At 59.2% G+C, this 114,600-nt stretch carries 108 protein-coding genes and 2 tRNA genes (1 of these 110 cut by a window edge); 51 read left to right on the forward strand and 59 right to left on the reverse strand.

Annotation, left to right across the window (positions count from 1 at the left end; translation table 11 throughout):
- Positions 1–175: 175 nt before the first annotated feature.
- Positions 176–511, reverse strand: coding sequence for a hypothetical protein (locus tag C5750_RS11495; RefSeq protein ID WP_130502078.1), 336 nt, complete (start codon positions 509–511; stop codon positions 176–178).
- 147 nt (positions 512–658) lie between these two features.
- On the opposite strand from C5750_RS11495, the gene C5750_RS11500 reads away from it, so the two are divergent.
- Complete coding sequence (locus C5750_RS11500; RefSeq protein WP_105734047.1) at positions 659–994, forward strand: helix-turn-helix domain-containing protein; 336 nt, start codon at positions 659–661, stop codon at positions 992–994.
- Here the strand turns inward: C5750_RS11500 and C5750_RS11505 are convergent, their stop codons facing one another.
- From C5750_RS11505 to C5750_RS11530, 6 genes are all read right to left on the reverse strand, one after another.
- Positions 995–2,134, reverse strand: coding sequence for a site-specific integrase (locus C5750_RS11505; RefSeq protein WP_245421088.1), 1,140 nt, complete (start codon positions 2,132–2,134; stop codon positions 995–997).
- Position 2,135: 1 nt separating this feature from the next.
- Positions 2,136–3,245 carry a hypothetical protein gene (locus C5750_RS11510; protein WP_105734049.1) on the reverse strand — a complete coding sequence of 370 codons (1,110 nt, stop codon included), beginning with the start codon at positions 3,243–3,245 and terminating at the stop codon, positions 2,136–2,138.
- Positions 3,246–3,648: 403 nt separating this feature from the next.
- A complete protein-coding gene (locus C5750_RS11515; RefSeq protein WP_130502079.1) occupies positions 3,649–4,683 on the reverse strand; it encodes a hypothetical protein in 1,035 nt (344 codons plus the stop codon).
- A 65-nt stretch (positions 4,684–4,748) separates the two neighbouring features.
- Positions 4,749–6,488 (reverse strand): site-specific integrase, encoded by a 1,740-nt coding sequence (locus C5750_RS11520; protein ID WP_130502080.1) that lies wholly within the window; start codon positions 6,486–6,488, stop codon positions 4,749–4,751.
- 92 nt (positions 6,489–6,580) lie between these two features.
- Positions 6,581–6,656 (reverse strand) — tRNA-Ala (locus C5750_RS11525).
- Between the two features lie 164 nt (positions 6,657–6,820).
- Positions 6,821–7,210, reverse strand: coding sequence for a TIGR02300 family protein (locus C5750_RS11530; protein ID WP_105734052.1), 390 nt, complete (start codon positions 7,208–7,210; stop codon positions 6,821–6,823).
- Between the two features lie 252 nt (positions 7,211–7,462).
- Here C5750_RS11530 and aroA point away from each other — a divergent pair, with 252 nt between their 5' ends.
- The 3 genes from aroA (at position 7,463) to rpsA (ending at position 12,049) form a co-directional block, all read left to right on the forward strand.
- Complete coding sequence (gene aroA, locus C5750_RS11535) at positions 7,463–8,818, forward strand: 3-phosphoshikimate 1-carboxyvinyltransferase (RefSeq protein WP_105734053.1); 1,356 nt, start codon at positions 7,463–7,465, stop codon at positions 8,816–8,818.
- Between the two features lie 747 nt (positions 8,819–9,565).
- On the forward strand, positions 9,566–10,222 hold the full coding sequence (gene cmk / locus C5750_RS11545; protein WP_425350459.1) for a (d)CMP kinase: 657 nt from the start codon (positions 9,566–9,568) through the stop codon (positions 10,220–10,222).
- 126 nt (positions 10,223–10,348) lie between these two features.
- Positions 10,349–12,049, forward strand: coding sequence for a 30S ribosomal protein S1 (gene rpsA, locus C5750_RS11550; protein WP_091879198.1), 1,701 nt, complete (start codon positions 10,349–10,351; stop codon positions 12,047–12,049).
- A gap of 70 nt (positions 12,050–12,119) precedes the next feature.
- On the opposite strand, the gene C5750_RS11555 is transcribed toward rpsA, so the two are convergent.
- From C5750_RS11555 to C5750_RS11565, 3 genes are all read right to left on the reverse strand, one after another.
- Positions 12,120–12,707, reverse strand: a complete 588-nt coding sequence (locus C5750_RS11555) for a hypothetical protein (RefSeq protein ID WP_105734055.1) — start codon at positions 12,705–12,707, stop codon at positions 12,120–12,122.
- An 85-nt stretch (positions 12,708–12,792) separates the two neighbouring features.
- Positions 12,793–13,791 carry a zinc-dependent alcohol dehydrogenase family protein gene (locus C5750_RS11560; RefSeq protein ID WP_105734056.1) on the reverse strand — a complete coding sequence of 333 codons (999 nt, stop codon included), beginning with the start codon at positions 13,789–13,791 and terminating at the stop codon, positions 12,793–12,795.
- A gap of 82 nt (positions 13,792–13,873) precedes the next feature.
- Positions 13,874–15,157: an ABC transporter substrate-binding protein gene (locus C5750_RS11565; RefSeq protein WP_105734599.1), complete on the reverse strand. Its 1,284-nt coding sequence runs from the start codon at positions 15,155–15,157 to the stop codon at positions 13,874–13,876.
- Between the two features lie 432 nt (positions 15,158–15,589).
- Here C5750_RS11565 and C5750_RS11570 point away from each other — a divergent pair, with 432 nt between their 5' ends.
- From C5750_RS11570 to C5750_RS11585, 4 genes are all read left to right on the forward strand, one after another.
- Positions 15,590–16,636 (forward strand): LacI family DNA-binding transcriptional regulator, encoded by a 1,047-nt coding sequence (locus tag C5750_RS11570; protein ID WP_342588463.1) that lies wholly within the window; start codon positions 15,590–15,592, stop codon positions 16,634–16,636.
- Positions 16,637–16,748: 112 nt separating this feature from the next.
- Entirely contained in the window at positions 16,749–17,735 is a 987-nt protein-coding gene (locus tag C5750_RS11575) for a tagatose kinase (protein WP_105734057.1), read from the forward strand.
- A gap of 1 nt (position 17,736) precedes the next feature.
- On the forward strand, positions 17,737–19,005 hold the full coding sequence (locus C5750_RS11580) for a D-tagatose-bisphosphate aldolase, class II, non-catalytic subunit (RefSeq protein ID WP_105734058.1): 1,269 nt from the start codon (positions 17,737–17,739) through the stop codon (positions 19,003–19,005).
- Positions 19,006–19,140: 135 nt separating this feature from the next.
- On the forward strand, positions 19,141–20,109 hold the full coding sequence (locus tag C5750_RS11585; protein ID WP_105734059.1) for a complex I NDUFA9 subunit family protein: 969 nt from the start codon (positions 19,141–19,143) through the stop codon (positions 20,107–20,109).
- Positions 20,110–20,165: 56 nt separating this feature from the next.
- On the opposite strand, the gene C5750_RS11590 is transcribed toward C5750_RS11585, so the two are convergent.
- Positions 20,166–20,972, reverse strand: coding sequence for an undecaprenyl-diphosphate phosphatase (locus C5750_RS11590; RefSeq protein WP_105734060.1), 807 nt, complete (start codon positions 20,970–20,972; stop codon positions 20,166–20,168).
- A gap of 161 nt (positions 20,973–21,133) precedes the next feature.
- On the opposite strand from C5750_RS11590, the gene C5750_RS11595 reads away from it, so the two are divergent.
- From C5750_RS11595 to C5750_RS11605, 3 genes are read left to right on the forward strand one after another with little or no spacing between them, the layout of a single operon-like run.
- Complete coding sequence (locus C5750_RS11595; protein ID WP_105734061.1) at positions 21,134–21,826, forward strand: glutathione S-transferase family protein; 693 nt, start codon at positions 21,134–21,136, stop codon at positions 21,824–21,826.
- Entirely contained in the window at positions 21,826–23,004 is a 1,179-nt protein-coding gene (gene queG, locus C5750_RS11600) for a tRNA epoxyqueuosine(34) reductase QueG (RefSeq protein ID WP_105734062.1), read from the forward strand. Before C5750_RS11595 ends, queG begins: the two co-directional genes overlap by 1 nt.
- Complete coding sequence (locus tag C5750_RS11605) at positions 23,004–23,873, forward strand: SDR family oxidoreductase (protein ID WP_105734601.1); 870 nt, start codon at positions 23,004–23,006, stop codon at positions 23,871–23,873. Before queG ends, C5750_RS11605 begins: the two co-directional genes overlap by 1 nt.
- Here C5750_RS11605 and C5750_RS11610 read toward each other — a convergent pair.
- A complete protein-coding gene (locus tag C5750_RS11610) occupies positions 23,870–24,910 on the reverse strand; it encodes a zinc-dependent alcohol dehydrogenase family protein (protein ID WP_105734063.1) in 1,041 nt (346 codons plus the stop codon). The genes C5750_RS11605 and C5750_RS11610 overlap by 4 nt on opposite strands.
- 157 nt (positions 24,911–25,067) lie before the next feature.
- Here C5750_RS11610 and mepA point away from each other — a divergent pair, with 157 nt between their 5' ends.
- The 10 genes from mepA to C5750_RS11660 all read left to right on the forward strand — a co-directional run bounded on the left by mepA (position 25,068) and on the right by C5750_RS11660 (position 34,593).
- Positions 25,068–26,057 carry a penicillin-insensitive murein endopeptidase gene (gene mepA, locus C5750_RS11615; protein WP_425350460.1) on the forward strand — a complete coding sequence of 330 codons (990 nt, stop codon included), beginning with the start codon at positions 25,068–25,070 and terminating at the stop codon, positions 26,055–26,057.
- Between the two features lie 133 nt (positions 26,058–26,190).
- The gene (locus tag C5750_RS11620; RefSeq protein WP_105734065.1) at positions 26,191–26,583 is read left to right on the forward strand and encodes a methylglyoxal synthase; all 393 of its coding nucleotides are present in this window, start codon (positions 26,191–26,193) and stop codon (positions 26,581–26,583) included.
- Between the two features lie 44 nt (positions 26,584–26,627).
- The gene (locus C5750_RS11625) at positions 26,628–27,656 is read left to right on the forward strand and encodes a glucokinase (RefSeq protein WP_105734066.1); all 1,029 of its coding nucleotides are present in this window, start codon (positions 26,628–26,630) and stop codon (positions 27,654–27,656) included.
- A 166-nt stretch (positions 27,657–27,822) separates the two neighbouring features.
- Positions 27,823–29,658, forward strand: coding sequence for an ABC transporter ATP-binding protein (locus tag C5750_RS11630; protein WP_105734067.1), 1,836 nt, complete (start codon positions 27,823–27,825; stop codon positions 29,656–29,658).
- The gene (dapB, locus tag C5750_RS11635) at positions 29,655–30,479 is read left to right on the forward strand and encodes a 4-hydroxy-tetrahydrodipicolinate reductase (RefSeq protein ID WP_105734068.1); all 825 of its coding nucleotides are present in this window, start codon (positions 29,655–29,657) and stop codon (positions 30,477–30,479) included. Before C5750_RS11630 ends, dapB begins: the two co-directional genes overlap by 4 nt.
- A 27-nt stretch (positions 30,480–30,506) precedes the next feature.
- Positions 30,507–31,127: a 2,3-bisphosphoglycerate-dependent phosphoglycerate mutase gene (locus tag C5750_RS11640; RefSeq protein WP_105734069.1), complete on the forward strand. Its 621-nt coding sequence runs from the start codon at positions 30,507–30,509 to the stop codon at positions 31,125–31,127.
- Between the two features lie 192 nt (positions 31,128–31,319).
- Positions 31,320–31,404 (forward strand) — tRNA-Leu (locus C5750_RS11645).
- Positions 31,405–31,599: 195 nt separating this feature from the next.
- A complete protein-coding gene (locus tag C5750_RS11650; protein WP_105734070.1) occupies positions 31,600–32,694 on the forward strand; it encodes an agmatine deiminase family protein in 1,095 nt (364 codons plus the stop codon).
- Between the two features lie 109 nt (positions 32,695–32,803).
- Positions 32,804–32,983 (forward strand): hypothetical protein, encoded by a 180-nt coding sequence (locus tag C5750_RS11655; RefSeq protein WP_105734071.1) that lies wholly within the window; start codon positions 32,804–32,806, stop codon positions 32,981–32,983.
- Between the two features lie 83 nt (positions 32,984–33,066).
- Complete coding sequence (locus C5750_RS11660; protein ID WP_105734072.1) at positions 33,067–34,593, forward strand: UxaA family hydrolase; 1,527 nt, start codon at positions 33,067–33,069, stop codon at positions 34,591–34,593.
- Between the two features lie 69 nt (positions 34,594–34,662).
- Here the strand turns inward: C5750_RS11660 and C5750_RS11665 are convergent, their stop codons facing one another.
- The 6 genes from C5750_RS11665 to uxaC form a co-directional block, all read right to left on the reverse strand.
- Positions 34,663–35,508, reverse strand: coding sequence for an ABC transporter permease (locus C5750_RS11665; protein WP_105734073.1), 846 nt, complete (start codon positions 35,506–35,508; stop codon positions 34,663–34,665).
- 2 nt (positions 35,509–35,510) lie between these two features.
- Positions 35,511–36,413, reverse strand: a complete 903-nt coding sequence (locus C5750_RS11670) for an ABC transporter permease (RefSeq protein WP_105734074.1) — start codon at positions 36,411–36,413, stop codon at positions 35,511–35,513.
- A gap of 8 nt (positions 36,414–36,421) precedes the next feature.
- On the reverse strand, positions 36,422–37,489 hold the full coding sequence (locus C5750_RS11675) for an ABC transporter ATP-binding protein (protein WP_105734075.1): 1,068 nt from the start codon (positions 37,487–37,489) through the stop codon (positions 36,422–36,424).
- A gap of 61 nt (positions 37,490–37,550) precedes the next feature.
- Complete coding sequence (locus tag C5750_RS11680; RefSeq protein WP_105734602.1) at positions 37,551–38,729, reverse strand: ABC transporter substrate-binding protein; 1,179 nt, start codon at positions 38,727–38,729, stop codon at positions 37,551–37,553.
- 119 nt (positions 38,730–38,848) lie between these two features.
- A complete protein-coding gene (locus C5750_RS11685) occupies positions 38,849–40,330 on the reverse strand; it encodes a mannitol dehydrogenase family protein (RefSeq protein ID WP_105734076.1) in 1,482 nt (493 codons plus the stop codon).
- A 23-nt stretch (positions 40,331–40,353) separates the two neighbouring features.
- Positions 40,354–41,754: a glucuronate isomerase gene (gene uxaC, locus C5750_RS11690; RefSeq protein WP_105734077.1), complete on the reverse strand. Its 1,401-nt coding sequence runs from the start codon at positions 41,752–41,754 to the stop codon at positions 40,354–40,356.
- 300 nt (positions 41,755–42,054) lie between these two features.
- On the opposite strand from uxaC, the gene C5750_RS11695 reads away from it, so the two are divergent.
- From C5750_RS11695 to gshB, 4 genes are all read left to right on the forward strand, one after another.
- Positions 42,055–42,831 (forward strand): GntR family transcriptional regulator, encoded by a 777-nt coding sequence (locus C5750_RS11695; protein ID WP_105734078.1) that lies wholly within the window; start codon positions 42,055–42,057, stop codon positions 42,829–42,831.
- A 33-nt stretch (positions 42,832–42,864) separates the two neighbouring features.
- The gene (uxuA, locus tag C5750_RS11700; RefSeq protein ID WP_105734079.1) at positions 42,865–44,055 is read left to right on the forward strand and encodes a mannonate dehydratase; all 1,191 of its coding nucleotides are present in this window, start codon (positions 42,865–42,867) and stop codon (positions 44,053–44,055) included.
- Between the two features lie 471 nt (positions 44,056–44,526).
- The gene (locus C5750_RS11705) at positions 44,527–44,844 is read left to right on the forward strand and encodes a septal ring lytic transglycosylase RlpA family protein (protein ID WP_199537995.1); all 318 of its coding nucleotides are present in this window, start codon (positions 44,527–44,529) and stop codon (positions 44,842–44,844) included.
- Between the two features lie 153 nt (positions 44,845–44,997).
- On the forward strand, positions 44,998–45,939 hold the full coding sequence (gene gshB, locus C5750_RS11710; RefSeq protein ID WP_105734081.1) for a glutathione synthase: 942 nt from the start codon (positions 44,998–45,000) through the stop codon (positions 45,937–45,939).
- Here the strand turns inward: gshB and C5750_RS11715 are convergent.
- A complete protein-coding gene (locus tag C5750_RS11715) occupies positions 45,936–46,835 on the reverse strand; it encodes a LysR substrate-binding domain-containing protein (protein ID WP_105734082.1) in 900 nt (299 codons plus the stop codon). The genes gshB and C5750_RS11715 overlap by 4 nt on opposite strands.
- 146 nt (positions 46,836–46,981) lie before the next feature.
- Here C5750_RS11715 and C5750_RS11720 point away from each other — a divergent pair, with 146 nt between their 5' ends.
- Together C5750_RS11720 and C5750_RS11725 are read left to right on the forward strand one after the other, a co-directional pair.
- On the forward strand, positions 46,982–47,863 hold the full coding sequence (locus C5750_RS11720; protein ID WP_105734083.1) for an MBL fold metallo-hydrolase: 882 nt from the start codon (positions 46,982–46,984) through the stop codon (positions 47,861–47,863).
- A gap of 149 nt (positions 47,864–48,012) precedes the next feature.
- Positions 48,013–49,545: a YifB family Mg chelatase-like AAA ATPase gene (locus C5750_RS11725; protein WP_105734084.1), complete on the forward strand. Its 1,533-nt coding sequence runs from the start codon at positions 48,013–48,015 to the stop codon at positions 49,543–49,545.
- A 20-nt stretch (positions 49,546–49,565) separates the two neighbouring features.
- On the opposite strand, the gene C5750_RS11730 is transcribed toward C5750_RS11725, so the two are convergent.
- The 8 genes from C5750_RS11730 to dnaK form a co-directional block, all read right to left on the reverse strand.
- A complete protein-coding gene (locus C5750_RS11730) occupies positions 49,566–50,189 on the reverse strand; it encodes a transglutaminase-like cysteine peptidase (RefSeq protein ID WP_105734085.1) in 624 nt (207 codons plus the stop codon).
- A 322-nt stretch (positions 50,190–50,511) separates the two neighbouring features.
- Positions 50,512–51,789, reverse strand: a complete 1,278-nt coding sequence (locus C5750_RS11735) for a polyhydroxyalkanoate depolymerase (RefSeq protein WP_105734086.1) — start codon at positions 51,787–51,789, stop codon at positions 50,512–50,514.
- A gap of 194 nt (positions 51,790–51,983) precedes the next feature.
- Positions 51,984–52,271, reverse strand: a complete 288-nt coding sequence (locus C5750_RS11740; protein ID WP_105734087.1) for a DUF1330 domain-containing protein — start codon at positions 52,269–52,271, stop codon at positions 51,984–51,986.
- Positions 52,272–52,326: 55 nt separating this feature from the next.
- Entirely contained in the window at positions 52,327–53,022 is a 696-nt protein-coding gene (pyrF, locus tag C5750_RS11745) for an orotidine-5'-phosphate decarboxylase (protein WP_105734603.1), read from the reverse strand.
- Between the two features lie 97 nt (positions 53,023–53,119).
- Positions 53,120–53,701 (reverse strand): NADPH-dependent FMN reductase, encoded by a 582-nt coding sequence (locus tag C5750_RS11750; protein ID WP_105734088.1) that lies wholly within the window; start codon positions 53,699–53,701, stop codon positions 53,120–53,122.
- Between the two features lie 36 nt (positions 53,702–53,737).
- Positions 53,738–54,331: a phospholipid N-methyltransferase PmtA gene (gene pmtA, locus C5750_RS11755; RefSeq protein ID WP_105734089.1), complete on the reverse strand. Its 594-nt coding sequence runs from the start codon at positions 54,329–54,331 to the stop codon at positions 53,738–53,740.
- A gap of 84 nt (positions 54,332–54,415) precedes the next feature.
- Complete coding sequence (dnaJ, locus tag C5750_RS11760) at positions 54,416–55,543, reverse strand: molecular chaperone DnaJ (protein ID WP_105734090.1); 1,128 nt, start codon at positions 55,541–55,543, stop codon at positions 54,416–54,418.
- A gap of 664 nt (positions 55,544–56,207) precedes the next feature.
- Positions 56,208–58,124: a molecular chaperone DnaK gene (dnaK, locus tag C5750_RS11765; protein WP_105734091.1), complete on the reverse strand. Its 1,917-nt coding sequence runs from the start codon at positions 58,122–58,124 to the stop codon at positions 56,208–56,210.
- 226 nt (positions 58,125–58,350) lie between these two features.
- Here dnaK and C5750_RS11770 point away from each other — a divergent pair, with 226 nt between their 5' ends.
- Positions 58,351–59,511 carry a zinc metalloprotease HtpX gene (locus C5750_RS11770; protein ID WP_105734092.1) on the forward strand — a complete coding sequence of 387 codons (1,161 nt, stop codon included), beginning with the start codon at positions 58,351–58,353 and terminating at the stop codon, positions 59,509–59,511.
- Positions 59,512–59,526: 15 nt separating this feature from the next.
- Here C5750_RS11770 and C5750_RS11775 read toward each other — a convergent pair whose 3' ends face one another.
- Positions 59,527–60,516, reverse strand: a complete 990-nt coding sequence (locus C5750_RS11775; protein ID WP_105734093.1) for a Gfo/Idh/MocA family protein — start codon at positions 60,514–60,516, stop codon at positions 59,527–59,529.
- 68 nt (positions 60,517–60,584) lie between these two features.
- A complete protein-coding gene (locus tag C5750_RS11780; RefSeq protein ID WP_105734094.1) occupies positions 60,585–61,469 on the reverse strand; it encodes a LysR family transcriptional regulator in 885 nt (294 codons plus the stop codon).
- 98 nt (positions 61,470–61,567) lie between these two features.
- Between C5750_RS11780 and C5750_RS11785 the strand changes: the two genes are divergently transcribed.
- Both C5750_RS11785 and C5750_RS11790 read left to right on the forward strand, forming a co-directional pair.
- On the forward strand, positions 61,568–62,560 hold the full coding sequence (locus tag C5750_RS11785; RefSeq protein WP_105734095.1) for an aldo/keto reductase: 993 nt from the start codon (positions 61,568–61,570) through the stop codon (positions 62,558–62,560).
- A 306-nt stretch (positions 62,561–62,866) separates the two neighbouring features.
- Positions 62,867–63,679 (forward strand): aspartyl/asparaginyl beta-hydroxylase domain-containing protein, encoded by an 813-nt coding sequence (locus C5750_RS11790; protein WP_105734096.1) that lies wholly within the window; start codon positions 62,867–62,869, stop codon positions 63,677–63,679.
- 92 nt (positions 63,680–63,771) lie between these two features.
- On the opposite strand, the gene pheT is transcribed toward C5750_RS11790, so the two are convergent.
- From pheT to infC, 6 genes are all read right to left on the reverse strand, one after another.
- Positions 63,772–66,186 carry a phenylalanine--tRNA ligase subunit beta gene (gene pheT, locus C5750_RS11795; RefSeq protein ID WP_105734097.1) on the reverse strand — a complete coding sequence of 805 codons (2,415 nt, stop codon included), beginning with the start codon at positions 66,184–66,186 and terminating at the stop codon, positions 63,772–63,774.
- 95 nt (positions 66,187–66,281) lie between these two features.
- Entirely contained in the window at positions 66,282–67,364 is a 1,083-nt protein-coding gene (pheS, locus tag C5750_RS11800; RefSeq protein WP_105734098.1) for a phenylalanine--tRNA ligase subunit alpha, read from the reverse strand.
- Positions 67,365–67,498: 134 nt separating this feature from the next.
- Positions 67,499–67,900, reverse strand: a complete 402-nt coding sequence (gene rplT / locus C5750_RS11805; protein WP_091879294.1) for a 50S ribosomal protein L20 — start codon at positions 67,898–67,900, stop codon at positions 67,499–67,501.
- A 31-nt stretch (positions 67,901–67,931) separates the two neighbouring features.
- A complete protein-coding gene (gene rpmI / locus C5750_RS11810) occupies positions 67,932–68,132 on the reverse strand; it encodes a 50S ribosomal protein L35 (RefSeq protein ID WP_008127399.1) in 201 nt (66 codons plus the stop codon).
- A 193-nt stretch (positions 68,133–68,325) separates the two neighbouring features.
- Positions 68,326–68,949, reverse strand: coding sequence for a methyltransferase family protein (locus C5750_RS11815; RefSeq protein WP_105734099.1), 624 nt, complete (start codon positions 68,947–68,949; stop codon positions 68,326–68,328).
- A gap of 73 nt (positions 68,950–69,022) precedes the next feature.
- Positions 69,023–69,559 (reverse strand): translation initiation factor IF-3, encoded by a 537-nt coding sequence (infC, locus tag C5750_RS11820; RefSeq protein ID WP_105734100.1) that lies wholly within the window; start codon positions 69,557–69,559, stop codon positions 69,023–69,025.
- A 225-nt stretch (positions 69,560–69,784) separates the two neighbouring features.
- On the opposite strand from infC, the gene C5750_RS11825 reads away from it, so the two are divergent.
- The 10 genes from C5750_RS11825 (at position 69,785) to C5750_RS11870 (ending at position 79,091) form a co-directional block, all read left to right on the forward strand.
- Positions 69,785–70,576, forward strand: a complete 792-nt coding sequence (locus tag C5750_RS11825; protein ID WP_105734101.1) for an alpha/beta hydrolase — start codon at positions 69,785–69,787, stop codon at positions 70,574–70,576.
- A 23-nt stretch (positions 70,577–70,599) separates the two neighbouring features.
- Positions 70,600–71,745, forward strand: a complete 1,146-nt coding sequence (locus tag C5750_RS11830; RefSeq protein ID WP_105734102.1) for a benzoate/H(+) symporter BenE family transporter — start codon at positions 70,600–70,602, stop codon at positions 71,743–71,745.
- Between the two features lie 216 nt (positions 71,746–71,961).
- A complete protein-coding gene (locus C5750_RS11835; RefSeq protein WP_105734103.1) occupies positions 71,962–72,402 on the forward strand; it encodes a DUF2852 domain-containing protein in 441 nt (146 codons plus the stop codon).
- Positions 72,403–72,527: 125 nt separating this feature from the next.
- On the forward strand, positions 72,528–73,286 hold the full coding sequence (locus C5750_RS11840; protein WP_105734104.1) for a M48 family metallopeptidase: 759 nt from the start codon (positions 72,528–72,530) through the stop codon (positions 73,284–73,286).
- A gap of 11 nt (positions 73,287–73,297) precedes the next feature.
- On the forward strand, positions 73,298–73,927 hold the full coding sequence (locus C5750_RS11845) for a YdcF family protein (protein ID WP_105734604.1): 630 nt from the start codon (positions 73,298–73,300) through the stop codon (positions 73,925–73,927).
- A 64-nt stretch (positions 73,928–73,991) separates the two neighbouring features.
- Positions 73,992–74,651, forward strand: coding sequence for a phosphoribosylanthranilate isomerase (locus C5750_RS11850; RefSeq protein WP_105734605.1), 660 nt, complete (start codon positions 73,992–73,994; stop codon positions 74,649–74,651).
- A gap of 17 nt (positions 74,652–74,668) precedes the next feature.
- Complete coding sequence (gene trpB / locus C5750_RS11855) at positions 74,669–75,919, forward strand: tryptophan synthase subunit beta (protein WP_105734105.1); 1,251 nt, start codon at positions 74,669–74,671, stop codon at positions 75,917–75,919.
- A 2-nt stretch (positions 75,920–75,921) separates the two neighbouring features.
- On the forward strand, positions 75,922–76,761 hold the full coding sequence (gene trpA / locus C5750_RS11860) for a tryptophan synthase subunit alpha (RefSeq protein WP_105734106.1): 840 nt from the start codon (positions 75,922–75,924) through the stop codon (positions 76,759–76,761).
- 41 nt (positions 76,762–76,802) lie between these two features.
- Positions 76,803–77,720: an acetyl-CoA carboxylase, carboxyltransferase subunit beta gene (accD, locus tag C5750_RS11865; RefSeq protein ID WP_105734107.1), complete on the forward strand. Its 918-nt coding sequence runs from the start codon at positions 76,803–76,805 to the stop codon at positions 77,718–77,720.
- A gap of 42 nt (positions 77,721–77,762) precedes the next feature.
- Positions 77,763–79,091, forward strand: a complete 1,329-nt coding sequence (locus C5750_RS11870) for a bifunctional folylpolyglutamate synthase/dihydrofolate synthase (RefSeq protein WP_105734108.1) — start codon at positions 77,763–77,765, stop codon at positions 79,089–79,091.
- Between the two features lie 52 nt (positions 79,092–79,143).
- On the opposite strand, the gene trxA is transcribed toward C5750_RS11870, so the two are convergent.
- The 13 genes from trxA to C5750_RS11935 form a co-directional block, all read right to left on the reverse strand.
- Positions 79,144–79,467, reverse strand: coding sequence for a thioredoxin (trxA, locus tag C5750_RS11875; protein ID WP_105734109.1), 324 nt, complete (start codon positions 79,465–79,467; stop codon positions 79,144–79,146).
- A gap of 75 nt (positions 79,468–79,542) precedes the next feature.
- Positions 79,543–83,046, reverse strand: coding sequence for a double-strand break repair helicase AddA (addA, locus tag C5750_RS11880; protein WP_105734110.1), 3,504 nt, complete (start codon positions 83,044–83,046; stop codon positions 79,543–79,545).
- Positions 83,043–86,186, reverse strand: coding sequence for a double-strand break repair protein AddB (gene addB, locus C5750_RS11885; protein ID WP_105734111.1), 3,144 nt, complete (start codon positions 86,184–86,186; stop codon positions 83,043–83,045). Before addB ends, addA begins: the two co-directional genes overlap by 4 nt.
- On the reverse strand, positions 86,179–86,910 hold the full coding sequence (locus C5750_RS11890; protein ID WP_105734112.1) for a nucleotidyltransferase family protein: 732 nt from the start codon (positions 86,908–86,910) through the stop codon (positions 86,179–86,181). Before C5750_RS11890 ends, addB begins: the two co-directional genes overlap by 8 nt.
- Positions 86,911–88,422 carry a tRNA (adenosine(37)-N6)-threonylcarbamoyltransferase complex ATPase subunit type 1 TsaE gene (gene tsaE / locus C5750_RS11895; protein WP_105734113.1) on the reverse strand — a complete coding sequence of 504 codons (1,512 nt, stop codon included), beginning with the start codon at positions 88,420–88,422 and terminating at the stop codon, positions 86,911–86,913. It lies immediately after the preceding gene.
- A gap of 7 nt (positions 88,423–88,429) precedes the next feature.
- Positions 88,430–90,961 (reverse strand): sensor histidine kinase, encoded by a 2,532-nt coding sequence (locus tag C5750_RS11900; protein ID WP_105734114.1) that lies wholly within the window; start codon positions 90,959–90,961, stop codon positions 88,430–88,432.
- 207 nt (positions 90,962–91,168) lie between these two features.
- Positions 91,169–92,569 (reverse strand): adenosylhomocysteinase, encoded by a 1,401-nt coding sequence (gene ahcY / locus C5750_RS11905; protein WP_105734115.1) that lies wholly within the window; start codon positions 92,567–92,569, stop codon positions 91,169–91,171.
- 142 nt (positions 92,570–92,711) lie between these two features.
- The gene (locus tag C5750_RS11910) at positions 92,712–93,509 is read right to left on the reverse strand and encodes a glutamate racemase (RefSeq protein ID WP_245421090.1); all 798 of its coding nucleotides are present in this window, start codon (positions 93,507–93,509) and stop codon (positions 92,712–92,714) included.
- A gap of 1 nt (position 93,510) precedes the next feature.
- Positions 93,511–93,825 carry an HPr family phosphocarrier protein gene (locus C5750_RS11915; protein WP_105734117.1) on the reverse strand — a complete coding sequence of 105 codons (315 nt, stop codon included), beginning with the start codon at positions 93,823–93,825 and terminating at the stop codon, positions 93,511–93,513.
- A gap of 13 nt (positions 93,826–93,838) precedes the next feature.
- Complete coding sequence (locus C5750_RS11920) at positions 93,839–94,240, reverse strand: PTS sugar transporter subunit IIA (RefSeq protein ID WP_091879322.1); 402 nt, start codon at positions 94,238–94,240, stop codon at positions 93,839–93,841.
- A gap of 184 nt (positions 94,241–94,424) precedes the next feature.
- Entirely contained in the window at positions 94,425–94,883 is a 459-nt protein-coding gene (locus C5750_RS11925; RefSeq protein WP_105734118.1) for an HPr kinase/phosphorylase, read from the reverse strand.
- Positions 94,883–96,670: a sensor histidine kinase gene (locus C5750_RS11930; RefSeq protein WP_105734119.1), complete on the reverse strand. Its 1,788-nt coding sequence runs from the start codon at positions 96,668–96,670 to the stop codon at positions 94,883–94,885. The genes C5750_RS11925 and C5750_RS11930 overlap by 1 nt, the downstream gene beginning before the upstream one ends.
- 147 nt (positions 96,671–96,817) lie before the next feature.
- Complete coding sequence (locus C5750_RS11935; protein WP_162700334.1) at positions 96,818–97,537, reverse strand: response regulator transcription factor; 720 nt, start codon at positions 97,535–97,537, stop codon at positions 96,818–96,820.
- 455 nt (positions 97,538–97,992) lie between these two features.
- On the opposite strand from C5750_RS11935, the gene C5750_RS11940 reads away from it, so the two are divergent.
- The 6 genes from C5750_RS11940 (at position 97,993) to C5750_RS11965 (ending at position 102,682) form a co-directional block, all read left to right on the forward strand.
- Positions 97,993–98,472: a MarR family winged helix-turn-helix transcriptional regulator gene (locus C5750_RS11940; protein ID WP_105734120.1), complete on the forward strand. Its 480-nt coding sequence runs from the start codon at positions 97,993–97,995 to the stop codon at positions 98,470–98,472.
- Positions 98,473–98,649: 177 nt separating this feature from the next.
- Positions 98,650–99,042 carry a GFA family protein gene (locus C5750_RS11945; protein ID WP_105734606.1) on the forward strand — a complete coding sequence of 131 codons (393 nt, stop codon included), beginning with the start codon at positions 98,650–98,652 and terminating at the stop codon, positions 99,040–99,042.
- Between the two features lie 222 nt (positions 99,043–99,264).
- Positions 99,265–100,878 (forward strand): phosphoenolpyruvate carboxykinase, encoded by a 1,614-nt coding sequence (locus C5750_RS11950; RefSeq protein WP_105734121.1) that lies wholly within the window; start codon positions 99,265–99,267, stop codon positions 100,876–100,878.
- 109 nt (positions 100,879–100,987) lie between these two features.
- Positions 100,988–101,425, forward strand: coding sequence for an alternative ribosome rescue aminoacyl-tRNA hydrolase ArfB (gene arfB / locus C5750_RS11955; protein ID WP_105734122.1), 438 nt, complete (start codon positions 100,988–100,990; stop codon positions 101,423–101,425).
- Between the two features lie 109 nt (positions 101,426–101,534).
- Entirely contained in the window at positions 101,535–101,993 is a 459-nt protein-coding gene (lysM, locus tag C5750_RS11960; protein ID WP_105734123.1) for a peptidoglycan-binding protein LysM, read from the forward strand.
- A gap of 74 nt (positions 101,994–102,067) precedes the next feature.
- Positions 102,068–102,682, forward strand: coding sequence for an alpha-ketoglutarate-dependent dioxygenase AlkB family protein (locus C5750_RS11965; protein ID WP_105734124.1), 615 nt, complete (start codon positions 102,068–102,070; stop codon positions 102,680–102,682).
- On the opposite strand, the gene coaA is transcribed toward C5750_RS11965, so the two are convergent.
- From coaA to hisB, 7 genes are read right to left on the reverse strand one after another with little or no spacing between them, the layout of a single operon-like run.
- Complete coding sequence (gene coaA, locus C5750_RS11970; RefSeq protein ID WP_105734125.1) at positions 102,669–103,625, reverse strand: type I pantothenate kinase; 957 nt, start codon at positions 103,623–103,625, stop codon at positions 102,669–102,671. The two genes, C5750_RS11965 and coaA, sit on opposite strands and share 14 nt — an antisense overlap.
- Before the next feature lie 53 nt (positions 103,626–103,678).
- Entirely contained in the window at positions 103,679–104,002 is a 324-nt protein-coding gene (locus tag C5750_RS11975; protein WP_105734126.1) for a phosphoribosyl-ATP diphosphatase, read from the reverse strand.
- Entirely contained in the window at positions 104,002–104,805 is an 804-nt protein-coding gene (gene hisF, locus C5750_RS11980) for an imidazole glycerol phosphate synthase subunit HisF (RefSeq protein WP_105734127.1), read from the reverse strand. Before hisF ends, C5750_RS11975 begins: the two co-directional genes overlap by 1 nt.
- Complete coding sequence (gene hisA / locus C5750_RS11985; protein WP_105734128.1) at positions 104,802–105,545, reverse strand: 1-(5-phosphoribosyl)-5-[(5-phosphoribosylamino)methylideneamino]imidazole-4-carboxamide isomerase; 744 nt, start codon at positions 105,543–105,545, stop codon at positions 104,802–104,804. Before hisA ends, hisF begins: the two co-directional genes overlap by 4 nt.
- A complete protein-coding gene (gene hisH, locus C5750_RS11990) occupies positions 105,542–106,192 on the reverse strand; it encodes an imidazole glycerol phosphate synthase subunit HisH (protein WP_105734129.1) in 651 nt (216 codons plus the stop codon). Before hisH ends, hisA begins: the two co-directional genes overlap by 4 nt.
- Positions 106,193–106,194: 2 nt before the next feature.
- Complete coding sequence (locus C5750_RS11995; protein ID WP_105734130.1) at positions 106,195–106,689, reverse strand: DUF2628 domain-containing protein; 495 nt, start codon at positions 106,687–106,689, stop codon at positions 106,195–106,197.
- A 16-nt stretch (positions 106,690–106,705) separates the two neighbouring features.
- Positions 106,706–107,314 carry an imidazoleglycerol-phosphate dehydratase HisB gene (gene hisB, locus C5750_RS12000; protein WP_105734131.1) on the reverse strand — a complete coding sequence of 203 codons (609 nt, stop codon included), beginning with the start codon at positions 107,312–107,314 and terminating at the stop codon, positions 106,706–106,708.
- A 369-nt stretch (positions 107,315–107,683) separates the two neighbouring features.
- Between hisB and hslV the strand changes: the two genes are divergently transcribed.
- The 4 genes from hslV (at position 107,684) to C5750_RS12020 (ending at position 111,194) form a co-directional block, all read left to right on the forward strand.
- The gene (gene hslV, locus C5750_RS12005; protein WP_105734132.1) at positions 107,684–108,238 is read left to right on the forward strand and encodes an ATP-dependent protease subunit HslV; all 555 of its coding nucleotides are present in this window, start codon (positions 107,684–107,686) and stop codon (positions 108,236–108,238) included.
- Positions 108,228–108,743 carry a GNAT family N-acetyltransferase gene (locus C5750_RS12010; RefSeq protein WP_105734133.1) on the forward strand — a complete coding sequence of 172 codons (516 nt, stop codon included), beginning with the start codon at positions 108,228–108,230 and terminating at the stop codon, positions 108,741–108,743. Before hslV ends, C5750_RS12010 begins: the two co-directional genes overlap by 11 nt.
- On the forward strand, positions 108,743–110,050 hold the full coding sequence (gene hslU / locus C5750_RS12015; protein WP_105734607.1) for an ATP-dependent protease ATPase subunit HslU: 1,308 nt from the start codon (positions 108,743–108,745) through the stop codon (positions 110,048–110,050). The genes C5750_RS12010 and hslU overlap by 1 nt, the downstream gene beginning before the upstream one ends.
- 175 nt (positions 110,051–110,225) lie before the next feature.
- Positions 110,226–111,194, forward strand: coding sequence for a DUF1402 family protein (locus C5750_RS12020; RefSeq protein ID WP_105734134.1), 969 nt, complete (start codon positions 110,226–110,228; stop codon positions 111,192–111,194).
- A 263-nt stretch (positions 111,195–111,457) separates the two neighbouring features.
- Here C5750_RS12020 and C5750_RS12025 read toward each other — a convergent pair whose 3' ends face one another.
- From C5750_RS12025 to C5750_RS12040, 4 genes are read right to left on the reverse strand one after another with little or no spacing between them, the layout of a single operon-like run.
- A complete protein-coding gene (locus C5750_RS12025) occupies positions 111,458–111,829 on the reverse strand; it encodes a helix-turn-helix domain-containing protein (protein WP_105734135.1) in 372 nt (123 codons plus the stop codon).
- Complete coding sequence (locus C5750_RS12030; RefSeq protein WP_105734136.1) at positions 111,826–112,383, reverse strand: Smr/MutS family protein; 558 nt, start codon at positions 112,381–112,383, stop codon at positions 111,826–111,828. Before C5750_RS12030 ends, C5750_RS12025 begins: the two co-directional genes overlap by 4 nt.
- Positions 112,380–113,480 (reverse strand): murein transglycosylase A, encoded by a 1,101-nt coding sequence (gene mltA, locus C5750_RS12035; protein WP_105734137.1) that lies wholly within the window; start codon positions 113,478–113,480, stop codon positions 112,380–112,382. Before mltA ends, C5750_RS12030 begins: the two co-directional genes overlap by 4 nt.
- A 24-nt stretch (positions 113,481–113,504) precedes the next feature.
- On the reverse strand, positions 113,505–114,206 hold the full coding sequence (locus C5750_RS12040) for a Tim44/TimA family putative adaptor protein (protein ID WP_105734608.1): 702 nt from the start codon (positions 114,204–114,206) through the stop codon (positions 113,505–113,507).
- Positions 114,207–114,394: 188 nt separating this feature from the next.
- Between C5750_RS12040 and C5750_RS12045 the strand changes: the two genes are divergently transcribed.
- Positions 114,395–114,600: the beginning of an FxsA family protein gene (locus tag C5750_RS12045; RefSeq protein ID WP_105734138.1), read on the forward strand. The gene runs 274 nt beyond the window's last position; only the first 206 of its 480 coding nucleotides appear in the window; the start codon lies at positions 114,395–114,397; its stop codon lies beyond the right edge, outside the window.

The raw sequence follows: 114,600 nt of genomic DNA on the forward strand, positions 1-114,600 counted from the left end.
TTTCCAGCAGCCTGAGGACGAACAAAGCAACGTCCTCAAACATGCACAAATGACACTGACCTGACGTGTATTGGCGGAAACGAAGGCAATGGCCATCGCCCAGATTTCGGACTGCGATCTTTCAATGGAAAAAGAGCCATGAAGAACAATGAAAACAAGCTGGAAAACTTTGGGTTCAGCCGAACAAGGGCCAGACCCCAATCAACGCGACACTAGCGACAATAGCCAGCAACACATAGCGAGTGATTTTGAAATGGCGTGCTGAGATTAAATCTTCTGCCTGCAACTGTTCGCGAGCGGCCAGATATTCGGCACGAGACAGGCGACCGGTTACATTGGCAATCCTCAATCTCAGAACATGTTTGGATGCAACGTTTGTGCACTGCCGCGCAGGATCTTGATCAAAGGCACACAGTTGCTCGATGCTAACAGCTGCGGATTTAACAGATGGCTTGTTTAGCGCATCCGGTTTTTCTGCCTGCATTTCGTCCGCTACGCGTTTGCCTGCCACAATGATTACCCCAGTAATTACCGACCCTGTATAATCCGTAATATAATTCCAGCTTATTGCAATTATATTACGGATTGTTGGTTTATAGTAATTGCACTCACTGCTGCACACAGGCGTAGCCACGTACACACTGATGTGGAGTGTGGCATGGACGATCTTCGGACGAGATTTGGACGTTTGGTTGCTGTTCATCGGCGTAAAGCCGGTATGACACAGGATGCGCTTGCCGAAGCTGCAGGTGTCAGCGTGGACATGATTTCAAAGATTGAGACGGGTGCGTCGGGTGCGCGGTTTCCTCTGATTGAACGCCTTGCTCAGGCGCTAAGTGTTGATCCAGCCGAATTTTTCACAGCAGAGCTGCCGTCGCAAACAAATCGTAATCCACTGCTCAGCTCAATTAATGTCACTCTAGCGGGGCTGGACCAGAAAAACCTACTCTGGATCAACGGCCTTATCAAAGCAGCGCTAAATCAGAAGAAGTGACTACAGCAAGCGGCCGATGGCAGCATCGGTGAACAGATCGGTATCACGGATGTATCGGGCAAGGCTTGCTTCGGCTCGATGACCAGTGGTTTGTCTAATCTTATGGCTCGATGCGCCAGCCTGAGCAGCAGATGTAGCAAAGCCCGCTCTAAGCGAATGACCGGAAAACGGTAATGGGTCATAACCCGCATCGTAAATCCTTGTCTTTACCACAAAGCTTACGGCCTCTCCTGAAATCCTGCTTTTCGATATTTGACCGTGTTTATTAATCCTCACGAATATGGGGCCGTCATGTTGATTAAGGAGATCAAGCCAAGCTTTTAACGCGCCTACAGGACAATGCCGGGTTCTTCCGAATGGAACCGCAATTTTTCTGCCTTGGGCCTCTTGATCGGTTTTCGAACGGCGCAATGTGGCTAGCACTCCTTTAGAGACAAATTCGACATCCTCAATATTGAGTAAAGCAATTTCTGATCGTCGCATGGCGGTAGCAAATCCAAGCAACAGCAAGGCTCGATCCCGAATGTCTTTGGAACGATCTCCCAATTTATCGAGCATTGCGAATAGGTCATCGCGCAAGATTGCCGCCGCCTGTCTTTGCGCTATGCCATGCATTCGGCGGATACCGCGCATGGTTGATTTCACCAATTCTGATTTCACAGGATCTTCAATTCCAAGTGTACGGTGCGCCTTGGACAGGGAAGCGAGCCTACGCTGGATAGTGGCGACAGCGTATTGGCCTGCCATCTCTGCTAGATAATTGGCGACGTCGTGAGGTGTTGCCGGGATTACCCGATTAGTGGCTTCAAAATGCTCCATATCTGCCCTGTAGGCGCGTTTTGTATTATCGGAGATGGAATGAGAAAGAAAAGACTGAACCCTCGTGGAGGGCCCGATAAGATAAGAGGTTTCAAAATTGCAATTAATTGCACTAGAGGCAGTATGATTTTGGGTTGTGCAATTAATTGCAATTTTTGCTGAGACCGGTTCAGAAATGCGTTTCACGGAACCATCAGAGGTTAACAAAGTGGAAGACAAATGATCCTCAGTCAGTTTCTGACGATTATTTATGATCCGGTGCGAAAGCTCGGAATTTCCTGCAATGTGCGGAATACGCAACGGGATAGCTCCATCCACCATATCAGCGAACCTTCCGCGTGCGACGGAGTGTGAGTTCAGCACGCAGTTCGTTGAGATGCTCCAGATTGCGCGCGACCGCATTGATTAATTCATCGATGCCTGCTAACGGAAATCCAATCTTGGCGAAATCGCTCTCCCGCCCTAGCACTTCAAGGTCTTTACAACCGTGCCACGTGAATTGCGGTGTCGTCGGTATCGCATCGACATAGTAAGCCGCCATGGCTGCTGCATCTTGCGCTCTGTAATCGGCCACCCAGCAGCTCAAGACTCTGGAAACATCCTCGTTCTCTACTGCAAAGCGACCGATAGCAGCTTTGCCAATGCGCGTATGCTTATCGAATGTATAGAGCGGGATGCCAGCAGCTTCTGCGGAATGGAGAGGCGCGTCTTCAATGATGTATGGGGCTTCTGGATTTTCCGTTGCAAATGCGGCCATCCACAAAGCGGGTGTCATGATGCAGATAGGATCATGCGTTTTGCCGCAGGCTATCATTGTTGCCGACAGGCATTGTTCTGGAGCGCCATGAGTGGCAAAGCTTTCCAAAAGATTTTTGAGGTCACCCGTGCCGACACGCCGCTCATCGCTACAATCCAACCCTGATGCATACCATGTTGCAATGGCACGAGTGACAAGAGGCAATCGCATGTCACTGGACATGCCTATTCGCTTTTCGAGTGTCTGGCCGCCAACATAACAACGATCCTTTTCGAATGCGGGATGATGCCGCGCAGCGCAGACGAGATAATCGGGTGAGCGATCTTTGGGAGCAACGGCAAGAGCCCGCACCACATCCACGAGGACAGTTACGTCGTCGCCATGGCTGCGCCGCCAATCCCGGTCACTGGCCTTTGAGACCAATATCAACGTATCCGGCGAAGCAGGTCCGATATCCTCGAAAGCAATGATTAGAAATCGGCGCCAAATTGCCGCCCCGCGAAGCTGAAACAGCCGGAGCGCAGCCGCAACCGCGATATCGGTTTCACCTCTTCGAATGGCCTTATGCAACAAGCTGGATGCCACCCACGGATCAATGAGGCATATTGTATTCGTAGGGCTGGAGAAAAAAAGTTCAGCTTCTTCAGGATGGGGGTGATTTACATTTTGCGACATTACAGTTTTCCTTGTGTAGACTACTCAGGAAAACGGTAACTTTGTAGCGGCTAAAGCCAAGATATTATTACACTTTTTACCTTCTTCTCCAGAAAAGAGCTCGCTGAGAAAACCACCCGATGATAGGGGAAAAGCGAAGGAGCTAGTCTGTCCTATTTATTGTCGCGGGCCGCCGATGGGACAGCCAAACTTACATTCCATTCCTCGCGAATAGCGGTGAGAAACAAAGCGAAGAATGTTTAAAATTGGGAGCATTTTCTCAACGGAATTTTTGGCCCTACCCAGATATGCGTGCAATCAATTGCACACGCCCTTTATGAAAAGTGCAATTGATTGCACGCAGTAATCCCGTCGTTAAGAAGCAATCCTATGTGATCAAGTTGATCTTCCCTGATCGAGTCAATCACATTAGTGGCAATTTGCCGGTAAATATCATCTCCTCAAGCATGACTGGCCAATGCGTCCAAATAGCATCAGGGTTCCACCATGGCGCAGCATGCTGTTTCAAATGCTTGCGATAAATGGTACGTCTTTCATCCGAGATGACAGCTAGGGCATTTGTAAGTTGTCGCACCCGAACGCTATCGCAGAATAGTTGCCAGTGCTCCTTCGCCGGCTTACTTGTTGCCTCAACTGGAGGGAGCGGTGGTATTTTTTCAAGAAGCGTTATGGTCGCGAAGGGGTTCTTAAACGATGCTATTTTTGAGACCGGAGAATTGCCCAGTTTTGTAATTCGACGTTCTACCCTTACGCCCACTTTCCCCAAAAATGGCTGTCCTTTGGATTTTCGTTTTTCACCACGATCGTAAATTAATGTTTGATTGCCACTCTTCTTACCAAGTGTAACTGTTTGAAGTCGGCCATCAAAACTCCATGTCCGCGAACTTATGCCCTGAGCGGGAAGAAGCAGGAAGCTCTCCATGTAGAGGTTGGGGAAATCCATCGCTATGTCGAGCCGGGTAATTTGTCCGTGGTTGCGTACATATTCCCAGCCGTCTTCGATCCATCCCCCCAAAACTATGTGCAGCTCCTCCATACCTGTCGGTTGCAAATCGACGGGTACAAACTCCAGCCGAAACTTAGTTATGCGCTGCGATTGGCTATCATAGCCTATCTGAATGTGAGGGTATTTTTTGACGTCAACTAAGCAGTCAAGAACAATGCGCTTAGCAAAAGTGTATTCTTTGTTCTTGGGTTTCGGCGCATCTATGAGCGTTGTTAGAATGCCGAGATCGCTGAAGAACGCTTTATACATTTCATGACCGTGGCTTTTATCAGGTGTAACCACGATGCTGATTTTATCTATAAAGGGTTTGGGACATATAGAGATATTCGTATTAGCTAATATCGGACCTGATTTAGAATATGGCTTTTCCGGGTGAGTTTCTGTCTTGTTAGAGGACACCACCTTTTTCTTCTTCAGATTTATAAAGCTCATACCTACCCCGCTTAGTTCGCCCGATGAGCATAAGGCTAGGCAGGAAAGGTAAATATCAGCTCACTCTATTCAAGGTTCTTGCTCTGATGAAGAAACATTAGATCCAAACCCTCATATGCAATCCCATTGACCCATTCTACATGCAAATCTGGATTACCGGGATCGCCATAATCATCACTAATAGCTTTTCCACTGGGAGACCAACCAGCTATCGCCAACAAAGTTTCAGAGGGCGCTTTTATACGCCGCAATGCGTCTCGCACATTATGCCGCAAACTATAAAGGCTTTGACGCTGTCCCAACTCTATTTCTTCTGGAATAAAATGCTCATTTAGCCGCCGTGCTGCATACCAGGCGCAATTACCGTATTTATTAGGTATCAATCCCCAGAAAAGACGTTGCCCATTTTTCGACGCCGCATCGTTTCGTGTCTTCACAAACTCAACCAACCCGATCTTGAGCAATTCAGAATGCACCGGCACTCGTCGACGACTGCTTTCTGTTTTCAGACTTTTTGCGTCCTCTCCACCCCCCTCAGCAAGATCTAGATACCACGTACCCTTGTCTGTTTGCTTCAAGTCGGAGAAGTGCAGTTGGGCAACTTCGTTCGGCCTCGCACCGCTAAAAAGCATAATCAGCGGTAACCAGAACCGCCACTCCCGATCCGCTTTGGTATAAGGTTTCAGCGCGCTCGGAACGCAACGGTGATAGAATTTTCCCTCAAAGAAGCCTTTTAACTGATGATGCGTCCACGGAAGCCGCTTTTGGTCTGACGCAACATTATCCTTTTTAAGAGGGCGGGCTTCAGCCGCAGGGTTATTTGACAATAACTTCTTGCGCAACGCGACTTTGAGCATATCCCTGAACACATCAAGATAGTTCGACTGCGAAAGCGGGGAGAGAATTGACCCTCCGTTGGATTGTGAGCGAAGGATAGCATCTTCAAGGGGCAGTCCGGGGAACCGCTTGTTTCTATTGGTTGGCAATTTCGCAAGCATACCGCGAACGTGTTGGACTAAGTCATCATCGATTGTTGCAACCATTTTTTCGCTACCGATAATCTCTTGCAGAGTTTCGACTATTGCCTTCACCTTGTCGAACCGCTTTTGGCTGACACCGTTTAAATGATACTCAGCTTCTCGTTCGGTGATGAAAATCTGCGCCAACTCAGAAAACGAGATAGAAGAAGAACGACTTGGGTTAAACAAATGGTCATAAAACAGGCGATCGTGCCGATCGTCATACCTATCGATTTTTTTACGTTGTACCTCAACCAGCCCTCGCCGTACGATCTCAGCAAAATCCCAATATGTTTCTGAAGCGACGTTCGATGCGCCCGCCTCTTTTAAAAGTTGATGAGTCGCGTCACTTACCCATCCATCTCGCGTCGGGTCGCCGTAGCTGGTTAAAATGCCAAGCTCTATTTTAGCATTCTGTTTTCTCTCATACAGATCGTCGCTATCTTCGGGCGGATCCATCAAAAACTGCGCAGCGCTCCTTTTGTCCAACTTCTGGACCGTCAAGCGCACATGTTCCGTCAGCATGTGAAGTGAAATATCTTGCAGTTTCGATGAGCCCGCTTTGCTCGGTGAGTTTTGAGTTTCCTCAAGAGAGGCAAAAAGCGCATCCGTTTTTACATCTTCGATGGCTCGTAAGCGCTTGGCGTCAGCACGACTCGTTACACCAAGCGACCGCTTAATGAACGTTCGGCCAAGTGCGTCAACGAGATGTTTGGGCACACGCCGATAATAGTGCCAAACCTCACCGCGCTTTTGAAGATGGAGGGTTTCTGACACTAGCTTCATGCCTCTTGTATACCACGTGCGTGACCAAAAGGCAGATCGTAAGTAACTGTAATCACTTCACAGTTAATGAAATCACTATCTTAAGAGGGTGTTGGTGGAGCCAAGCGGGATCGAACCGCTGACCTCTTGCATGCCATGCAAGCGCTCTCCCAGCTGAGCTATGGCCCCATTCCATTAGCCGGTTTCGGCTAAGCCGGATAAATCCGGCTGGACAGTCGAACGGTTGGGAACCGTTCCGAGGCGGGTACATATCGCCCGCCGCAGAGAAGATCAAGGTCTATTCGCCGGATATTTCCGTTATTTTTCGGAAGAGCGAAAGACCTTGTTCAAAATCAGTTTTCGTCGTCTTCGCCGATGCCGCCGCCGAGGATATCGGTGACGTCGTCATCTTCGTCTTCCTCGTCTTCGGCCAGGAACGTGTCGTCATCATCGGCATCGTCGACGTCCACATCGACATCATCGCCCAGATCCGGCACGTCGCCATCAACATCGCCATCAGCTTCTTCAAGCGACACGAATTCCGGCTTTTCCAGAACAACGTCGAGTTCTTCGGTCTCGACCTCTTCCTCTTCTTCACGCGCAGAAGGAACGGTCGAATCAAAATAGCTGAGCGGATAGCTCTTGCCCGTATAGGGGGAGACGATCGGATCGCGGTTCAGATCGTAGAATTTCTGACCTGTCTCAGGGTCAACTCGCTTGGTACCAAGTTTTGGATTTACCACGTTATGCCTCGTCTTCTGGCTGCGCCTGCATCCGGTATGCCATCGTCCAACCGTTTATGCCAGCGCTCATCAAATGGATTTCTGGTCCCATAAACGCAATTCAGCGCATTTGTCAAAGCCAAAACGACGCGAGATTGCCGTTCGGCCGAACTATGCATTTGCAAGATGACCCGACGAACAAGCTGTGTTAGGAACGCCGGCGCCTACAGGCTCGAGATGAAACACCAATTTTCCTTGTGATTGATCGTACTCATGTCCCATTCCGCTTTGCCCAAGCCCGCCACCGCCCGCCGTTCCAAGGCCCTTTCCGGAGATATCCGGATTCCCGGTGATAAATCGATATCGCATCGCTCCTTCATGTTTGGCGGCCTTGCCTCGGGCGAGACCCGCATCACCGGACTGCTGGAGGGCGAGGACGTGATCAACACCGGCCGGGCCATGCAGGCCATGGGTGCCAAAATCGCAAGAGAAGGCGATGTGTGGATCATCCAGGGCACCGGCAATGGCTGCCTGCTGCAGCCGGAAGCGCCGCTTGATTTCGGCAATGCCGGCACGGGCGCCCGCCTCACCATGGGCCTTGTCGGCGTCTACGCGATGGAAACGACCTTCATTGGCGATGCCTCCCTGTCCAAGCGCCCCATGGGCCGTGTGCTCAATCCCCTGCGGGAAATGGGCGTTCAGGTGACGGCATCGGACGGCGACCGCATGCCTCTGACGCTGCGCGGCCCCAAGGTGGCCGCCCCCATCACCTACCGGGTGCCGATGGCTTCGGCGCAGGTCAAATCCGCCGTGTTGCTGGCGGGCCTCAATACACCAGGCATAACGACGGTCATCGAACCAGTCATGACGCGCGACCATACGGAAAAGATGCTGCAGGGGTTTGGCGCCAATCTTTCGGTCGAAACCGATAAGGACAATGTCCGGCACATCCGCATCGAGGGCCAGGGCAAACTCACCGGCCAGATCATCGACGTGCCCGGCGACCCGTCGTCGACGGCATTTCCGCTGGTGGCGGCGCTGCTGGTGCCCGGCTCCGATATCACCATCCGCAATGTGCTGATGAACCCGACCCGCACAGGCCTTATCCTGACCCTGCAGGACATGGGTGCCAGCATTGAAATCCTCAATGCCCGCCTTGCGGGCGGCGAGGATGTCGCGGACCTGCGCGTGCGTGCCTCCGAGCTGAAAGGCGTGATCGTTCCGGCCGACCGCGCGCCCTCGATGATCGACGAATATCCCGTGCTTGCCGTCGCGGCGGCCTTCGCCACCGGCGAGACCGTGATGAACGGCCTCGAGGAATTGCGGGTCAAGGAATCGGACCGCCTGTCGGCGGTTGCCAACGGCCTGAAGGCCAACGGCGTCGATTGCACGGAAGGCCCGGAAACCCTGAGCGTTCGCGGCCGCCCGGATGGCAAGGCCCTCGGCGGCGGAACGGTCGAGACCCATCTCGATCATCGCATTGCCATGAGCTTCCTCGTCATGGGCCTCGTTGCGGAAAAACCCGTTACCGTCGACGACTCCACCATGATTGCCACGAGCTTTCCGGAATTCATGGGCATGATGACCGGAATGGGTGCCGAGATTTCCGTGCAGGAAACACCAGCCTGATATCGATGAGCGCGCTCTTTTCCGCCCTGACGGTGTACGCTCTTTATATGATGTCGAGCGTTCCGTTTGCCGTCTGGGCGGCGCGAAGCGCCCATCGCGGCACAATTTCCAGTGGATCATCACGGCCGTGGCCCGGCATTTTGAGTTCGATCATGCGGGTCGTTCTTCCCATACTCCTGATCTTCCTCTATGCGTGGAATGTCTTCGATGGTTCCCGGCCGGGTGTATCCGCGCTTGAGGCTGCGGGAACAAGCGATTGGATGCCCTATCAGTTTTTACTTCTGCCGCCCGCATTCGGGTCAATCGTCGGTTATGGTATAGGCTTCCTCATGGGCGCAAAGGCAAGAAACAGAGAGCGATGATCGAACCTGCTGTCCATTTGCAGACTGCGTTGACAACGGCTCCCCTGCAGGCAGGGAGCGTCTGATGTTCTTCCTGCTGACGTCCCTGGTCATTGTTGGCGTTGCCTATGCCATTGAACGGTTTGCGCTCAAGGTCCGTTTCGGGCTCTTCGCTCTCCTGTTCTGGCTGTTCGTGTTCCAGTTTGCCCTGATATTCGCCATTGATGCGCTTCTGCAGAACATGTCCGCCTATCTGCCGGCATGGCTTTCCGCGCTGGCAACCACGGTCGGCGGATTCGCGTTCGTCACGATCGGCATCACGCCGCTGATCACGCTCGTCCTTGCCGCGGCCTATCTGCTGTTTGCCCTTGGCAACTGGCTGTTTGACCGCGATGAAAAGGATGACATCCATGCGGCGCCATTGCGTTTCACCATTGCCATCGACGGACCGGCCGCATCGGGCAAGGGCACGCTGGCCCGGCGGCTTGCCGATTATTACGGCTATCATCATCTCGATACGGGCCTGACATACCGTGCGGTCGCCAAGGCACTGCTTGACCAGAACATGGCGCTCGATGATGAATTTCTGGCGGAGAAGGCGGCGCGCGGCATCGATCTGTCCAAACTCGACCGCACGGCCCTGTCCACGCATGATGTGGGCGAAGCGGCATCCAAGGTGGCTGTTATGCCGGCGGTCCGGCGGGCTCTGGTTGCGGCGCAGCAGGCTTTTGCCCAGCGCTCCCCCGGTACGGTCCTTGACGGGCGCGACATCGGGACGGTGGTCTGCCCGGACGCGCCGGTGAAGCTCTATATCACCGCCTCCCCGCAGGCACGGGCGAAGCGGCGTTTTGACGAAATCAAATCCTCGGGCGCGCCTGCCCAATATGAGGAGATTCTGGCCGATCTCACCCGCCGCGACGCCCGCGATATGGGCCGCACGGACTCGCCATTGAAGCCCGCTGCCGACGCGCACTTGCTAGATACGACGGAAATGGATATAGAGACCGCGTTTCTTGCTGCCAAAAAGCTGATTGATCAGGCTTTGGCGGGAAACAAGCATTAAACCAGCATCTGCCACCGATCCATGCACCGGATTGCCCGCATAGGGCGGATTGGCCCGCAGATGAACCGTAACGCGAACCACCGGTGCTGTGTCCGATGACTTTGTCCGGACATATCAGGAGTATTTATGTCTCAAGCCAATCCAACGCGCGAAGATTTCGAAGCTCTTCTCGCCGAGTCCTTTGCCACCAATGACCTTGCTGAAGGTTATGTCGTCAAGGGCCGTATCGTCGCCATCGAAAAAGACATGGCGATCATTGACGCCGGCCTCAAGGTTGAAGGCCGCGTACCGCTCAAGGAATTCGGCGCGAAAGCCAAAGACGGCTCGCTGAAGCCGGGCGATATCGTTGAAGTCTACGTCGAGCGCATCGAAAACGCCCTCGGCGAAGCCGTTCTGTCGCGTGAAAAAGCACGCCGCGAAGAGAGCTGGGTCCGCCTTGAAGAGAAGTTCAACCGCGGCGAGCGCGTCGATGGTGTCATCTTCAATCAGGTCAAGGGCGGTTTCACCGTCGATCTCGACGGCGCCGTCGCCTTCCTGCCGCGTTCGCAGGTCGACATCCGTCCGATCCGCGACGTTACCCCGCTGATGCACAACCCGCAGCCCTTCGAAATCCTCAAGATGGACAAGCGTCGCGGCAACATCGTTGTTTCGCGCCGTACCGTTCTTGAAGAGAGCCGTGCTGAACAGCGCTCTGAAATCGTCCAGAACCTTGAAGAAGGTCAGGTCGTTGAAGGCGTCGTCAAGAACATCACCGATTACGGTGCGTTCGTTGATCTGGGCGGCATCGATGGTCTGCTGCACGTGACTGACATGGCATGGCGCCGCGTCAACCATCCGTCGGAAATCCTGAACATCGGCCAGACGGTCAAGGTTCAGATCATCCGCATCAACCAGGAAACACATCGTATTTCGCTCGGCATGAAGCAGCTCGAAAGCGATCCCTGGGATGGTATCGGTGCGAAGTACCCGATCGGCAAAAAGATCACCGGTACGGTTACGAACATCACCGACTACGGTGCATTCGTCGAAATCGAGCCAGGCATCGAAGGCCTTATCCACGTTTCCGAAATGTCCTGGACAAAGAAGAACGTGCATCCGGGCAAGCTGCTCTCGACCACGCAGGAAGTCGAAGTCGTTGTTCTCGAAGTGGATCCGGTCAAGCGCCGCATCTCGCTCGGCCTCAAGCAGACCCTCGACAACCCATGGACGACCTTCGCAGACAAGTTCCCTGTCGGCACCATCGTTGAAGGCGAAGTCAAGAACAAAACCGAATTCGGCCTGTTCATCGGCCTCGACGGCGACGTGGACGGCATGGTTCACCTCTCCGACCTCGACTGGAACCGTCCCGGCGAGCAGGTCATCGAAGAGTACAACAAGGGTGACGTCGTCAAGGCGCAGGTTCTCGATGTTGACGTCGAGAAGGAACGCATCTCGCTCGGCATCAAGCAGCTCACAGGCGACAAGGTCGGTGAAGCGGCAACCTCGGGCGAACTGCGCAAGAACGCCGTTGTAACCGTTGAAGTCACGGGGATCACCGATGGCGGCCTCGAAGTCCGTCTGGTTGACCACGATCTCGACTCGTTCATCCGTCGTGCGGATCTGTCCCGCGATCGTGACGAACAGCGTCCGGAACGCTTCACGGTTGGCCAGAAGGTCGACGCCCGCGTCATCGCCTTCGACAAGAAGACCCGCAAGCTGCAGGTCTCCATCAAGGCGCTGGAAATCGCTGAAGAGAAGGAAGCCGTTGCACAGTACGGTTCGTCCGACTCCGGCGCTTCGCTGGGCGACATCCTCGGTGCCGCTCTGAAGAAGCAGGAAAAGAACTAAGCGTCTGCTGACGTTCTGACTGAAACGAAACCCGCCGGTCCCAGGACCGGCGGGTTTTTCTTTGCCGTTTTCAGATCGTATCGAACTGGATCAGGATGAAGACGAGCTGGCAGATAAGCGCCAGACTGAGGAATATCCATTGCATCCTCTGCTCGCGCAGATAGGCAGCAGCACCGCAGACAGCGATCAGGAAAAGATTGCGCAGGGGATAGACGGGCCCCAGCGCGTGAAAATGCTCCCGGCCCTTCATGGCCGTATCGGCGAAATCGACGAGGAAGATCGCCATCAGCAAGCCGAAGAACCAGGCACGCCGCGACATGAAGTAGTTTTCGTAGCCGGAATAACCCTCCATGCTGTCGGGAAAAAGCATGCCGCAGGCCAGAAAGTGCAGGCTGGCGTAAAAAATGACGAAGAGATAGGCCTCGAACTTCCACACCAAAGTCTGGTGCAGGTAAAATTCAAACCACCAGAAATGCACCACGGTCAGAAAGGTGAACAATACCCAGCCAAGGTGAATCGGATAAATATTCTTGCGCAACGGATGCTGAATGATACGGGCGACACCGGTGAGCAGACGGGAAATACTCAAACCCAGAATGATACCGATGATCACACGCACATGGGTAAAGACTTCCGGGCTCGGAATATTGCCATCCATTGTATGCTCCCCCTCCATTGACCGATTCTGACCGATCCGGGGTTATGCTACCCAAGTCTTAACCCGAAGCAAACCTCGGGAAGATTTATTCCGCCGAGAATTGTACTTTCATCGTCTGCGGCGTTGCTGCGCCTTTCGCGAGATAGGGAAGAAGGTCAGCCAGCGGCAGGCGGTGGGAGACAAGCCTTGCCATGGTTCCGTTGTCACGCTGCAATATGGCCAGCGCGTCGGGAATATTGCGGTTGAGCGAATGGGACCCGACGAGACTGATCTGACGGCGGAATATTTCGAACGGGGCGATCTGGATGCGTGCGTCCGGGGCGCTGACCCCGAAAACCAGCGCCGTTCCACCATCGGCCGTGTAGGCGATCATGTCTTCCACCACCCTGGCGATACCCGTTGCATCGGCGACAAAATCAAAAGCCTTCACCTGTTTCCCAAGCGCGGCCGAGCCGGATACAATCGGCGTGAGGCCAAGCGATTGGGCAAAGCTCAACCGGTCCTCATTGATGTCGGCAATGCTGACATTCTCGACGCCCTCCGCTTGCAGCGACAGGGCCATCAGCAGTCCGATCGGACCGGCGCCGAAGACAAGGGCGTTTTTGGCACGCACGGCATGGGCATTGCCGAGTCCGTTGAGCACGCAGGCCAGCGGTTCGGCCAGCGCTGCAATGTGAAAAGGCAGATGGCCGATGTCATGGAGGTGGCCGGTCTTGACCGCACTGTACTGCGCAAAGCCGCCGTTGCGCGAGACGCCATAGGCTTCAAGGCGGTCGCACAGATTGGTCAATCCCTTGCGGCACGACCGGCAGGTGCCGCAGGGGATGTTCGGATCGATGGCCACGCGGTCGCCAGGACGCACATCCGTGACATCGTCCGCGACCATTTCGACGATGCCGGCATATTCGTGGCCGGGAACAAGCGGAAAGGCGCCGTTGCCATATCGCCCATGCAGCACGTCGATATCCGTATGGCACAGGCCGGATGCCATCACCCGGACCAGCGCATGGCCGGGCGCAAGTTCCGGCTCATCAAGATCGGCGAGACCGGCAATGCCGAGGCCAGTGAATTGAATGGCTTTCATGGCAATTCCATCCTGTTGTTGCAGGGAGTGCTGGCTTGCAGGTGCCGTGGCCCGCACATCCCATGCGGGCCACGGCAAGAGGCTATTTGATGTAGCCGGCGCGGGTCATGATCTGCTCGACCTGCCGCTGTCCGGAATCCAGCGCCTGATCGACGGTTTGCGTGCCCGCGAGCGCCGACGATATCAATTGGCCGACCGTCGTGCCGAAGGCCTGGAACTCGGGAATGGCCACGAACTGTACACCGGTATAAGGCACGGGATCTTTCGTCGGCTTTGTCGGATCGGCGGCCATGATGGATGCCAGAACCGTTGCGGCAAACGGTGCGGCCTTCTGATAGTCCGGATTGTCATAGGTGGATTTGCGCGTTCCCGGCGGAACCGCAACCCAGCCTTCACTGGCGGCGACCCGCTTGACATAGTCCTTCGACGTCGCCCATTTCAGGAAGGATTTCGCGGCATCGACCTTCTTCGAGGTGGCCGGAATAGCCAGAGTCCAGGCCCATGACCAGCCGGCGCCATTGGGCGTCACCTGAACGGGTGCCCGCGTGAAGGCCACCTTGTCCGCCACCTTGCTTTGCTTGGGATCGAAAACGCGGCCCGCCGCCGAGGTCGCGTCGATCCACATAGCACAGTGGCCAGTGGCGAACAGCGCCTGGTTTTCATTGAAGCCGTTCGAGGTCGCACCGGGCGGGCCGTACTTCTTCATCAGGTCGACATAGGTCGCAATGGCCTCTTTCCACGGCGCCGAGTTGATCTGCGGTTTCCAGTCCATGTCGAACCAGCGCCCGCCATAGGTGTTGATCATGGTTCCGAGGAACGCCATGTTCTCGCCCCACCCCGCCTTGCCGCGCAGGCAGATGCCATATTGCTCTTTCGACCTGTCGGTCAGCTTGGCGGCAAACTGCTTGATCTGGTCATAGGTAGGCTGATCGGGCATGGTCAGGCCCGCCGCATCGAAGAGATCCTTGCGATAGAGCGTGAACGAGCTTTCCGTGTAGAACGGGACCGCATAGAGCCTGCCATCGACGGTCAGGCCCTTTTTGATCGGATCGAGCAGGTCGGCGTAATCATAATCGTCGCCGAGGTCATCCACCGACGCCAGCCATCCGGACTTGCCCCAGATCGGCTCCTCGTAACCGCCAATGGTCAGAATATCAAACTGGCCGCTTTTGGTGGCGATATCGGTGGTCACGCGCTGACGCAGCACGTTTTCTTCCAGGACCACCCAGTTGAGCTTGTTGCCGGTCGCCTTCTCCCATTCGGGCGACAATTTCTGCATCACGATCATATCGGCATTGTTGACGGTCGCGATGGTCAATTCTTCTGCAGACACAGTGCTGGCAAGAGCGCCGGTGGCGGCGGTCATGAGCAGCAGGTGCGTTGCCCTCCTCAAGGTAACGCTCATTTTTTCCTCCTCCAAGGTTAAGTCTACGAACTTTACGCACGTAAACTTAAAATAAGTCATACCAAAATATTTGCAGGTCTGTATACAAGATTCTGTATGGGGCCTTCCGCCAAAGCGGCACCTGCCGATGGAGCCAGTATGCATTCAGCATCGCCGTTCGGGGACATCGCGGGCTGACGGGCGTTACAGGAGCGAAAGTTTGACATGATCCAGAATTGTTGTGGTTTAATCGAAAACTTGACGCATGTGATCGGCTCTGTAAATTTTTGTTTGGCCTCGCGGGTCGCGGGTGCCAGGCATATAAACGGAAAGACCGGTGAAATTGTCTCAGGACATTTTCTTCACAAGCACGGCGATGTCTCCTAAAACAGGCGAATCGATCGTGAAAAGGGAATGCACGCGGTGAAAAAGACGATCAGAACAATGGAAGACTTTTCCGCGTTTGTGGGATTGTCGCGGCCAACCGTATCGAAATACTTCAACGATCCCGGCTCCGTGCGCCAGAAAACCCGCGACATCATCGAGGCCGCGGTCAAGCAATCCGGCTTCCGTCCGAATATTTTCGCGGTCAATCTCAATCGCCGCCGCACCAATATTCTCGGCATCATCATCCCGAATTCAACCGATCCGTTCTACACGGCCTTGACCCGTCGGATCGAAGGCATCGCCGAACAGGCCGGCTATCTTGCTTTTGTTCTCAGCTCCGACGGCAAGCCGGAACTCGAAGAGCGTGCCATCGAAACCTTCAAATCGATGAATGTCGCCGGTTCGATCATCGCGCCGCTCGGCGTGCAGTCGCACCAGGAAAAGCTGCTGAAACTGGGCGAGTCCATCCCCATGATCTATGTGGACTCTCCTCTGGATACGGTTTCGCCCTTTGTCGGTACCAACAACCGGCAGAGTTTCCAGCTTATTGTCGATTACCTCACCCGCTCCGGCGATGCCCCCTGCTATTTCGGCATGCCGCCGGTCAACAGCAATGCGTTCGAACGGCGCGAGGCCTATTGCGAGGCGATGGACAGCCTCAGGCTGGAGCCGCGCGTCGTCGAAGCGGAACAGGCGGCCGACTGGGATTTCGAAAAATCAGCGTTCGATGCCACGAGCCAGATCCTGCGCAATGGCGGCTTTCCGACCAAAACCGTGCTCTGTGCCAATGACCGCGTGGCATTCGGGGTGATTGCCGCCGCATACCAGGCTGGCGTGAAGGTCGGGCGCGGCGAGGATTGCGATCTGCGCGTTGCGGGCCATGACGATCAACCCCTGTCACGCTACATGTGCCCGCCGCTGACGACGGTCGCCCAGAACTACAACGAGATCGGCAGGCTGGCGGCGGCGCTGCTGTTCCACAAGCTCGGCGAACATCAGGACTCCAAGTTCGAACTGCCAGCCAATGAACGGATACTGCTGAACGCCGAGATCATGCTGCGCACATCCGCCTGATATAAACTTGTCGCGCGTAAAGATTTATTTGTTGACACGGAAATTATAGAGCTTATCTGTTTGTGCCGAGCGTATTGACGATTCAAGCGCGAGACAACAGGCAGACAGCGACATGACGGTTGACGTGACCCCCTCCTCCCTGGCCCCGGAGAGCCTTGGCCCGACCATCACCGTTGGTGAAATCCTCGTCGAGATCATGGCCACGACGATCGGCAAGGGATTTCTCGATGCCCAGCCGCTGGTCGGTCCGTTTCCAAGTGGTGCGCCGGCTATCTTTATCGACCAGGTGGCCAAACTCGGCGGACAGGCCGGCATCATTGCCGCGGTCGGCAATGACGATTTCGGGCGCCTGAATGTCGAACGGCTGCGCCGGGATGGTGCCGATGTCTCGGCCATCGCCGTCAGTTCCGATTATCCCACAGGCAGCGCCTTTGTCCGCTATGCCGATGATGGCACGCGTGATTTCGTCTACAACATCGCCCGCAGTGCCGCAGGCGAAATCGACCTGAACGACAGCGCCAGGGCCCTCATCGCGCGGGCCGGTCATTTGCATGTCATGGGATCCGCCCTGTCGATCCCGGCGGTTTGGCCGATCATCGACTACGCCCTCGGGGAGATCAAGAAGCGCGGCGGCACCCTCTCGCTCGATCCCAATATGCGCAAGGAACTGGCTGCCGGTGAAGAGACCGGACGCCAGTTCAAAGCGCTCGTTGCGGCGAGCGACCTGCTCCTGCCGTCGGGTGACGAGCTTTTCGTGGCCTGCCCGGCTGCCTCCGCAGACGAAGCCATCAACACCCTGCTCGCCTCGGGGATCGCGGAAATCGTGGTGAAGCGCGGCCAGCATGGCTCGGCGCTCCATACCAATGCGGGCCGTGTCAGCCGTCCGGCATTCCTCGTTGAAGAAATCGACCCGACCGGCGCCGGCGACTGCTTCGGCGCCACCTATCTCACCTGCCGCCGTCTCGGTCATTCGGCGGAGCAGTCCCTCGACTATGCCAATGCCGCCGGTGCCCGCAATGTGACCCGCCGCGGCCCCATGGAAGGCACGTCGACCTTCCCGGAACTTGACCAGTTCATCGCTGCGACACCAAGGAAGTAAGATGTTCAAATCCCTCGCCCAGTTGGCCACGGCGCACCGCAATGGTGACAATGCCGGTATCACATCTGTCTGCTCCGCCCATCCGCTTGTCATCAGGGCGGCGCTGCGCCGCGGCAAAAAGCACGGGCAGATCGTTCTCATCGAGGCAACCTGCAACCAGGTCAACCAATATGGCGGCTATACCGGCATGACGCCGGTCGACTTCGTCGTCTTCGTCGAAGCGATTGCCCGCGAGGAAGGCTTTGACCGCAACAATCTCATTTTCGGCGGCGATCATCTCGGTCCCAATCCATGGCGCAAGCTGCCGGCCGAAGAGGCCATGGCCAAAGCTGAAGCCATGGTGATCGATTACATCCAGGCCGGGTTCACCAAGATCCATCTCGATGCCAGCATGGGCTGCGCCGGCGAGCCGCCAGCGCTCGATGACGCGGTTACGGCCCAGCGTGCCGCACGGCTTGCCAAGGCTGCCGAGCAGGCGGCGGCGGCAAGCGGCTTTGCCCTGCCCAATTACATCATCGGCACGGAAGTGCCGGTTCCGGGCGGCGCGGATCACGCGCTTACCGAGGTCACACCCACCAGCCCGGATGCGGCACGCCACACGATTGCAGTTCACCGCGCACGCTTTGCCAGCGAAAGACTTCAGGCTGCCTTTGACCGGGTCATCGGCATTGTCGTGCAGCCCGGCGTCGAATTCGGCAATGAGAATGTCGTCGAATACAGGCCGGATCAGGCCGTGGCGCTGACGAAACTCTTGGCGCATGAACCGCAATTCGTGTTCGAAGCCCATTCCACCGACTACCAGAGCGTGCAGTCGCTTTCGGCGCTCGTGCGCGACGGGTTCCCGATTCTCAAAGTCGGCCCCGGCCTGACCTTTGCACTGCGTGAAGCGCTCTACGGGCTCGACCTGATCGCATCGGAACTGGACAAGGCTTACGGCGAACGTCCGCTTGCCCGTGCCATGGAACGCCTGATGCTGGACAAGCCGGGGCACTGGGCGTCGCACTATCATGGAACGGATGATGCGCTCTATGTGCAGCGCCACTACAGCTACAGCGACCGCATCCGCTATTACTGGACCGAGCCGGAAGCCGTGGAGGCCGTCAACAAGCTCATGGCCGCTCTTGCCGGGCGCGACATTCCGGAAACGCTGCTGCGGCAGTTCCTGCCCGATCTTGCCGTTCCTCCGGCGGACCGCAGCAAACCGGAAGCCATCCTGATTGCCGCCATCGACCGCGTGCTTGCGGATTATTCCGCTGCCTGCGGCTGGTAATGGGCACCCGGCACGATCCCGTCCGTCCAAGCGCGGCAACGCGCCGCGAGACCTGCTGTCGATCCACCCTTTGCCTTCTCGGCAAAAGGCTTTAAACAGCAGGGGAATATTGGACGATTTCCATAGGAGTGCCTGATGACAATCACGAAGCCAAAACTTGTCACGATTTTCGGGGGTTCGGGTTTTGTCGGTCGTCACGTCGTGCGGGCCCTGGCCAAGCGCGGCTATCGCGTGCGCGTTGCCGTGCGCCGGCCCGACCTTGCTTTTCATCTGCAACCGCTCGGCGGCGTTGGCCAGATCCAGGCGGTTCAGGCCAATCTGCGTTACCGCTGGTCGATCGACCGCGCCGTTGCCGGCTCCGATCACGTCATCAATCTCGTCGGCATTGCCTATGAAAGCGGTGCCCAGCGCTTCAGCACCGTGCATGAGTTCGGCGCCCGCGCCGTGGCCGAGGCTGCGCGCGCGGCCGGCGTTCCGCTGACCCACATGTCCGCGCTTGGCGCCGATGCGCACTCGCTCTCGCTTTATGCCAGCACCAAGGGCCGCGCTGAAGCTGCCGTGCACGAGACATTGCCCGATGCGGTGATCATCCGCCCATCGATCGTGTTCGGGCCGGAAGATGATTTCTTCAACCGGTTTGCCGGTATGGCGCGCATCTCGCCCTTCCTGCCGCTGATCGGCGGCGGCAAGACCCGGTTCCAGCCGGTTTATGTCGGCGACCTCGCAGAGGTGTTTGCCCGCTCGGTCGACGGCTCGCTCAATGCCGGACAGGTCTATGAACTCGGCGGCGCCGAGGTACTGACATTCCGCCAGTGTCTGCAGGAAACCCTGCGTATCATCGGGCGCAAGCGCATCATGATCTCCATTCCATGGTGGGTTGCCAAGCTTCAAGGCTCCGTTCTCGGCCTTCTGCCGAAACCGCTTCTGACCAGGGATCAGGTGGTGCTGCTTGAGAAGGACTCGGTTGTGTCCGAGGCGGCAAAGAGCGACAATCGCACGCTGGAAGGCCTTGGCATCCAGCCGCAGACAATCGATACGATCCTGCCGTCCTATCTCTGGCGCTTCCGTGCGCAGGGGCAGTATTCGAGCCAGAAACCCGCCTGATTCCAGCGGTACAGTTCCAAACAAAACCCCGGCTTCGACCGGGGTTTTTTGTCTTCCTACTTCGCCAGGATGAGGGCAATCAGGCCGACCGTCCCGACGATCACCCGCCAGTAGGCAAACAATGCAAAGCCGTGGCGCGAGACGTAATCCAGGAGATAACGCACGACGAAGACGCCCGATATGAAGGCGGCGATAAAACCGATGGCGATCAGCGATGCATCGTTCAGCGTCAGCACATCGCGATTCTTGAAGAGATCATAGGCAAAGGCGCCCGCCATGGTCGGCATCGCCAGGAAGAACGAGAATTCAGCCGCCGAGCGCTTGTCCGCGCCAAGCAGGAGCGCGCCGACGATGGTCGAGCCGGACCGCGATGTTCCGGGGATCATGGCAAGGCACTGGATGAAGCCGATCTTCAGGCAGAGCGACAGGGGATAATCCATCACATTGGTATAACGCGGCTTCAGATCGAGCCGGTCCACCCAGAGAAGGATGATGCCGCCGACAATCAGCATGATGCAGATCAGCATCGGCGATTCAAACAGCACGGCCTTGATGAACCCATGCGCCAGCACGCCGATGACGACGGCCGGCAGGAACGCGACGAGAATGCCGGCGACGAAACGGCGGGTGCCCGCATCGCTGGGAAGGTCCCGGGCAATTTTCAGGAGGCGGCCGAAATAGACGGTGAGAATGGCCAGGATCGCGCCAAGCTGGATCAGAACCTCGAATGTCTTGCCGTTTGATTCAAAGCCGAGGAAGCGTCCGGCCAGCAGCAGGTGGCCCGTGGAGGAGACCGGTATAAACTCTGTTAACCCTTCCAGCAATCCGAGAAAAAGGGCTTCGACAATTGTCTGCGATTCCATGATTATAACTTCCGATGGTGATCCCGGTCAGGATGATCACATGCTGTTTGCTTGTCTCACGCCGCGGTTGCGCCTATAGGTTCGCATAGACTCAAGGGCTGGCGAGCAATACGCTGCCCCCTGATAAAATGCCAGTTCGAAAGATTTATGAAACACCTGCCATGTTGACGCTTTTCCATCATCCGATGTCCACCGGTTCGCGCTATGCCCGGCTTATCCTCAACGAATATGATATTGAAGTTGAGCTGATCGAGGAAAACAGCTGGTCGAGGCGCAAGGAGTTTCTGGCGCTCAACCCTGCCGGTACGCTGCCTGTGCTGCTGGCGGAAGGAGATGTTCCCGTTGCCGGCGCCACGGTGATTTCCGAATATATCGATGAGACGCGCGGCGCCCTCAAGCGCAGCCGCCGCCTGTTTCCCGAGGACTCGCTCAACCGCGCCGAAGTGCGCCGCCTGGTCGACTGGTTTCTGATCAAGTTCGAAAATGAAGTGACGCGGCACATGGCGCGCGAGCGTATTTTCAAACTGCACATGACCGCCGAACAGGGCGGCGGCGCACCGGATTCCACCGCCATCCGGGCCGCCCGCGCCAATATCACCCAGCACATGAAATATATCGACTGGCTGACCGCCACGCGCAACTGGCTGGCCGGGCCGACGCCGAGCTATGCCGACATGGCCGCGGCCGCGTCGATTTCCATTCTCGACTATCTCGGCGAGATCAAGTGGTCTGAATACAAGGCCGCACGCGACTGGTACACGCGCATGAAATCGCGCCCCTCCTTCCGCCCGTTGCTGGCGGACCGGGTGCGCGGCCTGCCGCCATCATCGCATTATGGCGATCTGGATTTCTGATGCTGCCCGCGGATGCAAAAGCCGCGACACGCTCAGGGCCAAAGGCGCAGCCGCATCGGCTGAAAGAATTCATCATGGAGGAGGCGCGGGCCGCAGGCTTCGACCTCGTCGCGATCACGCGGCCGGATGCCATTCCGCTCGCCGAAGAACGCTTGCGCCACTATCTGGAGAAAGGCCGCCACGCCAGCATGGCCTGGATGGCGGAAACCGCCGAACGCCGCGCCAATCCCCAGACGCTATGGCCCGACGTGCGCTCGATCATCGTGCTGGCGATGAATTACGGCCCGGACAGCAATCCCCTGGAAATCCTCGCCCGCAAAGACAAGGCGGCGATTTCGGTCTATGCGCAGAACCGTGACTATCACGATATCATCAAGGGCAAGCTGAAGGGCGTCGCCAGCCGGTTTGCTTCGCGGGCCGCGGGCGAAAACGTCAAGGTGTTCGTCGACACGGCGCCGGTGATGGAAAAGCCGCTCGCCGAGGCGGCCGGTCTGGGCTGGCAGGGCAAACACACCAATCTCGTCAGCCGCAGCCATGGCTCCTGGCTGTTCCTGGGCACCATCTTCACCACGGCTGAACTCGAGCCGGACGGGCGGGAAGCCGATCATTGCGGCTCCTGCCGGGCCTGTCTCGACATCTGTCCGACCAATGCTTTCCCGGCACCCTACCAGCTCGACGCCCGGCGCTGCATTTCGTATCTGACCATCGAGCACAAGGAACCCATTGCGCCGGAATTCCGCAAGGCCATGGGCAACCGCATCTACGGCTGCGACGATTGTCTTGCGGTCTGCCCGTGGAACAAATTTGCTGCGACGGCGCGCGAAGCCAGGCTGCAGGCGCGCGACGATCTGAAAGCTCCGGACCTTGCAACCTTCCTCGCGCTTGATGATGCCGCGTTCCGCACACTCTTCTCCGGTTCGCCGGTCAAGCGCATCGGCCGGGACCGCTTCCTGCGCAACGTACTGATTGCCAGCGGCAATTCCGGACAACCCGATCTGGTTGCGCTGGTCGAGCGGCATCTCGACGATCCCGCCCCCATCGTGCGCGGCGCCGCCGTCTGGGCCCTCGGGGAGCTTGTCGATGCGGCGCATTTTGCTACTCTGCAAATACGCTACGCTGCGCAGGAAAACGATCCCGGCGTACTGACCGAATGGCGCAATGCAGGAAAGAAACAATGATGCGGATTTTTCTCTTCGGGGCAGGTTATTCCGCCCGCGCTTTCGCCCGGATCATGGCCGGCACAACGGATTTCATCGGTGGAACGACACGTGACAGCGACAAATTTGCGGCGCTCAAGCAGGATGGCATCACACCGTTCCTGTTTCAGGGCACCCACGCATCGCAGGAGATCGTCAGCGCGCTGGAAGAGGTGACCCACATCGTCATTTCGACGTCACCGGGCCAGACCGGCGATCCCGTTTATGCACAGTTCGGCGAAACGATCCGCTCCGCCATGCCGAAACTCCAATGGATCGGCTACCTCTCCACCGTCGGCGTCTATGGCGATTATGGCGGCGCCTGGGTCGATGAGACCACGCCGTGCCATCCGGTTTCGGCACGCTCGGTCGAACGGGTCGATGCCGAACAGGACTGGCAGAAACTGGCCGATGCGCGCAAGGTACCTCTGGCGATCCTGCGTCTTGGCGGCATTTACGGGCCGGGCCGCAATGCATTCGTCAATCTTGCCAATGGCACGGCGCGCCGCCTCAACAAGGCGGGACAGGTATTCAACCGCATTCACGTGGACGATATCGCCGGAGCCCTGCATTTTCTCGCCGGACGCAATGAAGGCGGCGTGTTCAACATCACGGACGACGAGCCCGCACCGCCACAGGATGTGGTCGCCTATGCCGCCGAGCTGATGGGCATCGAACCGCCGGCCGAAACCCATTTCGAAACCGCGGAACTGACACCCATGGCGCGGTCGTTCTACGGCGAGAACAAGCGCGTTTCCAACGCCCGCATCAAGAAGCTCGGCTTTGCCTTCCGCTATCCCGACTATGGAACGGCTTTTTCGATGATGTGGCGCAACGGGAGCTGGCGCTAAAACCGCGTGATAACGCTGATGCCGGTTCCCTCGAACCGGTCCATCGCCATCAGGGCCGCCGGTGCTTCATCGAGGGCGATCCGCTTGCCGATCAGCTTTTGCGGGGCCAGCTTTCCCTGCTCCAGCATGTCCATCAGCGCCTTGTAGCGGAAGGCCTGCATGCCATGGCTGCCAAGGATTTCCAGCTCATAGGCGATGACCTTGTCCATCGGGATCGGCGCGCGGGCATGATCGCCCAGCATCAGCCCGACCTGCACGTGGCGGCCGCGGCGGCGCAGATTGGCAATGGAATTGAAACAGGTCGAGGGGTGGCCAAGCGCATCGATGGAGACGTGAGCCCCGCCCTTGGTGATCTCCTTGACGGCGCCAACGATATCCTGCTGCTGTGACCCGTTCACTGTGGCGACGGCACCAAACTCCCGCGCAAAAGCAAGTTTTTCCTCGGTCAGGTCGACCGCGATCACATTGGCGCCCATGGCAGTCGCGATCATGATCGCCGACAGGCCGACACCGCCGCAACCGTGGACAACAACCCATTCGCCGGGCTTCACCCTGGCCTGATCGACCACCGCCCGGAACGAGGTCACGAACCGGCAGCCAAGGCTTGCCGCCGTGGCGAAATCCAGCGCATCGGGCAGACCGACCAGATTGGTATCGGCAAAATCCACCGCGACATATTCGGCAAAGGAACCCCAGGCGGTGAAGCCGGGCTGGAACTGGTGTTCGCACACCTGATGATTGCCGGAGTTGCACTCGAAACAATGCCCGCAGCCGCCGACAAACGGCACGGTAACCCGGTCGCCGATCTTCCACTGGGTAACGTGACCGCCGAGAGCCTGAACCGTTCCGGCAAGCTCGTGGCCGGGCACATGCGGCAGCTGGATATCGGGGTCATGCCCCATCCAGCCATGCCAGTCGCTGCGGCACAGTCCCGTCGCTTCGACCTTGATGACAACACCCGTCGGAGCCGGGACCGGATCGGCCACCGTGCGGATCGACGGGGCTTGGCCGAATTGTTCGAAGACGACTGCTTTCATGACATGGCCTCCATTCGAATCAGGTCGAGGCACGCACCTCATTGGCATATTGCGACTTTCGCGCGAATCTGGCCATCATAAAGCCCGGATTCCCGCCGCAAATTTGCGGGGATAGCCTCTCGTTTGGTGGACAGCGGTCATGAAATCAAGAACCCTGATGCGTCTTGCACTAACGGCACTCCTGTCTTTTTCCGCAGTGACAAACGTTTTTGCCGAGGACGGTCCGGCCAAGCAGCTCTTCGGCGCGGTCAAGCTGCCGACGCTCGGCGCGCCGCAATCGGCAGGATTTTACGCCAAGGGCTGCCTTGCCGGCGGCGTGGCGCTGCCGGTCAACGGCCCGACATGGCAGGTCATGCGCCTGTCGCGCAACCGCAATTGGGGACATCCCCGGATGATTGCCCTGCTGGAACGGCTGTCGCGGGACGCCGCCGCCAAGGATGGCTGGCCGGGTCTGCTGGTCGGCGACATCTCGCAGCCGCGCGGCGGCCCGATGCTGACAGGCCACGCGTCGCACCAGGTCGGTCTCGACGCGGATATCTGGCTTACCCCCATGCCCAATTACCGCTTCACCAATGACCAGCGCGAAAAGGTGGAAGCCAGGTCTATGCTGAAGGGCGATACGCTCTATGTCGACCCGAACAGATGGACGCCAGCTCATGCGGCGCTTTTGAAGCGGGCCGCGAGCTATGACGAGGTGGAGCGCATCTTCGTCCATCCGGGCATCAAGAAAAAACTCTGCGAGACCGTACAGGGGGACCGCAGCTGGATGGCCAAGATCCGCCCCTATTGGGGGCACTTCTATCACTTCCATGTCCGGATCAAATGTCAGCCCGGCTCGCCCAACTGCAAGCCGCAGGAGCCCATCGGGACATCCGACGGTTGCGACAAGTCCCTGGCCTGGTGGTTCACCGACGAGCCATGGCGCAAGGCGCCCGAGCCGGAGAAGCCGGTCAAGCCCAAGATCATGATGCTGTCGGACCTGCCGAAGGCCTGCGCACAGATCCTGGATGCGCCGGGACCGCAATCGGCCGATCAGGTTACCTACGGTCTTGGAGCAAAGGCGGCGGCGGGCAGCGATGTCCCGGCTGTCGTGCCGGATCAGCCGTCGGCCGTCCCCCTGCCCAAACAGCGGACAAAGACCAAATAGACATCCGGACACACCGCCCGGCAGTGGCAGGGCGGCACCGGTTCAGGTCTTTTTTGTCTGCAGTCTTTTCAGGCGGGCACGAATTGAGTATAGGGTTTCAATCGATTTAAGACCAGGACCAGAGCACCTCTTGATGCAGCAGCCTTTTCGCCTCGCGCTGATCGCCCATGACCAGAAAAAGGATGACATGGTGGCTTTCGCGCGCGCCTATGAAAGCCTGCTCGCGCCCTGCTCCATCGTCGCCACCGGAACCACCGGCGGACTGATCATGGAGGCCTGCCCGTCCTTGCAGATCACACGGGTCAAGAGCGGCCCGCTCGGCGGCGACCAGCAGATCGGCGCGCTCATTGCCGAAGGCCTGATCGACGGCCTGATTTTCTTTGTCGACCCGCTGTCGCCCATGCCGCACGACGTGGACGTGAAGGCGCTGATGCGGCTCGGCATCGTCTATGACATTCCGATGGCCTTGAACCGGGCAACCGCCGAGGTTCTCGTGCAAAAGAAGGGTTTGCTGCGCGCCGATTGACGGTTAAGCATGGCGCAGCACGATTGAGATTGGGGACGGAATTTATGGTTACTTCTGCAGACACCGATTGCATCATGAAATTTCCAATCCTGGTTGGAGATATCGGTGGCACCAATGCGCGTTTCGCCATTCTTGTCGATGCCTATGCGGAACCGAAAGAGTTCCCCATCATCCAGACGGCGGACTTTGAAACCATTGACGAGGCGATCCAGAACGCCATCCTCGATCATACGTCGATCCAGCCGCGCTCGGCGGTCCTGGCCATTGCCGGGCCGGTGGAAGGCGACGAGATCGACTTGACAAACTGCGCCTGGGTGGTCAAGCCGCGCCAGATGATGGAAACCCTCGGTCTTTCCGACATCACCGTGCTCAACGATTTCGAAGCGCAGGCGCTGGCCGTCGTGTCGCTGGAGCCCAAACACCTGGAAAAACTGGGCGGCGGCGCCGGGGACCCGCATGGCAGCCGCGCTGTCCTCGGACCCGGCACCGGCCTTGGCGTTGCCGGCATGGTGCGCTCACGCAACAGCTGGGTTCCCGTACCGGGTGAAGGCGGCCATGTGGACATCGGCCCGCGCACGGCGCGCGATCTCGAACTCTTCCCGCACATCGAACACATCGAGGGGCGCATCTCAGGCGAACAGCTTTTGTGCGGCCGCGGCCTGCAGAACATTTACCGAGCGATCTGCAAGGTTGCCGGGACGCCGGCCACGTTGCAGAGCCCTGCCGACATCACCGCGGCAGGCCTTTCCGGCGAATCCGCCGAGGCAAAGGAAACCCTTTCGCTGTTCGTCACCTATCTCGGCCGTCTTGCCGGGGATTTCGCACTGACCTTCATGGCACGCGGCGGTGTCTATCTCGCCGGCGGCATCGTCCAGAAAATCGTGGAACCGCTGAAACACCCGTCTTTCCGCGAAGCTTTCGAAGACAAGGCACCGCATCGCCAGATCCTGACCGAGACGCCGGTCTACATCATCACGCATCCGCTTGCAGCGCTCAGCGGGCTGTCCGCCTTCTCGCGCACGCCCACCCGCTTCGGCGTGGCAACCGAAGGCCGCCGCTGGCGCAAGGATTAGACTTTTCGTGGAGACGCCAGGGCAACACCTGCCCTGTCCCGTTCACGACGATGGCCAAAACCGATAGGCAAGGCGGATCAATAAGGTTATAGGGTCAGCTTGAAGAAGGGCGCGATCACTCGAAACCGTTGCCTGAACGCTTGATACGAACGAGTTGCCGTCCGTCATGAATGATCAGACCAAGAAGAAGAAAATCGATCCGAACGAAGCCATGCGGGTTATCCGCAGGGTTTGGAATGAAAACGCACGCGAGCATCGGTCATCCTACGCCATTGCCATTCCCGCCATGCTGGCTGTTGCCGGGACGACGGCATTTGTTGCCATCATCTTCAAGGAAGTCATCAACGGAATTTATTATGACCGCCGCGCTGATCTCATCACAACGATCAGTCTGAGTGTTCTTTTTGCCTTCATCATTCGCGGTGTCGCTACTTATATCCAATCCGTCACCATGGCCAAGATTGGCAACAATATCGTTGCACGGTATCAGCAGAAAATCTTTGACCACCTTATGAAACTTGGCCTCGATTTCTATACGGATACCCGTTCGGCCCAGCTTGCGGCGCGGATCAACCAGAACGTGGCTGGCGTGCGCGAGCTTCTCGATGTTGTCGTTACCACAATCGGCAAGGATATTCCCACGCTTCTGTCGTTGATAGCGGGCATGATTTATCTTGATCCGTTTCTGTCGCTTCTGGCCCTGCTGATCGGCCCACCAGTAATCCTGGCGGTGCGTTATCTGTCAAAGCGCCTGCGCAGCATTCATCGTGAATCTGTTACGTTGAATTCGCATCTGCTCGGAGCAATGCAGGAATCCACACAGGGTATTGCCATCGTCAAGGCTTTTACCATGGAAGATCAGCTTCGAACCAAGATCAGTGACCTGATAAAACGTGTAGAGGAACGCGCCAACAAGATCGCTCGCGTTTCGGAACGTATAACACCATTCACTGAGCTGATCGCTGGCGTCGCGATAGCGTCGATGATTGCCTATACGGGTTATCGCGCGGTTTACGACCAGCAGCCGCCTGGCGCCATGTTCAGCTTCATGACCGCCATGCTTCTTGCTTATGATCCCATCCGTCGTCTGGCACGCGTTCAGGTCGGTCTGGAAAAGTCGCTGGTCAATGCGCGGATGGTCTTCGAGATTCTTGATGTGGAACCGCGTCAGGCGGACAGCATTGGCGCGGTGCCCATTACCGTCCCGACGGGCGAAGTGCAGTTCGACAATGTGCGCTTCAGCTATGGCAACGACGTGCCCGTGCTGCACGGCATCAGCTTTACCGCCGAAGCCGGCAAGACCACGGCCATCATCGGCGCTTCCGGGGCGGGCAAATCGACCCTGATCGGCCTCATCCAGCGCTTCTACGACATCGACAGCGGCCGCATTCTCATCGACGGGCAGGACATTGCCTATGTCAGCAAGAAATCCCTGCGCCAGTCCATCGCCTATGTCTCGCAGCAGCCCTATCTGTTCGAAGGCACCATTGCCGACAACATCCGCTATGGCCGTCCCGATGCCACCGATGAAGAGGTGATCGAGGCGGCAAAGCTGGCCAATGCCGACGAGTTCATCCGCCTGCAGCCGCAGAGCTACGGTACCGAGGTTGGCGAGAACGGCGCGACCCTTTCCGGCGGCCAGCGCCAGCGCCTGTCCATCGCCCGCGCCCTTGTCCGCAATGCTTCCATTCTCCTGCTCGACGAGGCCACCTCGGCCCTCGACAATGAATCGGAAAAACGCGTGCAGCAGGCGCTGGAACACGTGATGCAGGGCCGCACCACCATCGTCATCGCCCATCGCCTGTCGACCATCGTCAATGCCGACCATATCGTCGTCATGGAAGCCGGGCGCATCGTCGAGGAAGGCGTGCACGAAACCTTGCTCGATGTGCCGAACGGCATCTATGCGCGCTTCTATCAGTTGCAGGGCAAGGAAGAGTCGACCATCATCGACGACAACAGTGACATGCAGCCAACACCAGTGACAGGAACGGCCGAATGAGCGGGACACCGGAAATGAAGCTTGCAGTTGTCGGCGCCGGCGGCCGCATGGGCCAGACGCTGATCCGCGCGATTCAGGCCATCGACGGGGCTGTGCTTGCCGGCGCGATCGAGCGCCCCGGTTCACCGCATATCGGCCTCGATGCGGGCGAACTTGCCGGCGTCGGCCATCTCGGCATCCCCGTCACCGACGACGCGCTGTCGGTCTTTGTCGGGGTTGAGGGCGTGCTCGATTTCACCGCTCCGGCCGCGACGGTCGCCTTTGCCGAACTCGCCGCCCAGGCGCGTATCGTCCACGTGATCGGCACAACCGGCTGTTCGCCTGATGATGATGCCAAGATCCGTGCGGCGGCGCGGCATGCGGCCGTGATCAAATCGGGCAATATGAGCCTTGGCGTCAATCTCCTCGGCGTGCTGGTCAAGCAGGCTGCCAAGGCGCTGGGTGCGGATGATTTCGACATCGAGATTCTGGAAATGCACCACAAGCACAAGGTCGATGCCCCGTCCGGCACGGCATTGCTTTTGGGCGAAGCAGCCGTCGCAGGCCGCAATGTGTCGCTGGCCGATCACAGCGTGCGCGTGCGCGACGGGCATACCGGCCCGCGTGAAGACGGCACGATCGGCTTTGCCTCGCTGCGCGGCGGTTCCGTCGTCGGCGATCATTCGGTCATCCTGGCCGGACCGGGCGAGCGGATCACCCTGTCGCACCATGCGGAAGACCGCACGATTTTTGCCCGTGGCGCCGTCAAGGCAGCGCTCTGGGGCAAGGGCCGCAAGCCGGGCCTCTATTCCATGCTCGACGTGCTTGGCCTCAACACCTGACTTTTCCCGTTCAACAGGAGTATTGCAATGTCCGGAACCCTCGTCCTTGTCCGTCATGGCCAGAGCGAATGGAATTTGAAGAATCTGTTTACCGGCTGGCGCGATCCGGGGCTGACCGAGCTTGGCCACAGCGAAGCCAAGGCCGCGGGCCAGCGGCTGAAGGCGAAGGGCCTGCATTTCGATATCGCCTACACATCGGTGCTGTCACGCGCCCAGGTGACCCTGCAGCACATCCTTGACGAGGTTGGCCAGCCGGGGCTTGAGACGATCCGCAACCAGGCGCTGAACGAACGCGACTATGGCGACCTCTCCGGCCTCAACAAGGACGATGCGCGCGCCAAATGGGGCGAGGACCAGGTGCATATCTGGCGCCGCTCCTATGACGTGCCGCCGCCCGGCGGCGAAAGCCTGCGCGACACGGGCGCTCGCGTCTGGCCCTATTACCTGCATGACGTGCAGCCGCACGTGCTGCGCGGCGAGACGGTTCTGGTGGCGGCGCACGGCAATTCGCTGCGCGCCCTCATCATGGCGCTGGAAGGCCTGACCAGCGAAGAGATCATTGCGCAGGAGCTGGCGACGGGCGTGCCGATTATCTACACGCTCAACGCTGATTCGACAGTCGCATCCAAGGAAATCCTGACCGCCTGATCCGGCGGCGTTTGCCTGTGATTCGCATGAACCCGCGCCGGGACACCGGCGCGGGTTTGTTGTTTGTGCTGGTCTTTTCACCCTTATTTGCGGGTCTTTGCCGCAACTGAGACACCGGAATGAGAATAGGTCGATAAATACCCGACAAATGGATTGACAGAGTTCCGCCCGCCCCTTACATGAGACCCCGCTGCCCAGATGGCGGAATTGGTAGACGCGCACGGTTCAGGTCCGTGTGCCGCAAGGCGTGGAGGTTCGAGTCCTCTTCTGGGCACCATTTCCCATTCGTCCGACGTATACCAACGTCCATGGATGATCAGAAAAACCCCGGTTTCCCCGGGGTTTTTTCTTGTCTATCATTCACCCGCGTTCACGATGCTTTGGCATCTGCCCTCATTTGCATCACCAAAAGGCCACACATGGCCCCGATAGACGCGGTTTGACAGTGTGAATGGAACCGAAGGGGATAAACATGGCAGTCCGTCGCAACCTATTGAAAGCGGCCGTCGCTATCGGATTCACCGGAATGATCGGCAGAGGCGCAACCATGGCATTTGCCGCCGATGACACGTGGCACATGCCCGACGAGGGCGATCCGCACACGGCGACATGGATGGCGTTTGGCCCGAGCGAAGACGTATGGGGCAAGAAGCTCCAGCGCGGCGCGCAGAACAATCTTGCCGCGATCGCCAAGGCCATCTCCGCGCATGAACCGGTCAATATGCTCGTGCGGGCGGAAGACCGCGACACGGCCGAGCGCCTGTGCGGCGATGCGGTGACGTTGTTCGTGCACGAGATCGACGATCTGTGGATGCGCGATACCGGGCCGGTCTTCGTCAAGAACGGCGCCGGTCAGCTGGCCGGCGTTGACTTCAACTTCAACGGCTGGGGCAACAAGCAGGACCACAGCGGCGACGCGGAAGTTGCGGAATTTGTCACCGGCAAGACGAAGGTGGAGACACTGCGCACCAAACTGGTGCTGGAAGGCGGCGGCATTGAAGTCGATGGCAAGGGCACGGCAATCATCACCGAGAGTTGCGTCCTGAACAAAAACCGCAATCCCGGCGTGAGCAGGGAACAGTGCGAAGAGGAGCTGGGGCGTCTTCTCGGGCTGAAGAAGATCATCTGGCTGCCGGGTATCAAGGGCAAGGACATCACCGACGGCCATACGGATTTTTACGCCCGCTTCGTCAGCCCCGGTGTCGTGGTTGCCGGTCTTGACACGGATCCGACCTCCTATGATCACGCCGTGACCAAACGGCATCTTGAACTGCTCAAGGAAGCGACCGACAGCGCCGGGCAGAAATTGCAGGTGGTTGTCATTCCCGGACCGGGCAGCGTGCGGCCGCAGTTCGAGAACAAGGAATTCGCAGCCGGCTACATCAATTTCTACCTGTGCAACGGCGCCGTCATCGCCCCTGAATTCGGTGACAAGAAGGCTGACAATTTCTGCCGTGACGCGCTGCGGGATGTCCTGCCGGGGCGCGAGATCGTGCAGCTTAACATCGATGCGATCGCGGCGGGCGGCGGTGGCATCCACTGCACGACCCAGCAGCAGCCTGCGTGACGCCATTGCGGCGCCTGCAGGCGCACGCGCCATTGCGTGCAAAGCTGTTTCCGCCAAGCCTCCGGCATGCGATACTCCAACCGCGAAGGCTTCAGCGGAGTATCAATGCATGATCCGGCTTATCATCATTCTCGCACTGCTCATTCTGGTCCTGTTCCTGATCTACAGCATCATCAACAGCGTCCGCACGAAGCAGATCGACTGGACCGGCATCGGCGTCACGCTCGCCTTGATCATGCTTGCCCTCTATCTGCGCGGCGTGACGGGTATCGGCGGTGTCGGCTTCTGAAAATCAGGCGCTGCGTGGTCACCTTGACACATTGCAACCTCTTGTCCGGCGAATTAATATATCAGTCTACTCAGGAGACTTTTATGGACACGCTCACATCCCCACGCCATCTGCGCCTGCACACCTCCGACAATGTGGTGGTGGCGGTGGATGCCTTTCAGGCCGGACAGCATGTGGAGGACGTGACCGTCAGGGACCGCGTGCCGCGCGGCCATAAACTTGCATCAAAGCCCATTGCGCTGGGGGAACCTGTGCGCAAATTCGGCCAGATCATCGGCTCGGCGTCCAAACCCATCGCCCCGGGCGAATGGGTGCACGAACACAACCTCGATTTCAGCAGCTTTGCCCGCCAGCCGGACAGCAGCCACGAAACCCATGCGGGCGGCATCCTGCCGGTTGAGCAGCAGGCGACATTCCAGGGGTTCCGCCGGGCCAATGGCCGCGCGGGCACCCGCAACTATATCGGCGTGCTGACCTCGGTCAATTGTTCCGCATCGGTTGCCCGCTTCATCGCCGAAGCGGTGCAGCGCTCCGGACTGCTCGACGATTACCCGATGATCGACGGCATCATTCCGCTCGTGCATGGCGGCGGCTGCGCGCTCGACGTCAAGGGTGAAGGCTACGAGGTGCTCAAGCGTACCCAGTGGGGCTATGCCACCAATCCGAACATCGCCGCGGTGCTGATGGTCGGCCTTGGCTGTGAAGGGTTTCAGATCGGCCGCTGGAAGGAAGCCTACAACATCGTCGAAAGCGATACGTTCCGCAGCCTGACCATTCAGGAAGTGGGCGGCACGCGCAAGACCATGGAAGCCGGCATTGCCGCAGTGCGCGACATGCTGCCGACGGCAGCCAATGTGAAGCGCGAGACCATTCCGGCATCGGAACTGATGCTGGCGCTGCAATGCGGCGGATCCGATGGCTATTCCGGCATCACCGCCAATCCGGCGCTGGGCGCGGCGGTCGACCTTCTGGTCAAGCAGGGCGGCACGGCCATCCTGTCGGAAACGCCGGAGATTTACGGGGCTGAGCATCTTTTGATCGAACGCGCCTCCAACCCGGAAGCGGTGACGCGGCTGCAATCCATCATTGCCTGGTGGGAGGATTACACCGCCCGCAACCGGATGGAGATGAACAACAATCCCTCCCCGGGCAACAAGGCGGGTGGGCTGACCACCATTCTGGAAAAATCGCTGGGCGCGGTCGCCAAGTCGGGCACCACGCCGCTGGAAGCGGTCTATGGCTACGCCGAACCGGTGACGGCGCGCGGCCTCGTGTTCATGGACACACCTGGCTACGATCCCGTCTCGGCCACGGGACAGGTGGCGGGCGGCGCCAATATCCTCTGCTTCACCACCGGACGCGGTTCGGCCTATGGCTGCAAGCCGACGCCGTCGATCAAGCTTGCCACCAACACCCCCATGTATACCCAGATGATCGAGGACATGGATATCAATTGCGGCGATGTGCTCGATGGCGTGTCGATCGAAGACAAGGGCCGCGAAATCTTCGAGCAGGTGCTGCGGGTGGCCTCGGGCGAGCGCAGCAAATCCGAACTGCTCGGTTATGGCGACGCGGAATTCGTGCCCTGGCAGATCGGCGCCACCATGTAGTCCGGGCTGCGATATCAGCAAAAACGGGAGCCGATGGCTCCCGTTTTCATATCCGGCGCATGATCGGGATCAGGCGGCCGATTGCTGCTGCTTGGCCCGGGCGACGATCTGCGTCGGATTGACGAAACGCAGCGCGATGAGCAGCCAGACCAGCGTCGTCACCATATAGACGACCGCCATGGCATCGATGGACTGCACGGCGCGCACCCCGGATGCGAAGACCGAGTAGTACAGCGCGACCACCAGCGTCTGGCTGGTCGGGCCCGCCGTGAGGAAGGTCAGCTCGAACATCGCCACGGTGCGCACGAGAACCAGCAGGAGCGAGGCGAGAATGCCCGGCAGCAGCATCGGCATGAGCACGTGCAGGAACAGACGGAACGTGCCGGCGCCGAAGACACGCGCGGCGGCCTCCACCTTGGGATCGATCTGCTCGATGAACGGAATCATCACCAGGATGACGAAGGGAACCGTCGGCACCAGATTGGCGAGAACCACGCCCCAGAACGTACCGCCAACCCCCGCCTGGTAGAGAACCGTTGCCAGCGGAATGCCAAAGGTGATCGGCGGCACCAGCAGCGGCAGGAGGAACAGAAGCATGATGAGTTTCTTGCCGGGAAAATCGCGCCGCGCCAGCGCATAGGCCGCCGTGACGCCGAGCAGGCCGGACAGGGCAACCACCGTGAAGACGATCTGGAACGTGACGATCAGGACATCGCTGAGCTGGAATTCCGCCCAGGCGGTAAAATACCATTTCGTCGTCCAGCCCGCCGGCAGCCATGTGCCGAGCCAGCGGGTTCCGAAGGAGGAGATGATCACGGTTGCGATCATCGCCAGGAGGTTGACGATGAAGAAGCCGACCACCACCCAGACGGCGGTGATCCAGAGTTTTGCGCCAATGGTTGTATCGCGGATCATGGTCAGCCCTTTCCGCCGGCGGTCGAGCCGCGATAGAAGAGATTGCGAATGGCGAGGATCGCCACGACGATGGCCAGCTGTACCGCCGCCATGATCATGGCGATGGCCGATGCCATGGAATAATCATACTGCTCGAAGGCCGCCTGATAGGCAGCGATGGAGATAACGCGCGTCGGCCCCGCCGGAGCGCCGAGCAGCACCGCCGAGGGGAACACCGCGAAGGCCTGCACGAAGGACAGGCAGAAGGCGATCGCCAATCCGGGTATGAGCAACGGCAGCAGGACAAAACGGAAGCGCTGCCAGCTCTTTGCGCCGTGCGTCGCCGCCGCCTGTTCCAGCGCCGGATCGATGCCGGTGACATAGGACAGGGTCAACAGGAAGGTGAAGGGAAAGCCGGTGATGATCAGCGAGGAAAACACACCCCAGTAATTGTTGGTGAGCTTCAAGGGCCGGTCGATCATTCCCAGCAGCATCAGCGTCCGGCTGAACCAGCCCTGCGGCCCCAGATAGTTGAGAAGCCCTTCGGCGACAAGCACGGTGCCAAGCGTCACCGGAAGCACCAGAATGGTTGTCAGCAGCCGCTGACGGGTCATCAGGCGCACGCGGAAGGCGATGGGCAGCGCCAGGGCGATGCTGATGACCGTCACGGGAACCGCAAGCCAGAGCGTGGTCAGGATCGTGTCGTAGAGGAAGGGATCGGAGAAGAACTTCTGGTAGTTGGCAAAGATTCCGCCTTCCTTCGGCGTGAAGGACAGGATCAGCCCGTAAATGAAGGGATAGACAAACACGGCCAGCAGGAACAGCACCGCCGGGAGAACAAGGATCGTCACGCCGTCGATGCCGCGCAGGGCGAGACGCTGGCGCAGCGACAACCGGTCATAGACTGGGGGAGAGGAGACAGCCATGCCGGGCCTCACGCCGCGAAGGCCAGCGCGCGCGCCGGATCGATTGCGAGCCAGATGGAACTGCCGAGCGCCGCTGTCTGCGGCGCGTGGAACACCAGTTCCAGCCCTTCGGCGGTGCGGGCCGTGCCGACGAATTCGCGGCCGCGATATTCAATGGTCTCGACCACGGCTTCCACCGTATGTTCCGAGCGCTGGCCTGCCTCCACATCGTCGGCGCGCGCAGCAATGACGGCCGCATCGCCGGTTTTCAGACTGTCGCGCGCGGTGCCGCTGAGCGTGGCATTGCCGACGGAAACGCTGACGCGCGCGCCGTCGACGGAGACGACCTTTCCGGTCAGCCGGTTGCGGTAGCCCATGAACTCGGCGACATCGAGATGATCCGGCCGTTCATAGAGATCGCTCGGCGCACCCACCTGCCGGATTTCACCATCGCGCAGGACAACGATACGGTCGGCCAGCGACAGCGCCTCGTCCTGGTCATGGGTGACATAGATCGTGGTCGCCCCGAGCTGGTTGTGGATGCGGCGGATTTCGGCGCGCATCTCCAGCCGCAGCTTGGCGTCGAGATTGGAGAGAGGCTCATCCATCAGCACCAGCGGCGGCTCGATGACGATGGCGCGGGCGATGGCCACGCGCTGCTGCTGGCCGCCGGAGAGCTGGCCCGGCAATTTATGCCCCTGGCCTTGCAGGCGCACCAGATTGAGCGCTTCCTCGACCCGCTTGTCGGTTTCAGCCTTGGCGACGCTGCGCATCTTCAGGCCGAAGCCGATGTTCTGGCGCACCGTCATATGCGGAAACAGCGCATAATTCTGGAACACCATGCCAAAACCGCGATCCTCGGGCTTGAGCGTATCGATGCGCTTGTCATCGATGAAGATGCCGCCGCCTGTCGTGGCGAGCAGGCCGGCAATACAGTTGAGCGCAGTGGATTTGCCGCAGCCGGAGGGGCCGAGCAAGGCGATGAACTCGCCCTTGCGGATGGAAAGCGACACGTCCTTCAACGCATTGTGCGCACCAAAGGCGCGGCTCATGCGGTCAAGACGGATTTCCTGGAATGGCGATGACGCCAGCAGCATGGGATACCTCATAATTGCGCGCCATCCGGGTTGCCCCGGATGGCGCTATTGCATGCATCGATCAGGATTTCTTGCCGGCGACTTCTTCGTCCCAGCGGCGGAAGGCGACAACCATGGCGGCCGGATCGAGCGGAACCTCGATCGGGTTGTTGGCGATCCAGTCGGCATATTCCTTGCGGCCGAATTCGGCCAGAGCATCCTGGCTTTCCTTCGGCGCCATGGAGAGCGGCACATCCTTTACCGCGGGGCCGGGATAGAAATAGCCCTGATCATAGGTATAGGCCTGCTGTTCCGGCGTGAGCAGGAAGCTCATGAGGTCGAGCAGCACGGCGAGTTTTTCCTCGGCAATGCCCTTCGGCACGCACATGTAATGCGCATCGGCAACCCAATGGAAACCCTTCAGCGGCGCGACGGCGGCTTCCTTCGACACCACGCCGAGCACCCGCGGATTGATGTCCCAGCCGGTGGTGGAGACGGTCATGTCGCGTGTGCCTTCGCCGAGTTCCTTCATCAGCGCGCCGGTGCCGGTCGGGTAATACTCGATATATTTGTGCAGTTCCTTCAGATACGCCCAGGTCTTGTCCCAGCCCTTGACTGGATCGTGCGGATCGCTGTCGCCAAGCAGATAAGGCAGCCCCATGAGGAAGGTCCGTCCCGGACCGGAATTGGCCGGGCGGGCATAGAGGAACTTGTTGGGATTTTCCTTGGCCCAGGCCAGAAGCTCCTCGACGGTCGTTGGAACCTTCTTCACCCGGTCCGGCATATATTCAAGCAGCGGCCCGGAGGGATAATAGGTCACGACAACGCCGTGATCCTTGCCCAGCGCCAGCATCCGGTGCGCCGGCTCCTGGTAGATGGCTTTCAGATCGGGCAGCGACGCGGAATGGTCCGGCAGCAGCTTGACCCACAGGTCCTGCTCCAGGCCCGCGGACAGGGCATCGGTTCCGGTCAGGACCAGGTCGATATCAAGCCGGTTGGCCGCCTGCTGCGCCTTCAGCTTCCCCGGAAGTTCCGGCGCAGGCGCCTTGGTGAAGGTGATCTTGGAAACGAGGTTGGGCTTGGCAGCCGCATAGTTCTCAATGGCCTTCTGCGTCAAGGCGAGATTGCCCGCGACATCGGCGACATTGAGCGTAATGGGGGATGTCGGCAATGCCAGCTTCCCCTGTGCAAAGAGACGTGTTGCCGGTAGCGTTGCCAGAGCGGCCAAGCCGCCAATGGCTTGCCTGCGCGTGATGCGGATCATTGTCTTCCTCCCAATTATTCCCGGTTTAGCGATCGGCGGCCATCCTTGGGCCGCTCATTTTTACTACTTGATATATTAATCTATCAGTTTCAGATAGCAAGCGCTTTCGCCCCACTTCAAAACCCGGCCACCGTCCGGGCCGCGCCTTCACCCATCAATTTTGCCAAAGCCTTGCCAACGGTATCGCGAAACGCAGCGCTTTCCGGCAGATCGCTGCCGAAAATCTGCTCCATGCCGAGATAGGCCTGCAAAAGAGCCGGTGCCGATGTCTTGCCGGCGGTGCGGGCCTTGAATTCACCGGCCAGCGGATCGCGCACATCGATCGGATTGCCCTGCTCGTCGGTACCCGTCGCATAGCGCATCCAGCCGGCGACACCCAGCGCCAACCGGTCAAAGGGCGCATTCTCCTTGAGCCGCACACGGATGGTGTTGAGCAGGCGCTGCGGCAGTTTCTGCGACCCGTCCATGGCGATCTGCCATGTCCGGTGCCGCAAGGCCGGATTGCGGAAGCGCTCGCGCAGTTGCCTTTTGTAGGCGTCAAGATCGAAGCCGGGCAGCCCCGGCAGGGCCGGAGTGATCTCCTCGTCCATCATCTGCTCGATCAGCGCGGCAAAACCTTCTCCCGCCATCGCGTCGGACACGGTTTCATGACCAGCGAGATAACCGAGATAGGCCAGCGTCGAATGGCTGCCATTGAGCAGGCGCAGCTTCATCAGCTCGAACGCGTCGACATCGGCAACGAAGGTGACACCGGCCTTTTCCCAGGCCGGGCGCCCGAATGGAAAATGGTCCTCCACCACCCATTGGCTGAACGGTTCCGTCATGATCGGCCAGCGGTCGGCAAGCCCGGTATCCCGGGCGACAGCGTCGCGGTCCGCATCGGTTGTGGCGGGCACGATCCGGTCGACCATCGTCGAGGGAAAGGCGACGTTCTCCCGGATGAACGCAGAGAGTTCCGCATCCCGCAAGGCGGCGAAGCGCGTGACCACTCGCTTCAGGGTCTGCCCGTTGGCCGGAAGGTTGTCGCAGGACAGAAGCGTGAACGGCGCGGTGCCATTGGCGTGCCGCCGGGCCAATGCCTCGACGATGAAGCCGATGGCCGAGCGCGGTGCCGCGGGATGGGCCAAGTCATGGACAATATCCGGATGATTTTCATCGAGCGAGGCGGAAGCAGGGGAATAGCAATAGCCCTTTTCCGTGATTGTCAGCGAAACGATCCGGACAGCCGGAGCCGTCATGGCATCCAGCAGGGCCTGCGGGTCTTCCGGCGCGACCAGCACCTCGCCGATACTGCCGATGACCCGATAGCTGCTGCCACCGGCATCGCGCACGGCCACCGTATAGAGCCCGCCCTGCGGCTGCAGCGCGTCACGCGTATCGGCGCTGCGCAGCGATGCACCCAGAATGCCCCACCTGGTATCCCCCGATGCCAGCACGCTGTCCGTATAGACCGCCTGGTGGGCGCGGTGAAAGGCACCGATGCCCAAATGCACGATGCCGGTCTCAACCGCACCGCGGTCATAGGCCGGCGTGGCAACACCGGCGGCAAGACGCGGCAGGCTGGCGGGGGAAAGATAGGTCTGGTCGGCGTGCGCCATCGGGCAATCTCGTCTGTTCTGTTTCAAAGACGGTAGGCTTGTTTGGCCAGCCGGTAGCTCAAATCGTGGGCAATCGTGTGCGCCTCATCCTCGTCCAGCCGGTGGTCGGCGACAAGCCGCGCGAGATAAGCGCAATCCACCCGGCGGGCCATGTCATGGCGGGCGGGGATGGAAAGATAGGCCCGCGTGTCATCGTTGAACCCGACGGTGTTGTAGAAACCGGCTGTCTCGGTGGTCAGTTCGCGGAACCGGCGCATGCCTTCCGGACTGTCGTGGAACCACCAGGCCGGTCCAAGCCGCAGGGCGGGATAGTGTCCGGCGAGCGGTGCCAGCTCGCGGCTGTAGCTGGTCTCATCCAGCGTGAAGAGAATGAGGGTCAGGTGCGGATTGTTGCCGAAAGCATCGAGCAGCGGCTTCAGCTCTTCGACATAACCGGTCGAGCGCGGAATATCCGCCCCCTTGTCAGGACCGAAACCAGCGAAAACGGTCGCGTTGTGGTTGCGGAAGGAGCCCGGATGCAGCTGCATGACCAGCCCGTCGTCAATGCTCATGCGCGCCATTTCGGTCAGCATCTGCGCGCGGAAAAGATCGGCATCGGCATAGGAAACATCGGGCCGCAGAACCCGCTCGAACAGCGCCGCGGCATCGGTGACGGACAGGTTGGCCGTGCGTGCGCTGGGATGGCCGTGATCGCTTGAGGTGGCGCCCCGTGCCTTGAAATAGGCGCGCCGGTTGCGGTGCGCCTCAAGATAGCCCTTGTAGTTCAGCGATGTTCCGGCAAGGGCAATGAGCCTTTCCACATTGGCGCGGAAATCCGCCCGCGATGCGTCAATCACCGCATCGGGCCGGTAGGCGGGAATGACGCGCCCGTCCCAGCCTGACTTTCGGATGATATCGTGCGCCGCAAGGTCATCCGTCGCCGCATCGGTCGTCGAGATCACTTCGATGCCGAACTGCTTGTAGAGCGCACGCGGGCGCATTGCAGGCTCGTCGAGCTTGCCGGCAATACGATCATAGATCTCGTCGGCATTGCTTTCGTTCAACCGCTCGGTGATGCCGAACACCGTTTCCATGGCGTGCTCGAACCACAGGCGCGATGGCGTGCCGCGAAACAGATACCAATGTTTGGCAAACAGCCGCCAGATCGTGCGCCCGTCGGTTTCGACAGGCCCGCCATCGTGGCGCGGCACGCCCAGATCCTCGAGCTTGACGCCTTGAGAATACAGCATGCGGAAAATATAATGATCGGGCTTGACGAAGAGGCTGGCCGGATCGGGAAAGGCCTCGTCATGCGCGTACCACAGCGGGTCCGTATGACCATGCGGCGAGATGATGGGCAGGCGCTCGACTTCGCAAAAGAGCCGCCGCGCGATGGAGCGCGCATCGGCTTCGATGGGGAAAAGTCGATCTGGGTGGAGAGGCATGATCGGTCCTTGCTGTCATCTTCGGCACCGGCCGATACACCATGGGTGGGTGGAACGGAGCCGCAGCCGTAAAATTGCCCCTGTCGAGGCGCCTTTTCGCATCGCCAGCCGCCACGGGTGTCTTGTGAATATTCGGCTTTTGCGATCTTGGCGAAGAGTAAATAATAATATATTAGTATGTCAACTGGATCGATGTGCCCTGAAATCGTTTCCCACGCGGCTTTGGCACTATGATTTCGCGCGGAATTCTACCATGCATGACGGTGGATTCATCTGCGACACAGGAAATGGAGCGCTGGAATGGCAGCACAGAACCGGGGAGAAAAAAGTTTGGCCGTGGCGACACCGGCTGAACCCATCGCCTCAGCACGAGACAATGCGGCGCGTTTCGCCAAATCCGGCACACGCGGCGCCCCGGCCGGACGCATGACGACGGCCACGGCGATCTACCGCGAATTGCATGCCGCCATTGTCTCCATGCAGATGACCCCCGGCACCGCCCTCAATGAAAAAGTCCTGACGGAACGCTTCGGCGTCAGCCGCACCCCGGTTCGCGAAGCGCTGATCCGGCTGGTGGAAGACGGGCTGGTCGATGTCTTTCCGCAGTCAGGCACCTTTGTTGCCCGCATCCCGGTTGCGCTGATCCCCGAGGCCGTGGTCATCCGGCAGGCACTGGAAGGCGCCACCGTCGAGCGGGCGGCGGCCGTTGCCACCGCCAAGGACGTGGAATGGCTGGACGAGATTCTGGCGCGCCAGCAGTTTTTCGCCGACCGGCAGAACATGAGTGCCTTCCACGAAGCCGACGAGGCCTTTCACGAGGCGATTGCCGGTATCGCAGGCCATCCCGGCATCTGGCACTATCTGAAGCCGGTGAAAGTACAGATCGACCGCGCCCGCCGCATGACATTGCCGGCGCTCGGCCGCATGGAGAACGTGCTTGCCGAGCACAGGGTCATCCGCAATGCCATCGAAATTCATGACGTACCGGCCGCCTGCGCGGCGATGAAGCAGCATCTGAATGCCGTCATTCCCGATATTGATGAACTGAGAAAAAGCCACCCGGGCTCATTTGTCTGAACCCGGCGATTACACGAAATGACGGAGGACTGAATGCGTCAGGCATGGAGATGGTTTGGGCCCAAAGCCGGTGTCACGCTGGACAATGTGCGCCAGGCCGGAGCAACCGATATCGTATCGGCGCTGCACGAGGTACCGATCGGCCAGGCCTGGACCGAAAAAGAAGTGCATGAACGCAAATCGCTCATCGAAACCACCCCCGCCGGGCGTGTTCCCCTGACCTGGTCGGTGGTCGAAAGCATCCCGATCCCCGATGCGGTGAAACGCCTTGGCGGCGCGGCGAAGCACGAAATCGCCGCCTGGATCGCCAGTATGGAAGCACTGGCAGCCAACGACATCCGTGTCATCTGCTACAATTTCATGCCCGTCGTCGACTGGTGCCGCACCGACCTCGACTATGTCACGCCGACCGGTTCGACTGCGATGCGCTTCGACCACAACGCCCTTGCCGTGTTCGATCTGCACATCCTGCAGCGCACGAATGCGCAGGCGGCCTATTCGCAGGAGGACCGCGCTATCGCCGCAGCCCTCTACGCCGCGATGAGCGGGCAGGAAATCGCCGACCTCACCCGCAACATCGCCAGCGCATTGCCGGGCTCGACAACCGAGCCGCTGACCATCCCCGCCTTCCGCGACAAGCTCGAAGCCTATGCCGGGATCGACGCCGGCAGACTGCGCCAGCATCTGATCGAATTCCTCGAAGCCGTCACCCCCGTCGCCGACGATCTCGGCGTCAAGCTGACACTGCACCCGGACGATCCGCCCCGTCCGCTTTTCGGCCTGCCGCGCATTGCCTCGACCGAGGCCGACTACGCCGCCCTGTTCGACGCCGTTCCGTCCCCCGCCAACGGCATGTGCTTCTGCACGGGAAGCCTTGGCGTTCGCGCCGACAATGATCTGCCGGAAATCGCCCGCCGCTTTGCCGCGCGCATCCACTTCTCGCACCTGCGCGCCACGACCCGGGAAGGCGATGGCCGCAGCTTCCATGAGGCAGCGCATCTGGAAGGCGACGTGGACATGGTCGCCGTGCTGAAGGAACTGCTGGCCGAAGACCGCAAGCGCGACCGGTCCGGCAGCATCATCTTCCGCTCCGACCACGGCCACCGCATGCTGGACGACCTGACGAAAGAGGTCACGCCGGGTTATCCCGCCATCGGCCGCCTGCGCGGCCTCGCCGAACTGCGCGGCATCATCCATGCGCTGGATGCCAGAGCCCTCGCCTGAATTCCAGCCGATCGCTGATATCCAGACAAACCCCGGCAGCCCTGTGCCGGGGTTTTGCATTTTCAATCGTTAATTCCGCTTAACACTTTTGGCCCGAAACCGGGGATTTCAGAGTCTTCGTTTAGGCTTTCGTTCAGTATTGATCACATTACCGCCATATTTCGAAGGGAACGGCGGCAATAGTTCCATGAACAGAAGCATCTTCAATCACGTTTTGAGTCATAATAAGACAAATTTTTTGAATGACTTGGCTGATCTTGCGGAATTTGCTCACGGATATTTCTCTTTCGGGCCACCTCGAGGACACATTTACCCAAAATAGAAGGGATCACTCACTCACGTGATGATCTACTTGCCCAGGATCATCCTTATGCGTGCGTCTTCAGTCTGGCAGTTCCTGCCGCGGGCCATTAAAGTGCGAATTTCAATATGGTCTCCATTGCAAGTATCCGTAAGGTACTTACTGCAACCATGCTTCTTCTGATGTTTGGTATCGTTTCGGCAAATGCCGGTTCCGCCTGTGGCGGTGCTTCCTGGTACGCTCTTCATTCCAAGACGGCCTCCGGCGAACGCATGAACCCATCCGCTCTTACCGCCGCGCACCGCACCCTGCCTTTCGGTTCCAAGGTGAAGGTCACCAACCAGCGCAACGGCAAGTCAATCGTCGTGCGCATCAACGACCGTGGTCCGTTCATCAAGGGCCGGGTGCTCGATCTTTCCAAGGGCGCCGCAAACCGCCTCGGTTTCGTTGGCGCGGGCCATACCAATATCTGCATGGCCAAGCTCTGATATGTCTTCCTGCATCCCCGCCGGAAGGCAGGGGTGCAGTCTCTCCACGATATCTTGCCCTCTACAATATCTTGACCGCGGTGCAGGATTGACCTTGACCATTGAACGTGACATCGCCATGTCAGCACTCCTAATCCTGTCGGGGGACGTTCCATGGCATTGAAAGTCGCGGTCCAGATGGACCATATCAATTCGATCCGCATCGCAGGCGATACGAGCTTTGCCCTGTGCCTTGAGGCGCAAGCCCGCGGCCACAGGCTCTATCACTACACACCGGACCGGCTCAGCATGCGTGATGGCATCGTTCGCGCGCGGGTGGAAGAGCTGCAGGTCCGCGATGTGGAGGGCGACCATTTCACCCTGGGTGAACCGGTTTCCCGCGACCTGTCCGAGATGGATGTGGTGCTGCTCCGGCAGGATCCGCCGTTTGACATGAACTACATCACGACGACGCATCTGCTCGAACGCATTCATCCGAAGACGCTTGTCGTCAACGATCCGGCCTGGGTGCGCAACAGCCCGGAAAAAATCTTCGTCACAGAATTCCCCGACCTCATGCCCGATACGCTGATCACCAAGGATCCGCAGGAGATCATGGCGTTCCGCAAGGAGTTCGGCGATATCATCCTCAAGCCGCTCTATGGCAATGGCGGTGCGGGCGTGTTCCATCTTGCCGATGGCGACCGCAACCTGACATCGCTGCTGGAAATGTTCGGCCAGATGTTCCGCGAGCCGATCATTGCGCAGCGCTATCTCAAGGATGTGCGGGCCGGCGACAAGCGCATCATCCTGATCGACGGCGAGCCGGTTGGAGCCATCAACCGCGTGCCGTCGGAAAGTGATGCGCGCTCCAACATGCATGTGGGCGGCCGGGCCGAGAAGACCGAACTGACACCGCGCGAACGCGAGATCTGCGCGCGCATCGGCCCTTCCCTGCGCGAGCGCGGCTTCATTCTTGTCGGCATCGATGTCATCGGCGACTACATGACGGAAATCAACGTGACCTCGCCGACGGGCATACGCGAAGTCAAGCGCTTCGGCGGCGCCGATATCGCCGCCCTGTTCTGGGATGCCGTCGAGGCCAAACGGCGCTAACTGCGCCGTTCCCGTTCCATCTCCTCCAGGATATCGACAAAGGCGCGCACGCGCGCCGGCCTGTATTTGGCCGGCGGATAGACCGCGTGGATACCGCCCGCCGGCAATGACCAGCCGGGCAGCAGACGCACGAGGCGGCCGGCCGCAATATCCTGCACCACCTGATAGTCCGGCATCACGGCGAGCCCGATACCGGCGAGCACGCAGACATAGCTTGCCTCGGTGCCATTGGCGCTGACAACGGACTTGCCCGTCACAACCACCTTTTCGTCGTCTTTTGCAAACGGCCAGCGCAACGGTTCCTTCAGCGCCCCGTTGGCGATCCATTTCGCCGCTTCAAGCGCGCCTGGATGCGCGACGCGGCCGATCTGCCCGGCATAGGCGGGCGAACAGACGAGATGCTGCTCGAACGTGCCGATCCGCCGGGCCTGCGCGCTGGAATCCTCCAGCCAGCCGACACGGATGGAGAGATCAAGCTCGTTATCGACCAGATCGAATTTGACATCGGTGAAGGTGAGATTGGCCTGCATCTGCGGATGGCGCTGCAGATAAAGCGCCAGGGCAGGCGCCACAACCTTTGCGCCATAGTCCAGCGGCGCTGTCAGCATCAACGTCCCGACAGGCGTTCCGGTCTCGGACGACACCTCCTCGATCGCATTTTCAGCCTCGCGCAGGACGACGATGCAGCGCTCGTAGAACCGCCGTCCCGCCTCCGTCGTTCGCAGCCGCCGTGTCGTGCGGATCAGGAGCGCGGTGCCCAGTTCCTCCTCCAGCCTGGATAGCTGGTGGCTGACAACGGCCTTGGCGACACCCAGCCGGTCGGCGGCAGCGGTGAACGATCCCATATCCACCACGGTGACGAAATAGATGAACCGGTTGAAGCTGACTGCGGGCATGGCGCGCCTTATTGTATGAAATAATCATATAGTCTGTCATTTTGATCGGGATTTTTCAAGAAACCCGTCCATGCCACTATCCGCCCCACAGTGAGAAACCGAGCGAGGACCGAGACGTGCGAACCCTTCTGACACGACGCGATACGATGAAATCCCTTCTGGCAGCCGGTGCCGTGGCCGCCCTGCAGCCGCTGGGCGCCATTGCGGCCAAGGCCGCTTCCACACTGACATGGACCTATTTCCAGGCGGATGAGAACGGCTTTCGCCGCACACCTGTGCTCCTGACCGGCGCGAAGGAAGCGATCCTGCTCGATGGCGGGTTTACGCTCTCCGATGGACGCGCGGTTGCCGATGCGATCAAGGCGACCGGCAAGGCCCTGACGACGATATATATCAGCTGCAGCGACCCCGATTACTATTTTGGCCTGCGTCCCATCGTCGATGCCTTCCCCAAGGCAAAAGTCCTTGCCGCGCGTGCCACTGTGGACGCCATCAAGGGCAATGTGCAGGGCAAGCTCGACGTCTGGGGGCCGCAGCTCAAGGAGAACGGGCCAAAGCGCCTGGCTGATGTCGTCATTCCGGAAGCCTCCGGCCTGTCTTCGCTCGACCTGGAGGGAAACAGGATCGAGATCGTCGCCATCAAGGATATGAAGGATCGCCGCTATCTCTGGGTGCCCGGACTTGAAGCGGTTTTCGGCGGTGTGCTGGTCTCATCAGGCGTTCATGTCTGGGTCGCCGATGAACCGGCCGTGGAAGACCGGAAGAAGTGGATTGCCGCGCTTGACGAAATGGCGGCGCGCAATCCCCGGATTGTCGTGCCGTCGCATCAGGCCGCCGGTGCACCGCAGGGGCTCGAAGCCGTAAAGTTCACCCGGACCTATCTCGAGACGTTCAATACGGAAGCCGGGAAAGCCAAGACCAGCGGCGAGCTGATCACCGCCATGAAGATGCATTACCCCGACCTGCTCGATGCCTCATCACTTGAACTGGGCGCCAAGGTTGCCAAGGGCGAGATGAAGTGGGGCTGATCGTCCCCGGCTGAACCGCATCGCGCCGTCACCATCACCGGCGCGATGCGGCCGTTCTCCTAACGTTCTTGTCATGCCGCGCAAATTATGATGAGGTGCCGTTATTGGCACTGTTCATTTTTTAGATGCGGTATTTTAGGGAACGATTGATGGTCACCCGCGTGCGCACCGTCGCATTTCAGGGCATTGAGGCCCAGCCTGTCGATGTGCAGGTGATGATCTCTCCCGGTAAGATGGGAATCCATATTGTCGGCCTGCCCGACAAGGCCGTGGCGGAAAGCCGCGAGCGCGTCCAGGCGGCGCTGCATGCCTCCGGCCTGTCCCTGCCGCCCAAGAAGGTCACCGTCAATCTCGCACCGGCTGATCTTCCCAAGGAAGGCAGCCATTATGACCTGCCGATCGCCATGGGCCTGATGGCGGGTCTCGGCGCCATTCCCGCCGATGTGCTGGAGGCCTATGTCGCTCTCGGGGAACTGTCGCTCGACGGCACGATCACCCATGTGGCCGGGGTTCTTCCTGCCGCGATCTCCGCCAACCGGCAGGAGCGCGGCTTGATCTGCCCGGCGCCCTGCGGGCCGGAGGCAGCATGGGCGGGCGCGCAGATCGATATTCTGGCGCCGCGCAGCCTGATCAGCCTTGCCAATCATTTTCGCGGCCATCAGGTGCTGTCGCGCCCCGAACCGTGCCTGCAGGCCCATGCGACGGATTTACCCGACCTCGGCGATATCAGGGGGCAGGAAGGCGCCCGCCGCGCGCTGGAGATTGCCGCCGCGGGCGGCCATAACCTCCTGATGATCGGGCCGCCCGGCGCGGGAAAGTCCATGCTCGCGCAACGGCTCCCGTCCATCCTGCCGCCACTGCTGCCGCACGAACTGCTCGAGGTGTCGATGATTGCATCAGTCGCGGGCGAATTGGCGGGCGGCAGGCTCACCGACCGGCGGCCGTTCCGGGCGCCGCACCATTCCGCCTCCATGGCGGCGATGGTCGGTGGCGGTATACGCGCCCGTCCCGGTGAAGTCTCCCTCGCCCATCGCGGCGTGCTATTTCTGGATGAATTTCCCGAGTTCGCGCCCCAGGTGCTCGACTCCCTGCGCCAGCCGCTGGAAACCGCGCAATGCGTGATCGCCCGCGCCAATCACCGTATTTCCTATCCGGCGCAAATCCAGCTCATTGCCGCCATGAACCCCTGCCGCTGCGGCATGGCCGGAGAACCCGGGCACCGCTGCGCCCGGGGGCCGCGCTGCCGCCAGGACTACCAGGCCCGCATTTCGGGTCCGCTGCTGGACCGCATCGATCTTCGCGTCGACGTTCCCGCCGTCAGCGCCGCCGATCTCATCCATCGCCCCGTTGCCGAGAGCAGCGCAGCGGTCGCGCTGCGCGTTGCCCGCGCCCGGGACCTGCAAAGGCACCGCTATGAACAAATGGGAGCCCCCGCCGTAACGGTGAACGCCCATTGCCCCGTGGCATTGATCGAAGAAATTTCCCGGCCCGACAAACCGGGGCTGATGCTGCTGCACCAGGCAGCCGAACAGATGCGCTTTTCCGCCCGCGGCTATCACCGGATTCTCAAGGTCGCGCGGACATTGGCCGACCTTGAAGGGAGCGAGGCCGTCGGGCGGATTCACGTGGCCGAGGCTATTTCCTACCGGATGGCACAGGACGCGGCCAATGAAGCGGCTTGAAAGGCTTTCGGGTCAGAACTCTAGTGAACCGAACCGACCAGAATATTGCTCGGAGCTTCGATGCTGACCCAGCGGCCGGTGTTGTTGGTGGCCTGGCGCTTCAGGTAGGTGTACTCGGTTTCGGACCAGTTCTTGACGTTGTCGGCAAGGTTGTCGAGGATGAAATCGCCGGTATCGGTGCGCACCGTCAGGACCGCATGGCCTTCGCCATCGGGCTTGCGCACAACGGTGATCAGCAGATCGGCCGGGGAAATGCCCGCCTGCATCAGTTCACGGCGCTTTTCCAGGACATAGTCTTCGCAATCGCCGACATTGCCAACCTTGTCGGGATAGCCCCAATATTCCTCGACGCCGTAAATTTCCATGTCGGTCAATGGCTTGACCGTCTGATTCACGTGGCTGTTGACGTTGACGATCAGTTCCCAGAAATCACGTGTCATCTTGGCCGGCGCAACATTGCGGCTGCGGATCGAGCATTCATCCGGCAGGCGCTTGCAGAACTCATAATGGCCGATCGGCTGGGACGTCAGGCCGCCGGTCTGCATGAAAGCTTCGGCTGCGGAGGCGGAATTTGCGATGAGTGCGCCAGCGAAAAGTGCCGCCGCAACCCCCATCGACCTCAAAATCTTTACCGCTCCGAACATGCTTTACTCCGAACCCAACCAGCCTTCGTTAACAAAACGTTAATGGCCGGGAGGGATATGAGTCAATCACAATGGCGCCACGATCCCGCCATTGTTAATATATGGTTAAAATTTGAACTTCCTAGATTTTGACGAAAATTTGAAGGTTGTACCCTGCGGCGGCTCGCAACCACAGGACGATACTGCCCCTGCAGACCACCTGCCGAGCGTGCCCGGCTTAGTCAGCAATGATTTGAATTCATTGGATTTTATTGAAGCTCAAAAGAAAATTGCCGGAAGATTCAATCTTCCGGCATGGCTATTCGGCAATCGGACAGCCTGTTCAACCGCGCGCGCGTTTACCGAGTGGCGTGACGTTGCTCTTGCGAGAGGCCTGCGCATGATCATTAACGAATTGGACGATGCGTGGTGCAATTTCAGCACGGAAACGCGATCCGTTGAACACGCCGTAATGACCGACCTTGGCCTGCAGATGATGCATGCGCATGGCGTCGGGGATGTTCACACACAGCGTCTGGGCGGCCTTGGTCTGCCCGACACCGGAAATGTCATCGTTCTCGCCCTCGACCGTCAGCAGGGCGACGGTGCGGATCGACGCGGGATCAACCAGCTTACCCCGGTGGGTCATCTCACCCTTGGGCAGGGCGTGCCGGACAAAAACCGTATCGACCGTCTGCAGGTAGAATTCCGCGGTCAGATCCATAACGGCGAGATACTCATCGTAGAAGTCGCGGTGCTTGTCGGCGGAATCGCCGTCCTCCTTGACGAGGTGCATGAAGAATTCCTTGTGCGCCGTGATGTGGCGGTCAAGATTCATGCTCATGAAACCGGAAAGCTGCAGGAAGCCGGGATAAACGTCGCGCATGAAGCCCGCATGCGGCCATGGCACCGACATGATGACATTGTCACGGAACCAGTCGATGCCCTTCTCCTCGGCCAGGATATTGACCGCGGTGGGGTTCTTGCGTGTGTCGATCGGTCCGCCCATCAGCGTCATGCTGGACGGCGCAAACCGGTCGCCATTGGCTTCCATGACCGACACGGCGGCGAGAACCGGCACCGACGGCTGGCAGACAGCGACCACATGGGTGTCTTCGCCCAGCGCGTGGAACATGTCGATGACATAATCGATATAATCATCCAGATCGAAACGGCCGGCGGTCAGCGGCACGGTGCGCGCGTCGACCCAGTCGGTGATGTAGACCTCCGCGTGGGGCAGCAGGGCCTCGACGGTGCCGCGCAACAGCGTGGCATAGTGGCCGGACATGGGCGCAACCACCAGAATCTTCGGGTCCGCAGCACGCTTTGACGACAGCGCGCGCTTGAAATGGATCACGTTGCAGAACGGCTTTGACCAGACGATCTTTTCACGGATTTCCACGTCCTCGCCGTCCACGACAGTCGTTGGAAGATTGAAGGCCGGCTTGCCGTAGGTGCGCGTGGTCCGTTCGAACAGCTCGCAGCCCGCGGTGATGGAGCGGCCGATGATCGTCTGTGAAAACGGATTGAGCGGATTGTCGTAGAACAGCTTGGTGGCATCCGCCAGAGCCCGGTAGGGCTGGAGGGCGGCATGGTTGAGTTCATAAAGCTGGTAAAACATTCCACTGTCCGATCATATCAACACAACGGCGATCTCACAAACATGATCATCAAAGATGAAAATGTTCTTGATGGGAGAATGACCCTAGCCGGTTTGATCGATATTGCAATGCAACAAACGGATTAGTGAAAAGAAAGATGTTCACAATTTCCCGTGCAGGCGCAACATAAATTGTGCACTGCACAGGTAAAGGGTCACGCGCCTTCGACGATGACCATTTCGCCATCGGCATATTGCTGCCGGATAAGTTTGGCGGCCTGGTATTCCGCCGAATTGTAGCAATCGAGGGCATGCTGCACCGACGGAAACTCGATCACCACGTTGCGGCCGCGCGCCGCGCCTTCCAGTTCGTGAAATGCGCCGCCGCGCGCCAGAAAATGTGCACCGAACCGTTCGAAGGCCGGCTTTGCCGTCGCAATGTAACCCTTGTAGCCCTCCGCATCGCGAACATCGATGCGTGCTATCCAATATCCCTTGGCCATATGTCCTCCACGTCATGCCCGGTCCGGTGACTCACCCGGACCGCTGCGGATTTGATCAGACACCCGCCATTTCGGCAAGGATCGCTTCTGCCGCAGCCCTTGGATCGGCAGCGGCAACGATCGGCCTAGCGACCACGAGATAGCTTGCGCCGGCGCGCAGCGCATCGGCAGGCGTCATCACACGCTTCTGGTCGCCCAGATCGGCCCCCTTCGGCCGGATACCCGGCGTGACGACGGCAAGGTCAGGCCCGACGATTTTGCGCACGGCGGCGGCCTCCGCTGCGGAACAGACGATCCCGCCCATGCCCGCATGCAGGGCCTGTTCGGCGCGGATCAGCACCAGCGTGTGCGGATCGTGCTCGTAACCGGCATCAATCATGTCCTGCTGGTCCATGGAGGTGAGGACCGTGACGCCGAGCAGGCACAGGTCAGAACCCCGCGCAGCCGCCACGGCGGCCTTCATGGCCTTGGGATAGGCATGCAGCGTCAGCATGGAAACGCCCATCTTGACGATATTCTCGACGCCCTTGGCAACCGTATTGTCGATATCGAGCAGCTTCATGTCCAGGAAGACTTTTTTGCCGGACTGGACGAGTTCCGAGGCAAATCCAAGGCCGCCGGCAAAGGCCAGCTGATAGCCGATTTTGTAGAAGGATACCGTATCCCCGAGCGTACCGACGATATCGCCCGCCGCTTTCAGGTCGGGCACATCGAGGCCTACGATGAGGCGATCGCGCAAAGCCGCTTCCATCATGACAAACCACCTTTTCCGTTGATCGCCATCCCATGGCACACCAGCGCCCGATAGAAAAGATCACAACGGCAAAAGGACGGGTAAAACCGCCCTGTCAGCGCGATTTTGCCAGCCGCGTGTGGTCGATCAGCGCCTGGCAGACCCGTTCCATGGCTCGCGTCGTCCGTTCGTCGTGAAACGAGCCATCATCGGCGAAGGCCTCATGGGCATGGGCCACGGAACATTGTTCGCTGATGATCTGGGTTCCGACATTCATCAATACGGAACGCAGGTGATAGAGCCCGCGGATGCCGGCAAAATTGCCGTCGGAGGATGAACAGAGGGCCACGATCTTGCCCGCATAGGGCCGCAGCGGCTTTTCGCCATCGCGCGAAATCCGGCTGACCCAGTCGATGGTGTTCTTCAAGAGCGGCGGGATCGAGGAATTGTACTCGGGCGACGCAATCAGAATACCGTCATGGGCGGCAAACAGCCGCCCGAGCTTCACGGCATTCTCCGGTATGCCTTTTTCCTTCTCCAGATCCTGATCCATGATCGGCAGCGGGTAGTCGATGAGGGCTATCCGCGTCACCTCGGCACCAAGCGCGGCCAATGTCCGGGTGGCGACATCGGCGACCTGGCCGCTGAAAGCACCGGTACGGTTCGAACCTGCGAAAACGAGGATCTTCGGCAGCATGGGGTTCCCTCTGTGGGTCAGACAATGAAAGGCAAATCAGGCGCGGCGGTAAATCCACAGGCGGGCAGGCGGGACATTGCGGATGATGAAATCGAGATGTTCGATCTTGTAATTGCCGCGGCCGGCAGGAACCGGCGACATCGGACCATAGGTGATCTGGACGATGGGGCGGCCATGCGGCACGCGGCGCAGCAGGTCCTCGATGATCTTCACCCGGTCGCCGACCGGAAAATTCAACAGCGGCACCGCAGAGACGACCGAATCAAACATCTGGTCCTTATGGCCGCCGAGCGTCTTGTCGAGATTGAACGCATCACCCTCGATAATGTTCACGCCGGGGAAATCCGCGCGCAGATGTGCGGCAAAATCCGAGGAATACTCGACGCAGAAGAGATTGTCCGGTGCAACGCCGCGATTGAGAATCGCCCGCGTGATCACGCCGGTGCCGGGTCCAAGCTCCAGCACCGGCAAGCCGGAATGCGGATTGACGACGCTGGCCATGCGGCGCGCGGTGATGGAGCTGGTCGGCAGAATCGAGCCCACGGCCTTCGGTCCATGCATCCAGCCTTTGAAAAACCGGATCTCCTCGCCGAATTTTTCAGCGAGTTTTTTTCCCAGTGGTCGTGTCATTCCCATCCTCCCGTCGCAGGTAGACAAATTTATGACGCAACTCGTGGCGGAAGCAAGGCCCGTTGTCTTAAATCCGTAACAAATTTACTCGCTGAGTCCCTCGAAAAATTCCTTCATGCGGGCAAAAAAGCCTGATGATTGCGGGCTGTTGTCCTGGGACGACACGCGCTCGAACTCTTCCAGCAATTCGCGCTGGCGCTTGTTGAGATTCTGCGGCGTCTCGATGGCGATCTGGATATAGAGATCGCCCATGGCCGGCTGGCGCAAAACCGGCATGCCCTTGCCCTTGAGGCGGAACTGCTTGGCGTTCTGCGTGCCTTCGGGGATTTTGACCCGCGTCTGCGTGCCGTCAAGCGTGGCCACCTCGAACTGACCGCCCAGCGCCGCCGTGGTCATGGAAATCGGCACCTTGCAGTAAAGGTCCGAGCCATCGCGCTGGAAGAATTCATGCGGTTTCAGTGACAGGAAAATATAGAGATCGCCGGATGGCCCGCCGCGCACGCCAGCTTCGCCCTCGCCGGTCAGCCGGATGCGGGTGCCGTCTTCGATGCCGGCGGGAATGTTGACCGAGAGCGAACGCTCCTCGGTGATTCGGCCCTGGCCGGCACACTTGGTGCAGGGATCCTTGATGGTCTGGCCGCGGCCATGGCAGGTCGGGCAGGTCCGCTCGATGGAAAAGAACCCTTGCGCCGCCCGGACACGGCCGGAACCGCCGCAGGTGTTGCAGGTGACGGGCGACGTGCCCGGCTTGGCGCCGCTGCCGGAACATTCATCACAGGTGATGGATGTCGGCACGCGAATCTGCGCCGTCTTGCCCGCATAGGCCTCTTCCAGCGTGATTTCCATGTTGTAGCGCAGATCGGCACCGCGCTCGCGTCCGCCGGAGCGGCGCTGGCGCCCGCCGCCCATCATCTCGCCAAAAATGTCCTCGAAAATATCGGCAAAACCACCGGCGCCGCCAAAACCGCCGCCTCCGCCCATGCCGCCATTTTCAAACGCCGCGTGACCGAACCGGTCATAGGCCGCGCGTTTGTTGGGGTCTTTCAAGGTTTCATAGGCTTCGCCGATTTCCTTGAATTTGTGCTCGGCTTTCTCATCGCCCGGATTCTTGTCGGGGTGATATTGCATCGCCAGTTTGCGGAAAGCGCTTTTCAGCTCTTTCTCATCAGCGCCTCTGGCTACGCCGAGGGTTTCGTAATAGTCAGCCTTCATCCAAACACTCGTTCCATGCAATCAGAGAGCCCCACGCAGAAGCTCGTTTTAGACCGGTATTTAGGTGTTCAGCGCCCCGAATGCCATAGTCTACTTGGATTGATTCGTTCTACGTGGCGCATATTTGCGCATTATTGCGTTTGTGTGGCAATCCTTCCACGGTTTTATACACCTGTGAAAACCAAAATGCTCCAATCCGCCGCCTGCTGAAAGGCTGCTGTGCCCAGTTTCTCCCGTTGCCACGCCCGCATTTGCGTCTGGCCATTGAAAGAAGAGAATGACGGGCGGTCCTTGGAACGCGGGTCTTGGGGTAGTCCGTATGCGATGCTTGCGATCCAAGGACCACCCGCCCCGGCGATTTGTGTTTTCACCCTGTTCTGCCGCTTCACCGGACCTTTCGGGCCCCCATGAAGCTGTGGCAGAGAGGTGAAACCTCCCCGGCCGCACAGGTTTTCCTCCCCGCGAGGCCGAAGCGCCGATCCTTTCCCGACTTTCGAAAGTTTCCGGAAGCATTCCCGCCGGAAAGGACACGAGAAGGATAAGCGAGGATGGGAGAACGTGGATAAGTTGGCGCGATTTTTTCTGATGAAGGCAAGACATTGCGCTCAAGCACCAACAAAAAGCCCGGCACTGGGCCGGGCTTTTCATCATAATGTGCTGCGGATTATGCAGACTTCTTCTTGCCGTTTTCGTCGATTTCTTCGAAATCAGCGTCGACGACATCCTCATGGCCCTTGGCCGTGGCTTCGGTCTTGTCGCCTTCACCTTCAGCGGCCTGCGCGGCTTCGTACATGGCCTGACCGAGCTTCATCGAAACTTCGGCAAGGGTCTGCGTCTTCGCCTTGATGGCTTCGGCGTCGTCGCCTTCGGTCGCAGTCTTCAATTCGGCCAGAGCCGTTTCGATTGCCTGCTTGTCCTCGGCCGAAACCTTGTCGCCGTAATCCTTCAGCGACTTTTCCGTCGAATGGATCAGGGCTTCCGCCTGATTCTTCGACTCGACCGCCTCGCGGCGCTTCTTGTCGGCCTCGGCATTGGCTTCGGCGTCCTTGACCATCTTTTCGATGTCCGCATCGGAAAGACCGCCAGATGCCTGGATGCGGATCTGGTGCTCCTTGCCCGTGCCCTTGTCCTTGGCCGACACATTGACGATACCGTTGGCATCGATGTCGAAACCGACTTCGATCTGCGGAACGCCGCGCGGTGCGGGCGGAATGCCCACGAGGTCGAACTGGCCAAGCGCCTTGTTGTCGGCAGCCATTTCGCGCTCACCCTGGAAGACGCGGATCGTCACGGCGGACTGGTTGTCCTCGGCCGTGGAGAAGGTCTGCGACTTCTTCGTCGGGATCGTCGTGTTGCGGTCGATCAGACGGGTGAACACGCCGCCGAGCGTTTCGATGCCGAGCGACAGCGGCGTCACGTCGAGCAGCAGAACGTCCTTGACGTCGCCCTGCAGAACGCCGGCCTGAATGGCTGCGCCCATGGCGACAACTTCATCGGGGTTCACGCCCTTGTGGGGTTCCTTGCCGAAGAAGGCCTTCACGACTTCCTGGATCTTCGGCATGCGGGTCATGCCGCCGACCAGAACCACTTCGTCGATTTCGCCGGCCTTGAGGCCCGCATCCTTGAGCGCTGCCTTGCAGGGCTCAACGGTGCGCTGGACCAGATCGTCAACCAGGCTTTCGAACTTGGCGCGCGACAGCTTCATGGTCAGGTGCTTCGGACCGGAAGCATCGGCCGTGATGAACGGCAGGTTGATTTCGGTCTGCTGGGCCGACGACAGTTCGATCTTGGCCTTTTCCGCAGCTTCCTTGAGGCGCTGCAGGGCAAGCTTGTCGTTCTTCAGGTCGATGCCCTGTTCCTTCTTGAACTCGGCCGCAAAATACTCGACCAGGCGCATGTCGAAGTCTTCACCGCCAAGGAACGTATCGCCATTGGTCGACTTCACTTCGAAAACGCCGTCGCCGATTTCCAGGACGGAAACGTCGAACGTGCCGCCGCCCAGATCGTAGACGGCAATGGTCTTGCCTTCCTTCTTGTCGAGGCCATAGGCCAGGGCAGCTGCGGTCGGCTCGTTGATGATGCGCAGGACTTCGAGGCCAGCAATCTTGCCGGCATCCTTGGTGGCCTGACGCTGGGCATCGTTGAAGTAGGCAGGAACGGTGATGACGGCCTTCTCGACCTTTTCTCCGAGATAGGCTTCCGCCGTTTCCTTCATCTTCTGCAGGATCATCGCGGAAATCTGCGAAGGCGAATATTTCTGGTTGTGAACTTCCACCCAAGCGTCGCCATTGTCGCCTTTGACAATGTGATAGGGCACAAGCTTCTTGTCCTTTTCAACGGTCGGGTCGTCAAAACGGCGTCCGATCAGACGCTTGACCGCAAAGACCGTGCCTTCCGGATTGGTGACAGCCTGGCGCTTGGCCGGCTGGCCAGCAAGGCGCTCATCGCTATCCGTGAAAGCGATGATCGAAGGCGTCGTGCGCGCACCTTCCGCATTTTCGATGACCTTCGCGTTCTTTCCGTCCATGACGGAGACGCAGGAGTTGGTCGTACCCAAATCGATACCGATAACTTTAGCCATTATACTTCTCTCCATTCAGCAGGCTGCCGGGACCTCTGCCGAGCATTCCATTCAGCAGCCCCTAGGGGGGTTAAACAATACAAGACGACCACAGCGAGCCGAACTTGCGTGTTGTGGGCTATATAAGAAGGCTGAAATTACCATGCAAGTCAGAAGCTGCGGCATTTACACGCCTAATTGCCTTAAAAGACTCGGCAAACCGGCTTTTTAGCGCCATATATCGCCTATGACCGATGATGCACTCCACTTAAACCTTCCCGAACACCGGCGCAGCCAGCTGATCAATACGCTGCATACATGGCTGCTTCTTGCCGGAAGCCTGGCATTGCTCGTCGTCTGCGCTTTTACGCTGGCGGGGCCCGTCGGCATTATCTACGCCTTTGTTTTCGGCGCAATAAGCCTTGTCGCCATCCGGCGCATTAGTCCTCAGATGGTGCTCAAAATGTATAAGGCAAGGGCTGTCACCCGCGCTGAATTTCCGCAAGGGCTGGCCATCGTCGAGGAATTATCCCGCCGGGCCGGCCTGCCGCGGCCGCCCGAGCTTCACGTCATCCCCTCCCGCATGATGAATGCCTTCGCCGTCGGCCGGAAAGACAATTCCGTGGTCGCGGTGACGGACCAGCTGATTCGGGTGCTGACGGCACGCGAACTCACCGGCGTTCTGGCGCATGAAATCAGCCATATCCGCAATGAGGACCTGAAGGTCATGGCGCTGGCCGACACGGTGTCGCGCTTTACCTCGCTGATGTCGACCATCGGCATGGTGTCCCTGCTCTTCAACATCACATTCCTCGCCAGCGGCGCCCACGCGCAGGTGCCGTGGCTGGGGGTCCTGTTGCTGCTGGTTGCGCCCACCATTGGCGGCCTTCTGCAGATGGCGCTGTCGCGCACCCGCGAGTTCGATGCCGATCTTGGCGCATCCCTGCTGACGGGCGACCCGGAGGGACTGGCCCAGGCCCTGACAAAACTGGAAAAAGCCCAGGGCAGGCTGTGGGAAAATCTGATCCTGCCGGGCGGACGCATTCCCGATCCGTCGATCCTGCGCACGCATCCGCTGACGGAAACCCGCGTGGCGCGGCTGAAAGCCCTGAAAGACGCATCGGGTGTGGTGGCCCGCGGCGAAGCACTGCCCGACGACATCCTCGCGACGCTCATGGTAAAGCCGCAGGACCGGATTCGCACCCGCCCTTCGCCGGTTCCGCAGATCGGCCGCCAGCACGGGCGCTGGAATTCCAGCAATCTGGAAATCCTGTCGCTGCTCAACACCCAGTCCGGCAAGCCGGTGGTATCCGGCCCGGAGGCCGAATGCGAAGCCTGCCCGAGAAGTCTCAACACCCCGGATGGCGATCCGCACGTGCATATGGCACGCGGCGGCGTGTATTGGTGAACGACGGTCTGGACCCTAGGAAACTGCTTCCCAATTGCCGGTGTCACCGGCGCGATAGACCGCGTCGATCAGCTTCTGGTTGAGCACCGAGCTTTCCAGGGAAAACACCGCTGCATCCTCGCCCTTCGCAGCACGAGCAAAGGCTTCGATCTGCAGGCGATAATGGTTCACGTCACCGAAACTCCATTCCGTGGCACCCGTGTGGGTCTTGTCATGCAGCGTGACGCGGGCATGGTCATACTTGCCGGTGTTGAACGGCCCATGCACCTCGATAAACCCTTCATCGCCGTGAAAAACCATCGACTGGCGCGCGGCCAGCTGGGTGGCGACATAGAAGGACAGCTCGAAACCGTTGAAATCAGCGCGCACGCTGGCGTAGCAGTCGGTGCCGAAATCCGCATCGCGCTCGACATTGGCCGAAACCCTGACCGGCTCCTTGCCGGTGACGAAACGGGTGACAACCGTTGGATAGACACCGATATCCGGCAAGGCGCCGCCGCCGAGCGACAGCTGGTTGCGCATATTGCCTGCATCCCGGTTGAAATAGGTGAAGGCACCCTGCACGTGGCGCAGCCGGCCGATGGCGCCGCCGGCGATCAGATCGCGCACTTTCAGCCATTGCGGGTGATAGGTCACCATGAACGCCTCGGCGATCAGAACGCCATGGGTGTCGCGGGCGCGCTGCAGGGCCGCTATTTCGCCGGCATGCAGCGAGATCGGCTTTTCGCACAGCACATGCTTGCCCGCTTCGGCGGCTTTCAACGACCACTCCACATGCTGGGAGGTGGGAAGCGGTATGTAGACGCCGTCAATATCGGCCGAGGCCAGCATGGCCTCATAAGAACCGAAGGCATGCGGCGCGCCGAATCGTCCGGCCACCGCCCGCGCTTTCAAGAGGTCGCGGCTGGCGATGCCCGACAGGATGGAGTTCTCCGCATCGCATATGGCGGGGATGACCGCCGTCACCCCGATTTTCGCTGTCGACAGAACACCCCAACGGAACATGATGACTTCTCCTTTTTGTCGGCGTGCAACCTAGACAAGACGGCGCTGAATGGAAAGCTGCGCCGGGTTCAGACTTTGAAAAAATCGATGAAGGCACGCAGGGCCGGGCGCATCTGGCGGCGGCTCGGGTAATAGAGATAGACCCCGGGAAACGGGGCACACCAATCATCGAGTACACGCAGCAAACGCCCATCGGCAATGGCTTCCTGCGCCATCTGCTCCAAGAGGAAGGCCACGCCGGCGCCGTCCAGCGCGGCCTGGATAACCAGCCGGTCGTCACCGAGAATCAGCGGGCCGTCCATATCCATGACGATTTCCTCGCCGTCCTTCTCGAACTCCCAGCGATAGACCCGGCCGCTGGCAAAACGGCGGCGGATACACAGATGGCCGGCAAGATCATGCGGGTGCAGCGGTATCGGGTATCTGTCGAAATAATCCGGTGCCGCAACGATGTTCGCCCGAATCTGATCGCTCATGCGCACCGCAATCATGTCCGGTTCCAGGCTCTCGCCGAGCCGCATGCCCGCATCAACGCCCGCCGCAACGATGTCATTGAACGGCTCTTCGACACGCAGCTCAAGCGTCACCCCGGGATAGGCCGCGGCAAATGCGGCGATGCGCGGGGCCAGCAGCCAGTGCGCGGCAAAGGGCGGAACGCTCAGCCGCAGGGTTCCGGCGATGCGGTTGTTGGCTTCCTTGGCCGCATCGAGCGCCAGATCGATTTCCGCCAGCGCCGGACGCAGCCGCTTGAGCAGCAGCGCGCCTTCCTCTGTCACCGCGACGCTGCGCGTGGTGCGCGCGAGAAGGCGCACGCCGAGGCTCTGTTCCAGGGTTGAAATGGCGTGGCTGACGGCTGACGGCGCAATGCCCAGTTCCCTGGCGGCATCCCGAAAGCCGCCACAGGCCGCAACGGTGGCAAAAACGGAGAGTTGAGGCAGGTATGATCGATCCATTGATCTATTATATAGAACAACCTGTGAAAAAATATGGGAATTATCGAACACTGATCGGCACTCTACCTTTCCGCCATCACAGCAAAAGGAGATCAGTGATGGAAAAGCGCAAACTCGGGGAACTCGATGTATCGGCCGTGGGTCTCGGCTGCATGGGCATGACCTTTGCCTATGGCGGACAGGACGAGGCAGATGCGATCCGCACGCTGCATCGTGCCGTGGATATCGGCGTGACCTTTTTCGATACGGCGGAGGTCTATGGCCCGTTCGACAATGAGATTCTCGTCGGCAAGGCCCTCAAAGACCGGCGCGACAAGGTTGTCATTGCCACAAAATTCGGCTTCAGGATTTCCGACGAAGGCGTGGGCCCATCGCGGATGATCGGCGTCAACAGCCATCCGGAACATGTGAAGGCCGTTGCGGAAGCGTCACTCGGACGGCTCGGCATCGAGCAGATCGACCTGTTCTACCAGCACCGGGTTGACCCGAATGTCCCCATCGAGGACACGGTTGGCGCCATGGCGGAGCTGGTGCAGCAGGGCAAGGTGAAGGCGCTTGGCCTGTCCGAAGCCAGTGCCGCCACGATCCGCCGCGCCCACAAGGTGCATCCGATTGCGGCCGTGCAGAGCGAATATTCGCTGTGGAGCCGCGAGCCGGAAGACGAGGTCTTTGCCGTCTGCCGCGAACTTGGCATCGGCTTTGTCCCCTACAGCCCGCTCGGCCGCGGCCTCCTCACCGGCACGATCAGCAAACCGGACGAGCTGGGTGCGGATGACTGGCGCAAGACCCTGCCACGTTTCCAGGCTGACAATATGGATGCCAATGCGGCTCTGATCGCCACCTTGAAGGGCATGGCTGCGGACAAAGGCATTACAGCGGCCCAGCTGGCGCTCGCCTGGGTCCTGCATCAGGGTGATTTCATCGTGCCGATTCCCGGTGCCCGCAAGATCAGGCACCTGGAGGAAAATGCGGCGGCGGCCGATGTCTCCCTCTCGCCCGCGGACCTGAAAACCATCGGCGATGCGCTTTCACCCACACGGGTGGCCGGCAACCGCTACACGGATGCCGCACTGGCGCTCGTCAACGGCTGATACCGGCGACGGGGCGCTGCGCAATCAGCGCCCCGCACTGCCTGTTTCGCCTTTATAGAGCAGCAGGCGCGACTGTTGCCTTCCGGACAGATTGCCAATATTTGTTGAATAGAAAAATCACATTATAAATCCGCCATGGATGATGCCAGCTTGACAGATGGTACGGTGTGAGGCCTATTTCACGCCGTTGCCGGGGCCGAAGACCGCCAGGGCAGCCCTGCAATGTGCATGCAATTTATTTGTTCTAACACGCCAAACCACCCCTGTTCGTTCATCGATGGTCAGGCCTTCTGAAGCTGGAATACAATGGAAAAAGCAACAAAAAAGTCGATCAGACGCTGGGCTGTCGGTTTGGTTCTCCTGGCAATTCTTGCCTATTTCGTTCCCTATCTCGTGATCTTCTACCTGATCTGCGGAATCTATGACCTGTCGCGCAACAAGAACATCGATCTGCAGATGGTCGAACAGTATTTCTGGGGCAACGGCCTGTTCACCTGGATCCTGTCGCCGCTGAACATCGTTCTCGACATCCTGTCGCTGCCCTATGTCAACAAGGGCGTCTACAAGCTGGAAGACCTGCCGTCCGACTATCAGGCGGAAGTCAAGCGCCTCATCACCGCGACGCAGAAGGAAGACCTGGTCGGCAAACTGCAGTCTCGCGCGGAACAGCAGGCCCGCAGCATGTTCTTCTTCAAATGGTATGGCAAAGACCAGCCTAGCTTCGTCAGCGTGCCGTCCTTCTACGAGAAGTACAATTTCGTGAAGACCATCGGCGTGTCGGTGTTCAACAAGAAGAACTCGACGTCAAAACATTTTGGCCCGATCCGCGCCACCATCCGCGTCCTCTACAACATCAACGACATGAACGACCGCACGGCCTATATCTGGTGCGGCGACACGACGAGTTACTGGAAGGACGACAAGCTGTTCATTTTCGACGACACGCTGATGCACCAGTCCGTCAACCAGACCGACCAGACGCGTTATTGCCTGTTCGTCGATATTCTCCGCCCGTCCCATCTGCCCGGTCTCTATGCCGCCATCGTCTCGTTCATGGGCTTGATCCTCAAGGGCAGCAATTCGATCTTTTACAAGAACTGGAAAGTCATCCAGAAATAAGTCCGGTTCCGGACCAAATGAAAAGGGGCGCATTGCGCCCCTTTTTTGTTGGTGGGTTTTTGGTTGCACGACCATTGTGCGTGGTTCGGTCCTTACCCGCGCAGCACAGCGCCGGTCTGCTTGCCCACGCTTTCGACAATCCGCTTGGTCAGCGCGTCGAGATCCTCGTCATTGAGCGTACGCTCCTGCGGCTGGATCGCAACTTCGATGGCAACGGATTTCTTGCCGGCACCCAGCGACGGGCCTTCGAACAGATCGAACACCTGAACACCCGTGATCAGCTTCTTGTCGCCGGCGAGCGCCGCGCGAACGATCGAGGCCGCATCCACCGACCTGTCGACGACGAATGCAAAATCGCGGCGGACCGTCTGGAAATCCGACAGCGTCAGCGGCGGTTTGGTACGGGTCGCCTTCTGCTTCGGCTCGGGGATCGCATCGATGTAGACTTCGAAGCCGCAGAGAGCGCCCGAGACATCAAGCGTTTCCAGCGTCTTCGGGTGAAACTCGCCGAATGTGCCGAGAATGACCTTCGGGCCGAGCTTGATCGTGCCGGAGCGGCCGGGATGATACCAGGCTGGACCGCCACTCTCGATCTGCAGCTTGTCGACGGGCGCACCGCAGGCTTCAAGCACCGCAAGGGCATCGGCCTTGGCGTCGAACACGCCGACCGGCGCGGCGTTTCCGGCCCAGTGGCGGCCGGAACCGTCCAGCTTGGCCGTGCCGCGGCGCACGCCGGCAGCAACGCGGCGCTGGGTTTCCGGCGTATTGCCCTCATAGGTTCCGGAGACCTCGAACAGGGCAAGATCATTGAAGCCGCGATCGGCATTGCGCTGGGCAGCAGCCAGCAGACTTGGCAAGAGCGACGGGCGCATATCCGACATATCGGCGGCAATGGGGTTGGCGAGTTTCAGCGATGGCTGGCCGCCGCCGAACAGCTTTGCCTGTTCTTCCGAAATGAACGACCAGGTGACGGCTTCCATCATTCCGCGCGAGGCGAGTGCGCGCCTGGCATTGCGGGTGCGGATCTGCAGGGTGGTCAGGATCTTGCCGTTGACATCAGCGTGGCTTTGCAGCGGCTGCGGATCGATGCGGTTAACGCCATGGATACGCATGACTTCCTCCACCAGATCGGCCTTGCCGTCCACATCCGGACGCCAGGACGGAACCAGAACATCCACCACCTCGCCCCTGCCTTGCGGCTGGAAGCCGAGACGGCTGAGAATGTCGAGGCTCGTCTCGACCGGCACGTCGATACCGGTGAGGCGCTTGACCTCCGCTGCCGGGAAGGTCACCGACTTCGGTGTGTGGCCCTTATAGCCGACGACCTGGGTTTGCGAAGGCGTACCGCCGCACAGGTCAAGGATCATGTGCGTGGCAAGTTCGAGGCCCGGCACCATGAATTCCGGATCGACGCCGCGCTCGAACCGGTAGCGCGCATCGGTGATAACACCGAGATTGCGGCCGGTGCGGGCAATGGTCATGGCATCCCAAAGGGCCGACTCAACCACGACATTCGTCGTGTTTTCATCGCAGCCGGAATGTTCGCCGCCGAGGACACCGGCAAGCGACTCGACGCCTTCCGCATCGGCGATCACGCCGATTTCCGGGTTCAGCGTGTATTCCTTGCCGTTGAGACCCAGGATCGTCTCGCCTTCCCGCGCCCAGCGCACGGTGAGATTGCCCTTCACCTTGTCGGCGTCGAACACATGCAGCGGACGGCCGCGATCGAACGTCATGTAGTTGGTGATATCGACCAGCGCATTGATCGGCCGCAGGCCGATGGCCATCAGCCGCTGCTGCAACCATTTCGGGCTCGGTCCGTTCTTCACGCCCTTGACCGTGCGCAGGGCGAAACCTTCGCACATCGGCGCGCGGTCGCCGAAATCCAGCGATACGCTGACGGACGGGCTGCCCGTGCCTTTCACCGGCTCGACGGCATTGCTTTTCAGCGTGCCCAGACCGGCTGCGGCCAGATCCCGGGCAACACCGTAAATGCTGGTGCAGTCGGGACGGTTCGGTGTCAGGTTGATTTCGATGACCGGATCATCCAGCCCGGCATAGGCCGCAAAACTGGTGCCGACAGGGGCGTCGGCCGGCAGATCGATAATGCCGTTGTGCTCGTCCGACATCTGCAGCTCGCGCTCCGAGCACATCATGCCATGGCTTTCGACGCCGCGAATCTTGCCGACCGAAAGGGTCATGTCGATACCAGGAACGTAGGCACCCGGCGCTGCGAATGCACCGATCAGGCCGGCACGGGCATTGGGCGCACCGCAAACGACCTGCAACGGCTTGCCGTCGCCGGTATCCACGGTCAGCACCTGCAGCTTGTCCGCATCCGGATGGCGCGCAGCGGTGAGCACCCTGGCGATGACAAAGGGTTTCAACGCCGCCTTGTCGTCCAGCGATTCCACTTCAAGACCGATCATGGTCAAGGTATCGACGATCTCGCCGAGCGAAGCCTCGGTTTCAAGATGATCTTTGAGCCAGGAGAGGGTGAATTTCATGATTTCACTCGTTTCTCGATTTCAGCGTTTGAGGGTTTCGACAAGGCGAAACCGCTCGCATAAAAGTTCCATGTCAGGCGAAAAGCCATGCCTGATCATGCGCTCAGGCCGCCGAACAGGGTCGGCATGTCGAGCGGGCGGAAGCCGTAATGCTGCAACCAGCGCACATCGGCGTCGAAGAAGTCGCGCAGGTCCGGCATGCCATATTTGAGCATGGCGATGCGATCGATGCCCATGCCCCAGGCAAAGCCCTGATACTCGTCCGGATCAAGCCCGCCATGGCGCAGGACATTCGGATGAACCATGCCGCAGCCAAGGATTTCCATCCAGTCCGTGCCCTGGCCGAACTTGACCTCATTGCCCGACCGGTCGCACTGGATATCGACTTCCAGCGACGGCTCGGTGAACGGGAAGAAGGACGGGCGGAAACGCATCTGCAGGGACGGAACCTCGAAGAACGCCTTGCAGAACTCTTCCAGCACCCACTTCATGTTGGCGACATTGGCCGTCTTGTCGATGACCAGCCCCTCCACCTGATGGAACATCGGCGAGTGGGTGGCATCGGAATCCATGCGGTAGGTCTTGCCGGGGATGACGATGCGGATCGGCGGCTTCTGCTTTTCCATGGTGCGGATCTGCACCGGGCTCGTATGGGTGCGCAGAAGCTTGCGCTCGCCATTCTCATCCGGGTTGAAGAAAAACGTGTCGTGCATCTCCCGCGCCGGATGGCCTTCGGGAAAATTCAGCGCCGTGAAATTGTAGTAGTCGGTCTCGACATCCGGGCCTTCGGCAATTGAAAAACCCATATCGGCGAAGATCGCCGTGATTTCATCAACGACCTGGCTGATCGGATGGATGCGTCCGCGCTCGGCCGGTGCCGTGCGTACGGGCAGGGTAACATCCAGCTTTTCCTTTTCGAGGCGCTCGGCAATTGCCGCATCCTTGAGCGTGCTTTTGCGGCTGGCGAGCGCATCGGTGACGCGGTTCTTCAAACCGTTGATGGCCGGTCCCTGCGTCTGCCGTTCTTCCGGCGACATCGAGCCCAGCGATTTCAGCTTTTCCGAAATCGAGCCCTTCTTGCCAAGCGCAGCAACACGGACAGCCTCGATGGCCGCTTCGTCATTCGCTGCCTCAATCTGCGCGACCAGCGCGCTTTCCAGTTGTACCAGATCGTCCATGCTTCTCACCTGTTTCGCGTCTTGAGCGATTATGCGATCAATTCAATGCAGAAAATTGAAAAACCCGCGCCAGCCGAGCCAGCGCGGGTTTCCCAAGTCTTATTTCCGAATATGCTTTGGGAACGGCGGCTGACTTAGTGAACAGCGCCTTCAAAAGCATTCGGTGTGGTGTTCTTCAGGTATTCCAGTGCCTTCTTGGCGGAAGCCACGAGTGCACCGAATGCTGCCGGCTCGTGGATCGCCAGATCCGACAGAACCTTGCGGTCAACCTCGATGCCGGACTTGCTCAGACCGTCGATGAAACGGCTGTATGTCAGGCCATGCTCACGCACGGCAGCATTGATACGCTGAGTCCAGAGCGCGCGGAACGTGCGCTTCTTGTTCTTGCGGTCGCGGTAGGCGTACTGCTTCGAACGATCGACGGCAGCCTTTGCAGTCTTGATGGTGTTCTTGCGGCGGCCGCGGAAACCCTCAGCCTGCTTCAGAACTTTTTTATGCTTGGCGTGGGACGTAACGCCCCGTTTGACACGTGCCATGATATGATCTCCTTAAAACGTCGCTGTCGGCTTAAAGGCCGTTGGGCAAGAACTTCTTCACGATTTTCGCATCGGCATCGGCGAGAACCATTGTGCCACGTGCGTCACGAATGAATTTGTTCGAACGTTTGATCATGCCATGGCGTTTGCCAGCGGCGGCGGCTTTAATCTTGCCAGTCCCAGTGATTTTGAACCGTTTCTTGGCGGCCGATTTGGTCTTCATTTTGGGCATTTTGCTACTCCTATTTCTAGGGTTCCCGTCGCTCCGCAGGAGCCTGAACCCTTCTGATTTCACTTCAGACCGACCAAAGTCTGAAAGCATGCAAAACCGCCACGGCATGCCCTGCCGGGCGGTTTGAACGCGGCCTTATACCGAGAAGCCGGAAAAAGCGCAACTGCTGAATCGTCTCCGGATCTGCAAAAAATCAGTAAAACCGAAAGAGGACGGGCAGAATATTCGCCGATTGCAGATATTCAGCGAACTCGAGCAGGGGGTAGGAAATGAAAAAGACCAGCCCGTCCGCCAATGTCTTGTACAGCATTGAAGATTTTACGCTTAAAACGTCTGACTCCCGGTAAAGCCGGAGATTGGGAAAGAAGCGTGGCACTTCGCGCTTATAGGCAAGGTAGGTCTCGCCAAAAACGGTTTCCAGATAACCTTCCTCGGCGACGATGACAAAGTGGAAGGCGATATAGCAAAGCACAGCCAATATCAGGGCGACGGTCAGGCTGCCCGTCATCATGCCAATACCGAAAGCCCCCACGGTGCTGAACACATAAAGCGGGTTGCGGCTCATCGAATAGGGACCGAGGCGGACGATTTCGGAGCTCTTGCGCCCGCCAATGTAGAGCGTGCACCACATGCGGCCCAGGATTGCCAGAACAATCACGCCAATGCCGAAGTCCTCGATGTATTCGTGGGTCCAATTGTCGGCCCAGGCGGAGCGAACCGTCAACAAGGCGCCGAGAATCAGAAAAATGATGACTGCCAGCACAATTCGCCGGCGCCGCTGAAACCGGGCCATGTCCTTCGGAGATGTGAGCGCCATGTCAGCCCTTATCCAGTTCGATCAAGACAAAAGCCGCCCGAAGGCGGCCTTTGTCTTAAACTCTCGTTCAGCTTTAACGTGGCGCCAGAACCATCATCATCTGGCGGCCTTCCAATCTTGGCTCGGCCTCTACCTTGGAAATGTCGACCGTATCTTCCTTGACCCGGTCGAGCAGCCGCATTCCGAGTTCCTGGTGCGCCATTTCGCGGCCACGGAAACGCAATGTCACCTTGACCTTGTCGCCTTCGTCGAAGAATCGCTTGATCGCCTTCATCTTCACATCATAATCATGTGTGTCGATGTTCGGCCGCATCTTGATTTCTTTGATTTCGACCGTCTTCTGCTTCTTGCGCGCCTCGGCAGCCTTCTTCTGTCCCTGGTACTTCAGTTTCCCAAGGTCAACAATCTTGCACACCGGCGGCTCGGCATTCGGCACGATCTCGACGAGATCGAGTCCAGCCTCATCGGCCATGGCCAGCGCGGCCTGAATCGTAACGATACCGTGGTTTTCACCTTCGGCATCAATGAGCTGTACCTGGGGTACCCGGATATCGCGGTTGGAACGCGGTCCATCTTTCTGGACCACCTGTGCTCTAAAGGGTCGGCGAATGGCAGTAGTCTCCTTGAATTATTTCGGTCCCGCAAATAGCACCGTCGGGCCCCGCCTGCAATGCTTTGTCTGCGGCGGTTAGCTCAATAACATCTTTTCACGGATAAATCATCTGGTTCAGATATAGGAATATTCGCATTCTATACAACATGGCTGCCAGTTGAATGGGTTTCATCATCGAATTTTGCATGGCAAAAGCAAGCGGCACATCCTGGAGACTGACATATGACGGCTCACCCGCCGGTATTCCTCACCCACAATGACATTGCAATCGCCCTGCGCCGCCGCGCCGGGGCTGAGCCCGGCATTGTCTGGCTCGGCGGCTACCGTTCGGACATGCTCGGCAGCAAGGCGGAATGGCTGGATCAATGGGCTGAAGCCAACGGCCACGCATTCCTGCGCCACGATTACTCCGGCCATGGCGAGTCGGGCGGTGCGTTTCGTGACGGCACGATTTCGCTCTGGCTTGAACAGAGCCTTGCGGTCTTCAAAAAATTTTCGGCGGGACCGCAAATCCTTATCGGTTCATCCATGGGCGGCTGGATCGCCCTGCGCATGATCGAAGAGCTGCAAAAGGCCGGTGAACACGGCCGCATTGCCGGGCTGGTCCTGATCGCACCGGCACCGGATTTCACGTGCGAACTGGTCGAACCCCAATTGACGCTGGACCAGCGCCGCCAGCTTGCCGAGCGGGGCTATATGGAAGAACCATCCGAATATGCCCCGGAGCCCTATATCTACACCAAGGCCCTTCTGGACGACGGCCGGGCCAATCAGGTGCTGAAGGGGGTGATACGGACCGGCTGCCCCGTGCACATCCTGCAGGGGATGGAAGACAAAGATGTTCCCTATACCCACGCCCTGCGGCTGGTTGATCACTTGCCGGTTGACGACGTGACGATTACGCTGGTGCGCGACGGTGACCATCGCCTGTCACGCCCGCAGGATCTGGAACTTCTCACCCGCACCGTGGCTTCGATGGTGGACCGCTCGAAAAGCCGCACGCCCATTCTGTAAATTCCCCCAACAGGTTTCATCCCATGCGCTCCTCCGTGATTGCTTCTGCCGTCGTTGCCGCCATTGTCGGATTTGGTGGCACGCTCGCGCTGATCATCGCGGCGGCACAGGCCCTTGGCGCAACCCAGGCGCAGACGGCAAGCTGGGTCACGGCGCTGTGTCTCGCCATGTTCATTTCCACCGGCTTTCTCAGCTGGCGTTACAAGATGCCGATCATCACCGCATGGTCGACACCGGGTCTGGCGCTGATCGGGGCCAGCACCGGCTTTACCATGCAGCAGGGTGTCGGCGCCTTCATTGTCACGGCCATCGCCATCATCATCACGGGACTGGTCAAACCGGTTTCCGGCCTGGTTTCCAAAATCCCGGCATCGATTGCCTCCGGCATGCTGGCGGGCGTCCTGTTCGCTTTCCTGACCGGTGCGGCCCGCACAATTCCCGTCGATCCGCTCTTCGTCCTGCCATTGGTGCTTCTCTTCTTCGTCATCCGCCTGTTCAATCCGGCCATGGCGGTCCTCGCCGTGCTGTCCGGCGGCATTCTCTTCGCCTTCCTCAGCGGCCGTGTTGCCAGCGTGCCGGATATCGGCCTCTCGACGCTCACCCTCATCATGCCGGTCTTCGACACACGGGCGATCATCGGCATCGCGCTGCCGCTTTATCTCGTCACCATGGCGTCGCAGAACCTGCCCGGCTTTGCCGTGCTTCGCGCCGCCGGATACGAGCCACCGACGGCGGCGGCTTTGCGGGTAACAGGGCTCCTTTCGCTGCTGACGGCGCCCTTCGGTGCACATACGAGCAACATGGCCGCCATTTCAGCGGCCATCTGCACCGGGCCGGATGCTCATCCGGACCCGGCACAGCGCTGGCTGACCGGCCCGTTCTATGCGCTGTCCTATCTGATACTGGCCATTTTCGGCGCTTCGCTGGTGGCCCTGTTTGCCGTGCTGCCGGCCCCCCTGATCGCGCTCGTCGCCGGCCTTGCCCTGATCGGCGCCTTTGCCAATGCGCTGACGATCGCGCTGAAAAACGAGACGGAGCGGCTTGCCGCCGTCGTCACCTTTGCCGTGACGGCATCGGGCATTTCCATTGCCGGAATCGGCGCTGCCTTCTGGGCGCTAGTGGCGGGCCTGCTTGTCGTTGCCTTCGATCACGCAAAGAAACATATCTGATTCCAAACCCTTACCGCATTCGAGCCCGGCATTTCTTGAAAAGCCGCAATCCGCCTCCCATGTCGTAAACAATCGACCAATACTGCGCCGTGCGCCCTGCAGGGCGCACAAAGGACGCAGTATAACTTTTGGATTGGCACATGATCCTTATCCAAAAACCATTCCGGTTTTTGGGGTCATGTGCGGGTCGGGCTTTCGTGAGAAGGAAGAGCTTTTATGAACAATGCTGCTTTGATCCGGCCAGGCTGGACCCCTGCCACCATCGCCCTGATGGTTATTGGTTTCATGCTGTTCTGGCCGCTTGGTTTCGCCATGCTCGCTTACATCCTTTGGGGTAACCGGCTGGATGGTTTCAAGCGCGACGTCAGCCGCGCCACCGATGGCTTCTGCGGCGCATTCCGCCGCGGCAAGGGTCCGTCTTTCGGACGCGGTTCGTTCGGCACAGGCAATGTCGCCTTTGACGAATGGCGCGAAAAGGAACTCGAGCGCTTGGCCGAAGAACGCCGCAAGCTCGAAGAGATGCGCGCCGCGTTCGAGGACTATGCGCATGAACTGCGCCGGGCCAAGGACCGGGAAGAGTTTGACCGCTTCATGGCTGAACGCAATGCCGCGGCAAAGAAGCCGTCGCCGGGCGCCAACGACGCCGGAGAGGAATAACGCCATTCCGCGGACAGTTCCCTCCAGTCCTGCCCGCACGTCCCCAGCAAAGCGGCGCCGGAGCGATCCGGCGCCGCCTCTGTTTTGTCTCACGGCTTTCACCCGAATCAATTAAAGTCCCGGCCATGATCCTATCGCTGTTCCGAAGCCCGCCGAAAAAATCCGCGACGCTGAAAGCCGAGCGGAACTACGAGGTTGCGGGCCGCGTCCTGCCGTTGCGCGTGATGGAAAACCCGCGCGCGACACGTCTTACCCTGCGCATCGATGCGGGCGGCAAGGGATTGCGGATCACCGTGCCGCCGGGCATGCCGGCGCGCGAAGTCGATAAATTCCTGGCGCGCCACGAGGGCTGGATCGAGACCCGCATTGCCAGGATGCCGGACCAGCCCAAAGTGCGGCCGGGGGTCAAAATCCCGATCCGCGGCGTCCCGCATCTCATCGTGCACGAGCCGGGCAAGCGCGGAACCGTGCAGCAGGAAAACGGCGCGGAGGGCCCGCGCCTGATCGTCCATGGCGACCGGCCGCATCTGGCGCGCCGGGTCGGCGACTTCCTCAAGCGTGAGGCACGGCACGATCTGGACATGCTGGTGGCGCGGCATACCGCAACGGTCGGGCGGCGGGCCAAGATCATCCGCCTCAAGGATACCAAAAGCCGCTGGGGGTCCTGCACCTCGGACGGCACCCTTTCCTTTTCCTGGCGCATCATGATGGCGCCGCCGCCGATCATCGACTATCTCGTGGCGCATGAGGTTGCTCATCTGAAAGAGATGAACCACGGGCCCAAATTCTGGAAACTCTGCGGTGAGCTCTGCCCGGATACGGAACGCTGCAAGGCCTGGTTGAAACGCAATGGCAGCGCCTTGCAGGCCATCGATTTCAGCTGATGCCGGAACCTATCACGCCCGCCATAGAAGCGGCCGCCCGAATCCTGTGGGATTTCCATCTCGTTTATGATCCGCTGGGTCCGGCCGGCCTGATTGTCGGCCTCGGCAGTTATGATCTGCGCGTGGCCGGCCGCTGTGCCGATCTGTGGCATCAGGGGCTGGCCGCCAAAATCCTGTTCACCGGCAAGGCCGGCAACTGGACCAACCATCTCTACACAACGACCGAAGCGGAAGCGTTTGCCGCGCGCGCCATTGGTGCCGGTGTTCCCGCCGATGCAATTCTGATTGAACCGAACGCAACCAATATCGGCGAGAACATCCGCTTTGCGCGGGACATAGCTGGTGATGCCGTCAAGCGCATCATCATCGTCACCAAACCGCAGACGCAGCGCCGGGCCTTCGCGACGGTGCGCGCGCAGTGGCCGGAGGTAACCGCCATGGTAACGGCACCGCTGCACGGCTTTGAGGATCAACCGCTGACGGCCTATCCGCTTCCCAAGCTGATCCATGAAATGGTCGGCGACATCAAACGCATGATCGACTATCCGGCCAAAGGCTTTCAGATTGCGCAACCGGTTCCGCCGGATGTCGCAGATGCGTTCGATTTCCTTGTCAAAGCGGGCTATGACCACCACCTCTAGTATCGAAGGATAAACCGCGCAAAATCCTCGACTCTTGCGCGTTTTCATGGCACTGGCACCGGTTATGAGCCTTGATATCAAAATATGCGGATTAAAGACCGACGAAGCCGTGGCGGCAGCGCTGGATGAAGGCGCGTCGCATATCGGCTTCATCTTTTTCCCCAAAAGCCCGCGCAATATCGATCCGCAAACTGCGGGGCGCCTGCGTACCGCCGCAAAGGGCCGCGCCAAGGCCGTTGCGGTCAGCGTGAATGCGGATGACGCAACGCTGGATGCGATCGTTGCCGGAATGCAACCTGATATGCTGCAGCTGCACGGCGACGAAAGTCCGGCCCGCATCAGCGCCGTGAAACAGCGCTACGGCTTGCCCGTCATCAAGGCCCTGGCGCTGCGCGAACGCCGCGATCTTGACGCGATTGCCCCCTATATCGGCATTGCAGACGGCTTTCTCTTCGATGCCAAGCCCCCCAAGGGATCTGACCTTCCAGGAGGAAATGGCGTGTCTTTCGACTGGCAGATCCTCGGCGGCCTTGACGCTTCCATCGATTACATGCTTTCCGGAGGCCTCAATGTCGGCAACATTGCCGAGGCGCTGGAAGCGACGAATGCGCGCGGCATCGATATTTCATCCGGCGTCGAGTCAGCGCCGGGTGTAAAAGATGTTAGCCTGATCAGAGAATTTTTCCGGGTTGCGCGCGCTGCCAAAAGCGCTGGCGTGGCCTGAACAAACGGAGCGGAACGGTGGACAAGGCGGTAGAACCCAATTCATTCAAGACAGGCCCCGACGAAGAGGGCATGTTCGGCATTTTCGGCGGGCGTTTCGTTGCCGAGACCCTGATGCCGCTGATCCTTGAATTGCAGCAGGCCTATGACGACGCCAAGAATGATCCGGCCTTCAAAGCCGAGCTGCGCGAATTGTCCACCAACTATGCCGGGCGCCCGTCAAAGCTGTATTATGCCGAAGGTTTGACCAGGCATGTCCGCCAGCTGGCGAAAGACAGAGGTCTTGATGGCGGCGCAAAAATCTACTTCAAGCGCGAGGACCTCAACCATACCGGCAGCCACAAGATCAACAACTGCCTTGGGCAGATTCTGCTGGCCAAGCGCATGGGCAAGACCCGCATCATCGCGGAAACCGGTGCCGGCCAGCACGGCGTTGCGTCGGCAACGGTCTCGGCACGGTTCGGCCTGCCCTGCGTCGTCTATATGGGCGCAACCGACGTTGAACGGCAGGCGCCCAATGTTTTCCGCATGAAGCTGCTGGGGGCTGAAGTGAAGCCCGTCGCCTCCGGTCATGGCACCTTGAAGGATGCGATGAACGAGGCGCTGCGCGACTGGGTCTCGAATGTCGATGACACCTATTATCTCATCGGTACCGCTGCAGGCCCGCATCCCTATCCGGAGCTGGTGCGCGATTTCCAGTCGGTGATCGGCGAGGAAGCGCGTGCGCAGATTCTCGAGCGTGAAGGCCGCCTGCCCGATACGATCATTGCGGCTGTCGGCGGCGGTTCCAACGCCATCGGCCTGTTCCATCCCTTCCTCGACGACAAGAGCGTCGAGATCATCGGCGTTGAAGCCGGCGGGCGCGGCCTTGATGGCGAGGAGCATTGCGCCTCCATGAGCGCCGGCAGCCCAGGCGTGCTGCATGGCAACCGCACTTATCTCCTGCAGAACAAGGACGGCCAGATTCTCGATGGCCATTCGGTTTCCGCCGGTCTCGATTATCCGGGCGTCGGACCGGAGCATTCCTGGCTGCGCGATACCGGCCGGGTTTCCTACGTGCCGATCCTCGATGACGAGGCGCTCGATGCATTCCAGCTGACGACGCGCGTCGAAGGCATCATTCCCGCGCTCGAATCGGCCCATGCCATTGCCCAGGCCGTGAAAATCGCGCCTGAAATGGCGCAGGACAAGATCATGATCGTCAATCTGTCAGGTCGCGGCGACAAGGATGTGCATACGGTCGGCAAACTCATGGGTATGGAGATTTAAGCATGGCGACCCGCATCGACAGAAAATTTGCCGCGTTGAAGGCTGAGGGGCGTCCAGCGCTGGTGACCTATTTCATGGGCGGCGATCCCGATTATGAGACCTCGCTGAAGATCATGAAGGCGCTGCCCGGTTCCGGTTCTGATATCATCGAGCTCGGCGTTCCCTTTTCCGATCCCATGGCCGATGGCCCGGCAATTCAGGCGGCTGGCCTGCGTGCCCTGAAAAAGGGCATGTCGCTGACAAAGACACTCGCGCTTGCCGCGAGCTTCCGCGAGAGCGACAACACCACGCCGATCGTTCTGATGGGATACTACAATCCGATCTATATCTACGGTGTCGACCGCTTCCTCAAGGACGCCGTAGCCTCCGGTATCGATGGCCTGATCATCGTCGACCTGCCGCCGGAAATGGATGCTGAACTGTGCATTCCCGCCATCAAGGCCGGGATCAACTTCATCCGGCTGGCCACGCCAACGACGGATGAAAAGCGCCTTCCCAAGGTACTGCAGAACACGTCCGGCTTTGTCTACTACGTCTCGATGAACGGTATCACCGGTTCTGCCCTGCCCGATACGAGCAAGGTTGCGGACGCAGTCAAGCGCATCAAAGAACACACGGACCTGCCGGTTGTGGTCGGGTTCGGCGTCAAGACCGCCGAGCAGGCCAAGGTCATCGGCACCGCAGCCGATGGCGTCGTCGTCGGCACCGCGATCGTCAATGCCGTTGCCAATACAATCCGCCCGGACGGCTCGCTTGTCGCCGATCCGGCTGAAGCCGTCGCCACGATGGTGCAGGGACTTTCCACCGGTGTGCGCGCCGTGCGCCTTGCAGCGGCGGAATAGAAGCCCTAAATCACAATACCGACGAAGGAACAGGACCGATCATGAACTGGATCACAAATTACGTCCGGCCGAAGATCAATTCGATGCTTGGTCGCCGCGAAATGCCCGAAAACCTCTGGATCAAGGATCCGGTTTCCGGTGAAATGGTCTTCCATACGGATCTGGAAAAGAACCAGTGGGTCGTGCCGTCGTCCGGCCACCACATGCGCATTCGTGCCAAGGACCGCCTGCGCTACTTTTTCGACGATGGCGCCTACGAATTGCTGGAACAGCCGAAAGTGGTCACCGATCCGCTGAAGTTCCGCGATGAGAAGCGCTATATCGACCGCCTCAAGGAACATCGCGCCAAATCCGGTGTCGAAGACACGATCATCAACGCACTGGGCACGATCGAAGGCCTGCCGATCGTGGCAACAGTTCAGGATTTCAGCTTCATCGGCGGATCGCTGGGCATGGCGGCGGGCGAAGCCATCATCAAGGCGTTTGAAACGGCAATCGCCGAGAAGCGGCCGCTGGTGCTGTTTGCCGCATCCGGCGGCGCCCGCATGCAGGAAGGCATTCTTTCGCTGATGCAGCTGCCGCGCACCACGGTTGCCGTGGAGATGCTGAAGGAAGCGGGCCTGCCCTATATCGTCGTCCTCACCAACCCGACCACGGGCGGCGTCACCGCCTCCTACGCCATGCTGGGCGATATCCACATTGCCGAGCCGGGCGCGCTGATTGGCTTTGCCGGGCAACGTGTCATCGAGCAGACCATCCGCGAAAAGCTGCCGGAAGGCTTCCAGACCGCCGAATACCTGAAGGCCCATGGCATGGTCGACATGGTCGTGCCGCGTACCGAACTCAAAGCCACCATCGCGCGTCTGTTGAAGATGCTCATGGGCGAAAAGGCCACCGAGGTTCCCGTTGCCAAGCCCAATGGTGCGGCGCTGCCGGCAACGATTGAAGCCGAAGCTTGATTCAATTGATGGTTCTGGAGGCCTTTGCCCTTGGCTTTGTCTGTGTCGTCGAAGGCTGAGGCGATCATCGAGCGTTTGCTCGGGCTTCACCCAAAGGGTTTCGACCTGTCGCTGGGGCGCATCACGCGTCTTCTCCATGCCTTGGGCAATCCGCACCTGAAAATGCCGCCCGTTATCCATGTGGCGGGCACCAATGGCAAGGGATCCTGCGTTGCTTTCTCGCGGGCGCTTTTGGAAGCTGCCGGTTATACGGTGCACGTGCACACCTCGCCGCATCTCGTTCACTGGTATGAGCGTTACAGGCTCGGTGCGCCGGGCGGCGGCAAGCTGGTCGACGATGAAACCTTTGCCGATGCACTCACCCGGGTCGAGGAAGCCAATGCCGGTCAGGCCATCACTGTTTTCGAGATACTGACCGCCGTCACCTTCGTGCTGTTTGCCGAACACCCGGCCGATGCCGTGATCCTGGAGGTCGGGCTTGGCGGCCGTTTCGACGCGACCAATGTCATTGCGGAGCCTGCGGTCAGCGTCATCATGCCGATCTCACTCGATCACCAGCCCTATCTCGGCGACCGTGTCGAGCTGATTGCAGCGGAGAAGGCCGGGATCATCAAGCCGGGCTGTCCGGTTGTCATCGGTGCGCAGGAAGAAGAAGCGGCACGCCTGGTGCTGATCGAGACGGCTGAGCGGCGGGATTGCCCGTTTGCCGTCTATGGCCAGGATTTCCTTGCCTTTGAAGAGCGCGGCCGGATGATCTATCAGGACAATACGGGCCTGCTCGACCTGCCCCTGCCGGCCTTGCTCGGGCGGCACCAATTGTCCAATGCGGCTGCCGCCATTCAGGCCGTGAAGACGGCGGGCTTTACGCTGCCGGATTATGCCATCGAAACCGCCATGACGACGGTCGAATGGCCCGCCCGCATGCAGCGTCTGATCAAGGGCAAGCTGGTCGAGCTGGCAGTGCCCGGTTCGGAAATATGGCTCGATGGCGGGCATAACCCCGGAGCGGGCCTGGTGATCGCCGAGGCGATCGCGTCGCTGGAAGACCGCAGTCCGCGCCCGCTTTTCCTCATCACCGGAATGATCAACACGAAGGATCCGATCGGCTATTTCGAAGCCTTCACCGGCATGGCGCGGCATGTCTATACTGTGCCGATCCGCTCCAGCGATTCCGGCATTCCGCATGAACAGCTGGCGATTGCCGCCGGCGATGCCGGCCTTTCCGCCGAGCCCGTGCATTCCGTCGAGAATGCGCTGAAAATATTGCGGGACAGCTGGGACAAATCCGAACCGGCGCCCCGCATTCTCATCGGCGGCTCGCTGTATCTCGCCGGCGACGTTCTGGCCGAAAACGGCACCCCGCCGCAATAAAAAACCCGGCACGAATGCCGGGTTTGATGGATGGATAGATAGGACGTTCGGCTTATGCGGCTGAATTGCGGATCCAGTCGCTGAGCTTGCTCTTGGGAGCAGCGCCAACCAGATTGGCAGCCAGTTCGCCATCCTTGAACATCAGCAAGGTCGGAATGGAACGCACGCCGAACTGGGCTGCAAGTTCCGGATTCTCGTCGATGTTGACTTTGGCAATCGTCACCTTGCCTGCCATTTCCGAAGCGATTTCTTCAAGGGCAGGAGCGATCATCTTGCAGGGGCCGCACCACTCGGCCCAGAAATCAACAACAACAGGCTGACCTGCCTGAAGTACATCGGACTGGAAATTGCTGGTGTCGATCTTGACGGTAGCCATCGGCTTTTCCTTATCGGTTATTGAATGTTGCCCATCATGTGGTGAGTCTACCCACCCGCGTCAAGCTCGGTCATCTCACGATGCGGTGAGACGGGCAAGGGCGGCCTGCATCTCATTCACCGGAATATCGATGAGATGGGGACCTTCGGTGAACAGCAAAGCAGCTTCCACGCTCTTTCCCGGATAAAGCGGCTCCAGCAGCTGCCGGTAGAGTGCCAGCTGTGCCACATAGGCGTCGGGCACCTCTTTCAGGCTGCGTGGCGCCGGGCGGTTGGTCTTGTAATCGACGATCAGCACGCGATTTTCGCTCACCGCAAGCCGGTCAATGACGCCGGATACGGCATGATCCTTGCCGCGCAGATGCAGCGTGCCCATGACAGCGATTTCCGCAAGGGAACCCGGCGCGAAGACCGGCGCGAAACGCTGATCGTCCATCACGGCAAATGCCGATTGCAGGGCGCTTTCAATTTCTTCCGGCGTCCAGTCAAAGGCAGCGCGGGAGAGATACCGGCCGGCGGCAGCGCGGCGTTGATCGGCGGGCAGATTGGGCAATGTCTGCAGCAGCGCATGGATGACCGTACCGCGCCGGATCGCGAAGGAGGGATCGGTGCCCTCTGCGCCGAGAACCGGCGAGCCGGTGAGCAGCGGCTCTTCCGTCTCGGGCTCGATCAGAAGAGACACGCCGGACGGCGCGAGCGGGCGCGGCAGCCCGGCCTCCCTTGCCATGGGCGCGCGATACCGGGACGGGAAAGGCATCACCGATGCCGCCGGCATCAGTTCCGGCTCCTGCACCGGACCGGTGCTCCGCGCAGTCTCGCGGTAACGTTTCGCCACGATGCCCTCAACCGGATGATCGAACGGTTCGCTCACATCCGTGAGCGCCGCATCGACAAGACCGTGCCACGTATCCGGTGACTGGCGGGCACCGCGGTAGCCGCACACGATCAGGCGATCCTCCGCACGGGTCATGCCGACATAGAGCAGGCGGCGATATTCCTCTTCCGACCGCACTTTCAGGCTGTCGACGATGGAACCGGTAAAGGCGGTTGCATAGGATTTGGACGGCACGAAAAGGAAGCCCTTGCCCTGCCACCCCTCCTCTTCCTTCATGGGGAAGGACAGAAGATTGGGCGTGCGCCCGCCCGATGAAGCGGAACTGCCGGAATCAACCAGGAATACCACCGCAGCTTCAAGCCCCTTGGCCGCATGCACGGTCATGATGCGCACTTCATCCCGGCTCTGGTCCAGCTCGCGCTTGATCTCCGGCGTGGCCGCGTCCAGCGTTTCCAGGAACGCCTGCAGTCCGGGAAGACCGGTCTTTTCCGTGGCGATGGCATAGTTCTGGAATTCGTCGATGACGTCGCCAGCCTCATGCCCCAGCCGCGCCAGAAGCTCGCGCCGCGCACCGCCGCTGCCGAGAATATCGGCGTAGAACTCGAATACCGGCACCGTATCGGCACGGTTGCGCCACTCCTGCAGGCGCTTGGCGACGGCCGCCAGCGCCGGATCGGTCTTCGCCCGGATCGACAGGCGCTGATGCAGGGTTTCGTTCTCCGCCCGCCCATGCGCCAGATGAAAAAGCTGGTCGTCGTCCCATTTGAAGATCGGGCTCTTGAGCAATGCCGCCAGCGACAGATCGTCGGAGGGCAAGAGCATGAAACGGCCGAGCGCCATCAAATCCTTGACGGCGATATGATCCGTCAGTTTCAGCCGGTCGGCACCGGCCACCGGCACATGGCGCTTCTTCAACTCACGCGACAGGGCGGGCATGAACTGATCGCGCTTGCGCACCAGGACCATGATATCGCGCGCCTGCAGACGCCGGTTCTTGCCTTCGATGACCTCGCCGTTTTTCAACCAGAGATCGATGGTCCTGGCGATCTGTTCCGCAAGCCTGACCGGCGGCGCGGGAAGACTGTCGACCGGCGTGCGCCAATCCTCCTCCTGCTCCGTGGTTTCGGGCGTCAGCATATCCCAGATCTGCACTTCACCGGGATCACCGGACCGGATCGCCGTATGGACAGTCGCCCCATGGTCGGCACCAAAGCCGCGATTGGCTTCAGGCCGCTTGAACACGGCATCCACTGCGGACAAAACGTCGGGCACGGAGCGGAAGGAGAAGTTCAGATTGACCCTGGAGAAACTCAGTTCGGCATTTTCAGCGTTCTTCTCGGTTGCCTTGCCATGGCGGGCGAAATCTTCCGGGATGGCACCCTGAAACGAATAGATGGACTGCTTTTCGTCGCCCACGGCAAACAGGGTGCGCCGGACGGTGCGTGCGGTATTGCCGGAAAAAAACTCCTCGCTGAGCAGGCGAATGACTCGCCACTGATTGGGGCTGGTATCCTGCGCCTCATCGACCAGAATATGATCGATGCCCTTGTCGAGCTTGTACTGCACCCACGGCCCGGCATCCTGCCGCGCCAGCAGCGCCACCGTGCGCACGATCAAATCATCGAAGTCGAGAAGGCCCCGCGCCCTTTTCATCTGCTGGTAACGTCCAATCAGATCGTCGACCAGCACCAGCGCCGACAGGGTGAGCCGGATCTGCCGCAGCTGCTTCAGGCGGTCCAGGCCGCTGAAAATCCTGTCCGCTGACCGGTCATAGCGTTCGATGAAATCGGGAATGCGGTCAGTCACGCCTTTCGACGCGACATACCCGCCGCTCTTGGGATCGCCTGTCGCTTTGAGAAAGGCTGCCCGCAGCACCTCTTCGCGCTGATCGATCTGATCATTCACCTTGGCAAACCGCAGCAGGAGCGCAAACTCCTGGGCCCGCGAAGCGCCCTTCGGCACCGTCATGATATCGTCCAGCACGCCCTGCGGGAATTCCGGAACCGGCCAGAGGGTGGACAGAATATCGTCTTCCGTCTCCGCGCCAGTGAAACCGAACTGGGCAAAGAACAGCGGGCGCCGCAGCGCATCATGACCCACATCGCGAATGAACTGGGTCAGGTCATGGCGCTTGTTGACGGCTTCATCGAGCAGTTCCTGCAACCCGAACTCGCCGGCCGCGTCCAGGACGTCGTTGAAGGCAGCCGCAAGCTCGACATTACCGTCAAGCCGCGCCGTCTGCAGCAGCTGGCGGCGTGCTTCCCCCACCAACGCCACCTGCATCATGTCATCCATCAATTCGAAATGACCGGCGATGTTCGCTTCCAATGGAAACTGATGCAGAATGGCCTCGCAAAAGGCGTGGATGGTCTGGATCTTCAGCCCGCCCGGTGTTTCCAATGCCCGGGCAAACAGGCGGCGCGCCTGCGCCAGCCGCGCGGGTCCGGGACGCTTGCCGTCAATTTTCTCGATCGTCTGCGCCAGCGCCTCCTCATCCATGGTTGCCCAGTCGGAAAGCCGGGCAAAGACGCGGTTCTGCATGACGGCGGCGGCGGCCTTGGTGTAGGTCAGACACAGTATTTTTGACGGATCGGTGCCGTCGAGCAGCAGGCGGATGACCCGTTCGGTCAGAACGTGTGTCTTGCCCGACCCGGCATTGGCGGACACCCAGACGGAATCCACCGGATTGGCAGCGCTGTTCTGATCGTCAATGGTTTCCCTGGGGATGTTGAGCGGCCTTTTCATTCCCCGCCCTCCCCGCCATCGTCAGCGCCGCCTGCCGACCATTCCAGCACCCGCGCGAGATGATCGTAGTCCCCGGTCAGATCGCTTTCCTTGAATGGCAAGGCGCGCGACAGATATCCTTTTTGCGGATCATGATAGGCAACAAGCAGTTCATTCAAGCGGAGCCACGCAAGCACACCCAGCTCAGGCGCGGTCTTTTCGCTCTTGCTGGCCGCTGTTCCCACCTTGAGAATCGATTCCGGATCGACCCTGCCGTTTGGCCGCAAGCGCACATAGAGTAGATCCGAGGCCTGACGTGCACCAACTTCGTGAAAGGCACCGCGGGCGAGAAGCGCCGCTTCCAGCGCCAGCTGCGGCGAGAGCAGCACATGCGCCTGTTTGCGCGAGGGGGTGGAGCCGGTCTTGTAGTCGATGATTTCAACGGTCCCGTCCCGCATCAGATCAACACGGTCGGCACGGCCGGAAAGCGTGACACCTGACGCTTCCACCGGGATTTTCTTCGAGGCGATTTCCGGATGGCGCTCGGCCAGCAGCGGCGCCCGGTCGCGCTCCCATTGCAGGAACTCCGGCACGAGGTTCAGGAAACGCGGCCACCACACCGCATCGATTTCTTCCGGCAAGGCGATGTCATCGAAATAGCGCCGGCCAATCTCCGAAAGCCGGGCCGCTGCATCGGTACGAACCGGATCGATACCCTGCTCGGTGAAATGCGCCAGAATGTCGTGAAACAGCGAGCCGCGCTCCGCCGCATCGGGATCACGGATCAGCGGTTCAATGGGACGCAGGCGCAGGATACGCCGGGCGAAGATCGCGTAGGGATCGCGCCGCAGGGTTTCAATTTCCGTGACGGAAAAATGTTTTGGCCGCGCCTCCAGCGGTGGCTTTGGCTCTGGCCGTTTGACAAAGTCCTCGTCGGGCGCGTCATCAATGTCCCGGGCCCAATGCAGATATTGCGCGCCGCGGGCGCGCAATTCGTCACCGGCCTTCTTGCCAAGCACCGTTTCCAGCCGCTGCAGCCAGCGCGACGCAACGGTAGGCGCATTGGCCGAGCGCTGCGCCCGGCTGAGAATGACACGTTCCATGCCGAGCGCCATCTGGAAATCATGCGCCGCAAGGCCGGTGCGCCGTTCCGGCGGTTCCAGGTTGATGACGGCTTTCATCGGCCGGGACATGAAGGGATCGTTGCGGGTCTTGCCCGGCCAGGACCCCTCGTTCAAGCCGCCGATGATGACGGTATCGACGGTCTGCAGGCGTGCTTCCAGCGCACCCCAGATAAACAGGCGCGGATGGGCACCGGCCTTGGGTTTCACCACCTCACCTGCCATCAGCGCTTCGATCATTGCCGGCCATTCAACCGGCATGAAATCGAGACCGGAATCGGCAGAGACGAGATTGCGCAGAAAGGCTGCGAACTGTTCGCCGGCCGCGCCAGCATAGAGCCCCGATATATCGCCCCTGTCATCGCGGACCAGATTTTCAAGGCTGGCAATTGTCGCCCGGACGATATCCGATATTTCCACGGATTCGCGCACCTGCGTGAAGACACTCAGCTCAAGCATGCATTGCCCAAGGGCCGCGCAGACGATCCGGGCGGCCTCAACACGCTGCGCGGAGATCTGGCGCAGCCAGGCAGGCTCGAATGGTGCCGTACTGCCTTCGGCAAGACGCCGCTCAAAGAATTCAGCCAGTCCTGCCAGGGTCGCGCGCCCGGTGCCGCCGCGCAGGGCAATCAGCTCAATGGTTTCTGCAGCCTGCCTGACGGCATTGCGGTCCATGCCGAGCCGTGTCAGCGGATGCTTGAGCAATGCCAGCAGCACGACAGGGTCACCCGGATTGAACACCGTTTCGAGGGTGAGGCGCAAAAGCGTTGCCGGTTGCGTCTCGCGCAGGGCATGACCGCCGGAATCATCGGCAGCAATGTTGAAACGCGCGAGCTCACTCGCCACACGCCGGGCAAGGTCCCGATCAGCCGTAATGAGTGCCGCCGTCTTGTCAGGCGCTTCGATGGCATCGCGCAGGGCGATCGCCACAGCCAGCGCTTCCTCGCGCTCATTGGCTGCCTCGATCAGGGCGACGGGCGCGACCGCCGCGGAAAACGCGTTGCTATCCCGGTTGATCGCACTCCACGCCTCGCTTGTTTCGGCCGGGCGCATGGCTTCCGCCAGCAGATGCTCGCGCGCGCGCTTCTGCGGGCTCACCGTACCGAGACGAATGACGTCCTGGCGCAGGACGCCAAGCTCGGCCAGAAGCTTCCTCAGGCCGAATTGCGGATGACCAAAGATGGACGGATTGTCCTGCGTGTTGGCCAGCACCTGCCAGCTCGGCTCATCCATGTCGCGATCAAGCCCCGGCAGAACCACCGCACCTTGTGGCAGAGCGGCGATTGCACTGAGAAGATGTGCCGTGGCCGGGATCGAGCCAGTGGAACCAGCAGCGATGACCGGGCCATCGGGCGGACTGCGCAGAAGCCGCTCCGCTTCCAGTTCAATCAGCTGATTGCGGTGGGCGGCGGGGTTGGACCGGTGCCGCTCATTGAGAATATCCGGCCAGAGACTGGTGACGATGTTGAGGAAATCCAACGTCACCTGCCACCACTCCGGCAGTTCTTCCGAAACGATGTTCGACAGCGTGCTCCAGCCGCTTGCCTCGGTCTCCACCTGATCCATGAGCCCGGCCAGATCCCGCGCCAGCCAGATGGCATCCGCCGTGGTCGCCGGAATGGCGATATCCTCATTGCCGAACAGCGCGCGGACATGTTCCGGCAGGCGCTCCCGCCACGGCCGTACCAGCCGCGCAAGCAGAAGCAGCCGTTCCGTCGAACTGACCGGCGGCAGCAGATCGAAAAACGCGTCCGACCCCATATCGAACATCGCCGCATCCTCATCGACATCCCCAAGCGGCCGGATGACGGGAAGGATTGCGGATTTCACCGGACTCTTTTCCACAAGCAGCGAGCGCAGGGTTCGCGCTGCGCGGCGGGTCGGCACATAAATCGTCGCCCGGGCAAGCGCCAGCGGATCGGCAGGGTTGGCCGGAAAACCCGGAATGAGGTTGCCGGACAGAACCGCGTCAACCAGAGCGGGAAGAAACGGGTCTCCGGGAGCTATCGAGAAAATGCGTGGGCTGTGGCGCTCAACCATGGGTCTCCTGCCCAAGACGCGCAATCACGGCTTCCGCCTCTCCGATCGCCTCGGGCGTGCCGACAGTCAGCCAATGGCCCTGCATCGGCATCCCGAAGAGACGCCCGGCGCCGATGGCTTCATCGAAATAGCGATTGAGCGACGCACGCGCCACCGGCTTCCCGTCGAAGAGACGTGGATGCGTGATCGCAGCCCCGGCATAGATATAGGGCGATGCATCGCCTTCGTGGAAACGCTGCAACCTTCCCTCGGCATCCAAGGTAAAATCGCCGCGGCCTTCATAGCCGGTTGCCTGATCCATCCGCGCCACCATCACAAGAATGTCCATCTTCGAAGCATCCCATGCTTCGGCGAGGCGGACAAGATTGGGACGGGGGCCGTCGATCCAGAATGTATCGGCGTTGAGAATATAGAAGGCATCCCGGCCGATCAGCGGCAGCGCCTTGACGATGCCGCCAGCCGAATCGAGGAGTTCAGCCCGCTCGTCCGATATGGCGATCACCGGTGAGCGCCGCGATGCAAGATGCTGCTCCATCTGGTCGGCGAGATAATGAACATTGACCACGGCGCGGGCAACGCCTGCTGCATTGAGCGCGTCAAACGACCAATCGATCAATGATTTGCCGGCTACCTTTACCAAGGGCTTTGGTATCGTATCCGTGATGGGACGCAAACGCTTGCCGAGGCCCGCAGCCAGAACTATCGCCGTACCGGGTATCGTCATTCACTGCAACTCCGGGGAAAGAAGGTCCATCTTTTTACACCATTCACGCACAGGCGCCAGCGACGGGTGTTCGAGTGCGTGGGCCAAATAGGCCTGGATGCGCGGAAGGTGCTTGAGATAATAGGGCTTGCCATCCCGCTCATCCAGCCGCACGAAGATGCCCAGAATCTTGGCGTTGCGCTGCGCCGCCATGATTGAAAAAGCTTCCAGAAAGGCGCTTTCATTGAAAGAACTGTCGCGGGACCGCCGTTCCTCGATATAGGCGGCAAGCAGGTATTTCTGGAGCTTGCGCTCGATCGTTACCCGCGCATCGAGCACCAGAGACGCCACGTCATAGGCGGATGGTCCAATCATCGCATCCTGAAAATCAAGGAGCCCAACACGATCTATACCGCTTGCTTCGCTGCGCCACAAAATATTGGGGGAATGAAAATCGCGCTGAACGAGACTTTTTTCCGAGGAATTAAGTCGACTAAATACATTATCCCAAGCATCGATATAGGCCGCCTTCTCTCCGGGTGACAGCCGGAGACCCGCCATTCGCGGAACATACCAGTCGGACAGAAGTTCCACTTCAATCATCATGGCGTCGCGGTCGAAATCATGGATATGATGGATATAGCCCTTGGCAACCTCGACGTCACGCGCCCAGGAGCGTTCATGCATCCGCGCCAACAGCCGCACGGAGGCTTCGTAACGCTCGATGATGGGGGCGCCATCGGCATCGAGTATGCCTTCATTTCCAAGATTCTCGAGCAACAGGAAGCCGTTGTCGAGATCATCGGACATTATCTGCGGAACGTAGAAACCATTGGACCGCAAGAGATGGTTGACCGCCACAAACGCCGTGACCGACTGGGAAAGATGGGCGATCTGCATATAGGTCTTGCCGTCACGCAGGATTGGTCCGCCGGGATTATAGGGCGAGTTCATCAGGATCAGCGGACGTTCACAGCCAGTATCGATCGTCTCGTAGCCGCGTGCGGAGGCATCGCCGAGCAGATAGCGGCGGTCCGCGTCGGCATATCCTGCCCGGCCAAGGAATGTGCGTATGGCGAGCGAACGCTGCAGCCGTGCAAGGGCGGCGTCTTCCCCGTCAATCTCGACCGTGCGGCCGCTGCCATCATGGAGCAGATTGATGCGGAGCGCCGGCTTGGCGAGGGTATCGTCGGCCCGCTCCGGCCACTCCACCAGAACGGCGCCGTCCTCCAGTGCATCGTCCAGCCCAAGCTCGTCGACTTCTTCGCCGGATGAGAGCCGGTACAAATCCACGTGACTGATCGGCAAACGCAGTTCGGGATAAGATTGCACGATCGTGAAGGTGGGGCTTGGAACCTCATAGGCGCTGTCATTGGCAATGGTGCGGATCAGTCCGCGCGCCAGTGTCGACTTGCCAGCCCCCAGATCACCCGACAGCGTGACAAGGTCGCCCTTGACCAGCGCGAGCCCGATGTCCTGACCGAGCCGTTCCGTGTCTTCCGCCGTTGCAAGCTGGAGTGTCAGAGCCGTCATGGGCGCCTTATTCAGCAGCAATGCTGAAGGAGCGTGCTTCCAGCGGGAACCGGCAGGTCACGAGCGTGCCCCTGCCCGCGGCACTGCTGATATCGACCTTGCCGCCATGCAGCTCCACAAAGCCCTTGACGATGGACAGGCCAAGACCGGCGCCGCGCTTGCGGCCGCCATTCGGATAGGGCTGAAACCGCTTGAAAATGCTGTCGAGCACATAATCCGGCATGCCTGGCCCATTATCCTGAACGCTGAAAACCATCTCATTGTGTTCCCGCCCGCAGGTCAGCGTGATCGTGCTGCCTTCGGGCGCATAGTTGGCGGCATTGCTGAGAAGATTGGCAAGCACCTGCTTGACCCGGCTGGCATCGGCACGGAAGGAGCCCGCGCCGGATGCGATGCGGGTATCGAGCAGGATGTTATGCTCCCTGAGGCGTTCGGCCACTTTTTCAGAGGCGGTGGCGACGGCATCGGCGACGGAGACGTCACTGATATCCAGCTCCATGATACCGGCATCGACCGTGGCAAGATCGAGAATATCGTTGACGATGGTCAGCAGCACCGAGGACGACGTGCCGATATGGTCGAGATAATCGCGCTGACGCTCGTTGAGCGGGCCGGTCATCGGCGTCTGCAGCAGTTCGGTAAAGCCCATGATGTTGGTCAGCGGCGAGCGCAGCTCGTAGGAGACATGCTGGACGAAATCGTTCTTCAGTTCGTCCGTGCGCTCCAGCGCCTCGTTCTTTTCCTTCAGCGCCCGTTCGACCCGCACGGAATCCGTTACATCAACGAAGGTCAGCATGGTCTGGCCGCTCGGCAGCGGGGCAGAGGCAAAATAGAGGATTTTCCCGGTTGTCAACTCGACATGCCCCGACAGGGACTCCCGCTTGTCATCAAAACCCGTGACTGTTGTGACAAAGCTTTCCCATTGCGTCGCATCGGAAACCGGTTCGCACAGGCGGCGGATCGCCGAGATATGCATGCCTTCGGCGATCTGCTCGGCCTTCAGCGACCAAAGCGATGCAAAGGCGGGGTTGGACAGGCGAATCTTGCCGTCGGAACCGAACACCGCCACACCTTCGGCCAGATGGTCCAGTGTCTGCCCCTGTACCTTAATCAGCGTGTTGTAGCGGCTTTCCAGCTGCAGCTTTTCGGTCAGGTTCTCGAAAACCCAGGTGACGCCGCCCTTGGGCTGCGGATTGACGATGACGCGCAAGGTCCGGCCGTCGGTCAGATGCCACAGATGCTCCTGCGATTCGACCGAATGATAGGCCGAAAGCATGGAGTCCTTCCAGCGGCGCCAATCCGGCTGTTCCGGCAATGTGCCGTCGCTGCGGAAGCGGTCGAGCAGCATCGCATTGTCAGGCCGGCTCTCCAGCAGGGAGGTTTCCAGCCCCCACAGCTTGGCAAATGCCTGATTGAAGAATTGCAGCTTCCTGTTCGCATCGAACATGGCGACCGCCGAATTCAGCTGGTCGAGCGTGTCCGAGTGATTGAGGACGGTGCGCTTGAATTCCTCGCGCACCAGTTCAATGTCGCTGACATCATTGGCCAGACCGGCAGAACCGGCGCTGCTCGCAACATCCGTGACCCGGAACACATGACGATCGCCGCCGACCACCGTCGACAGCTCGTCTTGGAAAGACCGGCTTGCCGCCTTCTCGCGTTCGATGCGCTCGCGTGCCTGCACCCCGAACAGTTCGCGTGTCTCGGCCACGGCAACATGCACGTCACTGACATCAACCGCCTTGGCATAGGCCATGTTGACCCAATTGAGCTTGCCGCTCCTGTCGCGGCTCCATGCCGGCATTTCCAACTGCTCCAGCAGGCCGCGCAAGGTGGTCAGGGCTTCGTTGAGTTGATAGTTTTCCGTCTTGAGCAGCGCCTGGGCGGCACGCGTCTCGCCGAGACTGATAAAGCGGACAATGGCATAGCTGCCGGAGGTGCGGCCCTGGATCTCCAATGGCGTTCCCTTCGATGTCTCGACAACGATATCGAAGGGACGGGCCTTGCCGCGCAGGGCTTCGACGGAGCGATCCAAGAGGGTTGCCGAATCAATACGCAGCCAGCGGCCAAAAGCCAGGAACAGCGACCGGTCTTCGGGAACTCCGATTTCCTGCGGCAGACTGCCGACAAGATTGGGCGTCGCGGAATTGCCTTCCCACACAACCACCCGTTGATCCTTCAGATTGAGCAGCGCTTCGCCGCGCTGAACCGCGACATTGAGATCGGCGACCTTGTCGCGCAGCTGGCGATTCTCGCCAGCGATGCGGCTGCGCTCGCGGATCAGCCAGCCGGCCGACAACAGGGCCGCGCCCATCGCGCCGAGGAACATGGCAAACTGGATGACTTCGAACGTGCCGAATGCAACCCCGAATGGCGTGTTGATCTTGCCAAGGAGATCGTCGGCATGGGCAGCAGGAGACATGGCGCCAAGGATAGAAACAGTCGAGCCGGCTCCCGCCAGCACAGTCCGCAGTTTCTTCAGCACCCGCTTTCCGCGTGTTGCCTCTTTCCCGCGAACATCCCCATCAGCAATCTTCATATCAACCGTCGTCGCCCCATTCTGACAGATATCTCATGTTCCAACCCATCTGATTGATCCAACCATTTGGCCCATCTGGAAGAAAGCTATCCCGAATCACTACAATAAACCCTTGGCGAATCGACGGGAAGAACTCCGCGCAAAAAAGAAAGCCGAAGAATTTGTCAATCCTTCGGCTTCCATATGTTGTGTGTATTGGTTAACAGATTAATATCTGTAGTGGTCCGACTTGAAAGGACCATTCGGCGTGACACCGATATAGGCAGCCTGTTCGTCCGAAAGGGTCGTCAATTTCGCACCAAGCTTGTCGAGATGCAGGCGTGCGACCTTTTCATCGAGGTGTTTCGGCAGAACGTAGACCTCATTCTTGTACTGCTCACCGCGGCTGTAGAGCTCGATCTGAGCCAGAACCTGGTTGGTGAAGGAAGCGGACATGACGAAGCTCGGATGTCCCGTTGCGTTGCCCAGATTGAGCAGACGGCCTTCGGAGAGAAGCAGCATGCGCTTGCCATCCGGGAACGAAATCATGTCGACCTGCGGCTTGATGTTGTTCCACTTGAGATTGCGCAGTGCCGAGACCTGGATCTCGTTGTCGAAGTGACCGATATTGCCGACGATCACCATGTCCTTCATCTTGCGCATGTCATCGAGCTTGATGACATCCTTGTTGCCGGTTGTGGTGATGATGATGTCAGCGGTCGGTGCGGCATCTTCAAGCGTCACCACTTCGAAACCGTCCATGGCGGCCTGCAATGCGCAGATCGGATCAACTTCCGTGACCTTGACGCGTGCACCGGCACCGAGGAGCGATTGGGCGGAACCCTTGCCCACGTCACCATAGCCGCAAACCACGGCAACTTTGCCGGCCATCATGACGTCGGTGGCGCGGCGGATACCATCCACCAGCGATTCCTTGCAGCCGTACTTGTTGTCGAACTTCGACTTGGTGACGCTGTCGTTGACGTTGATTGCCGGGAAAGGCAGGAGGCCCTTCTTCTGCAACTGATAAAGACGGTTCACGCCGGTTGTCGTTTCTTCCGTAACACCCTTGATCGCATCGCGCTGTTTGGTGAAGAAGCCAGGCGTTTCCTTCATGCGCTTCTTGATCTGGGCAAAGAGAATTTCTTCTTCTTCGCTGCCCGGATTGGACAGAACGTCTTCACCAGCTTCAGCACGCGCACCGATCAGGATGTACATCGTGGCATCGCCGCCATCATCGAGGATCATGTTGGACGGCTGGCCATCCGGCCACTGGAAAATCTTGTCGGTGTAGGTCCAGTATTCTTCCAGCGTTTCGCCCTTGACGGCGAAAACCGGGGTTCCGGTGGCTGCGATCGCTGCCGCCGCGTGATCCTGCGTCGAGAAGATATTGCACGATGCCCAGCGCACGGTCGCACCCAAGGCCTGCAGCGTTTCGATCAGGACCGCGGTCTGGATCGTCATGTGAAGCGAACCGGTGATGCGTGCGCCCTTGAGCGGCTTGGACGCGCCAAACTCTTCACGGCTGGCCATCAGGCCCGGCATTTCCGTTTCGGCGATTTCAATTTCCTTGCGGCCCCATGCGGCCAGCTCAAGGTCCTTGACTATAAAATCCTGCTTATCGGCCATCTGTTGTCAGCTCCGTCTTTGTTTTTCGATCCAGCCGCCATTCCGAGGCGACCGGAGGTTGCTGTTGACTATCAGATAAGGCGGGAACGCACAATGGGATATAAAGAAATCCTTATGCGTGCATATCCGAGGGATGATTGTTTTATTGAAATGGCAGAGAGACAAGGCTGACGGGCAGGACGATCCGCAGTTTTGCCAGCATCGCCCGGAAAGCATCCAGCGTATAGTCGGTGTTTTCGGTGGCAATGGCGACGGTGGTGCCGCTGCCTTGCGTCCCCGCACCGATGGTCTGCACGATCGCCTCGGCCGGATCCAGAAACCGGCAGGACGGACGGCTGCTCTCAAAATAAGAGCGGAGCCACGGTAAGTGCGTACTCGACAGGGTGAGCACGTCGATATCCGGGTGGCTGCGAAAAACCGCGCTGAGAAATTCATCGACCTTTTGCCGGGTCGCGGCGGGATTGAAGAGAAAGTCGCCATTCTCGACAAGGTCGACCATGGGCGAAGCATTGATCAGAGCCACGGCATCTGGATCGCTGGTGTGGCTGCCGACGAACTGCCGCAGCTGCGGGCTCCCCGTCATCGACTGCACGCCCATGATGCCGACCTTGCCGGTTTGCGTCGTTGCCAGGGCTTCCGCCAGCGGCGGCACAACCCCAAAGAGGGGCACATTCACCATGGATTTCAGGTCATCCATCACGGTGATCGACGGCACGTTCGACGCGACGACGATGGCCGAGGGGTCATGCGCCATCAGAAACCGGATCGTCCGGTCCATGACGGCCAGCAATTCGCTGCGCGGCTTTTTTCCGTAGGGAAAGCTGGCGCGATCGGCGAAGTAGAGGATATCCTGCCTGGGAAGCCGCTGCCGGAGCAGATCGACAATGGCGTAACTGCCGATCCCCGCGTCAAAGACAGCAATCGGACTAACGAGCGTCACATCAGGCTTCTTCGCCGAACTTGTCGGCAATGAGTGCCCCGAGAGCCATCATCACATCGCTGGCCTGGCGGCCCGATGCGCTGACCTTGATGCAGCAGCCGGGCGAAGCGGCAAGCATCATCAATCCCATGATGGAGGTTCCACCCACGGTCATGCCGTCCTTCTCGACGCGCACATGCGCATCGTACCCATCGACGAGCTGAACGAATTTGGCCGAGGCACGCGCATGCAGCCCTCGCCGGTTGATGATCTCGAAAGATGCAACCAGCGCATTGTCCGGATCAAACGTGCCGGTCGTTTCTCCTGTCAGGCGCATGCGTGTTCAACCTCTATTTGGCTGTCAGCACCTGACTGGCCACATTGATGTATTTGCGTCCGGCATCCTGCCCTTCGCGCAGCGACGCCGCCATGTCATTGGTGACGCGTACACTCGACAGCTTGATCAGCATGGGCAGATTGACGCCGGCGATAACCTCGATCCGTCCGGATTCCATCACTGAAATGGCCAGATTGGAAGGAGTACCGCCAAACATATCTGTCAAAATGATGACGCCATTGCCGCTATCGGCACGCGCCACCGCATCGACAATGTCGCGCCTGCGTTGCTCCATATCATCATCGGCACCGATTGAGACGGTTTCCAAATATTCCTGCTGACCGACCACATGCTCAACGGCATGATGAAATTCCTCGGCCAGTCTTCCGTGCGTCACAAGCACGAGTCCGATCATTCTGAAACTGCTCCTGTTGCGCCAGCCCATTGGGTTTAGGCTTTTTTCTGCGCATTGAATGCCCCACTTGGCAGGTGTCGCATTTTGGCAGGACGAATCGCGAAGGCAAGCGGAAAAATGACTTGTGCGTGACTGTCAGTCATTTTATCGCAGGCCGTCGAAGCAACTTGTTGAACTACAACAATTATTTTTTCCATACCGGTAGAAATAGCCGGGCTTCGATGGCGCGGCAGGCACCCTCTATCTCCCATTTTGGCAGAATTAGATGCCCGATTGCGACGCCCTGCAGATGCGTTACTGCATCTTCACCAAACCGAACCGATTGGTTCGGTTCGACCAGATCAACCAGGAGATGGAGAATGGCGCTTTTTTCGAAATCCACCCGATGCAATCCGGAACCGCGCACCTCCAGTCCGCTCTGCAAAGTGCCGGGAGCCGTGCAGAGCAGACGCGCCGACATCTCCCGAACCGCGCATTGGTCATCGCTGACCAAGGCGGCAAATACGCCTCCATAAGACGCGCGATCCATCAGCGCCCGCACGACAGAGGATTTTCCCGAACCGGAAGCGCCACGGACGAGGACACCGTACTCACCCACGAGCGCGGCACTGCCATGGATCAATTCGCCTTCTTCGTCCCGCATCAGATCTCGGCCGGGAGAATCGCGGTGAAGCGGGCACCGAGATAGTTGTCGGGATCATTGGGATCGATAATGTTTTCCGCATTCAAGGTGCCGCCATGCGCCTCGATGATCTGGCGGCTGATGGAAAGGCCAAGGCCGGAGTTCTGGCCGAAAGCTTCGCCCGACGGGCGATCCGTGTAGAAGCGCTCGAAAATGCGGTCGATCTGTTCAACGCGAATGCCCGGACCATTGTCTTCAACCAGAATGCGCACCCGGTCGCCCATGTGCTGCAGCGACACGGTGATAATGCCGCGCTCTTCCGGCACGAACGAACGTGCGTTCTCAATCAGATTAGAAACGACCTGGCCGAGACGCAGGTCATGGCCGACCACAAAGAAGCCCTTCTTGTTGGCCGGCAGCTTGCCGACGACAAATTCGATCTGCGTATCCTTTTTGTTGCGCCGCACTTCGCGGGCAGCGGTCACCAGATTACCCAGCAGGAACTTGAGATCGACATGTTCGGAATCTTCGCGCGCCAGCTCGGCATCAAGGCGCGACGCATCGGAAATATCCGTGATCAGACGGTCCAGCCGGCGCACATCGTGCTGAATCACATCCATCAGACGCTTGCGCGAATCATCATTCTTGGCCAGCGGCAGAGTTTCCACGGCGCTTCGCAGCGACGTCAGCGGGTTTTTCAGTTCGTGGCTGACATCGGCGGCAAAGCTCTCGATCGATTCGATGCGGGCATAGAGCGCATTGGTCATGTCGCGGATGGAGGTGGAAAGATGGCCGATTTCGTCCTGGCGTTCAGAAAAGTCAGGAATTTCCTCGCGATTCTTTACGCCGTGGCGCACACGGTCCGCGGCCGCAGCAAGACGGCGCAGCGGATTGGCGATGGTCGATGCCAGAAACAGCGACAGAATGGCCATGACCAGCGCTGCAACCGTAAACACCCGGATAATGGCGTAACGTTCGCCCTGCACGATCTTGTCGATATCGCCGCCCTCCGTGGACAGCAGGAGCACACCAAGAACAGCGCGGAAACGCTGGATCGGAACCGCAACCGAAACAATCTGCTCGCCCTTCTCGGTCATGCGCACGAAGGTAGCTGGCTGTCCCGTCAGGGCTTTGACTATTTCAGGAAAGGAAGCGCCGTTGCCGCCGGGCTGTTCCTGATAGATCGGCAGATCGCTGCGGCGCAGCAGCCGGGTCATCCGGTTGGTCAGCCGCTCGAAAAAGCTCGGTTCATCGCCATCGATCGGCGGCAGCTCGTAGCGCAGCACCTGCCCGCGCGAGTAGAGGTGGCGCGAATCCAGCAGGAGATTCGAATCGCGGTCATAAATGCGTGCGCGGGTGCGCGTCGGCTGGATCAGCTGCCGCAGGACCGGAGCCACGCGCTCGGGATTGATGGGGAAATCCAGATTATCCAGCACATCGGGCGATGGCGTTATGCTTTGTCCAGCCTGCAGTTCCAGCAATTTTTCAGGATCGACCGTAATGGAATTCGTATCAACCGTCGCTTCCGACGCAATGGCGGCCGCGATGATCTCGCCCTGCGTCATCAGGCTTTCCACACGCGCATCGATCAACCCGTCGCGGAACTGGTTGAGATACATGATGCCGGACAAAAGCACGGCAAGACCGGCAAGGTTGAGAAAGAGAATACGGCGGGTCAGGCTGGAAAACAGATAATTGCCGAAAAGCCGGTTGAGCGGTTGCAGCAACCGCCTCAAGGCGAGCGAACGCTTCCGGCGCATGACGGCGCTCTTGCGCGTAACATTGCTGCCTTGGAGTCCGGCTACCATTTCTGCCTCAGAGTATCGCAAATTGGGCTGTCTCATCGCACTCAAAACACGCCGAGACAATCTTATTCTACTGCGGATCACGCATGGTTGACATTCCTATGCGTGATCTCCGGCCCATTTATACGCAAACAACGGGAACAATCAGAATCAAGTTTCGCGGAAGCGATACCCGACACCATAGAGTGTTTCGATCATATCGAAGTCATCGTCGACGACCTTGAACTTCTTGCGCAGGCGCTTGATGTGGCTGTCAATGGTCCGATCATCGACATAGACCTGTTCATCATAGGCCGCATCCATCAGCGCATCGCGGCTCTTGACGACGCCTGGACGCTGCGCCAGGGAATGCAGGATGAGGAATTCCGTGACAGTCAGGGTCACGGGCTCACCCATCCAGGTGCAGGTATGCCGTTCCTGGTCCATGACAAGCTGACCGCGCTCCAGCGACTTGGCCTGGGGACTGCCCGGTTTTGCCGCGCCTTCGCGCGCCGCGACCCGGCGCAGCACCGCCTTGACGCGCTCAACCAGAAGCCGCTGCGAGAACGGCTTCGTGATGAAGTCATCGGCACCCATCTTCAGGCCGAAGAGCTCATCAATCTCGTCATCCTTGGAGGTCAGGAAGATAACGGGCAGATCGGATTTCTGGCGCAGCCGGCGCAGGAGCTCCATACCATCCATCCGCGGCATCTTGATATCGAAAATAGCCAGATTGGGCGGACGGGCCATCAAACCATCGAGTGCAGACGCGCCATCGGTGTAGGTCTCGACGCGGTAACCTTCCGATTCAAGCGCAATCGATACGGACGTCAGAATGTTGCGGTCGTCATCAACGAGCGCAATGGTCTGCATTGCGGGTACTTCCCTCATGCCCTGCTTTTCCTTGTCTAAAAGGTTAAATCCGACCGTGCTTGTGCCGGACAAATTAGGTACAAAATGTGGCACAGATCAAAACTCATGTCACCCATTGTCATTTTCGCATGACGGCTACCGGCGATTGCTCGCGTCATCGGCGGTTATTCAAGACGTTTCCCGCATGCTGAAAAGGATGGTTCCATCGGCGATCCCCGGCGCTGTTCCAGGCTCGTTTCTGATGCGGCTTCACCGCATAGGCGACAGGCTGCGCTCAACAATCCTTGCTCGAACCTATCTCAGTTTCGCCTCAGGTTCGAATAATTTCCCGTTCAGCTTGCCATGATATCGAGCGCGTGGTCTGCTTCGAACAACTCAAGGATGGATAGCTCATTCTCCGATAGGCCCGCTTGCCAGATGTTACCTGGTACAGAAAGCTGGTTTTGTCTGTTTCCCTGACAAAAGGTTGTAACATGCCACATCATCTTGATAGCCATCACGCGCATTCAAACCTCCTTGAATTCGCCAAGGAAACCGACCGGGCCCAGCGGCGCTATGAAAATTTCCTGCAGCATGAATTGACGCGGTGCGGGATATTCAATCTTGCGCCTGCGCATTTCCAGATCCTTGTGGCGATTACCGCAGCAGGATCGACTGTCAAAAATCTGGCGGCCAATTCCGGCGTGCACGGCTCCAATCTCTCCTATTACCTCAAACATCTGGAGAAGCATGATTATATCCTGCGGGCCAATGTGCGCGACGATCAAAGATACCTGTTTATTAAACAAACCAGGAAAGCAAAGGCATTGATTGCCAATCTGTCGCGTGATGCCGCGCGCCGCGTGGAGGCTGCCTGGAATGAGTTGGAGGACAAGGACAAGAATGCGCTGCATGACGTTCTGGTCAAAATATCGCTTAGCCTAGCGGCCACGCTCCCGCCCCGCAACGCATAATCCCTGATCGCGGCAAACGCCCGTGCCGCCGGAGTTCAGCCAGGAAAGATGCGAACGTCGGAGGCAGCGACAATGGATGCGCGCTTTCGCTTCGTCTTCCCGCCGGCGGCAGCAATTGCCACGACAGTGCCATTCGTCGTAAACATTGCGTCCACTTGGCATCGGAGGAGGTGCAACATGGACCGGTTTACTGGCGGTTGCCTGTGCGGCAACGTTCGGCTTGTGGCGTCGGGACGGCCATACCGGGTCGGCCTTTGCCACTGTCTCGACTGCCGCAAACATCATGGCGCGCTTTTTCACACATCGGCGATATTCCCCCGGGATGCGGTGGTGATCGAGGGCGAAACACGCGACTATGCCGGGCGGTTTTTCTGTCCCCGCTGCGGCTCATCGGTTTTTGCCTGCACCGCGGACGAAGTCGAAGTGAACCTCGGCTCCCTGGATGCGCCCGACCAATTGAGGCCCACCTACGAACTCTGGACCATCCGTCGCGAGTCCTGGTTGCCGGCGTTTACGCTCACAAAACGATACGATCGCGACCGTGACACAGCGAGCCGCTTTGAGGCTTAGACCGCACGAACGGCGCCAAGCCGAAATCCGCTGCAGCGCGTCCTGTGGATTTCATGCGTTTAAAACGATTTAAAAAAATTTTAAATTCTTTAAATCGATTAAACATTTGATACTGCTCATTTTTTCTGCTTTTGACCAGATGTAACCGCATTCATGCTGGAAGATGCATGAGGCGGCACACCTGAATTCGACCCCTGAACCTTCTTAAACAACGGCGGACACATGACTAGAGAGACCGGTATCCATAACGCGGCGATCGCGCTCGGCACCTCAGGCTTGAAGGAGCTTTCGGCGGTCTATTATAATTTCGGGGCCGCTGAGCTCTATGAGGAGACATTGCGGCGCGGCGAAGCACAGCTGACAGCGCAGGGTGCGCTGGTTGCAAGAACAGGCCAGCACACCGGCCGCTCGCCCAAGGACAAATTTGTCGTGCGTGATGCTTCAACGGAAAATCATGTCTGGTGGGACAACAATGCCCCGATGACTCCGGAAGCATTCGCACTGCTTTATGCCGATTTTGCCGAGCATGCCAAAGGCAAGGACGTTTTCGTCCAGGACCTCATCGGCGGTGCAGACGCCGATTACAGCCTGAACACCCGCGTTATCACCGAATTCGCCTGGCATTCGCTGTTCATCCGCAATCTTCTGATCCGGCCGGATCGCGAGGCACTGGCAAGTTTCGTGCCCAAGATGACGATTATCGATCTGCCGTCATTCCGCGCCGACCCCAAGCGGCATGGAACACGCACGGAGACGGTCATTGCTGTTGACCTGACGCGGATGATCGTTCTCATTGGCGGTTCAGCCTATGCCGGTGAAATGAAGAAGTCGGTTTTCACGGCGCTCAACTATCTCCTGCCTGCAAAAGGTGTCATGCCTATGCACTGCTCGGCCAATGAAGGCCCGGATGGCGATACAGCGGTCTTTTTCGGCCTTTCCGGCACCGGCAAAACAACGCTTTCGGCTGATCCGTCGCGGACATTGATCGGCGACGATGAACACGGCTGGGGCGAGCACGGCGTTTTCAACTTCGAGGGCGGCTGCTACGCCAAGACAATCCGTCTCTCGGCTGAAGCCGAACCGGAAATCTACGCAACGACGCAGCGTTTTGGCACCGTGCTTGAAAATGTCGTACTTGATGAAAACCGGGTTCCGGATTTCAACGATGGCTCCCTGACTGAAAACACCCGCTGCGCCTATCCCCTGGATTTCATTCCGAATGCATCCAAGACCGGCAAGGCAAGCCATCCGAAGAATATCATCATGCTGACGGCGGATGCTTTCGGCGTCATGCCGCCCATTGCCAAGCTGACACCGGCGCAGGCCATGTACCACTTCCTGTCCGGCTACACCGCAAAGGTCGCCGGTACGGAGCGCGGTGTAACGGAACCGGAAGCCACCTTCTCGACCTGCTTCGGTGCGCCCTTCATGCCCCGCCACCCCTCTGAATACGGCAACCTGCTGCGCCAGCTTATCGCCGAACATGGCGTTGACTGCTGGCTGGTGAACACCGGATGGACCGGCGGCGCCTATGGAACAGGCAAGCGCATGCCCATCAAGGCAACCCGCGCCCTTCTGACCGCAGCGCTCGACGGTTCGCTCAAAGGCGCCGAGTTCCGCGCCGATCCGAACTTTGGTTTTGCCGTGCCGGTGGCTGTTCCCGGCGTGGACGAAGCCATCCTTGATCCGCGCTCGACCTGGGCTGACAAGCAGGCCTATGACCTGCAGGCCAAGAAACTGGTTGATATGTTCGTCGTCAATTTCGGTAAGTTCGAAAGCCACGTCGATAGCGATATCCGCGCTGCGGCGCCGCATACGCCGGTTGCTGCGGAATAATCCACTGCCCTTGGCAAATAGAGGCCCTGCCGATCGTCGGCGGGGCCTTTTGCTTTTTCAGTCCGGTAAGAACCTTTCCGCCCGGAAAAGATTAGGGTACCAATCCCCCATGGACGAGAACCGCAGCCAAATCAAAATCACCAACCGGATCTTCATTGATGAAGATGATCTGGAGGAGAGTTTTATCCGTTCGGCGGGTCCCGGCGGCCAGAATGTCAACAAGGTCTCAACCGCCGTGCAACTGCGTTTTTTTGCGGCACGGGCGGGATTGCCGGACGATGTATTGGCACGGCTGCTGAAACTGGCCGGGCAGAGGGGCACCAAGGACGGCGACGTGCTTATCGAGGCAAGCCGCTTTCGCACGCAGGAGCGCAACCGGGAAGACGCGCGCGAACGCATGGTTGCCTTGATCGCCAAAGCGGCCGAACCGCCGCCACCGCCACGCAAGAAAACCAGGCCGACAAAGGGATCCATCGAGCGCCGCCTGAAAGTAAAAGCCGGTCGATCCGACGTCAAAAAGATGCGTGGACGGGTCAAAGGAGATTAGTGGAGGGAACAGAACGTGAGCGGCGGTCGTTATTCTTTGCTTTTCAAGCGCGATGGGGAATGTAACAACGCTATTCGTCGGTTTGAACAATCAACAAGGAGAGCCAGACATGGGACTATTCGATTTTGTTAAATCAGTCGGCAAGAAAGTCGGCATCGGCAATGACGAGCCGCAGGCGGGCGATCTGAAGAAAGAGCTCGATTCGCACAATCTCGGAACGGACAAAGTTGACGTCGTCGTCGAAGGTGACAAGGCTATCCTCAAGGGCAGCGTTACCAACCAGGAAATTCTGGAGAAGGCCATTATTGCCGTTGGCAATTCGCTGGGGGTTTCCAAAGTCGACACGGGTGCGTTGACTGTTGACAACACAACCACCGGTTCTGTGGCCAAGGATCCCGTCTTCTACACCGTCAAGAGCGGCGACAATTTGTGGAAGATCGCGGAAGCGGTCTATGGCAAGGGCAAGGGCGTGAAGAACACCGCGATCTTCGAAGCCAACAAGCCCATGCTGACCAGCCCGGACAAGATTTATCCCGGCCAGGTTCTGCGTATTCCGTCCATCGACTGATCGCGCCAATGTCAGGCAAAGACCCGGCTCGTCCGTAAGTCCGGGTCTTTGCTTCCCTCCCGTCAGGTTATGTCATGCTCCAGCTTGCGCCCGGCATTCGCTATTTCCCGGACTATCTCAGCCTGGCCGAACAGGTGGCCCTTGTGGACGAAATCAGATCCATCGTTGCCGAGGCCCCGCTTTATATTCCCGCCATGCCCAAAACCGGCAAGGAAATGAGCGTGCGGATGACCAATTGCGGTGCGCTCGGCTGGGTGACGGACAAGGAGCGGGGCTACCGCTACCAGGCCGTTCATCCCGTTACGCAAAAGCCCTGGCCCGCCATTCCGTCGCGCCTTCTAACCCTCTGGGAAAATGTCGGAAACTATCCGCTGGCCCCGGAAGCCTGCCTCGTCAATTTTTACGCCGAAACGGCAAAGATGGGGTTGCATCAGGACCGCGACGAGCAGAATTTTTCCGCCCCCGTTGTCTCCATATCTCTCGGGGACAGCTGCCTCTTCCGCTTCGGCGGCGTGCAGCGCAGCGACAAGACCCAATCCATCCGCTTGAAAAGCGGCGATGTCATTGTCCTGGGAGACGAAGGCCGGCTGGCCTTCCACGGTGTTGACCGGATCTATCCCGGCACGTCGACGCTGCTGAAAGCTCCGGGCAGGATCAACCTGACATTGAGGCGGGTCACAGCTTCCTGAGCGCCACTTCCTCGATGAGGTGATTGCCGCCCTTGCGCAAGATCAGGTCGGCGCGCGGGCGGGTCGGCAGGATGTTTTCCTTCAGGTTCTTCAAATTGATGCTGGTCCAGAGATTTTCGGCAATCGCCAGGGCCGAATCATCCGAAATCGTGGAATAGCGATGGAAGAAGGAGCTGGGATCCTTGAACGCGGTTTCACGCAACCGCATGAAACGGTTGATGTACCACTTGTGGATCTGGTTTTCGTCCGCATCGATATAGATCGAGAAGTCGAAGAAGTCCGAAACGAATGGCACCATTTTGCCGTCTTCCGGCAGGTCGCGGACCTGCAGCACATTGATACCTTCGAAAATCAGGATGTCGGGTGCGTCAACGGTCTGATACTTGCCCTGCAGCACATCATAGGTCAGATGCGAATAGAGCGGCGCATTGACATTGCGCTGGCCGGCCTTGATCTGTGAGAGGAAGCGCAAAAGCATGCCGACATCATAGCTCTCGGGAAAACCCTTGCGCTCCATCAGGCCCTTTGAGCGCAAAACCTCGTTCGGGTAGAGAAACCCGTCCGTTGTCACCAGATCCACCTTGGGGCTTGAGGGCCAGCGGGCCAGAAGTTCCTTCAGAATGCGGGCCGTCGTTGATTTTCCCACGGCCACCGAGCCGGCAATGCCGATGATGAACGGCGTCTTGAAGGCGTCGCCCGTGTTGAGGAACTGCCGCCGCTGATAGAACAGCAGCTGGCTTGCCTCCACATGGGCCGACAAAAGCCGCGACAGCGAGAGGTAAATCCGGTTTACCTCATCAAGATCGATGGGGTCGCCGAGCGAGCGCAGGCGCTTGACCTCGTCATAGGTCAGCGTCATCGGCGTGTCGGCACGAAACTCCGCCCAGCGCTCCGCGCTAAAAAACCGGTAGGGTGAAAATTCGCTGGGTGCCAACTGATCCATGACGTCCCCATCCCTTTGCCGTTCAAACGCCTGTGATTTAAACATGGATGTGCTCAACCATGTCCACGGGCGGCTTTTTCTTCAAGTCCGGTCTGTGCCGTACGCCGTTCGAGTTCCGCCAGGACGTCATCAAGCCTGACGCCCGAAAGTCCAAGAACAACAAGAAGATGATAGAGCAAATCGGCGCTTTCCGAAACAACGCCTTGCGCGTCGCCGGAGACGGCAGCGATAACGGTTTCAACCGCCTCTTCGCCAAGCTTCTGGCTCGCTTTTCCAATGCCCTTGGCGTAGAGGCTGGCGGTATAGGACTTGGTATCCGATGATGCCGCGCGTTGCGCAACGATCCGTTCCAGATCCGCAAGGGTGAAGCTTGTCATCACGCAACTCCGGTGAATGGGCGAATGGGGTCGAGGCGCATCGGGATGCCGGCTGCAGCCATATGAGCTTTTGCCTCGCCAATCGTGTAGGTGCCAAAATGAAAGATGGATGCGGCGAGCACGGCGGTGGCATGGCCTTCGAGAATGCCTTCGACCATATGGTCCAGATTGCCGACACCTCCCGACGCGATCACGGGCACACGCACCGCATCGGCGACGGCCCGGGTGACCGGAATATCATAGCCGATCTTGGAACCATCGCGATCCATGGATGTCAGAAGGATTTCGCCGGCACCGAGATCAACCACCTTGCGGGCAAACTCAATCGCGTCGATGCCGGTTGCCTGCCGGCCGCCATGGGTGAAAATCTCCCAGCGATCGGCTTCACCCGGCTTCGATACTTTCTTGGCATCGATTGCCACGACGATGCACTGGTTGCCGAACTTGTCGGCAGCCTCGGCGATGAATTCGGGGTTCTTCACCGCTGCGGTATTGATCGAGACCTTGTCCGCCCCGGCCAGCAGCAGCTTGCGGATGTCGGCAACCGTGCGCACGCCGCCGCCAACGGTCAGAGGCATGAAGCACTGTTCGGCCGTGCGCGCGACAACGTCAAAGATGGTTTCGCGATTGTCGGACGAGGCCGTGATGTCGAGGAAACAAAGCTCATCGGCACCGGCCGCGTCATAAGCCTTGGCCGCTTCGACGGGATCGCCGGCATCGATGAGATCGACAAAGTTCACGCCCTTGACGACACGTCCGTCCTTCACGTCGAGACAGGGGATAACACGGGCTTTGAGTGTCATGCGGCGCGCTCCCTGGCTTCCCGCAACACCGCCAGGGCCTCACGCGGATCGATGCGCCCGTCATAAAGCGCCCGGCCGGAAATGGCCCCCTCCAGCTTGCGGGCGTCCGGCATGGTCATGCGGACGATATCGGCGATGGAGGCAAGGCCGCCTGACGCAATCACTGGTATCGACACCGCTTCGGCCAGTTGTAATGTCGATTCCCAGTTTATTCCGGCCAGAACACCATCGCGGTCGATATCGGTGTAGATGATCGCCGCGACCCCTGCCCCTTCGAATTTCCGGGCGAGTTCAACAACGCCCAGGGTCGAGGCTTCGGCCCACCCTTCGACAGCCACCTTGCCGCCTTTGGCATCGATACCCACGGCGACCTTGCCGGGAAAGGTCCTGCATGCCTCGACAACAAGCGCCGGGTCGCGCACGGCGACCGTGCCGAGAATGACGCGGGAAAGACCCTTGGCCAGCCAGTTTTCGATGTGGTCCAGGGTCCGGATGCCGCCGCCAAGCTGAACGGGATTTTTCGTTGCTTTAAGAATAGATTCAACCGCTGCGCCATTGACGGACTGACCGGCGAAAGCGCCGTTCAGATCGACCACGTGCAGCCATTCAAATCCCTGATCTTCAAAAGATTTCGCCTGCGCGGCCGGATCTTCGTTGTAAACGGTCGCCTGCTCCATATCACCAAGCTTCAACCGCACGCACTGGCCATCTTTCAGATCAATCGCGGGAAACAAAATCATGGCTGCCACCTCAGAAAATTGGCGATGAGAGCAAGCCCCAGAGCCTGGCTCTTTTCCGGATGAAACTGCGTGCCCGCCATGTTGTCATTGGCAACGGCGGCCGTTACCGGCCCGCCGTAATCGGTCACTGCCAGCACATCATTCTCGGTTTCAGCGTCGAGAAAATAGGAATGCACGAAATAGGCATGCAGCCCATCCGGGCCGGTCCTGATTCCGTCGAACAGCGGGTGCGGCCGGGTGAGGCGAAGGGTGTTCCAGCCGATCTGCGGAATTTTCAGCGTGGGATCGGACGGGACCATTTCGCGGACGTCACCCTTGATCCAGTCGAAACCGGCGGAGATGGTCTTTTCCAGCCCGCGCGACGACATGAGCTGCATGCCGACGCAGATGCCGAGAAACGGGCGCGCTTTTTCCACCGCAACCTCATGGATTGCTTCAGGCATGCCCGGCACCGCATGCAGCCCGCGGCGGCAATCCGCATAGGCGCCGACCCCCGGCAAAACAATGCGATCGGCCGTACGCACCCGTTCAGCGTCGGCGGTCAAATCGATGGTGGCGGCAATGCCGCTTTCCCGCGCCGCCCGTTCAAACGCTTTCGTGGCGGAGCGCAGATTGCCTGACCCGTAATCTATGATGGCAACACGCATGATCAACGCTCTCCCCGGTAGCCGACAAGACCGAGCATGCCGCCGACAGCCGGCTTTTTCGGCGCGGGGACAGCTGAAGGCATAACCAGATCAATTGCCGGCGGAACCGGATCAGGATCTGCCGCAAAGGCATCACCGTGGAAATAGATCGTCTCGGCATCGGCAGCCGAGCGCGCATCAATGATGGCAGCCTGATCAAAACCGCGCCGTTCAAGGGCGCTAATGCGCCAATTGTTGGCTTCAAACGCCACCAGCAGGGCGAGCAGCGCTGCGACGATTTCCGCCAGACTGGCGTGCCCCGTATAGGAGCCGACAATGGAGATGGCTGCAACAGCGGCAAAAACCAGCGCTGCTTCGAACCACAGGCGATTGAACAACAGCCAGGGAACCGGCAGGAAAAACGCGATGAGTGCAAAGCCATCCCGAATGAAGACGGTTCTGTCATCTTGCCGCTGGTTGTCTTGCAACGGCGGTATCAAAACAATGTAACTGGCCATATCCCAGCCCTTCTTCTCAGCCGTTCAGCGAACCCTTGGTTGAAGGGATAACGCCCTTCTGGCGCGGGTCTGCCTCGATAGCCGTGCGCAGGGTGCGCGCGACCGCCTTGAAACAGGTTTCAGCGATATGGTGGTTGTTGGCACCACAGAGATTGGACACGTGCAAGGTGATGCCCGCGTTCTGCGCCAGCGCCTGGAAAAATTCGCGCACCAGCTCCGTATCGAATGCGCCGATCTTCGGAGCGGAAAACTGCACCTGCCAGATCAGGAAAGGGCGGCCGGAGACGTCCAATGCCGCGCGCGTCAATGTTTCGTCCATGGCCAGATCAAGCGAAGCATAGCGGTTGATACCGCGCCGGTCGCCAAGCGCCCTGGCAATCGCCTGGCCGATGGCAATGCCGGTATCTTCGACCGTGTGGTGATCATCGATATGCAGATCGCCCTTGGCCTTGATGTCCATATCGATCAGCGAATGGCGGGACAGCTGTTCCAGCATATGGTCGAAAAAACCCACGCCGGTGGAAATGTCAAACGCACCCGTTCCATCCAGATCGACCGAAACGGCAATGCTGGTTTCCTTGGTGGTCCGCTCTACTTTCGCAGTCCGTGTGCTGGCACTGGTCATCCCTGTTTCCCGTCGTCTGGGTTTCGCAAAAACGGCACTAGTGGTCCGATTCTGACATTTGCACCCCTTTGATACAAGCCATTCAGGCAAATGTCAGAATCAAAGGACCACTAGCAAGCATATGATTCTAGTGGAACTTTGAATTTGACATTCGCACGTTGCGTGCGATGTCAAATGGGATGCGAATGTCAAATCCGTTCCACTAGTGCTGGCCTTCTAGATCAGGAATGACAAATCTCCAAATGCTTTGATGGCGCAGGTTCAACTCCAGATTTGCAATTCCAGAGCGGCATCATACATAAGTTGCACAGAAGGGGTTCGATCTGCTGCCATTTGGGGCATAGTCGGACCTGCTTGAAGGAGAATCGAATGCAAGAACACAACCCCTCCACCATGTATGGAACCACGATCGTCACGGTCCGCAAGGGCGGCAAAGTGGTCATCGCCGGTGACGGCCAGGTCAGCCTCGGCAACACGGTGATGAAAGGCAATGCGCGCAAAGTGCGCCGCATCGGCAAAGGCAATGTCATTGCCGGATTTGCCGGCGCAACTGCCGATGCCTTCACCCTGCTTGAACGGCTTGAAAGCAAGCTGGAACAATATCCCGACCAGCTGATGCGCGCCTGTGTCGAGCTTGCCAAGGACTGGCGTACCGACCGTTATCTGCGCCGCCTCGAAGCGATGATGCTGGTGGCCGACAAATCCATCACGCTTGCGCTGACCGGCAATGGCGACGTGCTTGAACCCGAACACGGTATCATGGCCATCGGCTCCGGCGGCAATTATGCCCTGGCGGCTGCCCGTGCGCTTGTTGACACCGACAAGACCGCCGAGGAGATTGCCCGCAAGGCCATGGAAATCGCCGCCGATATCTGCATCTTCACGAATACGAGTGTAACGCTCGAGACGATCGATGCCGAGTGAGCCATCCTACCGCTTCAGGCCATTGGAGCCGGACGATCTGGATCTGATTTCAGGTTGGCTGGCTGAGCCACACGTGGCGCAATGGTGGGGCGATGATCCGAAGGAAGAGTTCAACGCCATTGCGGCGCATATGGACAGCATATCCGTCGAGCCGTTCATCATCATGCTGGATGAACGGCCCATCGGCTACCTGCAGACCTATGATCCGCATTTGGAGGATGATCACCCCTATCAGGATCAGCCAACAGGCACGCTGGGCCTTGATCAGTTCATCGGCGAACCGGATCTGCTCAATACAGGACATGGGTCGCGGCTGATCGACGAGTTTGTTTCCCTGCTCTTCGAAGAAGGCGTGCCCCGCGTGATCCTCGATCCGGACCCGGCCAATGCGCGCGCGATCAAAGCCTATACCAAGGCGGGTTTTATCCCTTTCGATACCCGCACATCCATTTACGGCCCTGCCCTGATGATGGCACGGGACAATCCAGATGAAATGAGACCATGATGACAACCTTTTCTCCCCGCGAAATCGTTTCTGAACTCGACCGGTTCATTATCGGCCAGAAGGACGCAAAACGTGCCGTCGCCATCGCCCTGCGCAACCGCTGGCGCCGCCAGCAGCTCGAAGGCCAGATGCGCGAAGAAGTCATGCCCAAGAACATCCTGATGATCGGACCCACCGGCGTCGGCAAGACGGAAATCTCCCGCCGTCTGGCACGTCTGGCCGGTGCACCGTTCATCAAGGTGGAAGCCACCAAATTCACCGAGGTCGGTTATGTCGGCCGCGACGTTGAACAGATCATCCGCGATCTGGTTGAAGTCGCCATTGGTCTCGTTCGCGAAAAGAAGCGCGAAGAGGTCAAGGCCAAAGCCCACATCAATGCGGAAGAGCGTGTTCTCGATGCCCTCGTCGGCAAGACCGCCAGCCCGGCAACCCGGGATTCATTCCGCAAGAAACTGCGCGACGGCCTGATCGACGACAAGGAAATCGAAGTCGAAGTGGCCGATACCGGTTCGGGCATGCCCAATTTCGAGCTGCCGGGCATGCCGGGCGCCAATATCGGCGTGCTCAATTTGAGCGACATGCTTGGCAAGGCCATGGGCGGCCGCACCAAGACCATCAAGACAACGGTCAAGGAATCCTATGGCGTTCTGATCAATGACGAGTCCGACAAGCTGCTCGATCAGGACCAGATCACGCAGGAAGCGCTGCGCTCGGCCGAAAATGACGGCATCGTCTTTCTCGACGAGATCGACAAGATCGCCGCCCGAGACGGCGGCATGGGTGCGGGCGTGTCACGCGAAGGCGTGCAGCGCGATCTGCTGCCGCTTGTCGAAGGCACCACTGTTGCAACAAAATACGGCCCGATCAAAACCGACCATATCCTGTTCATCGCATCCGGTGCCTTCCACGTGTCCAAGCCATCGGACCTTCTGCCGGAATTGCAGGGCCGCCTGCCGATCCGCGTGGAACTGAGCGCCCTGACACGCGATGACATGCGCCGGATCCTCACCGAGCCGGAAGCCAGTCTGCTCAAGCAATACATCGCTCTTCTGGCAACGGAAGAGGTGAAGCTTGACATCACCGATGATGCGATCGATGCGCTGGCCGATATCGCCGTTGATCTCAATTCAACGGTCGAGAATATCGGCGCACGCCGCCTGCAGACGGTCATGGAGCGTGTACTCGACGATATCTCGTTCAACGCCCCTGATAAGGCTGGCGCCGAGTATACCATCGATGCCAAGTATGTGCGTGAAACGGTCGGCGATCTCGCCAAGAACAGCGACCTGTCGAGGTTCATCCTCTAGCCGTGTGACAGATAAGCATCGCTCCGCGCTTATTTACCGATGCCCCCTCGACTTCTGAGGGGGCATTTTTTATTTTCGCGCACCTCCGGCTGGAACCTGTTAAGGGAGGTTGTGCTTAAGCATCTCCCCGGGCGGGCCACCGTTCATCTGATTTGATCGAAATTCTGGGCTGACAATGAAACGACATCTGATCCTCTTCGCGACCACCTGCCTTCTTTCACTGTCCACCGCCCTCCAGCCCGCCTCGGCGGTGACCGTCGTGCCGGAAGGCAACCGCAATGCGACCCAGCCCAATATTCCCGCCGCCTCGATCAAGCGGACAGGCGAGCTGAATACAACGCACGAAGCGAAGTATCAGAAAATATACAACCTGCTGAAATCGGACCCGAAGCTGCGCTCGAAGATATCGAGTGTTGCGAGGACCTATGGCATCGATCCGGTTCATATCGTTGGCGCGCTCGTTGGCGAACATACCTATAATGTCGATGCGTATGATCGTCTGCAGACCTACTATGTAAAGGCTATTTCCTATGTAAAGCAAGGACTTAGCTTTGACTATCAGGGCGAAAGCATCGGTGATTTCATCAAGCGCCCACAATTTTCATCCTGCGCCCAGTACAAGGACAGCCTGCGTCTGTGGACGTGCCGCGAAGGTGTCTGGGAAGCGGATTTCCGCGGCAAGACGGTGGGCGGCAAACGCTTTCCCGACAACCGGTTCGCTGCGGTATTCTTCCAGCCCTTCTATGCCGGGCAGACCTTTGGACTTGGCCAGCTCAGTCCCCTGACCGCGCTGCAGATGACGGACATGGTCAATCGCTATTCGGGTTTGCCGAAACTGGATGCGGACCATGCCACGGAAGTCTACAAGACAATCATGGACCCCGACTTCACCCTTCCCTACATGGCAGCGACCATCAAGGAATCCATCGATGTCTACCGCCGCGTGGCGGATTTCGATATTTCAAAGAATCCGGGAATCACCGCGACGCTCTACAATACGGGCGGCGCCGATGCGCGCGCTCGGGCTCTGGCCAATACGAATGCAGGCCGTGCCGCGGCCGGACAGCCGCCGCAACTTCCCGAAGAAAACTACTATGGCTGGCTGGTCAACAACAAGCTCGAGCAGTTGAAAGCCCTGTTTTAGAGCCTTTCCTGCTTAAATAGAATCGTTCTGCCGGAGGGAATTTGGTTCAATGGCGAGGCCGATGCCTTTCCATCGGGCGAAGCCGAAGCCCGATGGCATTGGGCCAAATTCACCCGGCCCTTCGGGTTTCCGGCTGGCGGACACCCACTTTGTCAGGCAGCGTCGTCCGATGGATGAACATCGGCCTCGCTGCCTTCCGCGTGGATTGTCTCGCCATTCGGGAAACAGAACTGGTTCTATTTAAACAGGAAAGGCTCTAGGGCTCAACGCCGCCGCTTGCCGGCGGATCGCTTTATCTCGCCGATCAGGGATTGAACAACCTCCGCTTTGAGGTCGCGAATATGCGCCGCAATCAGATTGGCCAATTCCGTCGATGCCGGTGACAGTCCGGCAGTGTCAATCGTGATGCGCGGATGCGAGATCATAGCCAGCCGCTGCAATTCCTCGGCCTCGTCCCAGATGATGTTGAAATACTGGATGATGCGCTGCAGCTTGTCCCATGTCGGCTGCCCGCGCCTTCCGTGTTCCAGCGCCGAGAGATAGGCGGCCGAAACCCCGATCGCCTTCGCCATCTCCTTCTGGGAGATGCCGCGCTCGTCCCTGAGCTGGCGCAGCTTTTCACCAAATGGCGTCATGGCACCTCCGGCAGCCGGCGCATGCGAACATAGATGGCACCCGTGCCACCATGGTTGCGGGCAGCATCTTCATAGCCATTGACCAGAATCCGGAACGGCGGCGTCGTGAACCAGAGCGGAACAGCCTGACGCAGAACCCCGTCGCTTCCCAGGGACGATCCCTTGCCGGTGATGACAAGCACGTGGCGCAGCTCGCGCTGATGCGCTCGGCGAAGGAAGCCGAGAAGCAGACCATAGGCCTCGCTTTGCGTCAGCCCGTGCAAATCGATCCGGCCTTCGATGACCACCCGTCCGCGCGATATTTTCTTGTGAGTCGGACGGTCGATCGGATGCAGGCGATGGGCAGGGATCGCCGGTTTTGCCGGCGCGGGCACCGGCATTGCCTTCGACTTGATCTTTTCGGGTGCCGATGGCGGGACCGCCGGCTGATCCTGAACCGTATCGAGCAGAAATTCCATCTTGTCCTTCCCCTTCAGGGGCCGGGTGGATTTTGCGACTTTCTCCCAGAGAATCCGGTCTTCAATGTTGGTGAACTCGTCTCTGGACCGCTTCATGCCTGGCCCGCCAACAATGAACGGGGCACAAGCGCATAAAAAACAGCGTCATGACGAATACCACCCGCAATGTCGCCCGCTGCATCGCCGGATCCGGCAAAAAGGTCGCCGCGCGCCGGTCCTACAATAGCGGACCCGGTATCCTGTGCAATCATCAGCCGCGCAAACCCGTCCCCGCCGAAAGCCTTCAAGGCGGGTGCCGAGATATAGAAGGGTGTACCGAACGTGTGCAGCAGCCGGTCGACGGCAAGGGAACGCCCGCCGGTCAGCGGCACCTTGGCAGCCGCAATCGGCCCCAGCGTGGCATCATCGACCGCCGCTTCACGAAAGAAGATATAGGATCGGTTGTTCCACAACAGGGTTTGAACCTGATCAGGATTGTCGGCAAGCCATGTACGGATGGCCTGCATCGACATTTTATCCAACGGGATTTCACCGCGATCCAGGAGAATTTTTCCGATGCCGGTAAAACGGTGACCCGTCTTTGCCGCATAGGTGATGCGGCGCAGGCGACCGTCGGTCATCTTCAGCCTGGCCGCGCCCTGGACGTGAATGAAGAAAGCATCAACCAGGTTTTCAACAAAGGCTATTTCCAGGTTTTGCCCGTCGAGTGCGCCGCTCTCAATGGCAGCGCGATCAAGATACTCGGCAAGTCCTGCCGGGGTTTGCCGGGCAAAGGCGAAATAGGGATCAAGCCCCGAGGGCCGGTTGCCATCGTTCACATCGACGAGATCATCCGGGCGGCAAAGAAAGGGAACGGTGTAGCGTTCGGTTCGAACCGGAGAGGCAATCACCTCCGGTTCATAAAACCCTGTGACAAAACCATGCCCCATGTCGGGATTTTCAATGCGGGCCGGGCAGAACCATTTTTCGAAAAACCGTCGTGCCTGGTCGTCATTTTCGACCAATGTTTCACGTGAATCAGCGAAAATGGGTGCCAAGGCTGCAAAGGAGATGCCCAGTGATCCGCTTTTATAGGGCTTTTCCAGAACCCTGACGGCAGAACGTGCAAAGGCTTGAAATGCTTCAAGCTGACTGTCGTTCTCCCAACCGGGGCAATCGGTGAATGCCACCGGTTTGAAGAGAGGGGAAAGCATGGTCTGGCGCTCGCGACGGGAGAATCAATCTTCGGCTTCGGTCGCCACGAGTTTCCAGTTCGGATCCTTCGAGCGGGTATCCCGCGCATAGGTCCAGACATCCTTGACTTCAGCCACCGCTTCCTTGTCGCCGTCAATCACGTTACCGTCCTTGTCAAGGGTCGCAGAAATCAGCTCACTGACAACCCGCACCGTCACGTGCGCTTCCGTGCCCTTCATTTCGGCGCCGGTGATCTCGGCCTTGTTGATGCCGACAAACGAGGACTGCACTTTTTCACCGCGCGATTCGCGGTCGGCGATCGCCGAAACGAAACCATCGAACACTTCGCGGGACAGGAGCGACTTGAGCGTCTTGCGATCACCGTCGGCGAAGGACATGACAATCATCTCATAGGCCATCTTCGAGCCTTCGAGAAACTTCGCAGGATCGAATGCCGGATCAGCGTTCTGGATGGCACGAAGGCCTTCGTTCAGCGGCGTGCCGGGTGTTGCCAGTGCGTCCACCTTTTCAAATTGGTTTTCCTTTGGCTCGCCGCGCCGCGGAAGCGACACGACATTGTCGCCAGGTTTGGCCTTGTCTTCGACCTCGGCCGTACGCGATGATGCGTACGGATTGAATGGCGGACGCTCGTTGCCGGTGCGGCGACCAAGCACCTTGCGCAGCTGCAGAAAGATCACCACTGCTGCCACGAAGAAGAAAATCGTTCCGAAGTCCAGATATTCCATGTCGCCTGCCATTCATCCCTAAATTCAGTCGGCCGTTGATTGTACGGCCATCGCGCTTTTGTCCAATTACCAAAACATATAGATTGCTGAAGGCAATCATACAAATGCTCATGTTCATCCCTATATAGGCATGAAATTGACGCCGGGTATGGATTATAACCGGATATGTCCTTCGAAAGGTAAATTAGTTGCGATCCTCTCTTGTGCCCCTGTTTCTGCTTGCGCTGCCGTTTCTTGAAATTGCCGGCTTCATTGTGGTCGGCAGCAAGATTGGCGTCTTGGCGACCCTTGGCCTGATCATCCTGTCGATGTTTCTCGGCATTTTCCTGCTGCGCCTGCAGGGATTTGGCATCCTGCAGAAAATCCGCTCGGAAACCGCAGCCGGCCGGACGCC

Source organism: Phyllobacterium myrsinacearum (assembly GCF_002980555.1).
Classification (GTDB): domain Bacteria; phylum Pseudomonadota; class Alphaproteobacteria; order Rhizobiales; family Rhizobiaceae; genus Phyllobacterium; species Phyllobacterium myrsinacearum.

Bases quoted from the DNA above. Each gene is read 5' to 3' on its own strand.
- C5750_RS11500 (WP_105734047.1), top strand. From the start codon at position 659: ATGGACGATCTTCGGACGAGATTTGGACGTTTGGTTGCTGTTCATCGG.
- C5750_RS11505 (WP_245421088.1), bottom strand. From the start codon at position 2,134: ATGGTGGATGGAGCTATCCCGTTGCGTATTCCGCACATTGCAGGAAAT.
- C5750_RS11510 (WP_105734049.1), bottom strand. From the start codon at position 3,245: ATGTCGCAAAATGTAAATCACCCCCATCCTGAAGAAGCTGAACTTTTT.
- C5750_RS11515 (WP_130502079.1), bottom strand. From the start codon at position 4,683: ATGAGCTTTATAAATCTGAAGAAGAAAAAGGTGGTGTCCTCTAACAAG.
- C5750_RS11520 (WP_130502080.1), bottom strand. From the start codon at position 6,488: ATGAAGCTAGTGTCAGAAACCCTCCATCTTCAAAAGCGCGGTGAGGTT.
- aroA (WP_105734053.1), top strand. From the start codon at position 7,463: ATGTCCCATTCCGCTTTGCCCAAGCCCGCCACCGCCCGCCGTTCCAAG.
- rpsA (WP_091879198.1), top strand. From the start codon at position 10,349: ATGTCTCAAGCCAATCCAACGCGCGAAGATTTCGAAGCTCTTCTCGCC.
- C5750_RS11555 (WP_105734055.1), bottom strand. From the start codon at position 12,707: ATGGATGGCAATATTCCGAGCCCGGAAGTCTTTACCCATGTGCGTGTG.
- C5750_RS11560 (WP_105734056.1), bottom strand. From the start codon at position 13,791: ATGAAAGCCATTCAATTCACTGGCCTCGGCATTGCCGGTCTCGCCGAT.
- C5750_RS11565 (WP_105734599.1), bottom strand. From the start codon at position 15,157: ATGACCGCCGCCACCGGCGCTCTTGCCAGCACTGTGTCTGCAGAAGAA.
- C5750_RS11570 (WP_342588463.1), top strand. From the start codon at position 15,590: ATGCACGCGGTGAAAAAGACGATCAGAACAATGGAAGACTTTTCCGCG.
- C5750_RS11575 (WP_105734057.1), top strand. From the start codon at position 16,749: ATGACGGTTGACGTGACCCCCTCCTCCCTGGCCCCGGAGAGCCTTGGC.
- C5750_RS11580 (WP_105734058.1), top strand. From the start codon at position 17,737: ATGTTCAAATCCCTCGCCCAGTTGGCCACGGCGCACCGCAATGGTGAC.
- C5750_RS11585 (WP_105734059.1), top strand. From the start codon at position 19,141: ATGACAATCACGAAGCCAAAACTTGTCACGATTTTCGGGGGTTCGGGT.
- C5750_RS11590 (WP_105734060.1), bottom strand. From the start codon at position 20,972: ATGGAATCGCAGACAATTGTCGAAGCCCTTTTTCTCGGATTGCTGGAA.
- C5750_RS11595 (WP_105734061.1), top strand. From the start codon at position 21,134: ATGTTGACGCTTTTCCATCATCCGATGTCCACCGGTTCGCGCTATGCC.
- queG (WP_105734062.1), top strand. From the start codon at position 21,826: ATGCTGCCCGCGGATGCAAAAGCCGCGACACGCTCAGGGCCAAAGGCG.
- C5750_RS11605 (WP_105734601.1), top strand. From the start codon at position 23,004: ATGCGGATTTTTCTCTTCGGGGCAGGTTATTCCGCCCGCGCTTTCGCC.
- C5750_RS11610 (WP_105734063.1), bottom strand. From the start codon at position 24,910: ATGAAAGCAGTCGTCTTCGAACAATTCGGCCAAGCCCCGTCGATCCGC.
- mepA (WP_425350460.1), top strand. From the start codon at position 25,068: ATGCGTCTTGCACTAACGGCACTCCTGTCTTTTTCCGCAGTGACAAAC.
- C5750_RS11620 (WP_105734065.1), top strand. From the start codon at position 26,191: ATGCAGCAGCCTTTTCGCCTCGCGCTGATCGCCCATGACCAGAAAAAG.
- C5750_RS11625 (WP_105734066.1), top strand. From the start codon at position 26,628: ATGGTTACTTCTGCAGACACCGATTGCATCATGAAATTTCCAATCCTG.
- C5750_RS11630 (WP_105734067.1), top strand. From the start codon at position 27,823: ATGAATGATCAGACCAAGAAGAAGAAAATCGATCCGAACGAAGCCATG.
- dapB (WP_105734068.1), top strand. From the start codon at position 29,655: ATGAGCGGGACACCGGAAATGAAGCTTGCAGTTGTCGGCGCCGGCGGC.
- C5750_RS11640 (WP_105734069.1), top strand. From the start codon at position 30,507: ATGTCCGGAACCCTCGTCCTTGTCCGTCATGGCCAGAGCGAATGGAAT.
- C5750_RS11650 (WP_105734070.1), top strand. From the start codon at position 31,600: ATGGCAGTCCGTCGCAACCTATTGAAAGCGGCCGTCGCTATCGGATTC.
- C5750_RS11655 (WP_105734071.1), top strand. From the start codon at position 32,804: ATGATCCGGCTTATCATCATTCTCGCACTGCTCATTCTGGTCCTGTTC.
- C5750_RS11660 (WP_105734072.1), top strand. From the start codon at position 33,067: ATGGACACGCTCACATCCCCACGCCATCTGCGCCTGCACACCTCCGAC.
- C5750_RS11665 (WP_105734073.1), bottom strand. From the start codon at position 35,508: ATGATCCGCGATACAACCATTGGCGCAAAACTCTGGATCACCGCCGTC.
- C5750_RS11670 (WP_105734074.1), bottom strand. From the start codon at position 36,413: ATGGCTGTCTCCTCTCCCCCAGTCTATGACCGGTTGTCGCTGCGCCAG.
- C5750_RS11675 (WP_105734075.1), bottom strand. From the start codon at position 37,489: ATGCTGCTGGCGTCATCGCCATTCCAGGAAATCCGTCTTGACCGCATG.
- C5750_RS11685 (WP_105734076.1), bottom strand. From the start codon at position 40,330: ATGGCGCACGCCGACCAGACCTATCTTTCCCCCGCCAGCCTGCCGCGT.
- uxaC (WP_105734077.1), bottom strand. From the start codon at position 41,754: ATGCCTCTCCACCCAGATCGACTTTTCCCCATCGAAGCCGATGCGCGC.
- C5750_RS11695 (WP_105734078.1), top strand. From the start codon at position 42,055: ATGGCAGCACAGAACCGGGGAGAAAAAAGTTTGGCCGTGGCGACACCG.
- uxuA (WP_105734079.1), top strand. From the start codon at position 42,865: ATGCGTCAGGCATGGAGATGGTTTGGGCCCAAAGCCGGTGTCACGCTG.
- C5750_RS11705 (WP_199537995.1), top strand. From the start codon at position 44,527: ATGCTTCTTCTGATGTTTGGTATCGTTTCGGCAAATGCCGGTTCCGCC.
- gshB (WP_105734081.1), top strand. From the start codon at position 44,998: ATGGCATTGAAAGTCGCGGTCCAGATGGACCATATCAATTCGATCCGC.
- C5750_RS11715 (WP_105734082.1), bottom strand. From the start codon at position 46,835: ATGCCCGCAGTCAGCTTCAACCGGTTCATCTATTTCGTCACCGTGGTG.
- C5750_RS11720 (WP_105734083.1), top strand. From the start codon at position 46,982: ATGAAATCCCTTCTGGCAGCCGGTGCCGTGGCCGCCCTGCAGCCGCTG.
- C5750_RS11725 (WP_105734084.1), top strand. From the start codon at position 48,013: ATGGTCACCCGCGTGCGCACCGTCGCATTTCAGGGCATTGAGGCCCAG.
- C5750_RS11730 (WP_105734085.1), bottom strand. From the start codon at position 50,189: ATGTTCGGAGCGGTAAAGATTTTGAGGTCGATGGGGGTTGCGGCGGCA.
- C5750_RS11735 (WP_105734086.1), bottom strand. From the start codon at position 51,789: ATGTTTTACCAGCTTTATGAACTCAACCATGCCGCCCTCCAGCCCTAC.
- C5750_RS11740 (WP_105734087.1), bottom strand. From the start codon at position 52,271: ATGGCCAAGGGATATTGGATAGCACGCATCGATGTTCGCGATGCGGAG.
- pyrF (WP_105734603.1), bottom strand. From the start codon at position 53,022: ATGGAAGCGGCTTTGCGCGATCGCCTCATCGTAGGCCTCGATGTGCCC.
- C5750_RS11750 (WP_105734088.1), bottom strand. From the start codon at position 53,701: ATGCTGCCGAAGATCCTCGTTTTCGCAGGTTCGAACCGTACCGGTGCT.
- pmtA (WP_105734089.1), bottom strand. From the start codon at position 54,331: ATGACACGACCACTGGGAAAAAAACTCGCTGAAAAATTCGGCGAGGAG.
- dnaJ (WP_105734090.1), bottom strand. From the start codon at position 55,543: ATGAAGGCTGACTATTACGAAACCCTCGGCGTAGCCAGAGGCGCTGAT.
- dnaK (WP_105734091.1), bottom strand. From the start codon at position 58,124: ATGGCTAAAGTTATCGGTATCGATTTGGGTACGACCAACTCCTGCGTC.
- C5750_RS11770 (WP_105734092.1), top strand. From the start codon at position 58,351: ATGACCGATGATGCACTCCACTTAAACCTTCCCGAACACCGGCGCAGC.
- C5750_RS11775 (WP_105734093.1), bottom strand. From the start codon at position 60,516: ATGTTCCGTTGGGGTGTTCTGTCGACAGCGAAAATCGGGGTGACGGCG.
- C5750_RS11780 (WP_105734094.1), bottom strand. From the start codon at position 61,469: ATGGATCGATCATACCTGCCTCAACTCTCCGTTTTTGCCACCGTTGCG.
- C5750_RS11785 (WP_105734095.1), top strand. From the start codon at position 61,568: ATGGAAAAGCGCAAACTCGGGGAACTCGATGTATCGGCCGTGGGTCTC.
- C5750_RS11790 (WP_105734096.1), top strand. From the start codon at position 62,867: ATGGAAAAAGCAACAAAAAAGTCGATCAGACGCTGGGCTGTCGGTTTG.
- pheT (WP_105734097.1), bottom strand. From the start codon at position 66,186: ATGAAATTCACCCTCTCCTGGCTCAAAGATCATCTTGAAACCGAGGCT.
- pheS (WP_105734098.1), bottom strand. From the start codon at position 67,364: ATGGACGATCTGGTACAACTGGAAAGCGCGCTGGTCGCGCAGATTGAG.
- rplT (WP_091879294.1), bottom strand. From the start codon at position 67,900: ATGGCACGTGTCAAACGGGGCGTTACGTCCCACGCCAAGCATAAAAAA.
- rpmI (WP_008127399.1), bottom strand. From the start codon at position 68,132: ATGCCCAAAATGAAGACCAAATCGGCCGCCAAGAAACGGTTCAAAATC.
- C5750_RS11815 (WP_105734099.1), bottom strand. From the start codon at position 68,949: ATGGCGCTCACATCTCCGAAGGACATGGCCCGGTTTCAGCGGCGCCGG.
- C5750_RS11825 (WP_105734101.1), top strand. From the start codon at position 69,785: ATGACGGCTCACCCGCCGGTATTCCTCACCCACAATGACATTGCAATC.
- C5750_RS11830 (WP_105734102.1), top strand. From the start codon at position 70,600: ATGCGCTCCTCCGTGATTGCTTCTGCCGTCGTTGCCGCCATTGTCGGA.
- C5750_RS11835 (WP_105734103.1), top strand. From the start codon at position 71,962: ATGAACAATGCTGCTTTGATCCGGCCAGGCTGGACCCCTGCCACCATC.
- C5750_RS11840 (WP_105734104.1), top strand. From the start codon at position 72,528: ATGATCCTATCGCTGTTCCGAAGCCCGCCGAAAAAATCCGCGACGCTG.
- C5750_RS11850 (WP_105734605.1), top strand. From the start codon at position 73,992: ATGAGCCTTGATATCAAAATATGCGGATTAAAGACCGACGAAGCCGTG.
- trpA (WP_105734106.1), top strand. From the start codon at position 75,922: ATGGCGACCCGCATCGACAGAAAATTTGCCGCGTTGAAGGCTGAGGGG.
- accD (WP_105734107.1), top strand. From the start codon at position 76,803: ATGAACTGGATCACAAATTACGTCCGGCCGAAGATCAATTCGATGCTT.
- trxA (WP_105734109.1), bottom strand. From the start codon at position 79,467: ATGGCTACCGTCAAGATCGACACCAGCAATTTCCAGTCCGATGTACTT.
- addA (WP_105734110.1), bottom strand. From the start codon at position 83,046: ATGAAAAGGCCGCTCAACATCCCCAGGGAAACCATTGACGATCAGAAC.
- addB (WP_105734111.1), bottom strand. From the start codon at position 86,186: ATGGTTGAGCGCCACAGCCCACGCATTTTCTCGATAGCTCCCGGAGAC.
- C5750_RS11890 (WP_105734112.1), bottom strand. From the start codon at position 86,910: ATGACGATACCCGGTACGGCGATAGTTCTGGCTGCGGGCCTCGGCAAG.
- tsaE (WP_105734113.1), bottom strand. From the start codon at position 88,422: ATGACGGCTCTGACACTCCAGCTTGCAACGGCGGAAGACACGGAACGG.
- C5750_RS11900 (WP_105734114.1), bottom strand. From the start codon at position 90,961: ATGAAGATTGCTGATGGGGATGTTCGCGGGAAAGAGGCAACACGCGGA.
- ahcY (WP_105734115.1), bottom strand. From the start codon at position 92,569: ATGGCCGATAAGCAGGATTTTATAGTCAAGGACCTTGAGCTGGCCGCA.
- C5750_RS11915 (WP_105734117.1), bottom strand. From the start codon at position 93,825: ATGCGCCTGACAGGAGAAACGACCGGCACGTTTGATCCGGACAATGCG.
- C5750_RS11920 (WP_091879322.1), bottom strand. From the start codon at position 94,240: ATGATCGGACTCGTGCTTGTGACGCACGGAAGACTGGCCGAGGAATTT.
- C5750_RS11925 (WP_105734118.1), bottom strand. From the start codon at position 94,883: ATGCGGGACGAAGAAGGCGAATTGATCCATGGCAGTGCCGCGCTCGTG.
- C5750_RS11930 (WP_105734119.1), bottom strand. From the start codon at position 96,670: ATGGTAGCCGGACTCCAAGGCAGCAATGTTACGCGCAAGAGCGCCGTC.
- C5750_RS11935 (WP_162700334.1), bottom strand. From the start codon at position 97,537: ATGAGGGAAGTACCCGCAATGCAGACCATTGCGCTCGTTGATGACGAC.
- C5750_RS11940 (WP_105734120.1), top strand. From the start codon at position 97,993: ATGCCACATCATCTTGATAGCCATCACGCGCATTCAAACCTCCTTGAA.
- C5750_RS11945 (WP_105734606.1), top strand. From the start codon at position 98,650: ATGGACCGGTTTACTGGCGGTTGCCTGTGCGGCAACGTTCGGCTTGTG.
- C5750_RS11950 (WP_105734121.1), top strand. From the start codon at position 99,265: ATGACTAGAGAGACCGGTATCCATAACGCGGCGATCGCGCTCGGCACC.
- arfB (WP_105734122.1), top strand. From the start codon at position 100,988: ATGGACGAGAACCGCAGCCAAATCAAAATCACCAACCGGATCTTCATT.
- lysM (WP_105734123.1), top strand. From the start codon at position 101,535: ATGGGACTATTCGATTTTGTTAAATCAGTCGGCAAGAAAGTCGGCATC.
- C5750_RS11965 (WP_105734124.1), top strand. From the start codon at position 102,068: ATGCTCCAGCTTGCGCCCGGCATTCGCTATTTCCCGGACTATCTCAGC.
- coaA (WP_105734125.1), bottom strand. From the start codon at position 103,625: ATGGATCAGTTGGCACCCAGCGAATTTTCACCCTACCGGTTTTTTAGC.
- C5750_RS11975 (WP_105734126.1), bottom strand. From the start codon at position 104,002: ATGACAAGCTTCACCCTTGCGGATCTGGAACGGATCGTTGCGCAACGC.
- hisF (WP_105734127.1), bottom strand. From the start codon at position 104,805: ATGACACTCAAAGCCCGTGTTATCCCCTGTCTCGACGTGAAGGACGGA.
- hisA (WP_105734128.1), bottom strand. From the start codon at position 105,545: ATGATTTTGTTTCCCGCGATTGATCTGAAAGATGGCCAGTGCGTGCGG.
- hisH (WP_105734129.1), bottom strand. From the start codon at position 106,192: ATGCGTGTTGCCATCATAGATTACGGGTCAGGCAATCTGCGCTCCGCC.
- C5750_RS11995 (WP_105734130.1), bottom strand. From the start codon at position 106,689: ATGGCCAGTTACATTGTTTTGATACCGCCGTTGCAAGACAACCAGCGG.
- hisB (WP_105734131.1), bottom strand. From the start codon at position 107,314: ATGACCAGTGCCAGCACACGGACTGCGAAAGTAGAGCGGACCACCAAG.
- hslV (WP_105734132.1), top strand. From the start codon at position 107,684: ATGCAAGAACACAACCCCTCCACCATGTATGGAACCACGATCGTCACG.
- C5750_RS12010 (WP_105734133.1), top strand. From the start codon at position 108,228: ATGCCGAGTGAGCCATCCTACCGCTTCAGGCCATTGGAGCCGGACGAT.
- hslU (WP_105734607.1), top strand. From the start codon at position 108,743: ATGACAACCTTTTCTCCCCGCGAAATCGTTTCTGAACTCGACCGGTTC.
- C5750_RS12020 (WP_105734134.1), top strand. From the start codon at position 110,226: ATGAAACGACATCTGATCCTCTTCGCGACCACCTGCCTTCTTTCACTG.
- C5750_RS12025 (WP_105734135.1), bottom strand. From the start codon at position 111,829: ATGACGCCATTTGGTGAAAAGCTGCGCCAGCTCAGGGACGAGCGCGGC.
- C5750_RS12030 (WP_105734136.1), bottom strand. From the start codon at position 112,383: ATGAAGCGGTCCAGAGACGAGTTCACCAACATTGAAGACCGGATTCTC.
- mltA (WP_105734137.1), bottom strand. From the start codon at position 113,480: ATGCTTTCCCCTCTCTTCAAACCGGTGGCATTCACCGATTGCCCCGGT.
- C5750_RS12040 (WP_105734608.1), bottom strand. From the start codon at position 114,206: ATGGAATATCTGGACTTCGGAACGATTTTCTTCTTCGTGGCAGCAGTG.